General features: G+C 61.1%; 110 protein-coding genes, 3 tRNA genes and 8 pseudogenes (2 of these 121 only partly in view). 36 read left to right on the top strand and 85 right to left on the bottom strand.

What is annotated here, in order from left to right:
* The 7 genes from CSV86_RS32085 to CSV86_RS18535 form a co-directional block, all read left to right on the top strand.
* Nucleotides 1–189 carry the 3' portion of a DsbA family protein gene (locus CSV86_RS32085; protein WP_240160537.1) on the top strand. The gene continues 210 nt to the left of window position 1, outside the view, so the window shows 189 of its 399 coding nt (coding positions 211–399); its start codon lies off the left edge, out of view; it ends in the stop codon at nt 187–189.
* A gap of 259 nt (nt 190–448) precedes the next feature.
* Nucleotides 449–829: a hypothetical protein gene (locus CSV86_RS18510; RefSeq protein WP_009402048.1), complete on the top strand. Its 381-nt coding sequence runs from the start codon at nt 449–451 to the stop codon at nt 827–829.
* A 126-nt stretch (nt 830–955) separates the two neighbouring features.
* Entirely contained in the window at nt 956–1,375 is a 420-nt protein-coding gene (locus CSV86_RS18515) for a TIGR03757 family integrating conjugative element protein (protein WP_170394935.1), read from the top strand.
* Nucleotides 1,375–2,310: a TIGR03756 family integrating conjugative element protein gene (locus CSV86_RS18520; protein WP_009402058.1), complete on the top strand. Its 936-nt coding sequence runs from the start codon at nt 1,375–1,377 to the stop codon at nt 2,308–2,310. The genes CSV86_RS18515 and CSV86_RS18520 overlap by 1 nt, the downstream gene beginning before the upstream one ends.
* Nucleotides 2,311–2,329: 19 nt before the next feature.
* Entirely contained in the window at nt 2,330–3,691 is a 1,362-nt protein-coding gene (locus CSV86_RS18525) for an integrating conjugative element protein (RefSeq protein WP_009402060.1), read from the top strand.
* Between the two features lie 2 nt (nt 3,692–3,693).
* Nucleotides 3,694–4,050, top strand: a complete 357-nt coding sequence (locus CSV86_RS18530) for a hypothetical protein (RefSeq protein WP_009402061.1) — start codon at nt 3,694–3,696, stop codon at nt 4,048–4,050.
* Nucleotides 4,047–5,588 (top strand): conjugal transfer protein TraG N-terminal domain-containing protein, encoded by a 1,542-nt coding sequence (locus tag CSV86_RS18535; RefSeq protein WP_009402063.1) that lies wholly within the window; start codon nt 4,047–4,049, stop codon nt 5,586–5,588. Before CSV86_RS18530 ends, CSV86_RS18535 begins: the two co-directional genes overlap by 4 nt.
* 48 nt (nt 5,589–5,636) lie before the next feature.
* On the opposite strand, the gene CSV86_RS18540 is transcribed toward CSV86_RS18535, so the two are convergent.
* Nucleotides 5,637–5,963: a hypothetical protein gene (locus tag CSV86_RS18540; RefSeq protein ID WP_158487724.1), complete on the bottom strand. Its 327-nt coding sequence runs from the start codon at nt 5,961–5,963 to the stop codon at nt 5,637–5,639.
* Between the two features lie 112 nt (nt 5,964–6,075).
* Here CSV86_RS18540 and CSV86_RS18545 point away from each other — a divergent pair, with 112 nt between their 5' ends.
* From CSV86_RS18545 to CSV86_RS18565, 5 genes are all read left to right on the top strand, one after another.
* On the top strand, nt 6,076–6,354 hold the full coding sequence (locus tag CSV86_RS18545) for a type II toxin-antitoxin system ParD family antitoxin (protein WP_009402065.1): 279 nt from the start codon (nt 6,076–6,078) through the stop codon (nt 6,352–6,354).
* A gap of 17 nt (nt 6,355–6,371) precedes the next feature.
* Entirely contained in the window at nt 6,372–6,716 is a 345-nt protein-coding gene (locus tag CSV86_RS18550; protein ID WP_240160578.1) for a type II toxin-antitoxin system RelE/ParE family toxin, read from the top strand.
* A gap of 113 nt (nt 6,717–6,829) precedes the next feature.
* Nucleotides 6,830–7,777, top strand: coding sequence for a hypothetical protein (locus CSV86_RS18555; RefSeq protein ID WP_009402068.1), 948 nt, complete (start codon nt 6,830–6,832; stop codon nt 7,775–7,777).
* 94 nt (nt 7,778–7,871) lie between these two features.
* Complete coding sequence (mobH, locus tag CSV86_RS18560) at nt 7,872–9,767, top strand: MobH family relaxase (protein WP_037061042.1); 1,896 nt, start codon at nt 7,872–7,874, stop codon at nt 9,765–9,767.
* A complete protein-coding gene (locus CSV86_RS18565; RefSeq protein WP_009402072.1) occupies nt 9,764–11,107 on the top strand; it encodes a site-specific integrase in 1,344 nt (447 codons plus the stop codon). The genes mobH and CSV86_RS18565 overlap by 4 nt, the downstream gene beginning before the upstream one ends.
* Nucleotides 11,108–11,427: 320 nt before the next feature.
* Here CSV86_RS18565 and CSV86_RS18570 read toward each other — a convergent pair.
* The 18 genes and pseudogenes from CSV86_RS18570 to CSV86_RS18655 form a co-directional block, all read right to left on the bottom strand.
* Nucleotides 11,428–11,503, bottom strand: a tRNA-Lys gene (locus CSV86_RS18570).
* Between the two features lie 61 nt (nt 11,504–11,564).
* Nucleotides 11,565–12,239: a 7-cyano-7-deazaguanine synthase QueC gene (gene queC, locus CSV86_RS18575; protein WP_009402074.1), complete on the bottom strand. Its 675-nt coding sequence runs from the start codon at nt 12,237–12,239 to the stop codon at nt 11,565–11,567.
* A 14-nt stretch (nt 12,240–12,253) separates the two neighbouring features.
* Nucleotides 12,254–12,901, bottom strand: coding sequence for a 7-carboxy-7-deazaguanine synthase QueE (queE, locus tag CSV86_RS18580; RefSeq protein ID WP_009402076.1), 648 nt, complete (start codon nt 12,899–12,901; stop codon nt 12,254–12,256).
* Between the two features lie 157 nt (nt 12,902–13,058).
* Nucleotides 13,059–13,886 (bottom strand): tol-pal system protein YbgF, encoded by an 828-nt coding sequence (gene ybgF / locus CSV86_RS18585; RefSeq protein WP_037061050.1) that lies wholly within the window; start codon nt 13,884–13,886, stop codon nt 13,059–13,061.
* A gap of 6 nt (nt 13,887–13,892) precedes the next feature.
* The gene (gene pal / locus CSV86_RS18590) at nt 13,893–14,390 is read right to left on the bottom strand and encodes a peptidoglycan-associated lipoprotein Pal (RefSeq protein WP_003178634.1); all 498 of its coding nucleotides are present in this window, start codon (nt 14,388–14,390) and stop codon (nt 13,893–13,895) included.
* Between the two features lie 52 nt (nt 14,391–14,442).
* Nucleotides 14,443–15,693, bottom strand: coding sequence for a Tol-Pal system beta propeller repeat protein TolB (gene tolB / locus CSV86_RS18595; protein WP_205346411.1), 1,251 nt, complete (start codon nt 15,691–15,693; stop codon nt 14,443–14,445).
* Between the two features lie 47 nt (nt 15,694–15,740).
* The gene (tolA, locus tag CSV86_RS18600; RefSeq protein ID WP_009402101.1) at nt 15,741–16,829 is read right to left on the bottom strand and encodes a cell envelope integrity protein TolA; all 1,089 of its coding nucleotides are present in this window, start codon (nt 16,827–16,829) and stop codon (nt 15,741–15,743) included.
* Complete coding sequence (tolR, locus tag CSV86_RS18605; RefSeq protein WP_009402103.1) at nt 16,829–17,281, bottom strand: protein TolR; 453 nt, start codon at nt 17,279–17,281, stop codon at nt 16,829–16,831. Before tolR ends, tolA begins: the two co-directional genes overlap by 1 nt.
* A 14-nt stretch (nt 17,282–17,295) precedes the next feature.
* Entirely contained in the window at nt 17,296–17,991 is a 696-nt protein-coding gene (gene tolQ / locus CSV86_RS18610; RefSeq protein WP_009402105.1) for a protein TolQ, read from the bottom strand.
* Between the two features lie 2 nt (nt 17,992–17,993).
* Complete coding sequence (gene ybgC, locus CSV86_RS18615) at nt 17,994–18,449, bottom strand: tol-pal system-associated acyl-CoA thioesterase (protein ID WP_009402107.1); 456 nt, start codon at nt 18,447–18,449, stop codon at nt 17,994–17,996.
* Nucleotides 18,450–18,573: 124 nt separating this feature from the next.
* Nucleotides 18,574–19,625: pseudogene (gene ruvB, locus CSV86_RS18620) on the bottom strand (Holliday junction branch migration DNA helicase RuvB).
* Entirely contained in the window at nt 19,626–20,234 is a 609-nt protein-coding gene (gene ruvA, locus CSV86_RS18625) for a Holliday junction branch migration protein RuvA (RefSeq protein ID WP_009402111.1), read from the bottom strand.
* 66 nt (nt 20,235–20,300) lie between these two features.
* Nucleotides 20,301–20,825, bottom strand: a complete 525-nt coding sequence (gene ruvC / locus CSV86_RS18630) for a crossover junction endodeoxyribonuclease RuvC (RefSeq protein WP_009402113.1) — start codon at nt 20,823–20,825, stop codon at nt 20,301–20,303.
* Nucleotides 20,826–20,905: 80 nt separating this feature from the next.
* Nucleotides 20,906–21,652 (bottom strand): YebC/PmpR family DNA-binding transcriptional regulator, encoded by a 747-nt coding sequence (locus CSV86_RS18635; protein ID WP_009402115.1) that lies wholly within the window; start codon nt 21,650–21,652, stop codon nt 20,906–20,908.
* 121 nt (nt 21,653–21,773) lie between these two features.
* The gene (gene aspS, locus CSV86_RS18640; RefSeq protein WP_037061084.1) at nt 21,774–23,549 is read right to left on the bottom strand and encodes an aspartate--tRNA ligase; all 1,776 of its coding nucleotides are present in this window, start codon (nt 23,547–23,549) and stop codon (nt 21,774–21,776) included.
* Nucleotides 23,550–23,668: 119 nt separating this feature from the next.
* Nucleotides 23,669–23,884, bottom strand: coding sequence for an FmdB family zinc ribbon protein (locus tag CSV86_RS18645; protein ID WP_009402119.1), 216 nt, complete (start codon nt 23,882–23,884; stop codon nt 23,669–23,671).
* A 112-nt stretch (nt 23,885–23,996) separates the two neighbouring features.
* Complete coding sequence (locus tag CSV86_RS18650; protein WP_009402121.1) at nt 23,997–24,350, bottom strand: ribbon-helix-helix domain-containing protein; 354 nt, start codon at nt 24,348–24,350, stop codon at nt 23,997–23,999.
* Nucleotides 24,351–24,609: 259 nt separating this feature from the next.
* Complete coding sequence (locus CSV86_RS18655) at nt 24,610–25,083, bottom strand: Dps family protein (RefSeq protein WP_009402123.1); 474 nt, start codon at nt 25,081–25,083, stop codon at nt 24,610–24,612.
* 302 nt (nt 25,084–25,385) lie between these two features.
* Between CSV86_RS18655 and CSV86_RS32790 the strand changes: the two genes are divergently transcribed.
* A complete protein-coding gene (locus tag CSV86_RS32790; protein ID WP_037061086.1) occupies nt 25,386–25,976 on the top strand; it encodes a cold-shock protein in 591 nt (196 codons plus the stop codon).
* Nucleotides 25,977–26,046: 70 nt separating this feature from the next.
* Here CSV86_RS32790 and CSV86_RS18665 read toward each other — a convergent pair whose 3' ends face one another.
* Nucleotides 26,047–26,253, bottom strand: coding sequence for a SlyX family protein (locus tag CSV86_RS18665; protein ID WP_009402128.1), 207 nt, complete (start codon nt 26,251–26,253; stop codon nt 26,047–26,049).
* A gap of 3 nt (nt 26,254–26,256) precedes the next feature.
* A complete protein-coding gene (locus CSV86_RS18670) occupies nt 26,257–26,682 on the bottom strand; it encodes an HIT family protein (protein WP_009402130.1) in 426 nt (141 codons plus the stop codon).
* Nucleotides 26,683–27,463: 781 nt separating this feature from the next.
* Between CSV86_RS18670 and CSV86_RS18675 the strand changes: the two genes are divergently transcribed.
* From CSV86_RS18675 to CSV86_RS18685, 3 genes are all read left to right on the top strand, one after another.
* Nucleotides 27,464–28,768: an OprD family porin gene (locus tag CSV86_RS18675; protein ID WP_009402132.1), complete on the top strand. Its 1,305-nt coding sequence runs from the start codon at nt 27,464–27,466 to the stop codon at nt 28,766–28,768.
* 164 nt (nt 28,769–28,932) lie between these two features.
* Entirely contained in the window at nt 28,933–30,648 is a 1,716-nt protein-coding gene (locus CSV86_RS18680) for a proline--tRNA ligase (RefSeq protein ID WP_009402134.1), read from the top strand.
* 20 nt (nt 30,649–30,668) lie between these two features.
* Nucleotides 30,669–31,622, top strand: coding sequence for a hypothetical protein (locus CSV86_RS18685; RefSeq protein ID WP_009402136.1), 954 nt, complete (start codon nt 30,669–30,671; stop codon nt 31,620–31,622).
* Nucleotides 31,623–31,667: 45 nt separating this feature from the next.
* On the opposite strand, the gene dinB is transcribed toward CSV86_RS18685, so the two are convergent.
* The gene (dinB, locus tag CSV86_RS18690; RefSeq protein ID WP_009402137.1) at nt 31,668–32,732 is read right to left on the bottom strand and encodes a DNA polymerase IV; all 1,065 of its coding nucleotides are present in this window, start codon (nt 32,730–32,732) and stop codon (nt 31,668–31,670) included.
* Nucleotides 32,733–32,944: 212 nt separating this feature from the next.
* Between dinB and CSV86_RS18695 the strand changes: the two genes are divergently transcribed.
* Both CSV86_RS18695 and CSV86_RS18700 read left to right on the top strand, forming a co-directional pair.
* A tRNA-Met gene (locus CSV86_RS18695) sits at nt 32,945–33,021 on the top strand.
* Between the two features lie 135 nt (nt 33,022–33,156).
* Nucleotides 33,157–33,233: transfer RNA gene (locus CSV86_RS18700), tRNA-Met, on the top strand.
* 212 nt (nt 33,234–33,445) lie between these two features.
* On the opposite strand, the gene CSV86_RS18705 is transcribed toward CSV86_RS18700, so the two are convergent.
* Together CSV86_RS18705 and CSV86_RS18710 are read right to left on the bottom strand one after the other, a co-directional pair.
* Nucleotides 33,446–34,723, bottom strand: coding sequence for an ISL3 family transposase (locus CSV86_RS18705; RefSeq protein WP_000610830.1), 1,278 nt, complete (start codon nt 34,721–34,723; stop codon nt 33,446–33,448).
* Between the two features lie 12 nt (nt 34,724–34,735).
* Nucleotides 34,736–35,740, bottom strand: a complete 1,005-nt coding sequence (locus CSV86_RS18710; RefSeq protein ID WP_040363373.1) for a permease — start codon at nt 35,738–35,740, stop codon at nt 34,736–34,738.
* Nucleotides 35,741–35,881: 141 nt separating this feature from the next.
* Here CSV86_RS18710 and CSV86_RS18715 point away from each other — a divergent pair, with 141 nt between their 5' ends.
* The 3 genes from CSV86_RS18715 (at nt 35,882) to CSV86_RS18725 (ending at nt 40,380) form a co-directional block, all read left to right on the top strand.
* Nucleotides 35,882–36,196, top strand: coding sequence for an ArsR/SmtB family transcription factor (locus CSV86_RS18715; protein ID WP_000349485.1), 315 nt, complete (start codon nt 35,882–35,884; stop codon nt 36,194–36,196).
* Between the two features lie 249 nt (nt 36,197–36,445).
* Nucleotides 36,446–39,085 carry a bifunctional lysylphosphatidylglycerol flippase/synthetase MprF gene (gene mprF / locus CSV86_RS18720; RefSeq protein ID WP_009395148.1) on the top strand — a complete coding sequence of 880 codons (2,640 nt, stop codon included), beginning with the start codon at nt 36,446–36,448 and terminating at the stop codon, nt 39,083–39,085.
* Entirely contained in the window at nt 39,085–40,380 is a 1,296-nt protein-coding gene (locus CSV86_RS18725; protein ID WP_009395155.1) for a virulence factor family protein, read from the top strand. The genes mprF and CSV86_RS18725 overlap by 1 nt, the downstream gene beginning before the upstream one ends.
* Nucleotides 40,381–40,530: 150 nt before the next feature.
* On the opposite strand, the gene CSV86_RS18730 is transcribed toward CSV86_RS18725, so the two are convergent.
* A complete protein-coding gene (locus tag CSV86_RS18730; protein ID WP_009395156.1) occupies nt 40,531–42,429 on the bottom strand; it encodes a potassium transporter Kup in 1,899 nt (632 codons plus the stop codon).
* A gap of 364 nt (nt 42,430–42,793) precedes the next feature.
* On the opposite strand from CSV86_RS18730, the pseudogene CSV86_RS32795 reads away from it, so the two are divergent.
* From CSV86_RS32795 to tsaA, 6 genes and pseudogenes are all read left to right on the top strand, one after another.
* Nucleotides 42,794–43,111, top strand: a pseudogene (locus tag CSV86_RS32795) (type II toxin-antitoxin system RelE/ParE family toxin).
* On the top strand, nt 43,112–43,438 hold the full coding sequence (locus tag CSV86_RS18740) for an addiction module antidote protein (RefSeq protein WP_009395166.1): 327 nt from the start codon (nt 43,112–43,114) through the stop codon (nt 43,436–43,438). It abuts the pseudogene before it with no gap.
* A 263-nt stretch (nt 43,439–43,701) separates the two neighbouring features.
* Nucleotides 43,702–45,038 (top strand): annotated as a pseudogene (gene rimO / locus CSV86_RS18745) (30S ribosomal protein S12 methylthiotransferase RimO).
* Between the two features lie 92 nt (nt 45,039–45,130).
* Nucleotides 45,131–45,841 (top strand): rRNA pseudouridine synthase, encoded by a 711-nt coding sequence (locus tag CSV86_RS18750; RefSeq protein WP_009395168.1) that lies wholly within the window; start codon nt 45,131–45,133, stop codon nt 45,839–45,841.
* Nucleotides 45,842–45,882: 41 nt separating this feature from the next.
* A complete protein-coding gene (locus tag CSV86_RS18755) occupies nt 45,883–46,344 on the top strand; it encodes a YehS family protein (protein WP_009395169.1) in 462 nt (153 codons plus the stop codon).
* A gap of 7 nt (nt 46,345–46,351) precedes the next feature.
* Complete coding sequence (gene tsaA / locus CSV86_RS18760; protein WP_009395170.1) at nt 46,352–47,050, top strand: tRNA (N6-threonylcarbamoyladenosine(37)-N6)-methyltransferase TrmO; 699 nt, start codon at nt 46,352–46,354, stop codon at nt 47,048–47,050.
* Nucleotides 47,051–47,175: 125 nt separating this feature from the next.
* On the opposite strand, the gene fpr is transcribed toward tsaA, so the two are convergent.
* Nucleotides 47,176–47,955 (bottom strand): ferredoxin-NADP reductase, encoded by a 780-nt coding sequence (gene fpr / locus CSV86_RS18765; RefSeq protein WP_009395171.1) that lies wholly within the window; start codon nt 47,953–47,955, stop codon nt 47,176–47,178.
* A 123-nt stretch (nt 47,956–48,078) separates the two neighbouring features.
* On the opposite strand from fpr, the gene CSV86_RS18770 reads away from it, so the two are divergent.
* Nucleotides 48,079–49,005 (top strand): LysR family transcriptional regulator, encoded by a 927-nt coding sequence (locus CSV86_RS18770; protein ID WP_009395172.1) that lies wholly within the window; start codon nt 48,079–48,081, stop codon nt 49,003–49,005.
* A gap of 16 nt (nt 49,006–49,021) precedes the next feature.
* On the opposite strand, the gene CSV86_RS18775 is transcribed toward CSV86_RS18770, so the two are convergent.
* The 3 genes from CSV86_RS18775 to CSV86_RS18785 all read right to left on the bottom strand — a co-directional run bounded on the left by CSV86_RS18775 (nt 49,022) and on the right by CSV86_RS18785 (nt 50,898).
* On the bottom strand, nt 49,022–49,384 hold the full coding sequence (locus CSV86_RS18775) for a diacylglycerol kinase (protein ID WP_009395173.1): 363 nt from the start codon (nt 49,382–49,384) through the stop codon (nt 49,022–49,024).
* A gap of 75 nt (nt 49,385–49,459) precedes the next feature.
* The gene (erdR, locus tag CSV86_RS18780) at nt 49,460–50,110 is read right to left on the bottom strand and encodes a response regulator transcription factor ErdR (protein ID WP_009395174.1); all 651 of its coding nucleotides are present in this window, start codon (nt 50,108–50,110) and stop codon (nt 49,460–49,462) included.
* Between the two features lie 77 nt (nt 50,111–50,187).
* Nucleotides 50,188–50,898 carry a tRNA-uridine aminocarboxypropyltransferase gene (locus tag CSV86_RS18785; RefSeq protein ID WP_009395175.1) on the bottom strand — a complete coding sequence of 237 codons (711 nt, stop codon included), beginning with the start codon at nt 50,896–50,898 and terminating at the stop codon, nt 50,188–50,190.
* 216 nt (nt 50,899–51,114) lie between these two features.
* Here CSV86_RS18785 and CSV86_RS18790 point away from each other — a divergent pair, with 216 nt between their 5' ends.
* The gene (locus tag CSV86_RS18790; protein WP_009395176.1) at nt 51,115–51,534 is read left to right on the top strand and encodes a quorum-sensing-regulated virulence factor family protein; all 420 of its coding nucleotides are present in this window, start codon (nt 51,115–51,117) and stop codon (nt 51,532–51,534) included.
* On the opposite strand, the gene CSV86_RS18795 is transcribed toward CSV86_RS18790, so the two are convergent.
* Complete coding sequence (locus CSV86_RS18795) at nt 51,535–51,735, bottom strand: hypothetical protein (protein WP_009395177.1); 201 nt, start codon at nt 51,733–51,735, stop codon at nt 51,535–51,537.
* Between the two features lie 300 nt (nt 51,736–52,035).
* Here CSV86_RS18795 and CSV86_RS18800 point away from each other — a divergent pair, with 300 nt between their 5' ends.
* Complete coding sequence (locus tag CSV86_RS18800; protein ID WP_009395178.1) at nt 52,036–53,154, top strand: LOG family protein; 1,119 nt, start codon at nt 52,036–52,038, stop codon at nt 53,152–53,154.
* Between the two features lie 6 nt (nt 53,155–53,160).
* Here the strand turns inward: CSV86_RS18800 and recX are convergent, their stop codons facing one another.
* From recX to CSV86_RS18915, 23 genes and pseudogenes are all read right to left on the bottom strand, one after another.
* Nucleotides 53,161–53,628 (bottom strand): recombination regulator RecX, encoded by a 468-nt coding sequence (gene recX, locus CSV86_RS18805; protein ID WP_009395180.1) that lies wholly within the window; start codon nt 53,626–53,628, stop codon nt 53,161–53,163.
* An 8-nt stretch (nt 53,629–53,636) separates the two neighbouring features.
* Nucleotides 53,637–54,704, bottom strand: a complete 1,068-nt coding sequence (recA, locus tag CSV86_RS18810) for a recombinase RecA (RefSeq protein WP_009395182.1) — start codon at nt 54,702–54,704, stop codon at nt 53,637–53,639.
* Nucleotides 54,705–54,808: 104 nt separating this feature from the next.
* Complete coding sequence (locus CSV86_RS18815; RefSeq protein WP_009395184.1) at nt 54,809–55,291, bottom strand: CinA family protein; 483 nt, start codon at nt 55,289–55,291, stop codon at nt 54,809–54,811.
* A 38-nt stretch (nt 55,292–55,329) separates the two neighbouring features.
* A pseudogene (locus CSV86_RS18820) lies at nt 55,330–55,826 on the bottom strand (lysis system spanin subunit).
* A complete protein-coding gene (locus CSV86_RS18825) occupies nt 55,823–56,374 on the bottom strand; it encodes a glycoside hydrolase family 19 protein (protein ID WP_009395188.1) in 552 nt (183 codons plus the stop codon). Before CSV86_RS18825 ends, CSV86_RS18820 begins: the two are co-directional and overlap by 4 nt.
* Nucleotides 56,371–57,426: a phage late control D family protein gene (locus tag CSV86_RS18830; RefSeq protein ID WP_009395190.1), complete on the bottom strand. Its 1,056-nt coding sequence runs from the start codon at nt 57,424–57,426 to the stop codon at nt 56,371–56,373. The genes CSV86_RS18825 and CSV86_RS18830 overlap by 4 nt, the downstream gene beginning before the upstream one ends.
* A 59-nt stretch (nt 57,427–57,485) precedes the next feature.
* Nucleotides 57,486–57,692 carry a tail protein X gene (locus tag CSV86_RS18835; RefSeq protein WP_009395192.1) on the bottom strand — a complete coding sequence of 69 codons (207 nt, stop codon included), beginning with the start codon at nt 57,690–57,692 and terminating at the stop codon, nt 57,486–57,488.
* Nucleotides 57,667–58,511 (bottom strand): annotated as a pseudogene (locus tag CSV86_RS18840) (phage tail protein). Before CSV86_RS18840 ends, CSV86_RS18835 begins: the two are co-directional and overlap by 26 nt.
* A 9-nt stretch (nt 58,512–58,520) precedes the next feature.
* On the bottom strand, nt 58,521–58,985 hold the full coding sequence (locus CSV86_RS18845) for a hypothetical protein (RefSeq protein WP_170394938.1): 465 nt from the start codon (nt 58,983–58,985) through the stop codon (nt 58,521–58,523).
* 517 nt (nt 58,986–59,502) lie between these two features.
* Nucleotides 59,503–60,762 (bottom strand): hypothetical protein, encoded by a 1,260-nt coding sequence (locus CSV86_RS18850; protein WP_170394941.1) that lies wholly within the window; start codon nt 60,760–60,762, stop codon nt 59,503–59,505.
* Between the two features lie 137 nt (nt 60,763–60,899).
* A complete protein-coding gene (locus tag CSV86_RS18855; RefSeq protein WP_009395200.1) occupies nt 60,900–61,199 on the bottom strand; it encodes a phage tail assembly protein in 300 nt (99 codons plus the stop codon).
* Between the two features lie 17 nt (nt 61,200–61,216).
* Nucleotides 61,217–61,726, bottom strand: a complete 510-nt coding sequence (locus tag CSV86_RS18860; RefSeq protein WP_037058725.1) for a phage major tail tube protein — start codon at nt 61,724–61,726, stop codon at nt 61,217–61,219.
* Nucleotides 61,727–61,739: 13 nt separating this feature from the next.
* Nucleotides 61,740–62,906, bottom strand: a complete 1,167-nt coding sequence (locus CSV86_RS18865; RefSeq protein ID WP_009395204.1) for a phage tail sheath subtilisin-like domain-containing protein — start codon at nt 62,904–62,906, stop codon at nt 61,740–61,742.
* Between the two features lie 90 nt (nt 62,907–62,996).
* The gene (locus CSV86_RS18870; protein WP_009395205.1) at nt 62,997–63,455 is read right to left on the bottom strand and encodes a phage tail assembly chaperone; all 459 of its coding nucleotides are present in this window, start codon (nt 63,453–63,455) and stop codon (nt 62,997–62,999) included.
* Nucleotides 63,455–64,300: a hypothetical protein gene (locus CSV86_RS18875; RefSeq protein WP_170394944.1), complete on the bottom strand. Its 846-nt coding sequence runs from the start codon at nt 64,298–64,300 to the stop codon at nt 63,455–63,457. The genes CSV86_RS18870 and CSV86_RS18875 overlap by 1 nt, the downstream gene beginning before the upstream one ends.
* A 616-nt stretch (nt 64,301–64,916) precedes the next feature.
* Nucleotides 64,917–65,699, bottom strand: coding sequence for a phage tail protein (locus CSV86_RS18880; protein WP_376699762.1), 783 nt, complete (start codon nt 65,697–65,699; stop codon nt 64,917–64,919).
* On the bottom strand, nt 65,696–66,301 hold the full coding sequence (locus tag CSV86_RS18885) for a phage tail protein I (protein ID WP_009395207.1): 606 nt from the start codon (nt 66,299–66,301) through the stop codon (nt 65,696–65,698). Before CSV86_RS18885 ends, CSV86_RS18880 begins: the two co-directional genes overlap by 4 nt.
* 1 nt (nt 66,302) lies before the next feature.
* Nucleotides 66,303–67,184, bottom strand: coding sequence for a baseplate J/gp47 family protein (locus CSV86_RS18890; protein ID WP_009395208.1), 882 nt, complete (start codon nt 67,182–67,184; stop codon nt 66,303–66,305).
* Nucleotides 67,181–67,507, bottom strand: coding sequence for a GPW/gp25 family protein (locus CSV86_RS18895; RefSeq protein ID WP_009395209.1), 327 nt, complete (start codon nt 67,505–67,507; stop codon nt 67,181–67,183). Before CSV86_RS18895 ends, CSV86_RS18890 begins: the two co-directional genes overlap by 4 nt.
* Nucleotides 67,508–67,628: 121 nt before the next feature.
* The gene (locus tag CSV86_RS18900) at nt 67,629–68,189 is read right to left on the bottom strand and encodes a phage baseplate assembly protein V (protein ID WP_009395211.1); all 561 of its coding nucleotides are present in this window, start codon (nt 68,187–68,189) and stop codon (nt 67,629–67,631) included.
* Nucleotides 68,186–68,683, bottom strand: a complete 498-nt coding sequence (locus CSV86_RS18905; RefSeq protein ID WP_009395212.1) for a hypothetical protein — start codon at nt 68,681–68,683, stop codon at nt 68,186–68,188. The genes CSV86_RS18900 and CSV86_RS18905 overlap by 4 nt, the downstream gene beginning before the upstream one ends.
* Nucleotides 68,680–69,015: a phage holin family protein gene (locus tag CSV86_RS18910; RefSeq protein WP_009395213.1), complete on the bottom strand. Its 336-nt coding sequence runs from the start codon at nt 69,013–69,015 to the stop codon at nt 68,680–68,682. Before CSV86_RS18910 ends, CSV86_RS18905 begins: the two co-directional genes overlap by 4 nt.
* A 474-nt stretch (nt 69,016–69,489) precedes the next feature.
* Nucleotides 69,490–70,233 carry a LexA family transcriptional regulator gene (locus tag CSV86_RS18915; protein WP_037058740.1) on the bottom strand — a complete coding sequence of 248 codons (744 nt, stop codon included), beginning with the start codon at nt 70,231–70,233 and terminating at the stop codon, nt 69,490–69,492.
* 176 nt (nt 70,234–70,409) lie between these two features.
* On the opposite strand from CSV86_RS18915, the pseudogene mutS reads away from it, so the two are divergent.
* Together mutS and fdxA are read left to right on the top strand one after the other, a co-directional pair.
* Nucleotides 70,410–72,985, top strand: a pseudogene (gene mutS, locus CSV86_RS18920) (DNA mismatch repair protein MutS).
* Nucleotides 72,986–73,125: 140 nt separating this feature from the next.
* Complete coding sequence (gene fdxA, locus CSV86_RS18925; RefSeq protein WP_009395216.1) at nt 73,126–73,449, top strand: ferredoxin FdxA; 324 nt, start codon at nt 73,126–73,128, stop codon at nt 73,447–73,449.
* A gap of 493 nt (nt 73,450–73,942) precedes the next feature.
* Here the strand turns inward: fdxA and rpoS are convergent, their stop codons facing one another.
* The 8 genes from rpoS to CSV86_RS18965 all read right to left on the bottom strand — a co-directional run bounded on the left by rpoS (nt 73,943) and on the right by CSV86_RS18965 (nt 81,093).
* Nucleotides 73,943–74,950, bottom strand: coding sequence for an RNA polymerase sigma factor RpoS (rpoS, locus tag CSV86_RS18930; protein WP_009395217.1), 1,008 nt, complete (start codon nt 74,948–74,950; stop codon nt 73,943–73,945).
* Between the two features lie 105 nt (nt 74,951–75,055).
* Nucleotides 75,056–75,916, bottom strand: a complete 861-nt coding sequence (locus CSV86_RS18935) for a peptidoglycan DD-metalloendopeptidase family protein (protein ID WP_009395219.1) — start codon at nt 75,914–75,916, stop codon at nt 75,056–75,058.
* A gap of 187 nt (nt 75,917–76,103) precedes the next feature.
* Complete coding sequence (locus CSV86_RS18940) at nt 76,104–76,742, bottom strand: protein-L-isoaspartate(D-aspartate) O-methyltransferase (RefSeq protein ID WP_009395221.1); 639 nt, start codon at nt 76,740–76,742, stop codon at nt 76,104–76,106.
* A 38-nt stretch (nt 76,743–76,780) separates the two neighbouring features.
* Entirely contained in the window at nt 76,781–77,530 is a 750-nt protein-coding gene (gene surE / locus CSV86_RS18945) for a 5'/3'-nucleotidase SurE (RefSeq protein ID WP_009395222.1), read from the bottom strand.
* Nucleotides 77,518–78,576, bottom strand: coding sequence for a tRNA pseudouridine(13) synthase TruD (gene truD / locus CSV86_RS18950; RefSeq protein ID WP_009395223.1), 1,059 nt, complete (start codon nt 78,574–78,576; stop codon nt 77,518–77,520). The genes surE and truD overlap by 13 nt, the downstream gene beginning before the upstream one ends.
* On the bottom strand, nt 78,573–79,046 hold the full coding sequence (gene ispF / locus CSV86_RS18955; protein WP_009395225.1) for a 2-C-methyl-D-erythritol 2,4-cyclodiphosphate synthase: 474 nt from the start codon (nt 79,044–79,046) through the stop codon (nt 78,573–78,575). The genes truD and ispF overlap by 4 nt, the downstream gene beginning before the upstream one ends.
* Before the next feature lie 71 nt (nt 79,047–79,117).
* Entirely contained in the window at nt 79,118–79,972 is an 855-nt protein-coding gene (gene fghA, locus CSV86_RS18960) for an S-formylglutathione hydrolase (RefSeq protein ID WP_009395227.1), read from the bottom strand.
* Nucleotides 79,973–79,980: 8 nt separating this feature from the next.
* Nucleotides 79,981–81,093: an S-(hydroxymethyl)glutathione dehydrogenase/class III alcohol dehydrogenase gene (locus tag CSV86_RS18965; RefSeq protein ID WP_009395229.1), complete on the bottom strand. Its 1,113-nt coding sequence runs from the start codon at nt 81,091–81,093 to the stop codon at nt 79,981–79,983.
* 106 nt (nt 81,094–81,199) lie between these two features.
* On the opposite strand from CSV86_RS18965, the gene CSV86_RS18970 reads away from it, so the two are divergent.
* Entirely contained in the window at nt 81,200–82,096 is an 897-nt protein-coding gene (locus CSV86_RS18970; protein ID WP_009395231.1) for a LysR substrate-binding domain-containing protein, read from the top strand.
* A 121-nt stretch (nt 82,097–82,217) separates the two neighbouring features.
* Here the strand turns inward: CSV86_RS18970 and ispD are convergent, their stop codons facing one another.
* From ispD to rpsB, 23 genes and pseudogenes are all read right to left on the bottom strand, one after another.
* Nucleotides 82,218–82,925, bottom strand: coding sequence for a 2-C-methyl-D-erythritol 4-phosphate cytidylyltransferase (gene ispD / locus CSV86_RS18975; RefSeq protein ID WP_009395234.1), 708 nt, complete (start codon nt 82,923–82,925; stop codon nt 82,218–82,220).
* Nucleotides 82,922–83,200, bottom strand: coding sequence for a cell division protein FtsB (ftsB, locus tag CSV86_RS18980; RefSeq protein WP_009395237.1), 279 nt, complete (start codon nt 83,198–83,200; stop codon nt 82,922–82,924). Before ftsB ends, ispD begins: the two co-directional genes overlap by 4 nt.
* Nucleotides 83,201–83,356: 156 nt before the next feature.
* Nucleotides 83,357–84,646 carry a phosphopyruvate hydratase gene (gene eno, locus CSV86_RS18985; protein WP_009395240.1) on the bottom strand — a complete coding sequence of 430 codons (1,290 nt, stop codon included), beginning with the start codon at nt 84,644–84,646 and terminating at the stop codon, nt 83,357–83,359.
* Nucleotides 84,647–84,795: 149 nt separating this feature from the next.
* A complete protein-coding gene (gene kdsA, locus CSV86_RS18990) occupies nt 84,796–85,641 on the bottom strand; it encodes a 3-deoxy-8-phosphooctulonate synthase (protein ID WP_009395243.1) in 846 nt (281 codons plus the stop codon).
* A gap of 3 nt (nt 85,642–85,644) precedes the next feature.
* Nucleotides 85,645–87,273, bottom strand: a complete 1,629-nt coding sequence (gene pyrG / locus CSV86_RS18995; protein WP_009395244.1) for a CTP synthase — start codon at nt 87,271–87,273, stop codon at nt 85,645–85,647.
* A gap of 271 nt (nt 87,274–87,544) precedes the next feature.
* On the bottom strand, nt 87,545–88,843 hold the full coding sequence (gene tilS / locus CSV86_RS19000) for a tRNA lysidine(34) synthetase TilS (RefSeq protein WP_009395246.1): 1,299 nt from the start codon (nt 88,841–88,843) through the stop codon (nt 87,545–87,547).
* 66 nt (nt 88,844–88,909) lie between these two features.
* A complete protein-coding gene (gene accA, locus CSV86_RS19005) occupies nt 88,910–89,857 on the bottom strand; it encodes an acetyl-CoA carboxylase carboxyl transferase subunit alpha (RefSeq protein ID WP_009395248.1) in 948 nt (315 codons plus the stop codon).
* A gap of 97 nt (nt 89,858–89,954) precedes the next feature.
* Nucleotides 89,955–93,478 (bottom strand): annotated as a pseudogene (gene dnaE, locus CSV86_RS19010) (DNA polymerase III subunit alpha).
* A 105-nt stretch (nt 93,479–93,583) separates the two neighbouring features.
* Nucleotides 93,584–94,213, bottom strand: coding sequence for a ribonuclease HII (rnhB, locus tag CSV86_RS19015; protein WP_009395250.1), 630 nt, complete (start codon nt 94,211–94,213; stop codon nt 93,584–93,586).
* Complete coding sequence (lpxB, locus tag CSV86_RS19020; RefSeq protein ID WP_009395251.1) at nt 94,213–95,340, bottom strand: lipid-A-disaccharide synthase; 1,128 nt, start codon at nt 95,338–95,340, stop codon at nt 94,213–94,215. Before lpxB ends, rnhB begins: the two co-directional genes overlap by 1 nt.
* A gap of 1 nt (nt 95,341) precedes the next feature.
* Entirely contained in the window at nt 95,342–96,118 is a 777-nt protein-coding gene (gene lpxA, locus CSV86_RS19025) for an acyl-ACP--UDP-N-acetylglucosamine O-acyltransferase (protein WP_009395252.1), read from the bottom strand.
* Nucleotides 96,115–96,555 carry a 3-hydroxyacyl-ACP dehydratase FabZ gene (gene fabZ / locus CSV86_RS19030; RefSeq protein WP_009395253.1) on the bottom strand — a complete coding sequence of 147 codons (441 nt, stop codon included), beginning with the start codon at nt 96,553–96,555 and terminating at the stop codon, nt 96,115–96,117. The genes lpxA and fabZ overlap by 4 nt, the downstream gene beginning before the upstream one ends.
* A 111-nt stretch (nt 96,556–96,666) precedes the next feature.
* A complete protein-coding gene (gene lpxD, locus CSV86_RS19035) occupies nt 96,667–97,722 on the bottom strand; it encodes a UDP-3-O-(3-hydroxymyristoyl)glucosamine N-acyltransferase (RefSeq protein ID WP_009395254.1) in 1,056 nt (351 codons plus the stop codon).
* A 1-nt stretch (nt 97,723) separates the two neighbouring features.
* Nucleotides 97,724–98,227: an OmpH family outer membrane protein gene (locus CSV86_RS19040; RefSeq protein WP_009395255.1), complete on the bottom strand. Its 504-nt coding sequence runs from the start codon at nt 98,225–98,227 to the stop codon at nt 97,724–97,726.
* Between the two features lie 45 nt (nt 98,228–98,272).
* Nucleotides 98,273–100,624, bottom strand: coding sequence for an outer membrane protein assembly factor BamA (gene bamA / locus CSV86_RS19045; protein WP_009395257.1), 2,352 nt, complete (start codon nt 100,622–100,624; stop codon nt 98,273–98,275).
* 75 nt (nt 100,625–100,699) lie between these two features.
* Nucleotides 100,700–102,051, bottom strand: a pseudogene (gene rseP / locus CSV86_RS19050) (RIP metalloprotease RseP).
* Between the two features lie 42 nt (nt 102,052–102,093).
* Nucleotides 102,094–103,284, bottom strand: coding sequence for a 1-deoxy-D-xylulose-5-phosphate reductoisomerase (gene ispC / locus CSV86_RS19055; RefSeq protein WP_009395260.1), 1,191 nt, complete (start codon nt 103,282–103,284; stop codon nt 102,094–102,096).
* Nucleotides 103,281–104,096, bottom strand: coding sequence for a phosphatidate cytidylyltransferase (locus tag CSV86_RS19060; RefSeq protein ID WP_009395262.1), 816 nt, complete (start codon nt 104,094–104,096; stop codon nt 103,281–103,283). The genes ispC and CSV86_RS19060 overlap by 4 nt, the downstream gene beginning before the upstream one ends.
* Nucleotides 104,096–104,851, bottom strand: coding sequence for a polyprenyl diphosphate synthase (uppS, locus tag CSV86_RS19065; protein WP_009395263.1), 756 nt, complete (start codon nt 104,849–104,851; stop codon nt 104,096–104,098). The genes CSV86_RS19060 and uppS overlap by 1 nt, the downstream gene beginning before the upstream one ends.
* A 16-nt stretch (nt 104,852–104,867) precedes the next feature.
* On the bottom strand, nt 104,868–105,425 hold the full coding sequence (gene frr, locus CSV86_RS19070; RefSeq protein ID WP_009395264.1) for a ribosome recycling factor: 558 nt from the start codon (nt 105,423–105,425) through the stop codon (nt 104,868–104,870).
* Entirely contained in the window at nt 105,422–106,165 is a 744-nt protein-coding gene (gene pyrH, locus CSV86_RS19075; RefSeq protein ID WP_009395265.1) for a UMP kinase, read from the bottom strand. Before pyrH ends, frr begins: the two co-directional genes overlap by 4 nt.
* Nucleotides 106,166–106,360: 195 nt before the next feature.
* A complete protein-coding gene (gene tsf, locus CSV86_RS19080) occupies nt 106,361–107,227 on the bottom strand; it encodes a translation elongation factor Ts (protein ID WP_009395266.1) in 867 nt (288 codons plus the stop codon).
* Nucleotides 107,228–107,414: 187 nt separating this feature from the next.
* Nucleotides 107,415–108,146: a 30S ribosomal protein S2 gene (rpsB, locus tag CSV86_RS19085; protein ID WP_009395267.1), complete on the bottom strand. Its 732-nt coding sequence runs from the start codon at nt 108,144–108,146 to the stop codon at nt 107,415–107,417.
* 343 nt (nt 108,147–108,489) lie between these two features.
* On the opposite strand from rpsB, the gene map reads away from it, so the two are divergent.
* The 3 genes from map to dapC are packed head-to-tail and all read left to right on the top strand — an operon-like array spanning nt 108,490 to nt 113,212.
* Nucleotides 108,490–109,272, top strand: a complete 783-nt coding sequence (gene map / locus CSV86_RS19090; RefSeq protein WP_009395272.1) for a type I methionyl aminopeptidase — start codon at nt 108,490–108,492, stop codon at nt 109,270–109,272.
* A 17-nt stretch (nt 109,273–109,289) separates the two neighbouring features.
* Nucleotides 109,290–111,992 (top strand): [protein-PII] uridylyltransferase, encoded by a 2,703-nt coding sequence (locus CSV86_RS19095; protein WP_009395273.1) that lies wholly within the window; start codon nt 109,290–109,292, stop codon nt 111,990–111,992.
* 23 nt (nt 111,993–112,015) lie between these two features.
* Complete coding sequence (dapC, locus tag CSV86_RS19100; protein ID WP_009395274.1) at nt 112,016–113,212, top strand: succinyldiaminopimelate transaminase; 1,197 nt, start codon at nt 112,016–112,018, stop codon at nt 113,210–113,212.
* Between the two features lie 110 nt (nt 113,213–113,322).
* Here dapC and CSV86_RS19105 read toward each other — a convergent pair whose 3' ends face one another.
* On the bottom strand, nt 113,323–113,751 hold the final stretch of the coding sequence (locus CSV86_RS19105) for a Na+/H+ antiporter (protein ID WP_009395276.1). Its footprint extends 1,218 nt past the window's final position; 429 of the gene's 1,647 nt are visible here — the last part of the coding sequence; its start codon lies beyond the right edge, outside the window — the gene reads right to left on this strand; its stop codon occupies nt 113,323–113,325.

The raw sequence follows: 113,751 nt of genomic DNA on the forward strand, positions 1-113,751 counted from the left end.
AAGCAATGGGTGAGTGAGCAAGATAACGTGAAGCTCGCTTGGCATCACTTCCCCCTCGATATCCATGGTGCTGCAGCAGTATCGGAGGCACGATTCGTCCAATGCGCAGGAACCTTAGGGGGGCTTCGGCGTTTTGGCAAGCGATCGACCAGGTCCTGCTACGCACCCGCAGCAATGGCCAGGGCCTAGCAGGCAGGTTGGAGCTTCCCGGAGTCTCCGCAGAGGATCTCTCCCATTGCGCTAGGACAGAAGTTATCCGTGCAGCGGTTGATCGACAGCTGGCTCAGGCAAAAAGCCGCGGCATTGCCGCTACCCCCACGATTGAGGTCACTGACAGCCTGACAGGACACAGCATCCGCCTGGAGGGCCCGGTGGATAGCGCCGCGCTGTTGTCGGTCATCGATGCCCTCGCAGCCCAAGCCCCACTGCGCAAGGACGTGTCGAGGTAATGATGAAACTCACGGTCTTGCGCAACGACAACAATGATGAAGAAAGCAACCTGCCAAGCAGGTTCTTTCCAAGCGCAGGCTCTGGCCATGGATGGTTTCAGCTTGAGCCGGCAGGGGAAGAATTTCCTTCACACAATGAGCTAAGCAGGGCTCTCCAGGAGTGGAACGACGACTGCGTACTCATGGAGTACGACGCTGCCACAGGCAAAGGACGCTTCGTGATCGTCGACTGGTATGCGCCGGCGCCCGGGACCGTGCTCGAGCTGAACCTGCAGCGCGAAATGACTCCGACTCCGACTCCGGGGACCAGGTTGTCACAGAGCGATCTACAACAACTCACTCAAGCTCTCGGCGATCAAGAGGATCTCGAGGAGGTGTGACGGTCAGGGTGAAACTCCCGGTGAGGCCTTCCCGATAAATCCAAACACCCTCGGATATCTATTTCCTACTGCGCCTAGTGGGCCGATCCGTTTTCCTGTATCGGTCCCCACTTCAGGTGCAGTCCCATGTTCAATCCCCCCCCGCCCTCATGGCGAGCAGTCCCCTTGCTCGTTGTCGCGTTGGCCACCGGCACCGCCCATGCCGAGATCTGGGCCATAACAGACTCAGCGCACCCACTGACCTCCGTACCAGCAGATGTGCGTGTCATCAAGCTCGATGACCAACAGCGCATCGAGGAGCAGTTGTCCCGAGAGCTGCCATCTAACCCTCACCAGGCCGCTCTCGCCGCACGCCGGCTGATGAGCACTCCGGCAGGTGCCGCACTGATGCAACAGCTGGCCACCGCCCAGCAGGGAAATGCTGATGCCTGGAGTGTCGGTGTTTCGAAGGTGCCGGCGGTGGTCGTCGATCGCCGGTATGTGGTGTACGGCCAACCCGACGTGGCAGCAGCCATGCAGACCATCAATCGTGCAAGGGGGCAATGATGGGACGAATCTCCAGACTCACCCTGACCGGTCTTCTTACAGCATCACTCCCGTTCTCAGCATCAGCGGCCATCAGTTCGGCGGCGATTGTCGCCTCCACCAGTTCGCCTACCTGCCTTGAGTACAAAGTGGTCGGCATCTGCTACTGGCTGCTCTGCACACCTGTTGGCTGCACGGTCAAAACCTCCACCAAAGTCCGGCATTACATCCCGGACGCGGTGGTATCTGCCTACGCCAATACCGGGGAAAACCCTTGGACAGAGGTGAGCCCCTTGGGGGCGCCGAATGCGTCAGCGCAAGCCGGTAATGATGGAACAACCAACCACAACGCCGAGAACAACATCGCCAAGTTCAAGGAGGCAGACGTTATTGGCCATCCTGGAGCTGCGATGTTCAGCCGGTTCGCCAGTTCCTTTGGCTATTCCTGCCACGGTGCGACCACGCCCTACGTTCCATACATGCTCAGCACGCTGGACACCCTTGCATGGCGGAACGGAGTACCCGAGTCCGTTTACCCGGAGGCCCTGATTCCGGGCATGCGTGAAGTCGGCGGCCTTCTATCGGCAGACATGTGGGGAAGCGTTTACCCACGCAGCGGCTTTATCCACCAGGTCGACGATTTTAAAGCCGGTGCTGTCATCGCCCAGCGCGCCGGCGACGTCACCACCCGTGTCGGTCAACCCCACGTGTACCTGCCAATGCGCGGTCTTGCAGAACCAGGCTACTGGCCTGCCGGCGAGCTGAAAGAAGGCGATGCCAGCACAGGAAAGTGGCAGCAACTCACGCCAACCATGAGCCCCACCTGCGCCGTATTCCCCTCCCCCGGCCCTAATGCCGACGCTGTCGACGAAGCCTACGCGTGGGCCCTGTGGCGGCCCTACTCATGCTGCCAGCGCAAGGGCCAAACCTTCCTGGGAAGCACTGACTTCCAATGAGATATGACTGGAGAGCTCAATGAATAAATTATCCATCGCGATCATTCTCGCAGCTGGCATGACCAGCACCTGGTGCATAGCCGAGGCAGCTGACCCGATCAAGGTCGAATCCCAGGGCAGCGTGATCGGAGACGACGTGCTCTACAGCATCGGTGGTGGCAGTGCTGTCCAGATGGGCAGCGCTGGCCAGATGGAGAGCATCACCGTCGGTGCCGGCTGGCAGAACAACCTGGTCTGCGGAAACATGGACCTCAGCAACACGCTGCAGAACCAGCTGAACGGTGCAACGCAAGGTTTCCAACAAATCATGGGCAGCGTCATCCAGAACGCGACCGGCGCCGTCACGTCACTGCCGGCGATGATCCTGCAGCGGGCCAATCCGGCTCTCTATAACCTGCTGACGAACGGAATCCTGCAGGCGCGCCTCGACTACGACCGATCGAAGGGAACCTGCAGGGCCATGGCCGAACGAATGGCCGACATCGCGGGTGGTCAGATGGGGTGGGGCAAGGTTGCAGAGGGGCAAAAGATGGGGCAAGCCCTGGCATCCAGCAACGACGCGGTAGCAGTGGTCGACAAGGTCGAGGAAGCGCCTGGAACTAACGGCGTGACCTGGGTAGGCGGAAAGCAGGCCGGCGGCAACGGTCAGCAGCCTATCAAAGTGGTCGGGGACGTCGCGAAGGCAGGCTATAACCTTCTCAACAACCGCGCAGCTCAGGACACCTCGAGCATTCCGCAGGCCAACTGCTCCAATGGACTGGTGTGCGGCAGTTGGGAATCTCCGGCCGAAGCCGCCCAGTTCGCAAACCGGGTCCTGGGTGAGCAGCAGATCCAAACCTGTGAAGGCTGCACCACCACCTCGACTCCGGGAGTGGGCCTGACGCCGCTGATCCAGGAAACATACGACAAGAAGCTCGCGGCGCTGCAGGAGCTCTTGAAGCCGGGAACACAGATCACCTCAGAGAAGTTGCGTGAGGCGAGCAGCGATTCCCTCCCCATTACCCGCGGGGTCGTTACTGCCCTTCGTGACGAGCGGGATCAGGCAGTACTGGCCTCCCGCCTGGCATCCGAGGTCGCTCTGGCAGATGTCCTGGAGAAAGGGCTGCAGCTGCAGCGCATGCTGATTACAGGCAGCAAGGAGCCCAACGTGAATGCTAACAAGCTGGCCGTTGAAGCCACACTCGGCCAGGTCGACACTCTTCAGCAACTCATCACCAACCTCAAGACCGAGCTCGACATGCGGCAGCAGCTCGCGAACAACTCCCCGATGAAGATCATCGAACGAGGCAAGGCGCGCTCCGAAAGCTCCCGCTCGATCTATGACGCGGCTCCTGAACAGGATCGCCTGCTACAGCTGCAGAAGCCTGCAGGCAAGGAGTGAATATGTCCGAGGATGTCGAGAAAAAAGCCCACCCCCTGAAAGTTCTGCTGGGAGGCGTGGTTCTCAGCGTGGTGATACTGCTGCTGAGCGTGTTGCTCGGCATCATCGCGATCAATCACCTGGGCGTGTTCGACGCCTGGTTGAAGTGGCGTGAAGGAAATTACCTGCCACTGCTGTTATGGCGAATTGTCCTCTACGGCATCATCGTCTTTGGCTGGTTAAAACTCAAAGCGCGCCTACCCGGGACTGAGGCAGGGCAACCATCGAAGGGGACGCAGCGGATCGAGTTCCTGGTGCTCCTGCTGTTCGTGATCATCGAGATCTCTAAAGCACCAATCACCTGGTCGGAGGTGCTATGACACTCTACACGAACGACTACCTGGAGTATTACCTCACCCTTGTAGGATGGATCATCAACAACGGGATCTGGGACATGATTTCGGACACGGGCCTGTTCGCCCTGCCCTTCATCATCATCGTGGCCCAGGAGTGGCTCAAAGTCCGAGGTGAAGGCGCCGACGAGGGCAACAAGGGAGTGCTGTCCCTGGCTCGAATTGAGACCCGGATCTACGTCGGATATGTGGTGGTATCTCTGTGCGCTGTGCCATTCATATCCGTTGGCTTTGACACTTTGCAATTCGACCAATCGCGAGGGAAGCAGTGCCAGGTGCTGACGCCAGCCCCCTCTGAGACAGGGTGGAACACAACCTTCAGCTCGTTGGCCGGCAAGAGCGCGAAGGTGCCGGTGTGGTGGGCGCTCGTACATGCGCTGTCCAAGGGGTTGAATAGCGGCGCTGTTGCAGCAATCCCCTGCGGTACGGATCTCAGGCAAATGCGCATGGAGGTGGACGCGATGAGGATCGGCAACCCCCTGCTCGCGCAAGAGGTAGCAGACTTCACCCATGATTGCTTCGGGCCTTCCCGCGCGCGCCTGTTCATGCGTCAGCCCGACATTGGGTCGATCGCGAAAGACCAGAAAGCCCTGCAAGACCTGAACTGGATCGGCTCCCACTATCTGCTGAATACTACAGGTTATTACGACACGGACTACTCCAGAACACCCCGCACATCCTGGCCGTATGACACGAAACGTGATGACGGCATGCCCCAGGTGACCGGTGGTGGTGGGTACCCCACCTGCAAGCAGTGGTGGTCTGACGGGAACATCGGCCTACGTGACCGACTGAAAGCCCAGGTCGATCCGAGCCTGCTGAACCAGTTTCTGGGATGGGCGAAGTGGCTGTCCCAGGAAGAAGTAACCGACTCGATGATTCGCCAGCTAGTGTCGCCATCCAGCCAGGTCAACGGGAGCGTCTATACAGACTATGGCGGCCAGATTGACGGAACTGTCTGGAATGGCCTTGCTCGTGCAGGGGGAACACTGGGGGTCGCCGTTGGCTCACTGGCCTTTTTCCCGGCGATGGACATGGTGCGCCAAGCCTTACCGATGGTCGTGGCCTTCCTCAAGATGGCCATGGTCATCTGCATTCCACTTGTACTCATAATCGGCGCATATCAACTTAAAGTTGCTATGACCATGTCAGTAACGATGTTCGCTCTAATTTTCGTGGACTTTTGGTTTCAACTGGCAAGATGGGTCGACAGCACAATAATCGACGTTTTGTATGGTTCGGGATCCCCGCACCTATCCTTTGATCCAGTGATGGGTTTGAACACTACCACGCAAGACGCCCTTCTAAATTTCGTAATGGGATCGATGTTCATAATTCTCCCAACGTTCTGGGTACTTGCTCTCGGCTGGGCAGGAGTTCAAACAGGAACAATTCTTAGCGGTTTATCAGAAGGCACTGGTGCAGTACAAAGGGCAGGTCAGAAAGCCGGAAACTTGGCGGAGGGAGGTATTAAATCGGTTACTGGTGGAGCGTCAAAAAGCTGAGCAAATTTAGACGATACTGGTTTAGTAGGATGAACACTGAACCAGTATCTATTTAACTGACCTTCCATAAGAGTCAAGCGGCCTTTCAAACACGTCTCGACCATACGGTGCCGCTTCATCCTCTGAAAACAGCTCAACCTTACCTAGATCAACTTTTGAAAGCGCATATAGGCCCAGAGTAAGTGAAGTGACAGTCAACAACACTGACATTAGCCAGCTCAGTGAGTTGGCTAAAATGAACGCAACTACCATGGCAAGAACTGCCCGCTTTACCCAACGGACTTTCGGATTTACGTCATGCACGCAGAAGCGCGCCACACCTCCAAGAGCCCGGCCTAAGCGGGAGGCAATCGAGTGTTTGGCTGCAGTAGTCATGGCCGATCTCCTTGCTCAATGAGAGCATCTTGCCATCAGATATACGACACCTTTGGCATTTTCGCAAGGGGTATGGCATAAAACGCCATAACCACTCATCAGGTCCACATTCATGGCCACCCACAACGTCGTCGTTCCTAAACCGATGGAGCAGTCCATAGATGATCTCGTCAACACTGGTCGCTACCAGAACTTCAGCGAGGTCGTACGGGCAGGCATACGGATGTTGCTCGAGCACGAAGCAGCTGAGGCAGCCCGGCTCGAAGCACTGCGGAACGCAACATCAGTAGGCATCATGCAGGTCGAAGCAGGCCAGTACGATGAAATCGATCCGTCCAATCTGGCAGCCTACCTGGACAATCTTGGAAGACTAGCGGGCGACAAAGCATGAGTAGGGTCATGGTTCGCATGACACCCCAGGCACGCATCGACATTGCCGATACGCTTCGCTTCACTGAGGTGAGGCTCGGTCGGTCCGTCAGGAATCGGTACCAAGACTTGCTGCAGGAGACGTTCCTCGCCCTAGCTGAACAGCCGACGCCGGTAGATAGCAAAATGCGTGATGAGCTTTCCCCGGGCCTTCGCAGCCTGCATCTGTCATTCAACGTGCTGCAGATGACTGACGGTCGTGTGATTAGACCTCGACATATCGTGTTCTACCGAACTGGGACAGCTCAAATCGTTGAGATACTACGAGTCCTCCACGATGCTATGGAGGTCGCGCAGAATTTGAAACACCTGCATCAGCAGTAAAGGGTAAATGGCTCAGCAGCAAATGGGCTTGAATGGATAATGGAATGGACCAGAAGGGTAAAAGCCTTACCTGAAAGGGCTGAAAAACTGAAAGGGCGTCAAGGAGTTAACCGATGAGCTTCTTAGGGAAAATGGTCCGCCTTGCTACGGTACACCCCCCGTTCATAAACAGCATGAGCAAGGACTTTAGAGACGAAGCAAATGCAGCTTTCGCCGCAAAGCTTAAACGTAGCAAGTTATACATGATCGGGGCTAGGCCCCGGACAGAGTTTGGCGATGTACGAATCGTCGACACAGCAAATGACATTGCTCGGGTAGAAATTAAGCTAGCAGGAAAGACAGTTGACTGGGGCTATATTAATCTGCAAGCAAATGTACCCCTTGGGGGAGCGGTATATGCGGCCTGGGATGACCAAATAATTCAGATCGGACACAGCCGCCCAGCTCCTGGTGAGAAGATGCACTCACACACCTGGTATACCCCCGATTCAGTGTACTGGGAAAAATCTAGAGGCAATCCAAACTTACAAGGATTCAACAATCACGGCATTGTTTGTAACTACGACTTACTTTATGTTGGGATAGCAAACAAGCAGGATAGTTTCGAGCGACTGTTAAATAAAGCTCATAAAGGTCGTGTTGAGATCCTTACAGAAGAACAGATTCGCTACCCAACCCCATCGAATCGAGTTTCAGACGAAATCGTATTGTTTTTCTTCGACATTGACCCACTTGTCATTCAGACATGGGCACCTGAGGACGAAATGGATGACATGGTTTTGGATATTAATAGCTCGCGCACTATAGCAGATGCCGAGAAAGCATTTGTTAGCCTACTGAAACCAGAGTACAACAATGTTCAGTTCAAAGAGTATCCAAGAGGAAAGGATGGTCTGTACGGTTCTGGCTTCAACGTCTATCAATACGTAATATTTGAAAATTTCACTTTTAACACACCATCTGGAACGTTTAATGGCTCAAGAAACGAATTTGGGCTTGGTAGCTCCGGGCACACCATCGTCGTAGAGGGGGACAATGTGACGCTTTACCCACCCGAATGATGGCCATCTGCCAAGAAATCCACTCCCCTCGGAATTCGCTTTACCGTTGATGCCATCTTGGCATTAAGAGAAAAGCCCGCTCCATGCACACCCCATGGAGCACCCTATGCAACTCCTCTCCTGGTTGAGCCGCAAACCGGCTCAACCAACACCAGAAGCCTCACCGCAGGGCTTCCACCTGCCCGCGAAGGCTTCTGCTCTGCTGCAGAGCCCCCTCCGCCAGCAGCTCCTGGAGAATATCTGGCGGCGAGCTTCGCTCTCACGAGCTCAGTTCAACACCCTGTACCTCAAGCCGCTCGAGCGCTACGCAGAGCTGGTGCAGCTGCTCCCTGCTTCTGAAAACCATCACCATGCCCACCTTGGGGGCCTCCTGGACCATGGCCTGGAGATCATGGCTTACGCCCTCAAGATCCGTCAGACACACCTTCTGCCGATCGGAGCGCCACCGGAGTCGCAGTCGGCCCAAGCTGAGGCATGGACCGCTGCCGCAGCGTACGGTGCGCTGCTGCACGATTTGGGAAAGATCGCTGTTGACCTCCGCGTGGAGCTCGAGGATGGCCAAGCATGGCACCCGTGGCATGGACCAATTAGCCGCCCCTACCGGTTCAAGTACGTCAAAGGGAGGGAGTACCAGCTACACGGTGCTGCTTCAGCCTTGGTGTATATACAGGTCCTGGACAACGAGATTCTCGACTGGCTCAGTGGTTTTCCTGAACTATGGAGGCAGCTGATCTACCTCCTCGCAGGTCAATACGAGCATGCCGGCATCCTCGGCGAAATTGTCGTCCAGGCAGACAAAGCATCGGTTGCCCAACAACTGGGAGGAAATCCGGAGCGCGCGCTTACAGCCCCCAGACAATCACTGCAGCGGCAACTCGCCGACGGCCTGCGATTCCTGGTGCGGGAGAAACTCAAGCTCAATCACCCGGAAGGACCTGCAGATGGCTGGCTGACCCAGGATGCGCTTTGGCTGGTGAGTAAGCCTGCAGCAGATCAGCTTCGGGCATACATGCTGACCCAGGGTATTGAGGGAGTGCCAACCTCCAATGCCCCATTCTTCAACATGCTGCAGGACCAGGCGATCATCCAGACCAATGCCCAGGATAAAGCTATCTGGAAAGCCACCATCGACAACGGCCGCGGTTGGAAGAACAGCTTCACCTTCCTGAAAATCTCGCCGGCACTCGTATGGCCAAATCCGGACGACCGACCTCCTCCATATGAGGGCAACCTAACCCTTGAGCAGGAACCGGTTGCAGTCATCGAGGCGGGCAGCAATGAGCATAACGTCTGTGAAATATCGGATGAGCCAGTCGATGGTACAAGCCTAGCCCCTCGACTGGCGCCACAGCCCAGACCGCTGGTGCAGCCGGGTCCATCAACTGATCTCCAATCATCTGAGCGCGAGGAACTGCTGTCGCTGTATAGTGATATCACTGGGCCATCAGTTGAGCCAAGTGCTAGCAATGGCTCAGCAGCCGCCTTCCCTCTCGATCATGGACATGAGGAGGATGAAACGGCTGAGGATTCTATAGCAGCCACAGCAAGGAATGCTGCACGGAACGATGTCACCACAATGCCTACCAGTAATGCGCTAGGAGGGGCTTTCGTCGCTTGGGTTAAAGCAGGTGTTGCCTCTCACAAATTGATCATCAACGATACCAAAGCCCTAGTCCACACAGTCGACGACACTGTAATGCTAGTCACCCCAGGGATCTTCAAGCGATATGTGCTTGAACATCCTGGGCTCGAAAAAAGCATCGGAAAATCTGGATCAGCAACTTGGCAGTACGTACAACGTGCTTTTGAAAAAGAAAAGACTCACGTCAAAACCAATGATCAGCTGAATATCTGGACCTATGATGTGATAGGTCCAAGAAAAACATCTCAGTTGAGAGGCTATGTTCTCAAAGATCCGGGGTTAATATTTTCAGAGCAGCCTATGAACAACCCTAGTTTACGAAGGGTGACGGAAGGGGCTGCCAAATGACGCCCCAGAAACTGCTGAACGAGTATCTGGCCGACCATGATTTAAGACAGGCTAGCGCTAAGACATATAGTGCAGCGATCAAATCGCTGGAAAAACATTTTGGCAAATGTACAGAAGTCGAGTCGATTGATCGACGTGCCATTCTCGCCTGGCGAAACAAGGTCGTCGATGGAGGACTATCAAAGCGTAGCTGGAATACCTATTCAAATCATCTGCGCACGATATGGGGTTACGGGATTGAGTATGGAATACTCTCAGACTCCATTGCCAACCCTTTTAAAAAGACCACACTTATTCCACCAAAGCGGCCCAGCAAGATAATTGGAGGCGATGCGATCAAAAGCGCACGAAGGTGGCTCACCAGCCTCGTAGCAGAGGAGGAGAGCACTGGAGCTCGAGCGAAAATCACGCCGGCCTGGTTTTGGCTAGCCACGTTCGAGATTTTTTACTACACAGGTATCCGCCTGAACGCGTTGCTCTGCATCAGATTAAAAGATATTGATTGGACCAAGAAGCTCATATATGTGAATGCTGAAACAGAGAAAACTCACAGAGGATTCTGTATTCCCATAATGAAGGGGCTTGAGCCACATATAGAAAGAATCGTTACTGCTGCCAGAAACATGGGTTTCAGGGATGAAGATCAGCTATTCAATGTAAACCGATTTTCGATCCATTACAGATCTAAAACGATGAACATTCATCAAATTGAAGATATGTTCAAAAAGCTTACTCATGCGTTTGGCATTAGGATGACGCCTCACAGATTTAGGCACACTCTGGCGACCGATTTAATGCGGCAACCAGAACGCAATATTCATTTGACAAAAGCACTACTAAACCATTCGAACATAGCGACGACGATGAGTTATATCGAAGTCGACTATGAACATATGCGAGCTGTACTCGACGAACGGAGCCTGCACCAAGGAGCGATTAGATTTGAACGCCGAGAAGATCCCTCCCGGCCTGAATCCTCTCAACCAAAAGCGCTGCCACAGCAAGTGGATAGTAGTCGCCAAAATCCTTCAGATTCTGTTGAAGACTCTACGAACGTTGCCAAAGAAAAAACCGGTGATTTAAGTGAAATAAAGGTTTCTTCAGCGCACGAATTATTTCTAGCGCTGCCAAAACAGAAGCGCCCAAGGAAATATCCGCTGGAGCAGATCTCCACACTGACGACCGGGCTCTCCCACGAACTGGGATGGGATGGACCAGGTACCTTATGGGCTGACCTCGGAATCCCTCCGTGCAGTCCCTCTGAGGACTCTTTCGACTCTGGAGCGCTAATGGAGCAAGCGTCACCTCTCAGCGCCGCTGGGTCGTACAGGTGGACCTGACGCCTCATCGTTAGCCTTTTTATTTTGCGAAGGATGCCGGGGGAGGTAGGACCAACCGTGGCCAGAAATCGACGATCTGCATCAACTGAGCGGATGTGCTTTAAGAGATTGTCCCGTTTCACTACGGGCGAGCAGCATGCCAGTCCAGCTAGTGGGTGTGTTGGGAAAGCTAAACGAAAAAGCCCGCAGACCGGTGCGGCCGCGGGCTATTCCATATTGACATCACGCTGAAGCGCGCCTAAGGTTCGCTCCAGACGGCTGCAAGACTAGACAATGGCTGGCAAGCCCCCCTCTCTAGTACTCACGAACCGCTGTGAAAATGGTGGGTCGTGTAGGATTCGAACCTACGACCAATTGGTTAAAAGCCAACTGCTCTACCAACTGAGCTAACGACCCGTTGGATGGCGCGTATAATACTGATTTCTAACGGGAAATCAACACCCCATCGCAAAATAATTCAAAAATATCGCGTCGGGTCCTGAATACCGGCCGCTGCGAAGCCTTCGGCACGCAGGCGGCAGCTGTCGCACTTGCCGCAGGCTCGTCCGTCATCGTCCGCCTGATAGCAGGAAACGGTGAGGCTGTAGTCCACTCCACGCGCGATGCCCGCCTGGACGATCTGTGCCTTGCTGAGGTTCTGCAGCGGTGCCTGGATGCGGAAGCCCTGCCCTTCCACGCCGGCCTTGGTCGCCAGGTTGGCCATGCGCTCGAAGGCTTCGACGAACTCGGGACGGCAGTCAGGGTAGCCGGAATAATCCACGGCGTTGACACCGATGAAGATGTCGCGTGCCTGCAATACTTCGGCCCAGCCCAGGGCCAGGGAGAGGAACACCGTGTTGCGCGCCGGCACGTAGGTTACCGGAATGCCTTCACTAGGAGCCTCGGGGACGTCGATGCTGCTGTCGGTCAGGGCCGAGCCGCCGATGCCATTCAGATTCAAGCCAATCACCTTATGCTCCACGACACCCAGGTCACGGGCGACCCGGGCGGCGGCATCCAGCTCGGCGCGGTGGCGCTGGCCGTAATCGAAGCTCATGGTGTAGCACTGGTAGCCCTCGGCCTTTGCCATGGCAACCACAGTGGCCGAATCCAGCCCGCCGGACAGCAGAATTACCGCACGTTTCTCAGTCATTGCAGAAGCTCCTCTCAGCGTCCCGGCTCATCGTTCCAGAGCAGTTTGTGCAACTGCATCTGCAAGCGAACCGGCAGGTTGTCGGCGACGATCCAGTCAGCCAGATCAGTGACGTTCAGTTCATGGTGGCTGGGCGAGAACAGGACTTCGCCGGCACGCTTGTCGAGCCCGTACTGGGTCAGCTTGGACACCGCCCAGTCGTAGTCCTCCCGCGAGCAGAGCACGAACTTGACCTGGTCGTTGGCGGTCAGCAGTTCGATGTTCTCGTAGCGGTTGCGGTGGACTTCGGCGGAACCAGGGGTCTTCAGGTCCACCACGCGACTGACCCGCTCATCGACGGCGGAGATATCCATCGAACCACTGGTTTCCAGGGAGACCTCGTAGCCGGCGTCACACAGCTGCTTCAGCAGGGGAATGACGTTCGGCTGGGCCAGTGGCTCGCCACCCGTTACACACACGTAGCGCGGGCGATAGCTGGCGACCTGCTCCAGCAGCGAGTCGAGGGTGCGAAGAGTGCCGCCACTGAAGGCGTAGGCGCTGTCGCAGTACTGGCAGCGCAGCGGACAGCCGGTGAGACGCACGAATACCGTGGGCAGCCCAGCGGTGCGCGTTTCACCCTGCAAAGAGTAAAAGACTTCGGTGATGCGTAATGTGTCTTGCATAGTCGCCACGGGCTGGACAGCTGAACAGGCTGTCCGCCTCCGTCAGGCACCGCCGCGAACTCGACATAGCGTTATTCGCGGCAGCGTTTCAATAAAAGGGGGCAGATTCTAACGAAAAAACCCGCGACAGGCGCGGGTTTCTTTCAAACGCTGTGATTCAGAGCTTCTGCAGGTCGCGTTGGGCGAGCTGGGCAGCCGAAGTACCAGGATACTGGGTCACCACCTGCTGGAGGATGCCCTTGACCCGATCGGTATGACCGAGACGGCGCTCCACGTCGGCCAGCTTGTACAGCGAGTCCGGCACCTTGTTGTGCTTCGGATATAGCTGGCTGACCTTGGCGAAGGCCTGGCCTGCGCCTTGCAGGTCGCCTTTGGCCAGGTTCACTTCACCCAGCCAATACTGGGCGTTGCCGGCGTACTGGCTGTTCGGGTACTTGCGCAGGAAGGCATTGAACGCCTGGGCGGCCTTGTCGAAATCCTTGGCCTTGATCAGGTCGAACGCTGCATCGTAGTACAGCTTTTCCTTCGCCGGATCACCCGGTTCGCTGCTTGCGGCCGGCTGGTTGGCCGCTGCCGCAGTGTTGCCGGCGGCCGGCGCAGTCGCGCCACCGTCAGCGGAATTCTCGGAGGTTGCAGACGGAGCCGGAGCCGCGCCGCTGGAGATACGCCGATCCAGGTCCTGGTAACGCTCCAGGCCCTCCTGTTTCAGGCGGGATACTTCATTCTGCAGGATCTCGATGGTGTTCTGCTGCCGATCGATCTGTTCCTGCATTTGTTGCAACTGCATGAAAAGCTGGCCCTGCGCCGAGGCAGGGGTCGAAACCCCTCCCCCGGCGTAGGCGCCGTTCGTACCGTAACCTGCCGGCGGATAACTGCTTGCGCCGTTATATCCACCAGCATTGTCATCGACAACAGGAACCTCGGCCGCTGCCACGAGAGGCAGGGCGAGAGCCAGGACGGTTACAGCACGACGGCACGCTCGCATATCGAATTACTTACGCAGTTCGACGCGACGGTTTTGAGCCCAGGACTGCTCGTCGTTGCCGGTGGCAACTGGACGCTCTTCGCCGTAGGAAACCAGTTCCAGCTGGGCTGGGGAAACGCCTTGCAGCACCAGGTAGCGCTGAACGGCCTTGGCACGACGCTCGCCCAGAGCCATGTTGTACTCGCGAGTACCGCGCTCGTCGGTGTTGCCTTCCAGGACGACGCGAGCGCCGTTGGCTTTCAGGTCCTTGGCGTGAACGTCCAGGGCGCGCATGGCTTCTGGCTTCAGGTCCGAGCTGTCGTATTCGAAGTAGAAGGTGGTGATTGCGCGCAGAGCAGCTTCTTCGCTCAGGCTGCCGTCGACGGCACCGGTGTTTGCGCCGTAGCCAGCGTTTGGATCAACAGCGCCTTCGCCAGCGTTGTCACCGCCTTTCGAGGAGCAACCTACAGCTACGGCCATGGCCAGAGCCAGCGCAGCAAACTTACCAAACTTCAGCATTTCCATCGTGAAACTCCTAATGAACCCCAGTGTGTTAAGTAAAACGTATATCGCCGCATCAGTTCAGGTAAGGGGACCAGGACGGTTCTCTGACTTCGCCTTGAGCGGTAGGAAGCGGGAGCCTCACGCGTCCATTGAGAGAGACGAGCATCAAGACTCCCCGGCCCTGCTGGCGGGTGGCGTAGATTAGCATGGTGCCGTTTGGCGCAACAGTGGGAGACTCATCAAGGTTGGTATCCGTGAGGATCTTTACACTGCCGCGCTGCAGGTCTTGTGCAGCCACTTTGAAGTTGGTGAAACCGTCCTGGCGGTGGATCATCACCAGAGTCTTTTCATCCGCCGAAAGTTTCGGGTTGGCGTTGTAGTTGCCGACGAAAGTCACGCGCTCGGCGCCGCCGCTGCCGATGGTGGTCTTGTAGATCTGCGGCTTGCCGCCACGGTCCGAAGTGAAGTACAGGGTCGAACCGTCCTTGCCGAAGAAAGGCTCGGTGTCGATGGCCGGGTTGTTGGTCACACGGGTCAGCTGCCGCGAGCCCATGTCCATCACGTAGATCTCCGGGTTGCCGTCGCGCGACAGCACGAACGCCAGGCGGTTGCCATCAGGCGACCAGGCCGGAGCACCGTTCAGGCCTTCGAAGTTGGTGATCTGCTCGCGGCGGCCGGTATCGATGTGCTGCACGAAAATGCGCGGGCGACGCTGCTCGAAGGACACATAGGCGATGCGCTTGCCATCCGGCGCGAAGCGCGGCGACAGGATCGGCTCGCGGGATTGCAGCAGGGTCACTGCACGAGCGCCGTCGTAGTCGGAGCGCTGAAGGGTGTAGCGGGTGCTGTTGGCGGAGAAACGCTCGGCCGTCACGTAGAGCATGCGGGTCGAGAATGCGCCCTTGATGCCGGTGAGTTTCTCGAACGACTGGTCGGCGATGTAGTGGGACATGTCGCGCAACTGGTCGACGGTGCCCGACACGCTGCCGGTCAGCACTTGCTGCTCGGTGGCAACGTTGAACAGCGCGTACTGCACCTGCAGGCGACCGCCCGCCGGCACGATGCTGCCGACCATCACGTACTGCGCACCCAGCGCTTTCCAGTCGCGGAAGATGACTTCGCTGGCCTGGCTCGGCTGGCTGATCATGTTCTGTCGCGGAATCGGCGAGTAGTAACCCGAGTTGCGCAGGTCATTGCCGATGATGTCGGCCATGTCCTCGGGCAGGACGCTGCCGCCCTGCAGACCGAAAGGCACTACGGCGATCGGGGTGGCCCGGTCGCTGCCGCTGGTCACCAGGATGTTCTTTTCTTCTGCGTTGGCCATCCCTGCTGCACAGCAGAGAACGACCAGCAGTCCTCTAAGAAGGTTAATCACAAGGCTAGGTCCTCAGGTGTGAATGTCATCTTGAATGAACGATACGGATTGAATTCGCTCGGTTTCAAACCCTGCATTTCGGTCAGGCGCCCGATGTTCTTGACAGCCGCCACGGCGGAGCTGTCGAACGGACCGTCACCACTGGAGCGTGCGACGCTGACGTTGGTGATGGTGCCATCGGGCAACATGTTGATCTGCAGGACCACTGTCATGTTCTTGCGCGCAGAAGGTGGTCGCGCCCAGCCTTCGGCTGCCCGTGCCCGGATCAGGTCGTCGAAGTCGCCGGCGACCTGGTCGCCCTGCTCGTCCGCCAGTGCCTGCTGGCGCTCGGTGGTGTCGGACAGCAGCTCGGCCAGGGCCTGGGCTTTCTTGTCTTCCGCCGCCTTGCGGGCTGCCTCGGTGGCCTTTTTCTTGGCCGCGTCGGCTGCTGCTTTCTTCTTCGCTTCCTCGGCTGCCTTCTTCTTCGCTTCTTCAGCGGCGGCCGCTTTTTTCTTCGCGTCCTCGGCGGCCTTCTTCTTGGCGTCCTCGGCTGCTTTTTTCTTGGCCTCTTCAGCCGCTTGCTTCTTCGCCTCTTCTTCAGCCTTTTTCTTGGCTTCGTCCTCGGCCTTCTTCTTGGCAATATCGGCGAGCTGCTTCTCTTCGGCCTTCTTGGCTTCCTCGGCTTTCTTCGCCGCCTCGGCCTTCTTCGCCTCGTCAGCAGCCTTGGCCTGCTCGGCCTTCTTCGCTTCTGCAGCCGCGCGCGCTTCCTCGGCCTTTTGAGCCGCCTCTTCTTTCTTTTGTTCCGCGGCCTTCACAGCCTCCTGTTTCTGCTGCTCGACCTTCTTCTGCTCCATCTGTTCTTCTTCGGTCTGGCGCGAAGCGGTCTTCTTCGCTTCCCCGGCAATCTTCTGATTGGTCTGGGTAGTGGCCTGACTCTTGGACTTCAGCTGGTACAGGGTAGCCTGGACGATAGGCTTGGACGGCGGCAGTTCAGGGGTCATGGCGAAGCTGACGAACAGCATGCCGAACACCAGGACGTGCAGCGCGATGGCCCAGATACTGGGCCAGAAGTAGCTTTCCGAGGCGGATGGCTCTCGCTGTTGCATCAGGGCGCCTCGGTAATCAGGCCAACGTTACCGACACCGGCCTTCTGCAACCCGCCCATGGCGCCCATTACCGCACCATAGTCGACAGCCTTGTCGCCACGGATGAAGACCTGGGTCTGTTTGCCCTGATCACGGCCGGCGGCGATGATCTTGGTCACCGCGTCGGTCATTTGCGGCAAGGTCATGGCCTTGTCCATCTGCTTGTCGGTGTCGACTTCGCTGCCAAGGTTCCAGTAGTAGGTCTTGTCGGCCTTGATCGAAATGGTCAGGACCTGGACGTTGTTGTCCTGCGGCAAGGCTTCGCTGGAAACCTTGGGCAGATCGACCTTCACGCCCTGGTTGAGCATGGGTGCGGTGACCATGAAGATGACCAGCAGTACCAACATCACATCGATGTAGGGCACCACGTTCATCTCGGCGACCGGCTTGCGTTTCTGGCGAACTCGGGCCATGGGTGTCTACCTGATCACTCTTCGCTGGTGTGCACTTTGCGGTGCAGGATGGCCTGGAACTCGTCGGCGAACGTGTAGTAGCGACCGATCAGCACTTCACTGCGGGCAGAGAAACGGTTGTAGGCGATAACCGCCGGAATCGCGGCGAACAGGCCGATCGCGGTGGCGATCAACGCTTCGGCGATGCCCGGGGCAACGGTGGCCAGGGTGGCCTGTTGTGCCGAGGCCAGGCCACGGAAGGAGTTCATGATGCCCCAGACGGTACCGAACAGGCCGATGTACGGGCTGGTGGAGCCGACGGTGGCGAGGAACGGCAGGCTCTGCTCGAGTTTTTCTTCCTCGCGGGAGATGGCCACGCGCATGGCACGACCGACGCCTTCCATCACCGCGTCAGGATCGACGCCCGGCTGCTGGCGCAGACGGGAAAACTCCTTGAAGCCGGCCCGGAAGACCTGCTCTACCCCGGAATCCGGATCGGGATTGCTCCCTGCCTGGCGATACAGCTTGGACAGGTCGATACCCGACCAGAAGCGCTCTTCGAAGCTGTCCAGGGCACGACGACCGGCGCGCAGCATGGTGCTGCGCTGAAAAATCATGATCCATGAAGTCACCGATGCGGCAACCAGTGCCAGCATGACCAGCTGCACCACGATGCTGGCATTGCTGACCAGGCTCCACATGGAGGTATGGTCGACGACGTTAGCTTCCACGCTTAATCTCCTGCGTTTGAATGAATGCCCGGACTGCCCGCCTCGACGAAGGCCGCTCGCAGTTCGGGGGGAATAGCCCGGGGTTTGAAGGTATCGGCGCGCACACAGGCCACCAGGAACTGCCCTTCGCAGAGCAGCGTTGCATCACTTTCGCGCCAGACCTGCTGCACGAAGCGCAGGCTGGCACGGTTCAATTCAAGCACTTGCGCGGTCACCCGCAATTCGTCGTCCAGTCGTGCCGGCGCGTGGTAGCGCGCTTCGCTGGAGTGAACCACGAACAAGGTGTTCTGCTGCGCCAGTTGCGACTGGGCAAAGCCCAGGTCGCGCAGCCTTTCGGTGCGGGCGCGCTCCATGAATTTCAGATAATTGACGTAATACACCACGCCGCCCGCATCGGTGTCCTCGTAATAAACGCGACAGCGATGTGCGAACGGCTCGACCCCATTTTGCGCGCGCATACTCTAGTGCTAACTCCTCAGCTTGCCAATCCGCCCAACCAACTGTTTTTGCGGATCATGTCGTATTGCTAGCGCCGTCATGGCCAGTCGGCGATTAGGACCACAAATCCGCAAGATAAATCTGTCACGCATCATCCGAATCAGAAAAATCGCTACCGGATGCTTCACCCAACTGTTTCGGAATGTTCAGCCCGAAGTGCAGATAGGCATGACGGGTCACCACCCGCCCCGGGGCGTACGCATGATGTAGCCCTGCTGGATCAGATAGGGCTCCAGCACATCCTCGATGGTGTGACGCTCCTCGCTGATCGCCGCCGCCAGGCTGTCCACGCCTACCGGGCCGCCATCGAACTTCTCGATCATGGTCAGCAACAGGCGGCGGTCCTGATGATCGAAGCCACGCTCGTCGACATCCAGCAGGTTCAGCGCCATATCCGCCACGCCCTTGGTGATCTCGCCCTTGCCGCGCACTTCGGCGTAATCGCGCACCCTGCGCAACAAACGGTTGGCGATCCGCGGCGTTCCACGGGCACGGCGGGCAATTTCGAAGGCGCCCTCTTCCTCGATGGGCAGCCCGAGAATACCGCCGGAACGGCTGACGATGGTGGCCAGGTCGGCGTTGCTGTAGAACTCAAGACGCTGGACGATACCGAATCGGTCACGCAGCGGATTGGTCAGCATCCCGGCACGGGTGGTAGCGCCGACCAGGGTGAATGGCGGCAGGTCGAGCTTGATCGAGCGCGCCGCAGGCCCTTCGCCGATCATGATGTCCAGCTGGAAGTCTTCCATGGCTGGATACAGCACTTCCTCGACCACCGGCGACAGGCGATGGATCTCGTCGATGAACAGCACGTCGTGCGGTTCGAGATTGGTCAGCAGCGCGGCCAGGTCGCCCGGACGCTCCAGGATGGGCCCCGACGTGCTCTTGATCGACACGCCCATTTCCTGGGCGATGATATTGGCCAGGGTGGTCTTGCCCAACCCCGGCGGGCCGAAGATCAGGGTGTGGTCGAGAGATTCGCTACGGTTGCGCGCGGCCTGGATGAACAGCGCCATCTGCTCGCGCACCACCGGCTGGCCGATGTATTCGGCCAGGCGCAGCGGGCGTATCGCCCGGTCCTGGACTTCTTCCCGGTCGCGCCCGGTGGCGGTTATCAAACGGTCGGCTTCGATCACTTAAATCATCCCTTTCAGGCTGCGCCGGATCAGCTCTTCGCTGCTCAGGCCCTTGGCATCCACGGCGGCCACCGCGCGGCTGGCCTCCTGGGGTTTGTAGCCCAGGGAAATCAGGGCGCTGACCGCGTCGGCTTCGGCGCTGGATACGGTCGCCAGTGGCGCAGGACCATTCGGCACCAGCTGGAACATGCTCGGCACCGTCTCCCAGGCCTTGAAGCGATCCTTCAGCTCGACCAGCAGACGCTCGGCGGTTTTCTTGCCGACTCCCGGCACCTTGACCAAGGCCGACGCATCCTGCGCCTGGACACAGCGCACCAGTTCATCGACATCCAGGCCGGACATCAGCGCCAGGGCCAGCTTGGGACCGACGCCATTGAGCCGGATCAATTCGCGGAACAGCTCCCGCTCGCGCTTTTCAAAGAAGCCATAAAGCAGGTGGGCATCCTCGCGCACGATCAGGTGCGTGTGCAAGGTTACGGTTTCCCCCACCTTCGGCAGGCGATAGAGGGTCGTCATCGGCACTTCCAGCTCGTAGCCGAGGCCATTGATATCGACAATCAGGTGCGGCGGCTGCTTTTCAGCCAAGGTGCCGCGCAAACGTCCAATCACGCTCGGATCCTTTCTCGTGAGCGCCGCGGTCAACCGGCAGCGCTTCTATATAAAGCAGGGATGCTATCAGAGACGCAGCCGTCCGTTGCGACTGCGCGCCACACCCAGGCCATGCGGTACCAGGCTGGAACGGGTATGGGCGTGACACAGGGCGATGGCCAGGGCGTCCGAGGCATCGATCTGTGGCTTCTGCGTCAGCTTGAGCAGATGCATGACCATCATCTGCACCGCCTCCTTGTTCGCGCCGCCACTGCCAGCCACTGCCTGCTTGACCTGGCTGGCCGTGTATTCGGCAATTTCCAGCCCGGCCTCGGCCGCCGCGACTATGGCCGCGCCCCGGGCCTGGCCGAGCTTGAGCGCAGAGTCGGCGTTGCGGGCCATGAACACCCGCTCGATGCCCATGGTTACCGGACCATGCTGACGGATGATCTCGCTCACGCCACGAAACACGATTTGCAGGCGCTCATGCAGCTCGCCGCTGCCCGTGCGGATACATCCCGACGCCACGTACTCGCAGCCGCGTCCGGTATGGCGAACCACACCGTAACCGGTTATCCGCGAGCCGGGGTCGATACCAAGAATCAGAGTCATTGCACCTGCGCCGTGTTGCACATACAAAAAGCCGGCCCCGCCTCCAGGGCGGGACCGGCCTCGGACAATGCAGAAAAACCTTAGCCGAGCTGTTCCATGATCTCGTCAGGAATTTCAGCATTGGAATAGACGTTTTGCACGTCGTCCAGGTCTTCCAGCATGTCGATCAGCTTCAGTACCTTCTGCGCACCGTCCAGGTCCAGCTCGGCGCTGGTGGTCGGCTGCATCACGATTTCCGCGTCAGAGGCCTTGAAGCCCGCGGCTTCCAGGGCGCTGCGCACGGCATAGAAGCTGGCGAACGAGGTGAACACATCGAAGGAGCCGTCGCCATTGCTGACCACGTCATCGGCGTCGGCTTCCATTGCCGCTTCCATCAGGGCGTCTTCATCGACGCCTTCGCCGAAGCTGATCTGCCCCTTGCGTTCGAACAGGTAGGCGACGGAGCCGTCGGTACCGAGATTACCGCCGCACTTGCTGAAGGCATGACGCACGGCCGCTGCGGTCCGGTTGCGGTTGTCGGTCATGGCCTCGACCATGATCGCCACGCCGCCCGGGCCGTAGCCCTCGTAGCTCAGTTCCTCGACGTTGTCCGCTTCGGCAGTGCCGGCGCCACGGGCGATGGCACGGTCGATGATGTCGCGGCTCATGTTCGCACCCAGCGCCTTGTCCAGCGCCAGGCGCAGACGCGGGTTGGACGCAGGGTCGCCACCGCCCTGCTTGGCAGCGACGGTCAGCTCACGAATCCATTTGGTGAAGATCTTGCCTCTCTTGGCATCCTGGCGCTCTTTGCGGTGCTTGATGTTCGCCCACTTGGAATGACCCGCCATAACTGACTCCAAAAATCCTTGAAACAAAATCAAGTGCCTTACCGCCGATGCGGAAGACACGACTGAATCGGGGTGCCTTAAAGCGAAGACGCATCCCGTGGGATGCGCCTTTCAGACCGGCTTACTCGGCCTTCTGCTGCTCACGCAGGCGAATGTGCAGCTCGCGCAGCGCCTTGGCATCGACCAGGCCCGGGGCCTGGGTCATGACGCAGGCAGCGCTCTGGGTTTTCGGGAAGGCGATCACTTCACGGATCGACTGGGCGCCGGTCATCAACATGACCAGGCGGTCCAGACCGAAGGCCAGGCCACCGTGTGGCGGTGCACCGAACTTCAGGGCGTCGAGCAGGAAGCCGAATTTCTCTTCCTGTTCCGCCGCCTCGATACCCAGCAGGCGGAATACCGCCTGTTGCATTTCCTTGCGATGGATACGGATCGAACCGCCACCCAGCTCGGTACCGTTCAGCACCATGTCGTAAGCGCGGGACAGCGCGGTAGCCGGGTTGGCTTCCAGCTCTTCCGGAGTGCACTTCGGTGCGGTGAACGGGTGGTGCAGCGCGGTGAAACTGCCGTCTTCGTTTTCCTCGAACATCGGGAAGTCGACGACCCACATCGGCGCCCACTCGCAGGTGTACAGGTTGAAGTCGGCACCCAGCTTGATACGCAGCGCGCCCAGGGCCTCGCTGACGATCTTGGTCTTGTCGGCGCCGAAGAAAACGATGTCGCCATCGACCGCGCCGACGCGATCCAGGATCACGTTCAGGTTGGCCTCGGGAATGTTCTTGACGATCGGCGACTGCAGGCCTTCGACGCCCTTGGCGCGCTCGTTGACCTTGATGTAGGCCAGGCCCTTGGCACCGTAGATGCCGACGAACCGGGTGTACTCGTCGATCTTGCTGCGCGGCATGCTCGCGCCGCCCGGCAGGCGCAGGGCGGTAACGCGGCACTTCGGATCGTTGGCCGGGCCGGCGAACACCTTGAAATCGACATCCTTCAACTGGTCGGCGACATCGACCAGTTCCAGCGGGATACGCAGGTCAGGCTTGTCGGAACCGTAGCGGCGCTGGGCTTCCTCGAAGGTCATGTGCGGGAATTCGCCGAATTCCAGGTCCAGGACTTCCTTGAACAGCTTGCGGATCATGCTTTCGGTCAGGCCCATGATCTCGGACTCATCGAGGAAGCTGGTCTCGATGTCGATCTGGGTGAACTCGGGCTGGCGGTCGGCACGCAGGTCTTCGTCACGGAAGCACTTGGCGATCTGGTAGTAACGGTCGAAGCCGGCGACCATCAGCAACTGCTTGAACAGCTGCGGCGATTGCGGCAGGGCGAAGAAGCTGCCGGCGTGGGTACGGCTCGGCACCAGGTAGTCGCGTGCACCTTCCGGCGTGGCGCGGGTAAGGATCGGCGTTTCGACGTCGAGGAAACCGTTCTCGTCGAGGAACCGGCGGATGCTCGAAGTGATGCGCGAACGCAGGCGCAGTTTCTCGGCCATCTCCGGACGACGCAAGTCGATGAAGCGATAGCGCAGGCGGGTTTCCTCGCCGACGTCGGAGTATTCGTTCAGCGGGAACGGCGGGGTTTCCGCTTCGTTCAGCACTTCAAGGTCGTAGCCCAGCACTTCGATGGCGCCCGACGCCATGTTCGGGTTGACCGCGCCGGCAGGACGCAGGCGCACGCGGCCGGTGATCTTCACCACATACTCGCTGCGCACGCGATCGGCGGCGGCGAAGCTGTCGGCGCGATCAGGATCGAACACGACCTGGGCCATGCCTTCGCGATCGCGGATATCGAGGAAGATCACCCCGCCGTGGTCGCGACGACGATGAACCCAGCCGCAAAGGGTGATTTCCTGACCGTCCAGGCTCTCGTTCAGTTGGCCGCAATAGTGGCTGCGCATCATGATGGTGGTTTCGCTTCTCGTCATTCGTGAATTCGTTCAGGCCCGGGCTAGTACGATGGGTACGGGCCCTGGCGGCCGCAAAGGGTCAATAGTGCAAGACCCGGGCAGTACAGTTCAACTCAGTCGCCGTTGCCGGCCAGATTCTTTTTCGCACCGGTCTTGAAATCGGTTTCGTACCAGCCCTTGCCGCTCAGGCGAAAACCGGGGGCGGACAGGACCTTTTTCAGTTCGGGCTGCTGGCAGGCGGGACAGTCGGTCAGCGGCGCCGCGCTGATTTTCTGCAGCACTTCCATCTGGTGGCTGCAGGAACCGCATTGATAGTCGTACAGAGGCATGAGGTGTATCTCGGGTGAGTCCTGCGCGGACCGCGCCACGCAGCAAAAAGCGGGATTATATATGGTTAGCCGGGGCTGTGCAGCCCACGGACGACACCTGCGTGGCGAACGGTCATCGGACCGGATCGCCCTCCTCGTCCGCCTCGTCGGCTGCGTTGAGCAGGAACACCACGCAGATGACCCGCACCAGCCCGCTGAAGTTCTTGACCCCGCCATGGCGCAGATGAACCTCCCGGTCGACATGGGACAGCACCGAGTTGACCGTGCAGCCGTTGGCCCGGGCAATCCGCTCCAGCACGGCCCAATAGATGTTTTCCAGGCGCAGGCAGGTTGCGAAACCGTTCAGTCGCACCGAGCGCGACAAGGGCTGGGCCAGTTGCATGTTGAAATCCGACTCGAACGGGTCGATATCGATGCCCCGCGGCTCGCCGGGCTTGCACAGGCTCTGATTCAGGGATCGGGACATTGCCACACCACTCACCAGGACAGGAAGGAAAGCGCGGGCGAAGGCACCGCGCACGTCCCGTCATGAAGCGCCGATGGATCCGGCTGCACTAGCAGACGACCGCCCTCGTGATGTAGGAGGTATCAGCAAACCGCGGCCTATCGGATAACCGGAGAAAACGCTTCCAGGCCTTGCGAAACGTGGCCGGCAGGCACAAAAAACCCGGCGCCTTTTCGAGGACGCCGGGTTTTGCGCTTAGCCTGGACAGGTCAGCGGTGAATCATTTCTCTTCGAGCAGGACGCGCAGCATCCATGCAGTCTTCTCGTGGACCTGCATGCGCTGGGTCAGCAGATCGGCTGTCGGCTCGTCGCTGACCTTGTCGGTCAACGGGAACAGGCTGCGGGCGGTGCGCACAACGGCCTCCTGGCCTTCGACCAGGTACTTGATCATCTCGTCCGAGCTCGGCACACCTTCGGTTTCCTTGATCGAGGCCAGACGCAGGTACTGGGCATAGGTGCCGGGGGCCGGGAAGCCCAGGGCACGGATCCGCTCGGCGATCGAGTCGACGGCCAGCGCCAGTTCGTTGTACTGCTCTTCGAACATCAGGTGCAGGGTGCGAAAGCTGGGACCGGTCACGTTCCAATGGAAGTTGTGGGTCTTCAGGTACAGCACGTAGGTGTCGGCAAGCAGGCGGGACAGGCCGTCGGCAATGGACTTGCGATCTTCTTGGCTGATTCCGATATCGATTGCCATCTGAAAATTCCTTCCTCTGATTTTTCGGTTCAAACGCTCTGGTGTCACTGTATCAAGAGTTTTCACAGCGTGCAGCCCAGACCCCGTGACACGATGCTGCAGGCCTCGCGAGCCGGGCGTCCCGCTGATTTGAGAAGCCCCGGGCTTTGCGGTTAAATAGGCGGCGTGCCGCCATGGCCAAGTCTCAGCGCCATGGCGCATAGGCTGGAAACGCCACGCTTTTGCGCTTTTTCCATGTACCGCGCACCGTGGTTCCAGCTCTTACTGTGATCCGCCTGAATAATGATGCGAGCCAAACCAACATGTTCAAGATCGTCCACCTCCTGACGGGCGCAGCTGCCTTGCTGCTGTCCTTCATACCCAGCCTCAGGGCCGATACCACGCCCTACCTGCAACAACCCGACGCCATCTACCTGGCACTCCTGGGCCTGGCCAACCTGATCCTTGCCCCGATCGTTCCGCAGTACTACAAGGGCGTACGCCAGTATCTGCAGATCGCCGCCAGCGTATTCCTGGTGCTTGCAGTGATCCTGCAGGCGCTGGCGCTGCTGGCATTGCCCGACATGGATGCCCTCGCCGCCCTGCTGGTTGCGCTGCTCGCCGCGGTGCTTCACCTCGGTGCCGGCTTCATGAGCCAGCCCAAGGCCCGCAGCACCGGCAACACCCAGTACGACATGAGCAACCGCGATACCGGCACGGTAAAGTGGTTCAACACGTCCAAGGGCTTCGGCTTCATTTCCCGGGACTCGGGAGACGACATCTTCGTGCACTTCCGCGCGATTCGCGGCGAAGGCCACCGGGTATTGGTCGAAGGCCAGCGTGTCGAGTTCTCGGTCATGAATCGGGACAAGGGGCTGCAGGCCGAAGACGTGATCGCTGCACCTCGCCGCTGATCACTGACCGCTGCAAACGAAAAAGCCGCGAAGCCTTGTAGGCTGTCGCGGCTTTTTCATGGAGGAAACTTCAGTAATGCGGCGGCGGCGCTTCCTCTTCGCCTGCCCCATATTGCCCCATCACCTCCTCATAGCGCTTGAGCAGGGCGGCCATCTGCAACTGCAGGCGCTCCACGACACGCTGCTGCTCGACGATCACATCGTTCAGGGCCAGCAAAGTATCATCCTGGAAGGCCAGGCGACTCTCCAGCTCCATTACCCGCTCTTCAAGGTTCATTGCTCAAGCCTCCACGAACCGGAAGTCATCACCCAGTACTGCCGCGATGCGCTGGCGGACTTCATTCAACTGATCGGCCGTATATCCGACTGCAGGTTTTTGCCCCCAAACCGGCGCCGGCCATGCAGCGTCATTACGACGGCGAACGATCACATGCATATGTAGCTGGCTGACGACATTACCCAGCGCGGCCACATTCATCTTGTCCGCGGCAAAACATTCCCCAAGCGTTTTACTCAGGAAATCGGTTTCCTTCCAAAGTTGCAGGCGATCACTGTCATCCAATTGAAATATTTCACTGATGCCAGGGCGACGGGGCACCAGGATGAACCAGGGATAGTTAGCATCCTTACTAAGTAACAAACGGCAAAGAGGAAAGTCCCCCAATGCGAAAGTGTCTTGTTCAAGACGCGAATCCAATGCAAACACGGGGCAATCTCCTCATCATTCAGTGCAGCCCACCTGCGCGACACAGGAGCGCAGGATACTCCTGTTACCGGTATCGGGCACGGGCGGACAACAAAGCACCGAAAAGCAGCCCGCAAAACCGGGCCGCCGAAGCGTTTCACCCCGTGTTTCAGGGCACCGGTAACAAAATGCTACTTTCCGCACCAAAATGGCGCTTCGCGACCTACCGAGGAGCGCCGGACATCCACAAACTACCCACTCAAGGCCCTGCGACGGTAACGTTCTGACTTCGAGGTCGATTTTTCCCTTATTCCAGAAAAATACCGACAAAAGAGCGGAGCGTTCTTTGAGCCCCGGTTTTTCGGTCCTTTTCCGGTGCCAGACTGGAAAAAGTGAAAATTTCGTCAACACTTGGCGGCTTTGAGCACGCTTGTTGCATTGCACCTTGGCATGGTCGGCATGTCGTCTGCATACACAGCCGGGGTGCGACAAATAACAACAGCTGCACGGGCGACCAGGGAGTTTGGGGATCGCGGATCCAGGGTTATGAAGCATGGTCTTGGGTCCGACCGAAACAGCGCTGGAGTTGTACGATCCGTCCTACGCGGAACGTAATTTGCGACATGGATATAAGTATTTGCGACACGACCGTAAAGTTACCGAAAGGTTCAATTCGCAAGTATCGCTAATGACAGTCAGCGTGATATACATTTCCGCCGACTCAAACAAGAAAGAGCAGCCCCGATAAAAAAACCAGGTGGGGCAGCAGCAATCTTCCTAAAAACCAAAGGAGCAAATCACGATGCGCGTGATGAAGTGGAGCATGATCGCCCTGGCCGTAGCTGCCGGGACCTCGCAACTGGCTGTAGCGTCCTCGCAGGATGAGTCCAAGGGTTTCGTCGAAGACAGCACCCTGACCGCAAAAACCCGCGCCATGTACATGAACCGCGACCTGAAGCACGGTGAGGCCAACACCAACGTCAAAGGCGATCGCAAAGGCTATCGTGAAGACGCTGGCGTCTCCGAGCTGGTGACCTTCGAATCCGGCTTTACCCAAGGCACCGTAGGTGTCGGTGTGGACGCCATGGCAATGGGCTCGGTCCGCCTGGACGGCGGCAGTGGCCGCACCCGCGGCGACAGCGGCAACGGCCTGTTCCGTAACGACAGCGACGGCAACCCTGAAAAAGCCCAAGGCAAGGGCGGCGCCGCAGTCAAGTTCCGCATCTCCGACACCGTACTGAAGTATGGCCAGCAGTTCGTAGCCAGCCCGGTATTCGCCACCGACGACAGCCGTCTGCTGCCGGAAGTCGCTACTGGCACCTTGATCACCAGCAAGGAGATCAAGGGCCTGGAACTGAGCGCCGGTCGCTTCACCGCGCTGAGCTCGCAGACTGGCATGGGCCGTGACAGCATCAACGGTCGCAATGCCAAAGGCCTGACCTCGGCCAACATCGTCGGCGCCACCTACGCGTTCACCGATTCCTTCACCGGCACCCTGGCTGCATCGGACGTCGAAGACTACTGGAAGAAGCAATACATCAACCTGAACTACACCCTGCCGATCAATGACACACAATCGCTGAACTTCGACTTCAACGGCTATCGCTCGAAGGATCAGGGCGAAGCAATAGCCAACGAACTGGACAACAAACTGTGGAGCCTCGCCGGTGCCTATAGCTTCGGCGCCCACAAGTTCACCCTGGCCTACCAGCGTTCCAGCGGTGACACCGGCTACAACTACGGCGTAGATGGTAACGGCACGATCTTCGTTGCCAACTCCATCCAGATTTCCGACTTCCTCGGCAAGGACGAGAAATCCTGGCAGGCTCGCTACGACCTGAACATGGCATCCTTCGGCGTACCAGGCCTGACCTTCATGACCCGCTACATCAAGGGTGATGACATCAGCACCACTTCGGGCAACGAAGGCAAGGAACACGAGTGGAACTTCGAGTCCAAGTACGTCATGCAGGAAGGCCCGGCCAAAGACCTGTCCTTCCGCGTTCGCTACGCCGTGTACCGTGCCAACGATGCTTACCAGGAAGACTACACCCCTGACAACAACGATGTACGCCTGATCATCGAGTACCCACTGAGCATCCTGTAAGCCCTCCGGCCCGCAGACCTCAGTACGAAGAAGCCCGGCCCTGCCGGGCTTTTTCATTTGTGTCATCGACTTACGACAGATTAGGTTTCCTGCGTCCTATACGTTACCGATTCCCCCCGTACAATGCGGGGTCATTTCAGTTAAGCAACCGACAACGGCCTATCATGCGCACCAGTCAATATTTGCTCGCCACACAGAAAGAAACCCCTTCCGACGCGGTCGTCATCAGCCACCAGCTCATGCTGCGTGCCGGCATGATCCGCAAGCTCGCCTCCGGCCTGTATACCTGGCTGCCGATGGGCCTGCGCGTGATGCGCAAGGTCGAAGCCGTGGTTCGCGAGGAAATGAACGCCGCCGGTGCCCTGGAAGTGCTGATGCCGGCCATCCAGCCGGCTGAGCTGTGGCAGGAGTCCGGTCGCTGGGAACAGTACGGCCCCGAGCTGCTGCGCCTGAAAGACCGCCACAACCGCGAATTCTGCGTCGGCCCGACCCACGAAGAGGTCATCACCGACCTGGCCCGCAACGAGCTGAGCAGCTACAAGCAGCTGCCGCTGAACATGTACCAGATCCAGACCAAGTTCCGCGACGAGATCCGTCCGCGCTTCGGCCTGATGCGCGGCCGCGAATTCATCATGAAGGACGCCTACTCCTTCCATGCCGACCAGGCTTCCCTGCAGGAAACCTACGACCGCATGCACCAGGCCTACTGCAACGTGTTCACCCGCCTGGGCCTGAACTTCCGTCCGGTGCAGGCCGATACCGGCTCCATCGGCGGCAGCTACTCCCACGAGTTCCATGTGCTGGCCGAGTCCGGTGAAGACGACGTGATCTTCAGCGACAGCTCCGACTACGCCGCCAACATCGAAAAAGCCGAGGCCATCCCGCGGGAAACCGTGCGCCCTGCGCCGACCGAAGCCCTGCGCCTGGTCGATACCCCGAACACCAAGACCATTGCCGCCCTGGTCGAAGGCTTTGGGGTGCCGATCGAGCGCACCATCAAGACCCTGATCGTGCATGGCGCGGAGGAAGGCAAGCTGGTGGCCCTGGTGGTCCGTGGCGACCACGAACTCAACGAAATCAAGGCGACCAAGCTGCCCCAGGTCGCCGAACCGCTGGTCATGGCCAACGAAGAAGAGCTGCGCGCAGCCATTGGCGCCGGCGCCGGCTCCCTTGGCCCGCTGAACCTGCCGCTGACCTGCATCATCGACCGTTCGGTCGCCCTGATGAGCGACTTCGCCATCGGCGCCAACATCGACGACAAGCACTACTTCGGCGTGAACTGGGAACGCGATCTGCCGGTTCCGGAAGTCGCCGACCTGCGCAATGTGGTCGAAGGCGACCCTAGCCCGGACGGCAAGGGCACCCTGCAGATCAAGCGCGGTATCGAAGTGGGCCACATCTTCCAGCTCGGCACCAAGTACAGCGAAGCGCTGAAGTGCCAGGTGCTGGGTGAGAACGGCAAGCCGGTCACCCTGACCATGGGCTGCTACGGCATCGGCGTTTCCCGCGTGGTCGCTGCCGCCATCGAGCAGAACTACGACGACAAGGGCATCATCTGGAGCGACGCGCTGGCGCCCTTCCATATCGCCCTGGTACCGCTGCGCTATGAAACCGAGGAAGTCCGTGCGGCCACCGACAAGCTGTACGCCGAACTGACCGCCGCCGGCTTCGACGTGCTGCTCGACGATCGCGACAAGAAGACCAGCCCCGGCATCAAGTTCGCCGACATGGAACTGATCGGCATTCCGCACCGTATCGTCGTCAGCGATCGCGGCCTGGCCGAGGGCAAGCTGGAATACAAGCACCGCACCGAGAGCGAGGCCCAGGCCCTGCCCGTGGCGGACGTCGTGTCGTTCCTGCAAGCCCGCATCCGTCGCTGATAGCCAATGCCAGAGTAGCCATGTTCAAGCGAAGTACCTTTACCTTCGGCGGCGCCGCCTTGTGCGGCGCCCTGCTCCTGGGCGGTTGCGCCAACCAGATGTCGCAGCGCAGCGACCACGAGGAACGCATCGAGCGCAAGCTGCTCGAGCACAGCCTGCAGATCGATGTCGGAGAGCCCAAGGTACTCGAGCTGCCGCAACGCCGTGTGCGCATCCATGAGCAGAAGAACTTCGAAGTGACCGAATTCGAAGTGACCCGCCGCTACGATCGCTACACCCCGTATCAACCCTGGCGGGAAATCTATGAGATTCCGCTGGGTGCGGTGGCGGTGGTCGCCGGGGTCGGCGCCAACGTGGTGAACGTTTTCGCCCTTGGCAGCCTTCCCGACAGCGTCACTCATGACTGGCTCAGTTATGGCATCGCCGGCCTCAACCCGTTCATGAACGTGCAGTCCAATGGCCGCGCGCAGCAGAACCTGGCCGGCATCGATGAAGTGCAGAAGGACAAGCGCCAGGAATACAGCAGTGTTCCCTGGAGCGAGCGGCCGGTCGAGGTGAAGGCTGGCAAGAGCACCTACGAGCTGACCACCGATCGCAATGGCGTCCTGCGCCTGAACCTGCTGGACAGCCCGTTCAGCGAACAGAACCTGACCCATGTCGGCACCCTTCACCTGTCGGTGGTCGATGACGACAGTGCGGTGCGCGCCGACGCCAGCTTGCTGGTGAGCGGCACCCTGCGCAACAAACTGGTAGAAGCCCATGACCTGATCTTCGACGACCTCGAGGACGACGATGTCAGCCAGTGGGTGCACCGGGTCAAGCGCCTGTCGGACCTGGGCCTGGAAGAGGAAGCCAGCGAACTGGAACAGAGCCTGATCGAGCTGACCCGCAACGATCCGGAGCTGCAACAGGAATTCCTGCAGTCGCTGAGAAAGGATGCGCATCGCCTGGTCGCAGATCCTGCCGCCCAGTGAGTGAAATACCCTCCGCAAAAGCACCGTTAAGGTGCTTTTTGCATTTCAGGAGACGGGAAACAGCTCCAACTGTTCATGAGCGCCGCGCAGGTCCTGCAAGCGCACGCCGATACCCAGCAGGCGAACCGGCCGCCCACCGCGAGCGAAGGCCTGGCCGAGCAACTGCTGGTAACTGTGCAAGTCTCGCCCTGCCCCCGCCTGCTCCAGGGTGGTCTGGCTGAAATCATGGAACTTGACCTTGACGAATGGCTTGCCAGGCCGATAGCTGCTGTCGATTCGCTGCATGCGGCCATTGAGTGATTCAAGCAATTCCGGGAGCTTCTCCAGGCAACTGGCCAGGTCCGGCAAATCCTGGTCGTAGGTGTTTTCCACGCTGATGGACTGGCGCCGGCTGTCGTTCTGTACCGGGCGCTCATCGATACCGCGGGCCAGATTGAACAGGCGCTCGCCAAACCCGCCGAACTCCCTTACCAGCGCCAACCGCTCCCACTGACGAAGGTCGAGGCAGGTCACGATGCCCAGGCGATGCAGCTTGTCCGCGGTAACCTTGCCCACGCCGTGCAGCTTGCTTACCGGCAAGCCTGCGACGAAGCCTTCCACCTCCGCCGGGGTGATCACGAAGCAGCCGTTGGGCTTGCGCCAGTCGCTGGCGATCTTGGCCAGGAACTTGTTGGGCGCCACTCCGGCGGAAACGGTGATATGCAGGCGCTGGGCGATCTTGCGCCGGATATCCTGGGCGATCAGCGTGCCACTACCCGAACAGCGCTCGCTGTCGCTGACATCCAGATAGGCTTCATCCAGCGACAGGGGCTCGATAAGGTCGGTGTATTCTCGAAAAACGTTGTGGATCTCCCGCGACGCCTCCTTATAGGCATCCATGCGCGGCTTGACGATCAGCAGGTCCGGGCATAGACCCAAGGCGTGCCGCGACGACATCGCCGAGCGCACGCCGAAGGCCCGGGCCTCATAGTTGCAGGTGGCAATCACGCCACGACGCTCGGCCGAACCACCAACGGCAAGCGGCCGCCCGGCCAGGCGCGGGTCGTCACGCATCTCGATGGCCGCGTAAAAGCAATCGCAGTCGATATGAATGATCTTGCGTTGGCGCATGTATGACCGTTAATGCGGAAAAATCGTACGCGCAGTATCTCACTCGCCTTGCCCGACCGCATCACCCCTCTATACCGCCCCGATCAGCGCGGTGCGTGCCCCGCCGCCGGGCCCAGGCCCCTCCCAGAATGCTAACCATTTGAAGAAAAAAGGATTTTTTGCAGCTTTTGCTTGACAGGGAAACGCATCCCTGTAGAATTCGATCCCACAGGCGCGGGATGGAGCAGCCTGGTAGCTCGTCGGGCTCATAACCCGAAGGTCGTCGGTTCAAATCCGGCTCCCGCAACCAGATACAGGAAAAGGCCAATCGAAAGATTGGCCTTTTTCATTTGCCTGCGATTTGGCCAGGGTCAGGTTTTTCAGGAAAATCAACAATTAAGCATTGACAGCAAGAAACAAGGCTGTAGAATGCGCACCCATCAGACGCGGGATGGAGCAGCCTGGTAGCTCGTCGGGCTCATAACCCGAAGGTCGTCGGTTCAAATCCGGCTCCCGCAACCAGATACAGAAAAAGGCCAATCGAAAGATTGGCCTTTTTCGTTTGCGCGGGAAAATTCCCCCACCTCTCGCCCTGGCGCCGGCAACGTAAATATTCTTTAACTATCATGACCGGCACGGATCCGCCTGAACGCTAGTAATATTCAGACATTATTTTGGGTATACGGATTTAATGGTTGATGGGGCACCTTTACCCCACCAACCTGATACCATTATCAGATGGTTGATAGATCGACTCCGTAGTTGAGTTCCTCTGCGAAGTCCGGCAGTCCGTAACCGATGGTTTTCTTGTAGAAAGGAGAGACCTTCGCAGTCGGTGCCTTCTTCTTGTGCTTCGTGGTGTAGAGCATTCGTGCCCGCATCACCTCGAAGGAGTAACCGCGCCCTTCACGGTTCTTGTCCTTGGCCAGTCGGTTGATGGACTCCGTGTAAGCGTTGGTGACGGGCATGTCCGTCTCGAAGTAGGTCATGGTCTCTTCGCGCCAGTTTCCCACTGCCCTGACCAGATCGCTCCAGACTTCCTTTTGGCCCTTCGGGATGGTGGCTATCCACTCGTCCAGGGCGGCTTCTGCCTGGAGCCGTGTGGTGGCGTCCCAGATGCCGTAGAAGCGCTCCTTGTGCTCGTAGGCGGCCAGCAGTTGCGGGAACGCGCCTGTCCAGGTCTCCATGATGAGGCGCTCCCGGTCTGAGACTTCGTGAGCGCGTTTCAGCAGGATTTTCCGGTCTCCCTTGAGAGTCCGGCTCTGGGACGGTTTCAGCTCCTTTCTGAGGCCCTTGCGCACTCTCTCTAGGGCATCGTTGGCCATGCGCACCACATGGAACTTATCGACCACGATACGGGCCTGGGGCAGCACAGCCTTGACCGCTGCCCGGTAGGGGTTCCACATGTCCATGCTGACGATCTCGACCTTCTGCCGGTCTTTCAGCTTCATCAGGTAGTTGGTCACCACGTCCTGGCGGCGGGTGGCCAGCAGGTCGAGCAGGGTTCGCTCCTCAATGTTGGTCAGAATGCAGCGGTAGCGCTTGTTCAGGTATAGCTCGTCAATGCCCAGGATGCGGGGCGTCTCGAAGCGGTGCCAGCGCCCCAGGAACTCGGCGCGGGCGTTGAAGATGTCGCGCACCGTCTTCTCGTCCAGGCCGGTCTGTGCCGCCACAAAGGTGTAGGGGTGGTTGAAGGATTCCTTCTCCACGTACTCATGCAGCCGCAGTGTCATACGGAATCCGTCCACCATCTCCGGTAGCTGGGGCCTGAATGTTGTCTTGCAGGCCCGGCAGGTGTATCGGCGGCGGACCACCCAGAGAGTGACCCGCTTGCCGTGGATGGGCAGATCACGATAGGGAACGTCACGCTTGCCGAACCGCACGAACTCACCCTGCACGCCGCACCCCTCGCAGGCTACTGGTGTAGGTGCTTCAAGCCGAAAATGTATGTCTTCATTCTGCTCATCAGAATCCACCAACTGGTACCCAGGAAGGCTTAACGAATTAATCATCTCCCGCCTTGATCAGAAAAACAGGTAGGTGGCGTAACCGGCAATCATCGCCATAGCAAAAATGACTGCTAAAAACGCCGCTAAAAGCTTCAGCGTGAACAAAGAGCGCAACAGAATGAGCTCAGTCAGGCTGGCTCCGGCACTGCCGATGATCAACGCTAGCACCGTCCCGGCACCCACGCCTTTGGCCATCAGAGCCGCTGCCAGAGGTATGACGGCTTCAGCGCGAATATACAACGGCACGCCGATGACAGCGGCAACTGGAATGGCAAAGGGATTATCTGGGCCTGCATACTGCTCCAATAAGTCAGTGGGCATGAAACCATAGATCACGCTGCCAATCGCAATACCGATGAGCAGGTAAGGCAACACATCGATAAAGTCCGACCAAGCTTCCCGCCACACACCACTGTACTTCCCTTCTTTCTTAACCGTGACAGTGGGTTGACTGTCACAGCATTCGCTAGACGTAGAGACTGTTGTCTTCCTATCAGCCCCGCAAGAAGCCGTCTTCGGAGTGGTGTCGCAGCTGTTGGTGCCGCAACTCGATGCGGTCGATGTAGCACTGCACGGGCTTGCTGATGAACTACATCCACTGCTCTCTTGTGTCGCCGTCCGGCGCACATAACGCTCGAAGCCAAGCGTGTGAAGCAGCCATCCGGCACCTACCGCGACCACCAAAGCGGCGAGCACATAGATAGCAGTAAGTGTCCATCCAAACGTGGCAACCAGCAGGCCGACGACGATAGGATTCAGCAACGGAGATGAGAAAAGAAACACCATCATCGGCCCAAAACCGGCCCGTGCCCGAATCAACCCTTTCAACATGGGGATAGTCGAGCAACTACAGAAGGGCGTTATAGCTCCTAAACCAGCAGCAAGAAAATAGCCTCGCTTCCCACTGGAAGTCAGTAACGCTTCCACCTTGGATGGTGGGATGTGACGTTGAAGAACTCCGACCAGCAAGCTAATGCCAATGAATAAAACCGATAGCTCGATAGCGAGAAAGGCGAACATGCCTAGAGCGTCTTGGAGTTGAGATGACATTCAATATTACTCCTATATTTCTAGTATTGTCGAAATGATGTACGCAGCCTACTTGCGTTTATCCGACCTGTCAACTATAATTCTAGAAACATCGAATTATTGGGGCGTGCTATGGATCACGAAAAGGTTGCAGCCAGCTTAGCTGAGCTAGGGAATAGTCACCGACTGTCCGTGTTCCGCTTTCTGGTCAAAGCTGGCCATGATGGGGCTTCGGTCGGAGATATCCAGAAGGGGCTGGGTATTCCTGCTTCGACGCTATCACATCACCTTGCGCGCATGGCCAAGGTAGGGCTGATCCGGCAGGAGAAACATAGCCGCACGATTGTCTGTATACCCGAGTATGGGCACCTAGAGAATTTGATCGGTTTCTTACAAGAGGAATGTTGTGCAGGTGTCCGGATTGCGCATGAACCAGAACCGCTTTGACGCTTGCCCAGCTCTCGCTGTCCTCCCTAGTCAGCATCGCTATGAAGACTCAGGCGAAGGTGGAAACAGAAAATTGGCAGTAGAGTAGGCTGAAGAGGATCAATCAGATAATCCGCTGAGAAAGATTTTCTTCTTTACATCTTTGGCATTTTATCAACCAGAAATTCCGGATACCCATTATTTTTCCATAGGGATTGGTAAATTGACTGGATACGCCCATCCTGTCGCGCACAGTCCCCGAGGTGATTGATGCGCCCTACCGCTGAAACCGACATTCCCGTTACTGCCGCCCATCCTATTGCCGACAGCCGCCTGCGCTGGCTCGATCTGCTGAGCAAGTATCGTCAACCCATCGGCCTGGCCGTGACCCTGGTGCTGTTCGGGATAGCCCTGATCGCCTGCCGGCACTTGCTCAGCGAGCTGGATATCTACGCCCTGCATGACCAGTTGCTGAGCGTGCCGTTGCCTGCACTCAGCGGCGCCTTGCTGGCAACCGCAATCGGCTTCGTGATCCTGCTTGGCTATGAGTGGTCGGCCAGCCGTTATGCCGATGTCAAACTGCCTGCTGGCAGCCTGGTCATGGGCGGCTTCTGCGCCTTTGCCATCGGCAACGCCATTGGTTTGTCGCTGCTTTCCGGCGGCTCGGTGCGTTACCGCCTGTATGCCCGGCAAGGCGTCGGTGCGGCCGAAGTGGCGCGCATGACCTTGTTCGCCAGCCTGTCCCTGGGCTGCGCACTGCCACCGCTGGCAGCGCTGGCAACCCTGAGCAACCTGCCCGCTGCAGCCGAAGCGCTGCGCCTGCCTGCGGGTGTGCTGGCCGCTATCGCTGTTACGGTGCTGCTGCTCAGCGCAGCCCTCGCCTACGGCCTGTATCGTCGCCGCTTGCCCGAACAGCCGTTCGCCCACGCCCTGCTGGCCCGGGTCGGTCGTCGTACCCTGCGCTTGCCGGGCGCCAGGCTGGCCCTGCTGCAACTGGTCATCACTGCCCTGGACGTGGCCGCCGCCGCAACCGTGCTCTACCTGCTGCTACCCGAAGCCCCACCTTTCGGCGCCTTCCTGCTGGTCTACCTGTTGGCCCTGGCGGCAGGCGTCCTCAGCCATGTACCTGGCGGCGTCGGTGTATTCGAAGCGATCTTGCTGGCCGCCTTTGCCAACCAGTTGGGCGCCGCGCCGCTGGCCGCCGCGCTGCTGCTGTATCGCCTCATCTATGTGGTGCTGCCGATGCTGGTGGCCTGCGTGATCCTGCTGGCCAGCGAAGCGCGCCGCTTCCTCTTTGCGCAACAGGCGATCAAGGTCGCCTCGGGCCTGGCTGCGCCAGTGCTCGCCGTGCTGGTATTCCTTTCCGGCGTGGTGCTGCTGTTCTCGGGTGCCACCCCGGAAATCGATACCCGTCTCAAGCACCTGGGCTTCCTGATCCCGCACCGCCTGATCGATGCCTCGCACTTCGGCGCCAGCCTGATCGGCGTGCTCTGCCTGCTGCTCGCCCAGGGCCTGCGCCGTCGCCTCTCGGCAGCGTGGATGCTGACCACCATATTGCTCCTGGTCGGCGCCCTGCTGTCCCTGCTCAAGGGCTTCGACTGGGAAGAAGCCAGCATCATGATCTTCACCGCGAGCCTGCTGGCCTTGTTCCGGCGCTCGTTCTACCGTCCGAGCCGATTGCTGGAACTGCCCTTCTCGCCGGTCTACCTGGTAGCCAGCGCCTGCGTGGTCGGTGCGTCGATCTGGCTTTTGCTGTTCGCCTATCAGGACGTGCCCTATAGCCATCAACTGTGGTGGCAGTTCACCCTCGATGCCGATGCCCCGCGCGGCCTGCGCTCGGCGCTGGGCAGCGCGGTGCTGCTGGTCGTGCTGGCCCTGACCTGGCTGCTGCGCACCGCCCGCCCGACGATCCATCTACCGACCGCCGAAGAACTGCAGCGCGCCAACCGCATCCTGCTGGCGTCGGACCAGCCCGACGGCGGCCTGGCCTTGACCGGCGACAAGGCGCTGCTGTTCCACCCCAACGATGATGCCTTCCTGATGTACGCGCGCCGTGGTCGCAGCCTGGTCGCGCTGTACGACCCGATCGGCCCGACCCAGCGTCGCGCGGAGATGATCTGGCAGTTCCGCGACCTCTGCGACGTTCATCACGCCCGCCCGGTGTTCTACCAAGTGCGCGCCGAGAACCTGCCGTTCTACATGGACATCGGCCTGACGGCGATCAAGCTGGGCGAAGAGGCACGGGTCAACCTGCCGCGCTTCGACCTGGAAGCCAAGGGCAAGGAGATGAAGGACCTGCGCTACACCTGGAACCGAGGTAGCCGCGATGGCCTGAGCCTGGAAATCCACGAACCCGGCCAGGCGCCGCTGGAAGAACTGAAGGTTATTTCCGATGCCTGGCTCAGCGGCAAGAACGTGCGCGAGAAAGGTTTTTCCCTGGGCCGCTTCAGCGAAGACTACCTGCAACACTTCCGCATCGCCCTGATCCGCTTCCAGGGCCAACCGGTGGCCTTTGCCAACCTGCTGGAAACCCATAGTCGCGAACTGGCCAGTCTCGACTTGATGCGCGCCCATCCGGAGGCGCCGAAGCTGACCATGGAATTCATGATGATCGGCCTGATCCAACACTATAAACAGCATGGATATGCCCGCTTCAGCCTTGGCATGGTGCCCCTGTCGGGCCTGCAGCCGCGGCGCGGCGCACCACTGACCCAGCGCCTGGGCTCGATGGTGTTCCAGCGCGGCGAGCAGCTCTATAACTTCCAGGGCCTGCGCCGCTTCAAAGACAAGTTCCAGCCAGACTGGGAACCCCGTTACATGGCCGTCCCTGCCGGACTCGATCCGCTGGTCGCACTGGCCGATACCGCCGCCCTGATCGCGGGCGGTCTTACAGGATTGGTGAAACGCTGATGATTCGACGTTACTGGCATTACCTGCTCGGCGCGCTGCTCGCGGCGCTGCTGGCAGCGGCGGCAGGCTTCTGGCTGTGGACGCGCCCGGCTCCGGAGGCGCACCTGGAGCACATCACCCTCGGCGACGGCAGCACTGCCGTGCGCGCCACCCCCGGCACCGACGCCCGGGCCCGGGTGCTGATCGCCTCGCCACAGGACCAACTGCTGAGCGACAAGCAACTGCTGGACCTCAGCCAGAGCGGTGAAGCGCAGTTGGTCCAGGTCACCCTGCCGCTGGGCGACTGCGCTCAGCAGCAAAAAGCCGTGCAGCTTGCCATCGAGCAACTCAAGGGCGCGCCGACCCTGGTCGCCGGCATCGGCCCCGGCGCCAACCTGGCCTGGGACTGGCTGGCCGCGCAAAAGGACGACAAGGCCCAGGCCATTTCCGTGGGCTTCAACCTGGAACGCCCGGGCTGCACGCTTCCGCTCGCCAAGTCGGCCCCCCATGGCCACTGGAACGTGGCGTGGAACGACAACCCTGACGATGCCAGCGCCGCTTTCGTGCGCGACCAGGCCAACGCCGAAACCAGCATCTCCGACTACGACGTGCACCTGCCGCAGGTGCTCAAGGCGCAACTGACCACCGCCCTGCTGGGCGAAGACGGCAACGCGATGAGCATCCCGGTGGTGGAGGTGCCCGCCGGGCAGACGACCGACACCGTGACCCTGTTCCTTTCCGGTGACGGCGGCTGGCGTGACCTGGACCGCGACGTCGCCGGCGAGATGGCCAAGCTTGGCTATCCAGTGGTGGGCATCGACACCCTGCGTTACTACTGGCAGCACAAGACTCCGGAACAAAGCGCCGTGGACCTCTCCGAACTGATGCAGCACTACCGGCAGAAATGGGGCACCAAGCGCTTCGTACTGACTGGCTACTCCTTTGGCGCGGACGTGCTGCCGGCGATCTACAACCGCTTGCCGGAAGCGGACCAGAAGCGCATCGATGCCGTTATCCTGCTGGCTTTCGCCCGTAGCGGCAGCTTCGAGATCGAAGTGGAAGGCTGGCTGGGCCAGGAAGGCAAGGAGGCCCCGACCGGCCCGGAAATGGCGAAGATGCCGGCGGCCAAGGTGCTCTGCGTGTATGGCGTGGAAGAAACCGATGAAAGCGGCTGCACCGACAGCACGGCGGTAGGCGAGAAGCTCAAGCTGCCGGGCGGTCACCATTTCGACGAGAACTACCCGGCATTGGCGCGCAAGCTGATCGGCGAGATCGAAAGCCGCCAGGGCAAGACCAGTGTGGCTGAGCAGAATTGAGGTGGCCCTAGGCCTCATCGCTGGCAAGCCAGCTCCCACAGGGTCCGCGTGCACCGCTGAACCTGTGGGAGTCAGAGCCTGCCAAGGATTTTGTGATCACTGCGGACACTGTGGGAGCTGGCTTGCCAGCGATGAGGCCCTGGAAGCCCGTTAGATCTCGACCTGGGTTCCCAATTCGATCACCCGGTTCAGCGGCAGATTGAAGAACCGCAGGTTCCCGTTGGCATTCTTCAACAGGAATGCGAACAGGTTCCCTCGCCACCGCGCCATCCCTTCCAGCCGCGAGGCGATCACCGTCTCCCGGCTGAGGAAGTAGGTGGTGCGCATAGGGCTGAAGTCCAGCTCGTCCAGATGGCACAGGCGCAGCGCCGCCGGTACGTCCGGCTCGTCCATGAAGCCGAAGTGCAGCAGCACGCGGAAGAACCCGTCGCCATACGCCTCGACCTCGAAACGCTCCTGCTCCGGCACCCGCGGCCGGTCTTCGCTGACCACCGTCAACAGCACCACCTGGCTGTGCAATACCTGGTTATGCAGCAGGTTGTGCAACAGCGCGTGGGGAACCGCATCCGCCCGCGCGGTAAGGAACACCGCGGTGCCCTCCACCCGGTGCGGCGGCTGCACGCGAATACTGCCGATAAACACCGGCAGCGGCAGTGCGCCCTCGTCGATGCGTTCGACAAGAATCTGCTTGCCGCGCTTCCAGGTGCTCATCAACAACAGCAGCACCGCACCGGCCAGCACCGGGAAGGCACCACCCTGGACCACCTTGGGCAGGTTCGCGGCGAAGAACAGGCCATCGACCAGCAGGAAGCCAAGCAGGATCGGCACGGCCAGCAACGGTGGCCATTTCCACAGCAGCAGCATCACGGTGGACACTAGCAAGGTGGTCATCAACATGGTCCCGGTCACCGCCACGCCGTAGGCTGCGGCCAGGGCGCCGGAAGACTCGAAACCTATCACCAGCAGGACCACTGCCACCATCAGCGTCCAGTTCACCGCGCCGATATAGATCTGTCCCTGCTCGTCGCTGGAGGTGTGCTGGATCTGCATGCGCGGGATATAGCCGAGCTGGATGGCCTGGCGGGTCAGGGAGAACGCTCCGGAAATCACCGCCTGGGACGCGATCACCGTGGCCAGGGTCGCCAGGGCGATCAACGGGAGCAGTGCCCAGCCCGGAGCCAGCAGGTAAAACGGGTTGCGCGCGGCATCCGGGTTCTGCAGGAGCAAGGCACCCTGGCCGAAATAGTTGAGCACCAGCGCCGGCAACACCAGGGCGAACCAGGCCCGGGCAATGGGCTTGCGGCCGAAGTGGCCCATGTCGGCGTACAGCGCCTCGGCGCCGGTCAGCGCCAGCACCACAGCCCCGAGAATGGCTACGCCCATGCCGGGATGAACGATGAAGAAACGCACCGCCCACACCGGGTTGAACGCCTTGAGCACCTCAGGGCTCTGGGCAATGCCGTGCAGGCCTAGCAGCGCCAGGACCACGAACCAGGCGACCATTACCGGACCGAACAGGATGCCGATCTTCGCCGTACCGTGTTTCTGCACCAGGAACAGCGCCACCAGGACGACCAGGGCAATCGGCACCACCCAGTGATCGATGCCGTCGAAGGCCAGCTCCATGCCCTCTACCGCCGACAACACCGACACCGCCGGGGTGATCATGCTGTCGCCATAGAACAGCGCAGCGCCGATAAGGCCGCAGATCACCATCATCGCCCTGAGCTTCGGCCGTGACGCCGAGGCCCGGGTGGCCAGCGCCGTCAGGGCCATGATCCCGCCCTCGCCCTGGTTATCGGCACGCAGGATGAAGGTCACGTACTTGATCGACACCACCCAGATCAGCGACCAGGCGATCAGGGAAAGAATGCCCAACACACCATCATGGTTGACCGGCACCCCGTAACCGCCGGTAAAGACTTCCTTGAGGGTATACAAGGGGCTGGTCCCGATATCGCCATAGACCACCCCGACAGCTGCCACCAGCAGGCCCAACGACTTGGTCGCCCCATGCCCCGCAGCGGCTTCACTGCTCGCCTGACCCATCAACCACTCCCGCAAAAAAGAACCGGAAACCGGTGAATCTCGTACCAGACGTCATGATTTTTCTCGTCGGCCGAACCGCGTTGCGCCTGTCATGAATTGACACAGGCGCAACGCGGCGAAGCATAGCGCAGCGTTCGTCGTTTTTCTGCTGGGTGGAGACCCAAGGCCACCATCGACGCGCTACTCCGGGCGCACTGCGATGCTCCAAACAAACGCTCACACTCCTGCACTCCCTGCCCGCCAGGCAGTCAGTACACTCCCGGTCACCTCGCAAGCATTGCGCTCCGATATCTCATTTTGGCTGTATTCGCTGGATCCGATAAAAACATGCAATCCACGATCTGTCGCCTTTAAGGTACAGTTTATGTATGAAGTGGAACACGTGCTGTCTCCCAACGGAGTGGATATCTATCAAGCCTGGCTCGACACCGTGCGAGACAAGCGCTCCAAGGCAAGGATCACTACGCGGGTGGATCGTGCCTCATTAGGCCACTTCGGGGATGTCTAACCAGTGGGTGAAGGCATCTTCGAAATGAAGATCAATTTTGGGCCTGGGTTTCGCGTCTATTACGCCCTGCAGGATCGCAAGATCATTTTCCTGCTGGGCGGAGGTTCGAAAGACAAGCAGCAAAAAGACATCGACCAGGCCAAGGCCCTTTGGAAATCTCATAAGGTGAATTGAATGAAAGCTCGCAGTCGTCCTCATGAAGACAGCGTTCTCGACATGCTGCGGGATGACGAGGACTTTGCCATCGAATATCTCGCTACCGCCCTTGAGGAAATTGACGAACCTGGTGGTGAAGACGTGTTTCTTCTCGCAATTCGGCGCATCGTGGAAGCAAGAGGTGGCATGAGTAGCCTCTCACAAAGTACAGGCCTGGCCAGACCCAGCCTGTACCGTTCGATAGCAGCAGGAGGTGACCCGAAACTCTCCACTGTTCTGAAGGTGCTTCAGGCTCTGGGCATCGGCATGTCCAAAGTCGTATCCCACAGAACTGAAGAAGCATGAGACCGACTCGTTATCCGGGGCTTTTCTTTCGCTCCAGCGTCTGCAACGCCGAACAGACAGCACCATCAACATCCTGAGGAAGGGTCGAGCTTTCATCACCCGGCACATCCTGAAGTGAGCGGTACAGCGTTCGTCGTTTTTCTGCTGGTCAAGCAGGCGAACGCTCGCTAGAATTGCGCACTTTTTGACCAGAGGCGCCTGGAAGCGCCCGCCAGGGTTGCCTCCTCCTTCTATCCGGCAGCCCCTCTACACCGAGGTTAACCATGTCCACGACCGATACTCCCACCACGCCGAAGGTAGGATTTGTCTCACTCGGGTGCCCGAAGGCTCTCGTCGACTCCGAGCGCATCCTCACCCAACTGCGGATGGAAGGTTACGAAGTCGTGCCCACCTATCAGGACGCTGACGTGGTGGTGGTCAACACCTGCGGCTTCATCGATTCGGCCAAGGCCGAGTCCCTGGAAGTGATCGGCGAAGCCATCAAGGAAAACGGCAAGGTCATCGTCACCGGCTGCATGGGCGTCGAAGAAGGCAACATCCGCGATGTGCATCCGAGCGTGCTGGCCGTGACCGGCCCGCAGCAGTACGAGCAGGTGGTCAGCGCCGTGCACGAGGTGGTTCCACCGCGTCAGGACCACAACCCGCTGATCGATCTGGTGCCGCCACAGGGCGTCAAGCTGACACCGCGCCACTACGCCTACCTGAAGATTTCCGAAGGCTGCAACCATAGCTGCAGCTTCTGCATCATCCGTCGATGCGCGGCAAGCTGGTGAGCCGCCCGGTTGGCGAAGTGCTCAGCGAGGCCGAGCGCCTGGTCAAGGCCGGGGTCAAGGAAATCCTGGTGATTTCCCAGGACACCAGCGCCTACGGCGTCGACGTCAAGTACAAGACCGACTTCTGGAACGGTCGCCCGGTCAAGACCCGCATGCTGGAATTGTGCGAAGCACTGAGCAGCCTGGGCGCCTGGGTTCGCTTGCACTATGTCTATCCATACCCGAACGTGGACGACGTGATCCCGCTGATGGCTGCCGGCAAGATCCTGCCGTACCTGGATATCCCGTTCCAGCACGCCAGCCCGAAAGTGCTCAAGGCCATGAAACGCCCGGCCTTCGAAGACCGGACCCTGGCGCGCATCAAGAAATGGCGCGAACAGTGCCCGGACCTGATCATTCGCTCCACCTTCATCGTCGGCTTCCCCGGTGAAACCGAAGAAGACTTCCAGTACCTGCTGGACTGGCTCACCGAAGCACAGCTCGACCGCGTTGGCTGCTTCCAGTACTCACCCGTCGAAGGCGCGCCGGCCAACGACCTGGGCCTGGACGAAGTCCCGGACGAGATCAAGCAGGACCGCTGGGACCGCTTCATGGCTCATCAACAGGCCATCAGCAGCGCCCGCCTGCAACTGCGCATCGGCCGCGAGATCGAAGTGCTGATCGACGAAGTCGAGGAGCAGGGTTCGGTGGGTCGCAGCTTCTTCGACGCACCGGAAATCGATGGCAACGTGTTCATCGATGGCAACCATGGCTACAAGCCGGGCGACAAGGTGCGCTGCCGAGTAGTGGATGCCGATGAGTACGACCTCTGGGCCGAGCCTGTCTAAGGCCCCCAGCGGAAAAAACCAGGCCCCTTTCCGGGGCTTTGTTTTTTCTGCGGTTACAATGCCACCCATTACCCCGCAACACGGCCTTTCCAATGTCTGAAACCACCCGTCTCTCCAAACGCCTTATCGCCCAACTGGGTTGCTCCCGTCGCGAGGCCGAACTCTATATCGGCGGCGGCTGGGTCACCGTGGACGGCGAGGTCATCGACGAGCCGCAATTCCAGGTCGACCAGCAGGTCGTCGCCCTGCTGCCCGGCGCCAAGGCCGATGCACCCGAGCCGGTGACCCTGCTGCTGCACCAGGAAGCCGGGCAGACTGCCGAAAGCGCTCGCCTGGGCATGACCGCAGCCACTTTTTCACCCGCCCACAGCGAGGGCCGTCGCGTATTGCGCGGGCATTTCGCCCGCCTCAAATGCCTCGCCGAGCTGCAAGCCGGCGCAAGCGGCCTGCAGGTGTACACCCAGGACTGGCGCACCGAGCGCAAGATCACCTCCGACCTGCGCAAGCTGGAACAGGAATATGTGGTCGAGGTCAGCGGCGAGATCATCAAGCACGGCCTGGAGCGCCTGAACCGCGGCTTTGAGTGGAAAGGCCATGAACTGCCTCCGGTCAAGGCCAGCTGGCAGAACGAAACCCGCCTGCGCCTGGCGCTGAAGAACCCAGCAGCCGGCTTGATCGACCTGCTGTGCCGCAGCGTCGGCCTGCAGGTGGTCGGCATGCGCCGCATCCGCCTTGGCGGCGTGGCCATGGGCAAGCTGCCCGCCGGTCAATGGCGCTACCTGGAAAGCAAGGAAAAATTCTGAGCTACGCCGTACTGGCGAGGCTCCCGAACAGGACTCCATACATGATCCACAATGACGTACTGCGCAGCCTGCGCTACATGCTGGATATCACCGACACCAAGATGGCGCAGATCGCCCGCAGCAATGGCTTCAAGCTGAGCGACGCAGACATGGCCAGCTACCTGAAGAAAGAGGATGACAAGGACTTCGTGCACTGCCCGGACGAAGCCATGGCGCACTTCCTTGATGGCCTGGTGATCTTCCGCCGCGGTCGCGATGAAAGCCGTCCGCTCCCGCCGATCGAGCTGCCGGTCAGCAACAACACCATCCTCAAGAAGCTGCGGGTAGCCTTCGAACTCAAGGACGACGATATCCTCGCCCTGCTCAAGGCGGTGAACTTCCCGGTATCCAAGACCGAATTGAGCGCGCTGTTCCGCAAGGTCGGGCATGACAACTTCCGTCCTTGCGGCGACCAGTTGCTGCGCAATTTCCTCAAGGGTCTGAGCCAACGGATCCGTGGCTGATACGAAGATGGACTATAAGGTCTCGCCGGTCGGTTTCATGCGCTCCTGCTTCAAGGAGAAGTTCGCCATACCGCGTCAGCCGCAACTGGCGCCAGCGGCCCGTGGCGTGCTGGAGCTGGTGCCGCCGTTCGATACCGGCGAGGCTGTGGCCGGGCTGGAGCAGTGCAGCCACGTTTGGCTGCTGTTCCTGTTCCACCAGGCGCTGGAGGACAAGCCGCGCTTGAAGGTTCGCCCTCCCCGCCTCGGCGGCAATGCATCCATGGGCGTGTTCGCGACCCGGGCGACGCATCGTCCGAACGGCATCGGGCAATCAGTGGTCACGCTGGAGAAGGTCGAGCCAGGACGGCTGCTGCTGTCGGGCATCGACTTGCTGGACGGTACGCCCGTTCTCGATATCAAGCCCTATGTGCCCTACGCCGACAGCATCGCCGGGGCGAGCAACGGCATGGCCAGCGCTCCGCCTGCGGCGATCGCCGTGGAATGGAGTGATGAGGCGCTGGTACAGGCGCATGAGCATGCACAACGGCTGGCCGAGCCGCTGGTGGCGTTGATCGAGCAGTGCCTGGCCCAGGATCCGCGGCCGGCCTATCAGGTGCCGCCGCCGGAACGAGTGTATGGGGTGAAATTCTGGGATGTGCAGGTCAGGTGGCACTATCCGGAGCCGGAGAGGATCAGGGTGCTGGAAGTGGTGGCTGATCCTGTATAGATGTTTTGAGCAGCGCTGCCGAACCCTGTGGGAGCTGGCTTGCCAACGATGGGGCCCGAAAGCACACCACATAAATCCCAGACAAAAAAAAGCGCAGGCCAAGGCCTGCGCTTTTTTATATCAGCTTACTTCTCGACGAAAGCACGCTCGATCAGGTAGTCACCTGGCTCACGCATGCGCGGCGAGATCTTCAGGCCGAAGCTGTCCAGCACTTCGCTGGTCTCGTCGAGCATGCTCGGGCTACCGCAGATCATCGCGCGGTCGTCCTGAGGGTTGATCGGCGGCAGGCCGATGTCGCTGAACAGCTTGCCGCTGCGCATCAGGTCGGTCAGGCGTCCTTGGTTCTCGAAGGGCTCGCGGGTCACGGTCGGGTAGTAGATCAGCTTTTCACGCAGCGCTTCGCCGAAGAACTCGTTCTGCGGCAGGTGCTCGGTGATGAACTCGCGGTAGGCGACTTCGTTCACGTAGCGAACGCCGTGGACCAGGATGACTTTCTCGAAACGCTCGTAGGTTTCCGGGTCCTGGATGACGCTCATGAAGGGCGCCAGGCCGGTGCCGGTGCTGAGCAAGTACAGGTGCTTGCCCGGATTCAGGTCGTCGAGGACCAGGGTACCGGTAGGCTTCTTGCTGATGATGATCTCGTCGCCTTCCTTCAGGTGCTGCAGCTGGGAAGTGAGCGGACCGTCGGGCACCTTGATGCTGAAGAACTCCAGGTGCTCTTCCCAGTTCGGGCTGGCGATGGAGTAAGCACGCATGAGCGGGCGGCCGTTGGGCTGTTGCAGGCCGATCATCACGAACTGACCGTTCTCGAAGCGCAGGCCCGGGTCGCGGGTGCACTTGAAGCTGAACAGGGTGTCATTCCAGTGGTGAACACTGAGGACACGTTCGTGGTTCATGTTGCTCATGTTAAGGGGGCTCCTGAGAAAAACGCAGCGCTAAAACCGAGAGCGCGATTGCGCGATAGTTTAATGCGGAGGACAATATCTGTTAAATGAATTATCAAGATATGTCTTATCGGTTATATAGATATGCGATTTACCCTACGTCAGCTTCAGGTCTTCGTCGCCGTCGCGCAACACCAGAGCGTTTCACGTGCCGCCAGCGTGCTGGCGTTGTCGCAATCGGCAGCCAGCACTTCCATTACCGAGCTTGAACGGCAATCCAGTTGCCAGCTCTTCGACCGCGCCGGAAAACGCTTGAGCCTCAATGCCCTGGGCCATCAACTACTGCCCCAGGCGGTGGCACTGCTGGACCAGGCCAAGGAAATCGAGGACCTGCTCAACGGCAAGTCCGGTTTCGGCTCACTGGCGGTCGGCGCGACCCTGACCATCGGCAATTACCTGGCGACCCTGCTGATCGGCAGCTTCATGCAGGTACACCCGGAAAGCCAGGTCAAGCTGCACGTGCAGAACACTGCACATATCGTGCAACAGGTGGCTCACTACGAAATTGATCTGGGTCTAATCGAAGGCGACTGCAACCATCCGGACCTGGAAGTACAGCCTTGGGTGGCGGATGAGCTGATCGTCTTCTGCGCCCCACAGCACCCCTTGGCCAAGCGCGGCAGCGCCAGCCTCGACGAACTGACCCGAGAGGCGTGGATCCTTCGCGAGGAAGGCTCCGGTACCCGCCTGACCTTCGACCAGGCCATGCGCCACCACCGTTCGGAACTGAATATCCGCCTTGAGCTGGAACATACCGAGGCGATCAAGCGCGCGGTGGAGTCCGGGCTGGGCATCGGCTGCATTTCCCGCCTGGCCCTGCGCGATGCTTTCCGCCGCGGCAGCCTGGTACCGGTGCAAACCCCGGAACTGGACCTGGCGCGGCAGTTCTTCTTTATCTGGCACAAGCAGAAGTACCAGACCTCGGCGATGAGGGAATTCCTGGAGCTGTGCAGGAGCTTTACCGCTGGGGTGAGTCGGAGCGATGAGATCGTGCTGCCCAGTATCGCCTAGGCTCTGTACGGAAAAACTAGAGCAGGATCACGCCCCACACCAGCCCGACCATGGTCAGCGCCACGAACTGGGCGGCGCTGCCCATGTCCTTGGCGTTCTTCGACAATGGATGGCGATCGAGGGAAATACGGTCGATCGCCGCCTCTACTGCGGAGTTGAGCAGCTCGACGATCAGGCCCAGGAGGCACACCGCGATCAGGATGGCCCGCTCGGCACGACTGACATCCAGCCAGAATGCCAACGGCACCAGGATTACATTGAGCAGCACCAGCTGGCGGAAGGCCGCCTCGCCAGAGAACGCCGCACGCAGGCCATCGAGGGAGTAGCCCGCCGCATTGAAAACACGTTTGAAACCGGTCTGACCTTTGAAGGGCGACATAGAAGAACCACTTCCGACTGTGGAAAGCGCTGCAGACTAGTGCACCGCGAGTCAAAAAACCGTGAAGGTCGTTAATCAGCTGGAGGAAACCGACTCCAGTTGCTGCAACAGCAGTGCGGCCTGGGTCCGTGTGCGCACACCCAGCTTGCGGAAGATGGCCGTGACGTGGGCCTTGATGGTCGCCTCGGAGACATTCAGCTCATAGGCGATCTGCTTGTTCAGCAACCCTTCGCAAACCATGGTCAGGACGCGGAATTGCTGCGGCGTCAGGCTGGCCAGGCCTTCGCTGGCAGCCTTGGCCTCGGCGGAGACATCGACCTTCTCGAAGGCCTGCGGCGGCCACCAGACCTCGCCATCGAGCACCTTGCGCACAGCATCCTGGATGTCCTCCAGCGGGCTGGACTTGGGAATGAAACCACTGGCGCCGAATTCCCGGGACTTGACGACGACCGCCGCTTCTTCCTGGGCCGAAACCATCACCACCGGAATCTGCGGATACTGCCCGCGCAGCAGCACCAGACCGGAGAACCCATAGGCACCGGGCATGTTCAGGTCAAGCAGGACCAGGTCCCAATCGGATTTTTCGGCGAGACGGGTTTCCAGTTCGGCGATGCTGGCGGCCTCCACCAGACGCACGTCAGGGCCGAGCCCCAGGGTCACGGCCTGGCGCAGGGCGCTGCGGAAAAGCGGGTGGTCATCGGCAATCAGGATTTCGTAGGTGGCCATCGATCTAATGAACCTGTTCTGTGCTGGATCCGGAAGTTTCATCATTATGAAGCAAAGTGCAACATTTGCCCCTTGGACTATAGGAAGGGCCTAAGGCGCTGATGGACAGCATCGTCGATGTCCAGCGGCAGGCGGAACTTGGCCCCCAGGTAGTGAGCACTGAAAACATCGAGGTAGGCATCCAGTGCCTGCGCGGCATCCTGGTCGCCGGCCAGCTCCAGGCACATCGCCGCCACTTCTGCGGTACAGAAATGGTCGTCGCGCTTCGAGCGGCGCAGACGGTATCGGGAGATCTGCTCGGGCTCCAGGCTCAGCACCGGGAAACGGTCCAGGTAAGGACTCTTGCGGAACATCTTGCGTGCCTCGGTCCAGGTCGCATCCAGCAGGATGAACAACGGCCGCTTGCCCGGCTGCGGACGCACCTCGGTGACCACGCGCGACGACTCGACGAACTCACCCGGGAACACGATATAGGGTTGCCAGTCGGGCTTTTCGAGCAGGGCGAGCAATTGTTGGTCCACCATCGTACGCTGCCAGCCGAAGGCGCTGGTATCGTCGATTACGTCGGCAATAAGCCAACCGGTGTTGGTTGGCTTGAGTGGCTCGGTGTCATGCATCAGCAGGCACATCGCCGACGCCGCCGCGACCCGTGGGCGCCATGCGCACAGGCAATAATCGAAGATAACCCGGCAATCAGGACAACGCGGAGCGCGGGAACCACGGGCGACAAAGGGTTTGATACTGAGGGCCAGGCGCTCGGCGCGCAGGCGTGAGACAGCGTGGCTCATGAAGACATTCGACGAGAAAGGATAACGACAGGCAACGGCAAGCGCTCGGACGGGCGGAATCGGCGGGAGTTTACGGCACAAAGCTTTACCGTGCAGGGAAATCTCCGACTCCACTATAATCCCGGGCTTATTGATGGTTGCGAATGACTGCGCTCGTGACGGAACACGACGTGCGGATGCGGGTCAAAGCGCCAGTTACCGAATCTGGAGAAGTGAATGCTGCGTTTCATCGCCCCCACCCTGAGCCTGCTGCTGGTCCTGCCGATCGCCGCCAATGCCGCGTCCAAGCAGGAATATGAACTGAGCCAGATGCTCGAGAAAGTCGCGCGGGACAGTAGCGTCGGAACCCCACGCGCCATCAACGAAGACATCCTCGACCAGGGTTACACCGTCCAGGGCCCGCAACTGATCAACCATTTGAGCGTCCGCCCCAGCCACGCCGAGCAGATGCGCGCCAATCCGGACAAGGTACGTGACCAGTTGGGCGCCAGTGTCTGTACCAACAATGGCTATCGCCAGTTGCTGGCACGAGGGGCTGTATTGACTTACCAGTTCACCGAATACAAGACCAACCGTCCGGTGGCCGTGGAGAACTTCAACGCGCAAAGCTGCGGCATCAACGGCAAGAAGAAGTAACTACATCAATTGACTGCTTTCGCGCCGTTGTTCCTCATCGGCGCGCAACTCCGCGACCAGCGCCTGCAGATAGCGTGAACGGCGCTCGCCGCCTTCCAGCCGGCGCAGGCATTCCTCTTCGAACGTCAGGTTGTTGGCCCGGGCGGCATTTTGCAAAAGCCGGAACAGCTGGCTATCGACCTCCAGACTGATACGTTGCATTGGCAGCCTCCCTGAGCCGCATATCGCCAAGGTTCAGTTAACCAGAGCGTTCGAAATATTGGATCCGATCTGACGAGCGGCGCATGTGGTTGCCGAGAGAAACACGACGACGATCTGTCATGACCTCATGCGTACATGGGCGATGGAGCGCAAACACATGGTAGGGTCTAGATTGATTACAAACATCTTTCCAATACCGGACAGACACAGGAGGCTGTCCGCGCCCGGTCCGTGCCGCGACAAAATCCCGAAAAAGAGAACACAAAGGGATAGGTCATTGCTGCAAAAAGGAGACGTTTGATGCCTTATCTACCCAACGAGCTGCTTGCCAGCCACTTCAGGAACCAGGGAATCGACCTGGACCACATCGACCGGCAACTGAGCCTGGTCGCCGCCGACAGCCCCAACCTGCCGCTTTACCGGGACATGATGCTCACCGTGCTGCGCATGGCCCACGACGACAGCAACCGCTGGAACGCCAAGATCACCCTCCAGGCCCTGCGTGAACTCGACCACGCATTCCGGGTGATGGAACAGTACAAGGGACGCCGCAAGGTCACCGTATTCGGCTCGGCCCGCACCCCGGTCGAACACCCCATGTACGCCCTGGCCCGGGAGCTGGGCGCGACTCTGGCCCACTCGGGGCTGATGGTAATTACCGGCGCCGGGGGCGGCATCATGGCCGCTGCGCACGAAGGCGCCGGCGTGGACAACAGTCTGGGCTTCAATATCACCCTGCCTTTCGAGCAGCACGCCAATGCGACGGTGGACGGCACGGACAAGCTGCTGCCGTTCCATTTCTTCTTTATTCGCAAACTGTTCTTCGTCAAGGAAGCCGATGCACTGGTACTGTGTCCAGGCGGGTTCGGCACCCTGGACGAAGCACTGGAAGTGTTGACCCTGATCCAGACCGGTAAAAGCCCGCTGGTGCCGGTAGTATTGCTGGATGCGCCCGGCGGCAGTTTCTGGGAGGACGCGCTGGCCTTCATCAAGCGACAACTGGAAGAGAACCGCTACATCCTGCCCACCGACATGAAACTGGTACGTCTGGTCAACAGCGCCGAAGAGGCGGTCGCCGAGATCAACCAGTTCTACGCCAACTATCACTCCAGTCGCTGGCTGAAAAACCAGTTCGTGATTCGTATGCAGCACCCCCTGAGCGAAGCGGCACTGCTGGACATGCAGGAGAGCTTTGCCGACCTGCGCCTGAACGGGGATTTCAGTCAGCACGGCTATACAGGGCCGGAACAGGACGAGGCCGGTTTCAGCCATTTGCACCGTTTGGTATTTGCGTTCAACGGACGCGATCAGGGCCGTTTGCGGGAACTGGTGGACTTCATCAACCTGCCGGAAAACCGTGAATCCCAGCCATCCATGCCTGCCGCACAGCGCACACGGCAACCATCCAGGGTCACCTGAGCGCTATCAATCGTCGAAGCTTCGGCCGCTGAGCAGGCGGCCGACCCTCTCCATGGAAAAACCGCGATAGACCAGGAAGCGGGTCTGTCTGGCCCGCTCGCGTGGGTCACCCGGCAAATGGCCGGAAAACTTGCGCTGCCAGAGATCAACCAGTTGTACCTGCCAATCAATGTCGGCGTCACGCAATGCCTGCTCGACATCCCCACGTGGCAGCCCGCGCTGAGTCAGCTCCTCGCGAATACGCGACGGTCCATAGCCCGAACGCGCGCGTGAGCTGATATAGCTTTCCAGATAACGGGTTTCACTCAGCAGCCCCTCGTCCGCCAGGCGGTCGAGTTCGTGCTCGATCATCTCAGGAGAGGCGCCGCGCTGACGCAATTTGCGCGTCAGCTCGGCTCGACCGTGCTCGCGGCGTGCGAGCAGGTCCATGGCTGTCCGCCTGACGGCGACGGGGGTGTCGAGTACAACGGACATGCGCGGGCTCAGAAGTCGGCGTCAGCGTCGGCCATGTCTTCCGCAGATTCGTTTTCTGCAGCGGCTTTGCCGGCAGCATCGACGGCACCCGGGTTCAGCAGTTTTTCGCGGATCTGCTTCTCGAGGGTCTCGGCGATTTCCGGGTTCTCGGCAAGGAACTTGGCCGAGTTGGCCTTGCCCTGGCCGATCTTGCTGCCCTGGTAGCTGTACCAGGCGCCGGATTTCTCCAGCAGACCGTGCAGCACGCCCAGGTCGATGATCTCGCCGTTGCGGTAAATGCCCTTGCCGTAGAGGATCTGGAACTCGGCCTGACGGAACGGAGGCGCGACCTTGTTCTTGACGATCTTGACGCGGGTTTCACTGCCGACCACTTCGTCACCTTCCTTCACCGCGCCGGTACGACGGATGTCCAGGCGCACCGAGGCGTAGAACTTCAAGGCGTTACCACCGGTGGTGGTTTCCGGGCTACCGAACATCACACCGATCTTCATGCGGATCTGGTTGATGAAGATGACCAGGCAGTTGGCGTTCTTGATGTTGCCGGTGATCTTGCGCAGGGCCTGGGACATCAGGCGGGCCTGCAGGCCTACGTGCATGTCGCCCATCTCGCCTTCGATCTCGGCCTTCGGCACCAGGGCCGCAACGGAGTCGACGATGATCACGTCGACGGCGTTGGAGCGCACCAGCATGTCGGTGATTTCCAGGGCCTGCTCACCGGTGTCCGGCTGCGAGACCAGCAGGTCGTCGACATTGACGCCCAGCTTGCCGGCGTATTCCGGGTCCAGCGCGTGCTCGGCATCGACGAAGGCGCAGGTGGCGCCGGCTTTCTGGGCCTGGGCGATGACCGAGAGGGTCATGGTGGTTTTACCGGACGATTCCGGACCGTAGATCTCGACGATACGGCCTTTTGGCAGGCCGCCGATGCCGAGGGCGATGTCCAGGCCCAGGGAGCCGGTGGAAATGGCCGGGATCGCCTGACGTTCATGGTCGCCCATGCGCATGACCGCGCCTTTACCGAATTGACGTTCGATTTGACCCAGGGCCGCAGCCAAGGCACGCTTCTTGTTGTCGTCCATTGAAGTCCTCACGTAATCGATAGGGCCTGACGGCCAGAAACAACTGTATAAGTAGCCAGTATTATTCCACAGGGTTTTGTTTCCGCCTACCCCCGATTCGTGAATTACTCCGCACCAAGCTGTAACAAGCCCTCTAGCGCGGCGATTACCGTTTGTCGGCGCACGCTTTCGCGATCGCCGTCGAAGTGCCGGCGCTCGCTGCTGACGTGCTCGCCGTCGGCCCAGGCCAGCCATACCGTGCCCACCGGCTTGGCGGCTGAGCCACCGTCGGGCCCGGCCACGCCGCTGACCGCCACGGCGAACCGCGCGCCGCTGGCAGCACGGGCGCCGCGGACCATGGCCTCGACTACCTCCTGGCTGACCGCGCCGACCTGGTCGAAAAGCGCTTCCGGCACCTGCAACTGACGGGTCTTCTGCGCATTGGAATAGGTCACGTAGCCCGCCTCGAACCAGGCCGAACTGCCGGGCACGCGGGTGATGGCCTCGGCGATGCCGCCACCGGTGCAGGACTCCGCGGTGGTGACCTGGGCATTGAAATGACGCAGACGTCCGCCCAGGCGGATGGAAAGAACGGTGATCGGGTCCATGGCAAGCTCCTTGGGAAAACCGCCCTACCCTACACCACTCAGAAGGCCAGTGCGCGTACGTAGGCCTGGCAGGCATGCAGGGCGATCAATCCTTCGTCGCCGTCGGCGGTGATGGCGATAATTCGTTGAGCATGCGCCGGGTCAAGTCGGGCTCGCGAGGAGCCATGAACCAGGCTGCCGGCGGGGTGGTGGCAGGCACAATGGTGGAGTCGGTGTCGCTGGCGAGGAGGACTGACAACCGCAGATCAGCAGTAGCCAGGCGGTCGCGCAGGCGCGCCTGAGTCTGTCGGGCATCGATAAGCTCCCGGGAATGGATCTGGTCAGCGGACTGGATGCGTTGTTCGAGGGCCAGGCGGCGGCCCTGCTCATCCTGCAATCGTGCGGCAAAGGCCTCGGCCTGTTGCCGACGCTCGTCGGCGTATTCGTTTTCGCGCACGGCCATGGCCCGCTCATGACGCCAGGCCTGGACCTGCCAGGTCAGCGCGCAGGCCGCCAGCACCAACAGCGCCAGCGCGATCAGGCGTGCGCCGTTCAACACAGCACCTCCCGCGCCCGAACCCAGAGCTTGAGGCGATCCTCCAGCCCGTTGAGCCCGCCATTGATGTGCCGGGTGATGCGATTGAACTCGCCAAGATCGGCCAATCGATTGAGCCCGCGCGAATGCCAGAACCAGGCGGCAGACTCCGTCGCCCACTGGGGTTCCTCAAGCATCTGCGGACGCGCCAGCAGGCGCTCGTCCTGGAACAGCGCCATGCTGCAGGCACGGTAGTTGTTGCGTCCGGTGATCTGGATCAGGCCGCGGCCGCAGTACAGTTGGCCATCGCCATCGGCCTCGGGGGTGTTACCCAGGCGCAGGGCCAGGGTGCCGGTGTCGTAGCGCGCCAGGTACTGGTCCTGGCCCAGTTCCTTCACGTAGCGCAGTTGCCCCGACTCGTGACCGATCTGGGCGAGAAAGGCGGCCATGCGGCGTGGTGTGTCGATGGACCAGTGCGCCATGGCAGCATTCAATGGCGCAACGAAAACGCCCGCTGAGGTGCGGGCGTTGGGATAGATGCGGAACAGCTCGGATTCTGTCAGGTTCATTTGGGCTCCTTGCTCTGCGTAACCTTGAGCGGCTTGCTCTGCCGGGTCTTTTGGCTTTTCGCCGTGGACTTGCCCTGGTTGGTGCCGTTGCATTGCACGGTGGTGTCCCAACCCGAAACGGTGAAGGTCTGGGTTACCGTGTCGATCAGGTAATCGCCATCCAGCCCATCCTTGAAACCCTGCACCCGCAGCATGCGCTCGGCAAACAGGTCGGTGCGTCCGGCCATTTCCAGGGACACCGTGGCGGTACTGCGCTTGAAGGCCTCCATGCGGGCCTTGGCTGCCTGTTCCGCGGCGCTTCTGTTCGGATAGATATGCCGCTCGGTAAAGACCGCACCGACATCATCGGGCTTGTCTTCGTTTTCCACCCGGACGGCCTGCTGCTGGCCGCTGGCCGGATCCTGGTAATGGGTCTGGGCCGCCTTGTACGTAGCCCGGTCCTTCAACTGGAACTTCCAGCGGCGCACATCATGCAGCGCTACCCCGACCACCCCGAGGTCCTTGCCACTGGCGCTCTTGCCAGCCTGGCGGGGCAACACCAACAGCGCACCGTCGGCGATCTTGGCGGTACAACCGTATTGCTGCGCGATGCGGGTAATAAAGTTGAAATCCGATTCCTTGACCTGTTCGACCCGAGGAATGGCGGTGATCACCGGGCACTGTGGCTGCCAGCCATTGCGCGCGGCGATGTCGCGGACAATCTGCTGCAGCGTCCTGTTCTCCCAGCTACCACTGCGAATGGTCTTGCCGGTCCCGCGCATATCCGCTGCCTTGCCGCGGATTTCCATGGTCTGGGCCGGTCCGCTGAGATCGATCTGATCCACCGTATAGCGCCCCAGCCGTGTCAGCTCCTGACCGGAATAGCCGAGGTAGACTTCCAGTTGCGCTCCCCGCGCCGGCAGGGCCAGGGCACTGTCACGATCATCGAGCCTAAGCTCGAAGTCATCGGACTCCATCCCCGTCTTGTCGGTAGTGCGCAGGAGCAGGACACGGTCGTTGATCAGCGCCGTTATGTCCTCGCCGTCGGCGATGATGCGAAACACAGGTTGCATGTTCAGGCTCCCGAAAAAAGCAGACCCCGCACGAGGCGGGGTCTGACACTGCAAATGGCTCAATCCCACAGCATGAGCATGGAGTCGCTGGCGCCGGACAACACCGGCAGCCTGATCAGCACGCCAGCGCGAAACGGCTGGGCTTCGTCGGCCAGGCCCTGGTTGGCTGCCAGCACCGCCTCGACACTGCCGCGCAGATGCCCGTAGTAGTGCTGGCACAGGGTATCGAGCAGATCCCCTTCAGAGGTTCGGCATATCGTCGCCATAGCTCACGAACTCCAATGTGAAAGCTTGCTTGCCCGGATGCCGCCTGCCAGGAGGCTGTCCTGGGTTTCGGTCACGCTGACCAGGCACCAGTTGCCGAGGATCTCCCCGTAGCCGGTGGCAAGACTGAAGGGTTTCAGTTGCTGGCCGATGCTGCGCAGGCGCTCAAGTTGACCGAGCCCGCCCTTGAAGGAAGGAAAGATCGCGCCGTCCAGGGTGATCTTGTCATCCCCCATGGCCACGGCCTGCTGCGCCTTGCTGCGCGACAGGCGATCCTGACCGGCCCAGTTGAACGCCTTGGTGCGCTTGAACTGGCTGAACGCTGCGGTATCAAGGTTGAAGTAAAAAGCTTCCGCGCCGTTTTCCAGCGGTTGCAGAACCAGCAGGTGTGGAAAGGGCTTGACCGCTTCTTCCGCCGGCGTCGTCCGGGGCGCGAAAGCGCCGGTCGGCAGGATCGCGCCCAGCGACGGGCTGATCTTGCCGGCAACCCGGTTGATCGCTGCGGCGGCCTTGCCGGCTTGCTCGGAGAAACTCTCCAGCCGGCCCTCGACCTCGCTTATGACACTGACCGCCCGGTTGTACGTCGCCGCAACCGTCCCCACCGTCGATTGCGCCACCTCGATGGCGCGCAGGGTGCGTTGCAGCTTCTTGCCGATGATTTCGCCCACGAAGGGCAGGTTTTCCAGCTCGGTAGCGGCACCGGTGATATCGCTGACGGCGCCATTCAAGGGCCCCAGCATTTCATCGGCACTGCGCCGCCCGGCCTCGCCCGCCGCTACCAGTGAGCGCAGGCTGGATTGCATCGATTCCATGTAAGCCATGATTTCTCCTCAGGCGACAAAGGTGACGGCAGGTGTGTCCCAGATATGCCCGCCGCTATTGGCCTGCGCGGCGTAGCCGTTGAACAGGCGCTGGATCTCCGGCTGCAGGACCCGAACCAGTTCGGCAGGGTCGGTCACGCTGCCCTGGATATTGATGGCAATGGTGGGCGACACCGCAAAATGCTGCGGCGTGCTGGTAGTGATCGACACGGGCGCGGGAGCAGTGGGCGCCGGCAAGCCGGCGGCCGACGGAACGGCTTCGCCCAAGGAGCGGACCACGTCACCGGTTTTCAGAGGCAAGGGAGGTCGCTCACCTGCCGGTTGGCCAATCGCCGGATTGGGGCTGTCGATCCTCGCGCCCCGGAACGGGATGACCGGTGCCAAAGGACGAACGCCCTGCCCCGGATCACCCGTTTCGCCGGGCGTCTTGAGCAACAGGGCAGCCGCCTCGGGTGCCTTGACGACCGTCAGCAACTTGCCGGCATCCGCCCCGGGCAGTTCCGCCAGGGGAGGCCTGGCGCCAGACGCATCCGGCCTGGCCTCGTCGCCCCAGAGTTCATTGACCTTGCGCCCCGCAACCTTTCCGAGCTCGCCACCGATGTAACCACCGGCCAGCGCCCCGACAGGCCCGAGGAACGCCCCAAGCAGGCCCCGGCCAATGCCCCCGCGGCCTGACCATAGCCTTCGGCTTTTTCCCGACCGGTTTCGGCGTTCTGGTAAGTATTGATCGCCATGACCGCGCTACCTGCTACCGCCAGGGCACCGCCCAAGAGTTTTGGCACAAGCGGAACCTTGGAAGGGCGCGGAACTTCTGGCAGAAGCGTCCCGACCTTGGTCACAGCCTGCCCGACACGCGCGCGCCACCCGGGCGCGCCGGGTGCCGGCTTGAAGATCGTTGCAGCCGCCTCCGCCAGCACCTTGCCGCGCGGTCCCGCGACCGTCCGTACCGCATCCAGCAAGGCCTTGCCCTTGGCCAGCACGGCGAACGAGGTCACCAAAGCGGCCCCCCTACCACGACCCCGCCAAGCACGGTTACCACCCCGCCCAACTGCTCGACCACCATGCCCAGGATGTTGGCGCCGGTGGTCATCAGGGAGGTCCATTGCGAGTAGAGCGGTGCCAGGGCATCGCCTACCGCAACCGAGACCCCGTCGTAGGCGGATTGCTGCGCCTTGCCTTGCCACTCGAGCGTTTGACGGCGGTCCGCCAGATCATTTTCGATGTAGTTCGGGGTCGGCCCCTTGGCGCTCGACGGCATGAACGCCTGGCCGTACCGGCCCATGTCGGCCGCGGAATTGCCTCTCTCGCGCTGGTACTCGAGAAAGAGCGCTTTGGAATTGCTGACGATGTCGTTGTAGTTCCCGGTCTTGCCCGATTCCTGTTGAAGAATCGCCGAGAGACGAATGGCGTCCTGCGGATCTCCTCCTACTTGCGGAAGCAGCCGCGTGATCGCCTCGGCTGTCTGGGAAATGCCAAGCGATCCGGCGCCAGCCTGGCCGACAAGGGTATTGAGCAGGCGTTCGAGCCCATCGCTGCCCTGCCCCGGGGAAAGGGTACGAAACAGTCCGGCAGTCACGCCTTCGCTTACCTGCTGGCCATCGCTGAACCTGGCGGCAAGACGCCCCTCCGGCACCAGCGCGTTGAGACCCATGCCGGCATCGAACATGCCCAGGAGCTGGCTGGCAGCTTCGGTTTTGCTCAGGCTGGTGCCATAGGTCATCCTGCCGATCTGCGCCTCGATCCTTGCCCTCTGTGCCTCTCGCTGCGCGGGATCCTTCTCTCCCTGGATCACCAGCTTGCTGACGATGCCCTCGTAGGTGGCGAAACGATCCACAGCACCGTCCGCCGACTGCAGGACGGTTCGGGATGCATCGTTAACCCGCTCCTGCGCATCCTCCCTGCCGGATGACTGCCCGGCAGCCGGAAAACGCACGGCCCCCATGGCCTTGCCCAGCTCCTCGTAGGATTTGGTCAACCTGGGCAAGGTCTCCAGTTGGGTGGACAACCTCTTGCCGATCTCCCCCAGGGAGGCCTGCCATTTCTGCGCCGACTCCGCCGCCGCGTCGTTGGTCATCCTCAAGGCCGAGGCAAGCGGTAACGCCTGCTCGGTGGCGCGCCTCAGGGCCTCGCCGATGCGCAATGCCAACGACTCGATCCGCACCACCTGGGCCTCGACCAGGTCGAAGACCTGGCCAAGGACAGGTTCGACGGCACCTCCTATGTTTATCTGGACTTTCAGTTCGCCCGCCATATGTCCTCCATGCGCGCAAACCGGCTCACTCGGTGAGCCACCAGACCATGTCGGAATACGACATGGTCATGATCTCGGTGGCAGAGAAATTCAGCTCCCTGGCGAGCCGCTTCGCTGCCGCTTTCTGACGCGAGGGATCAAAGCTCGTCGTCCTGCACCAGGCGAAAATAGCCGGCCTGCAGACGGCTGTAGTCCTTCAGGGCCAGGCCTTCCAGATCCTTGACAGCGACTTCGGCGAGGGAGGCGAACAGGTTCAGCTCCCGGGTTTCGTCGTCGGCACCGCCCGATTGCGCGGCGCGCAGGTCACGCACCGTGGGCGCCCGCAGCGACAGGCTGTCGACCTGAATGCCGTTGGCCTCGGTGGCGCGGCTCAACTTCACCACCACGCTGTCCGCGCTGACGGTCAGCCAGGCGGGTACCTTCGTTGCTTGCTTCATACGAGCTTGTCCTTGTGTCAGAGGCCGAGGGCGGTACGCTGGGCGGCGAGCTGGTCAACGCCGTTGACCACGCGCTTCATGCCCAGCGGGTCGATCTCGTACAGCAGCCGGCCATCGATCTCCAGCTTGTAGTAGGTCAGGGACACGACGTGATTGGTCTCCGGCTTTTCCGAGGTTTTCCAGTCGCCCATCTCGACCTCCTTGAGCATGCCGCGCAGGGTCACCACCACCGGCGTGATCGCCCCTTTCAGGCCCTTGAATGCTCCACGGAACGTGCCGTTGAATGCCGAGCTGTCGGCCAGGCCGAAGAACTTCAGCGCTTCACGGCGAACGCCGGTGGTCTTGAAGCTCGCGCTCAGCGCCTCCATGCCCTGGTCGATCTCGATCGCGGTATCCATGCCACCGACACGGTGGCTCTCGACCTTGATGGCGAGCTTGGGCAGGGTCAGGCTAGTGACGTCGCCCTGGAAGCTGACGCCATCGACGAACAGGTTCAGGTTCGCCAGGGTTTGCGGAATCATTGCCATCTGTTGTTTCTCCTTAAGCGTTTTGGTCGAGGACTTCGGTCAACCACTGGTTGGTGACCTCGACGCGGAAGTTGGGGTTTTCGGCAGGCGGTACGTCGGTGAAGCGGATGTTCCAGTAGACCTTGCCCTGCTCCAGCTGGCTGGCGGTGTTCAGGTCCGGGTCGGCGTAGACCTCGAAATTGATGATCGCGCCCTGGGCCTTCAGGTCGCGCATGAAGTTCTCCAGGCCCTCGGTCACGTCCTTGACGTAGGTCGCGGTGATCGAGCGGTCCACCGCCCACTTGTGGCCGTAGAGGATCGCGTCCATGACGATGTCCATGGTCCGCACGCGGGTGACGAAGGCCCATTTCGGATCGCTGGACAGGGTGCGATTGCCCCACAGGCGGAAGCCGTCGTCGCGGATGATGGTGGTGATGTTGGCGTTGTTCAGCAGGTTGGCCCGGCAGCTTTCATCACCGTCGAGGAACTCCACGGCACGGGTGGTACCGGTGATGCCGACGAACTCCTTGTTCGACGGCGAAGCCCAGAAGCCGTACTCGTTGTCGGTCCAGGCGAACAGACCGGCGACCCAGGCCGAGGCCGGTGCATCGATGGTGGCGTCGGCGCCGGTGTCCCAGTACTGCACGCCCGGATCGACCATGAACGCGCGCTTGGCGCCGAAGTTTTCCGCATAGGCCAGGGCGGCCTCGTCGGTGGTGCCCGGACCGTCGATGATGGCCAGGCCGCGCAGCTTGTCGGCCAAGGCCACCAGGGCGGTGCCGACGGCTTGTGTGGCGCTGTGTTTCGGGGTTACCAGCAGGCGTGGCTGGGCGTTGAAACGGCTCTTGCCGTCGAGCAGCGCCTGCAGGCCGGTGCGCTTGCCGTTCGCCTCGACGCCGCCGATGATCGCCGAGGTCTGCTCGGCGGCGTCGCTCAGCCTGGCCACGCCGCAAGCGACGATGACTGCCTTGGCCCGGGCAAAGACGGCCTGGCAGGACTTGGTGATGGCGGCATCGGCACCGAACGCAGCCACAGCTTCACGCTCGCTGGTGATCAACACCAGGTCGTTGGCCTTGGCCGTGGCGGTCGGGCCCTCGGTGAAGGTGTCGACCAGGCCGATGATGGAAGAAGACGGCAACGCGATGCTGCGCGCACCGGTGTCGACGTTGGTTACGGTGACGCCGTGGAAGAATCCACTCATAGGTATTTCTCCAGATGTGAGAAGGCCCCGTCGGTGCGGGGCCTTCGAAAGGGTACTGCAGACAAGAAAATGCCCCGGTGGTACGGGGCATCAGTGAATTTGGGAAGTGATCCAGGGCGGAGCCGCCGGGCGACTCGACGCAGCAGGAAACTCCAGCGACTGCGGCCAATCGCGCAGCGCTTGCAAATAATCCAGCAACTCGGCGTATTGCTCCGCAGTCAGGCTGGTCCGCCGCTCAAGCTGCAATTCATCACGATGCCGGTCTCGAAGCCAACTGACACGGTTGATCTGCTGATCCCGCCAAATCCGCTCGTGCTGCTCATTCTCCTCCTGGGTCGGTACGGGTTCGACATAGGGGGTGCTGCCTGCACCCTCCTCCAGGGCACGAGTTATCCGGGCATGTACCTCCGGCGTTTCAGCCTGCGTCGCGTGAAACGGGCAACCATTCAACGTCAGAATGAAACTGCCATCTTGCTTGACCTGAATACCCGAAAAATCATGCCGCGGATCGTTTTCCACAGCGGTTTCTGGTGCTGACTGCTCTTGCATCACTGGATCCTCCAGGCAAAACCTACAGTGTTACTGTTGTATCCAACGACGGTACCACCAGCAGCAACACCCGACAGTGCACCAAGCGCCTGACCACTGCCGTTGTAGCCCACACAGTGATAAGCCCAGCTCCCCCCACTGGGTAATTGGCCCGAGCCGTTCAACGTCACCCATTGCCCTGACGCGGGTTTCAAGAATGTCGCTGAGGTATGAGCTGCCGCACCATTCGAATAGAGCGTGCCTGCGTTGAGTGCCTGCAATGCACCACTGCCATTGAGCAAGTGGAGCGAAGGGTCCTGATTCTTATGAACCAGACTGATCGATGTCGAACCACAGGCCAGTGTCATCATGGCCTGGGTCGAAGCACTGGTGCCTGGGTTGTTCAGCGCAAGACAAGGGTTGCCCAAAACCTGATTGGGCAAGTTGATGGAAATTGCGCCATCTACAGCACCGCCTGACTTATTGAACTTGGTGGCCAGCTGATTGCTGACGGTGGTAGAGAAATTGGCATCATTGCCTAACGCCGCTGCCAGCTTGTTGAGGGTATCAAGCGTCGCAGGTGATGAGGCGACAAGGGCGGTGATGGCATCGGTAACGAACTTGGTGTTCGCCGCCTGATCGGTCGCCGTGCCGGTCGTGGCATTGGGCACTCGCGGCGTGCCGGTGAAGACAGGGCTGGCCAGGTTCGCCTTGGTCGCTGGATCGAAATTGGCTTCCGTCCAGATCCGGCGGAAAGTGCCCGCTCCCTGATAAACCGTACGAGCGTAAAACTCCTCCTTGCCATTGAGCGCCCCAAGGAAATCAACGCTTTGCTCACCGCCGCCCCAGGTAACATGGGTACCCACGGCATAGGTGACTCCTGCAGGTCGGTCCTCGGTAGCCGGGCCCGTCGAAATGAAACGGGTTTCGGGAATTGCGCTGATACGTCCTTGCACCGCATCTGGTCTGGAAAGAAGGCCCCACCATATTTGGGCATCGCATCTGTGATGCCGTAACCACTGAGTGTCGTGGATTTGTCAGCCTTGCCGTCCGGATTGAAGTTACCTTCGTGCCACAGCTTCTGCCAGGTACCGATACCCTGAGAGTCGACACGGCGGAAGCCAACCCAGTCCCTGTTCATACCCGCTAGCATTTCGAAGCTGTAGTTATTCTCCGGGTACTTGATGTGGAAGCCAGTACCATAGTCGAGCGCGGCCGGGGCATCGGTCGTTTCAGGCCCGACGCTGACAAACTGGGAAGCGGGCAATGCCGCCAGTGGCCCGGTGACGAGCTTTGCCGTAGACATCCAGCCACCAGCATCCTTTGGCATGGCATCGGTGATGCCATAACCGCTCAGCGTGGTGGATTTGTCGGCCTTGCTGCCTGGATTGAAGTTGCCATCATGCCAGAACGCACGCCACGCTCCTGGAGTGCCATCGGAAAGGACATGCCTGGCACCGTACCAATCGGATGTAATGCTACCTACGAAGTCGACAGCATACTGTTCCGCCGGATACTTGATGTGCACACCGACCCCATATGGAATGGCCGTCGGCTTATCAACTGCAAGGTTTGCAACACTGATGAATTGCGTTGAATCCAGATCACTGATTTTTCCTCGCACGAAATTCGGCGAGGACAGGACCCCGCCCGCCCTTTCGGTAGCGCATCCGTAATGCCATATCCGGCCAGGGTCGTGGGATTCGATCCTTGTAGAACGACGCCCCTCTCATTGACCTTGACCTGTGTATAGGTCCCGGCAGTCTTGTTGGGCGGCAGGATGGCCAGGATCGAACTGTCGACGTAATCCCGCGTCGCCAGCACCACGGCCGGGTCTATCTTGAGTTGCACATTGGCGGTACTGGTGACCATCAGGTTCAAGCGCACTACCTGGGTCTTGCCGGTGCCTTGCGCCAGCAGCGGCTTGTAGCTGGGCGCACAGTTGGCCACGGCGACCAGGTCACCGGCCGCATCGTAAAGGCCGATCTCGCGGATCCACCAGCCGCCGACGTCCGGCGGAATCACCTGCTCGGCGATGATGATGCTGGCATCCTTCGGGTCCACCGAAAGCTGGTTGAGTGGCGCCCGGCGACGCTCGTTGATCAGTTTTGTCTGGGTGCGCGAAGGCACCGGATCGGTATTGTTGGCGTCGCCCACGCCCATCTGGGCGAAGGTCCAGGGCACGCCCAAGGCGTTCGCGTTGGCCTGCTTGGCCTCCCCCACGGCGGTGAGGATCGCGAAGAACTGGCTGTTCTGGTCAGTCATGAGTAAACGTCCAGGGTTTCGATTTGATGGTCACGGCCGATGAAGCCGTGGTTGCCGCGTACCTCGATAACACGCGAGGTCGGCGGATAGATGTCGATGGCGTCGCCTTCGCTGAGGCCGATGCCGACGCGCAGCAGGCCTTTGCTATCGAGGGCGATGGCGAGGCCGGTCATGTGCCGGCTGACAGGCCGGGCGTCGTCGATCAGGTCCGTGAGCTGCTGATAGGTTTCTTCGCTGATGCCGTTGTCCGACACGCCGATTTTCAGGCTGAAGGTGCCCGGCGGCGCTGGCGGCACGGCCTTGAACCATTCGACGATTTCGATCAGGTAACCGAAGGGTTCCACGACCCGGCGCAACGCTCCGACAGTGCCCTTGCGGGCATGCACGTCGAACGAACCGCGGATCACTGCACGCTTGACTGCCTCCGGCCAGGCCTCGTCCCACCGATCTACCGACCAGGCAAGTGCCAATTGATGAAGCAGGTGCGGCGGACAGGTGTCGGGGTTGTACAGCGTTCGCAAGGGAATGTCGGCGGCATCCAGCGAGGCAGCCTCGACGGCCCGCTCCAGCAAGGTACTGTTGAGCGGCAAGAGACTGACCATGTCAACCTCCCAGCCGGATGTCGAAGCCGGTGCACCAGGCTGCCTGGGTCTTGTTCGGGCTCAGGTCGGTCCAGTTCGTCAGCTCGACCCGGGCAACTCCACTGATATGCAGTTGCGCGTCGATCGCGGAGCGAGGCACCTCGACCCCCAGGCGCCCACGGGGATTGATCCAGGCCTGCAGGCGACGTCTGCATTCGACCAGCGTTGCCTCGGTCTCCGGGCCACTGCCGCTCATATGCAGAATGGCGTCGATCCGGTACGGCAGGATTTGCGCACTACGCACGATAAGCCGGTCAGCAACGGGGCGAACATTGTCGTCATTCAGGCGCGCGGTGACTTGTGCCAGCAGCTCCGGACTGGCCACACCTTCGCCTTCGAGACTGAGGACGGTAACTTCCACCACCGCCGGCGAAGGACTTTCCGCGGTTGCGTCAGCGACCAGCCCGGAAGCATTGCGGGCGTGCAGGATGTAGCTGTTGCGCGGCCCGGCAGTGGTCAAGCCCTCATATACCATCTGGATCCGCTCGCGCAGGGCGTCGTCCTCTTCCAGGACACGCTCGAGCGGCGGAGTCGCATTCGGATCCGCCTCCTGGACCACCAGACGTTGCAGTTGCACATTGGCAGCCAGTTGGTCCAGGTCGCTACCCTGCGCATACGCCAGCAGCAGTGCCTTGGCCGCATCATTCACCCGGGCCCGGTTGAGCAGGGTGCGATAGGCACCGACCTCCAACAGTTTGGTCACCGGGTCGCTTTCCAGTTGCGCGGTCCAGCTGTCGCCCATGTGCGCCCGAAAGGTCGCCAGGTCAGCCTGGAAGATGTCCTCGAAATCCAGGTCTTCCAGGACCTGCGGCGCGGGCAGCGCCGAAAGGTTCACGATGCTCATGCCGTCACCTCCAGGATCTGGCTGTCACCCAGGTATTGCCCGGTGAGCTGCAGGCTGATCTGTCCGTTCACCACTGCCGTCACCCGCACCCGTTCCAGCTTCAGGCGAGGCTCCCAGCGCACCAGCGACCTGGCTACTTCAGCCTGTACCGCGCTTTTCCAGCCTTCGTTCACAGGAAGGTCGACGAAGCGGCGCAGCTTGCTGCCGTAGTCGGGACGCATGCGCCGGCTGCCCAGCGGTGTGGTCAGGATGTCCTCGATGGACTGGCGCAGGTGGGCGAGACCGGAGAACGGTTGGCCAGAGCGGCGATCCATTCCGATCATGGCGCTACTCCTGTGCTTGATTGGGGTTGTGCACCGCGGCGCGGACGCCGGGTGCGAAATACTTTTTGGTGGGCGCCATGGCGTTCCTCCGTGGCATGAAAAAGCCCGCAGCAAGCGGGCTTCAGTGCTTGTGGTTCGGCGTGTTGCCTGCGGTATCGATGATCGTGCCGCCGCCGTGGATATTTCCCGTTACCTGTAATGCGCCGTTGATCTGCACCGGGCCATTCAAGGTCAGGTTGCCAGAGGTCAGCGTGATGGAATCGGGGGTGGCCGTCAGCGTGGTGCCGCCGACCTTGAGGGTGATGCTGCCGCGGGGCAGTTCGATGGTGTAGGCGCTGGCTTGCCAGTCGTAGACCAGCGAGCCGCCATCGTCGAAACGCCAGGTTTCGACATGCTCGCGGTTGTCCGGCGCGCTGCCGGCGTTGCCATAAAGGCCGGGTATGAAGGTGCCCTGGGCCGGTTCGCCACTGGGACTGATGAGCATGCCTTGCTCGTCCAGGCTCGGTGCCCGCCAGTGCCTGGCCTTGCCGGCAGCATGGCTGTGCCAGCGCAACCAGGCGCTGGTCCAGCCGGCGCCGTCGGAAACCCGTACCCGTGCCGCCGCGAGATCGACTGCAACCACCCGGCAGGGAATCAGCAGGCCGGCGATCATGCGGTCGTGCATAGCGCTGACGTAGCTCATGCGAAATCCTCCGGGGCCTTGTAGCCGCTCTCATGTTCTGGTCCGGTATCAGGGTCGAAAGCAATTACCAACGACCCGGGCGGCTGGTTCGGCCAGGGCCATTGCACCTCGCCGAGGTGCAGCGCCTGTTGCCATTGCACCGTCCAGGTCGAGGATGAGGTGGTCGTCGGCATCGCCTGGATGGCCACGGCTTCCTCGACGAAATCGATGTTCCAGTACTGCTTGCGCAGCAGCACCATCAACTGTGTTGCCAGGATCACGGCTTCCAGCGCCGCCTGCCCATCGCAGCTGATACGGGCTTCGAACGTGACTACGAGCCGGGAATGCCCATCCACAGGATCGGCGCCCGGCTTTATATCGACGATGCCGTGAAACAACGCAGGTAGCGGTGTGTCCTGTTGCACGCCGGCATAGCTGCCGACCGTCGCCAGTTGCGGCATCGCCGCGTGGATGGTTGCGCTGATGGCCTGATGCAATGCATCGAGGTCGCTCATGATCTCTCCTTGCTGTCGGTGCCGAGCCCCAGGCGCTTCGCAGCCCAGCGCTCGTACAGCCCCATGGTGATGTCCGCGCCGCCTACGGCGGTCAGGCAGCCCAGGGCACTGGCCGCCCACATCGACAGGCCGCTGGCATACAGCAGCATCACGGTGGATACGCCGCAGACCATGCAGGCCCCCGAACGCAGTACCAATCGCCTGAGCAGGGCGCCGCCTCGCGCCCCTGCCTTGTCCGCTCGCCACATCTCGCCGGAAACCCCGCCCAGCAGCGCCAGGACGATCACCAGCCAGATCGGCATTTCCAGTAGCGTTTGTTGTTCGCTTGTCACGGTCCTGCCTCCTTTCTGCTTCCCGCACGGCGCCAGCCGAACGGGGAATGGGACCGAGCATTCACTCGGCATTCCAAAAAGCCCGGGCATGCCCCGGGCTTTTCAGTAATGCGTCGTAGAGATGCCCGCCACTACTGGTGCGCTGGGCATCTGCGCTTCGAATTGTTGACTCCGACCGCGGCCACCTGCCCGCCGGATAACTGCTTCTGGTGCTTTACGCTGCACACCCGGGCCAGTTGCCAACCCTCTGAACAGTCGAGGCCTGTTCATCGCTGCCTTTCTCGTCGCCGGTGTCTGACCGGCTTGAGACAAAAGATATGCATGTATGCATATACAGTCAATGCATTTTTGGAAGAATTTGCACATAGGGATTTGCTTAAATGCATGAAGGCCTTGTCCTACCTGGCTCCAGGCAGTTTCCGACAGGCGAAAAAAAACCCGCCGAAGCGGGTTTTCGATAACTCGGGAAGGCGATCAGCGGGCGTACATGCCCCACCAGAACACATGACCGAGGATGGAAATCTGCTCTTCCTGCATCTGCTGGAAGCTGTAGTCCTCGTCGGGATGTTCGTCGCGATTGAAGCTGCGCAGACGGATGCCGGTGGGCATGCGGTAGAGCTGCTTCACGCGGAGCTGGCCATTGTGGTTGATGGCATAGAGATCACCATCGATGATGTCGCCAATCGAGCACTTGCCCGTATTGACCCCCACGGTGGCGCCATCACGCAGCACCGGCAGCATGCTGTTGCCACGCACCGTCACGCACTTGGCCTGGTCGAACTGCACCCCGTTATGGCGCAGGCTGCGCTTGCCAAAGCGAAGGCGGGCGCGTTCGCTTTCCTCGATGACGAATCTTCCTGATCCTGCTGCCAACTCGACCTCACGGAGAAAAGGAACGGACACCTCGTCGTCCTCGACGGGGGTTTCATCGTCCCACAGGCTGATATCGCGCAATTCATCGTGCCCCGGCTCCCGCTCGGGCATCTGGCTGTCGCCCAGCTCGGCGCGCCCGCGCAACTGATCGGTGCTCACCCCGAAGTACCCGGCGATCTTCGACACATGCTTGTCTGAAGGATCGACGATCTTCTCGCTGAGAATCCGCGACAGGGTAGATTGAGGCACGCCGGTACGACGGTGCAGCTCCGTGGCGGAGATTCCGTGGCGGTCCAGCAGTGATTTAAGGACGGTTGCTACATTGCGCTTGTGCATGGCGTGCATATTGCCGAGGGTTGGAGGGAAATGCAATTGCAAATATGCATCGACTAAAATGCCCGACCCGGTTCGACGCAGGATGATGCAGACCAGTCGCCCTTCGGTCTCGGCACCTGCTGGAGAATCCCTGTACTATTAGCGGTTTCATACCCTTTCGACGACACCCTGCTCCAAGGCCTTGAATGTCCGATCTTTCCGCACACACTCCGATGATGCAGCAGTACTGGAAGCTGAAGAACCAGCATCCAGACCAACTGATGTTCTACCGCATGGGCGATTTCTACGAGATCTTCTACGAAGATGCGAAGAAAGCCGCGAAACTGCTGGATATCACCCTGACCGCGCGCGGCCAGTCGGCTGGCCAGTCGATTCCCATGTGCGGTATTCCCTTCCACTCGCTTGAAGGTTATCTCGCCAAGCTTGTGAAGCTGGGCGAGTCGGTGGTGATCTGCGAGCAGATCGGCGATCCGGCTACCAGCAAGGGGCCCGTTGAGCGCCAGGTGGTGCGCATCATCACTCCGGGTACGGTCAGCGACGAGGCGCTGCTGGACGAGCGCCGCGATAACCTGATCGCGGCGGTGCTCGGCGACGAGCGCTTGTTCGGCCTGGCAGTGCTGGATATCACCAGCGGCAATTTCACCGTGCAGGAACTCAAGGGGTGGGAAAACCTGCTGGCCGAGCTGGAGCGGACCAATCCGGTGGAACTGCTGATTCCGGACGATTGGCCACAGGGCCTGCCGGCTGAAAAACGCCGTGGTTCCCGCCGCCGTGCACCGTGGGATTTCGATCGCGATTCCGCGCGCAAGAGCCTGTGCCAGCAGTTCGCGACCCAGGACTTGAAAGGCTTCGGTTGCGACAAGCTGACCCTGGCCATCGGAGCTGCCGGTTGCCTGCTGACCTATGCCAAGGAAACCCAGCGGACCGCCCTGCCCCATTTGCGCAGCCTCAAGCATGAGCGCCTGGACGATACGGTCATTCTCGATGGCGCCAGCCGCCGCAACCTGGAACTGGACGTCAACCTGGCCGGCGGTCGCGACAATACCCTGCAGTCGGTGATCGATCGCTGCCAGACTGCCATGGGTAGCCGCTTGCTGACCCGCTGGCTGAACCGCCCGCTGCGCGATCTGAAAGTACTCCAGGCGCGCCAGGGCTCGATCCGCTGCCTGCTCGACAACTATCGTTTCGAGCGACTGCAACCGCAATTGAAGGATATTGGCGATATCGAGCGGATCCTCGCCCGTATCGGTCTGCGCAACGCCCGTCCCCGCGACCTGGCACGGCTGCGTGATGCCCTCGGCGCCCTGCCCGAACTGCAGAACGCCATGGCCGAGCTGGAGGCGCCGCATCTCGCGCGCCTGGCAGCCATCGCCGGTACTTATCCAGAGCTGGCCGACCTGCTGGACAAGGCAATCATCGACAACCCGCCTGCGGTAATCCGCGACGGCGGCGTACTGAAGGCCGGCTACGATGCCGAGCTCGATGAGCTGTTGTCGATAAGCGAAAACGCCGGGCAGTTCCTGATCGATCTGGAGGCTCGGGAGAAAGCCCGTACCGGCCTGGCCAACCTCAAGGTCGGTTACAACCGCGTCCACGGCTACTTCATTGAACTGCCAAGCAAACAGGCCGAACAGGCCCCGGCCGATTACATCCGCCGCCAGACCCTCAAGGGTGCCGAGCGCTTCATCACCCCGAGCTGAAAACCTTCGAAGACAAGGCGCTGTCGGCCAAAAGCCGCGCTCTGGCGCGGGAGAAGATGCTCTACGACGCACTGCTGGAAACCCTGATCAGCCATCTGGCACCACTGCAGGACACCGCCGCCGCGCTGTCCGAGCTGGACGTGCTGAGCAATATGGCCGAGCGCGCGCTGACCCTGGACCTGAATTGCCCGACCTTCGTCGACGAGCCGTGCATGCAGATCAGCCAGGGTCGTCACCCGGTGGTCGAGCAGGTCCTCACCAGTCCCTTCGTAGCCAACGACCTGGCCCTGGATGACAGCACCCGCATGCTTATCATTACCGGCCCGAACATGGGCGGTAAATCCACCTACATGCGCCAGACCGCGTTGATCGTGCTGCTCGCCCATATCGGCAGCTACGTGCCGGCGGCCAGTTGCACACTGTCGCTGGTGGACCGCATCTTCACCCGTATCGGCTCCAGCGATGACCTGGCCGGTGGCCGTTCCACCTTCATGGTGGAAATGAGCGAAACCGCCAATATCCTGCACAACGCCACCGATCGCAGCCTGGTGCTGATGGACGAAGTGGGCCGTGGCACCAGCACCTTCGATGGCCTTTCGCTGGCCTGGGCTGCCGCCGAGCGCCTGGCACAGCTGCGCGCCTACACGCTGTTCGCTACCCACTACTTCGAACTGACCGTATTGCCGGAAAGCGAACCGCTGGTGGCCAACGTGCACTTGAATGCCACCGAGCACAACGAGCGCATCGTTTTCCTGCACCACGTCCTGCCCGGACCGGCCAGCCAGAGCTATGGCCTGGCAGTGGCGCAGCTGGCTGGCGTGCCGACGCCGGTGATCCAGCGCGCCCGTGAACACCTGGGCCGCCTGGAGACTTCCAGCCTGCCACATGATGTGCCCAAGGCCGCGACCAACAGTCGCAGCGCGCCAGCCGTCCCGCACCAGAGCGATCTCTTCGCCAGCCTGCCCCATCCGGCCATAGAGAAGATCGGCAAGCTCGACGTGGACAACATGACCCCGCGCCAAGCTATCGAAATGCTCTATGAACTGAAGACTCTGTTATAACGCGCGGCCTCACAAGCTGCTAGAATCTCGCGCGGTTTGGCGGAGCGTCGAGTTATTAGCCTGGCTCGCCGCAACCTACCAGACCGAGCGGCCCTGACTGGAAAGGGCATCGCTGCCGTCGCCTGAGGAGAAAATTAGAAATGACCTTCGTCGTCACCGACAACTGCATCAAGTGCAAGTACACCGACTGCGTAGAAGTCTGTCCGGTGGACTGCTTCTACGAAGGCCCGAACTTCCTGGTCATTCACCCGGACGAGTGCATCGACTGTGCGCTGTGCGAGCCTGAATGCCCTGCCCAAGCCATCTTCTCGGAAGATGAAGTCCCTGACGACATGCAGGAATTCATCGAGCTGAACGCCGAGCTGGCAGAGATCTGGCCGAACATCACCGAAAAGAAAGACGCACTGCCGGATGCCGAAGAGTTCGACGGCGTCAAAGGCAAGATCAAGGATCTGGAGCGCTGAGTACCGGACTCGCTCCCGACCAACGAAAAAGGCCCCTGCGGGCCTTTTTTCATTTTCACCGGGCAAAAAAAAGGGGCGGTTTGACCCGCCCACATTTTTTCCGTAGTCCCTGTATTCCCTATCATCGTCCTGATGAATCGCATCCTGCGATGTCCTTGGTCGTCATCCTGACAACCTGTGTCAGTCCGTAGACACAGGACAAATATTAACGCGTAGAACGCTCGTCGCAACTGGCAATGGCTCTCAAAAAAAGACAGCTGGGTAGCCCGAGCAGAAAATAAAATCTTTTATTTTCATAGAGTTACGAAATGCTCCAATCACAAGCAGGGCAGTTTTTACGCTTCTTTACTGCAATCGCTTACATGCCCTGTAAGCGATTACTTACGCAAAAAGACTCACCGCTGACAGAACTGACTGACGATCCTCAGATACAAACGCAAACGCCCCGATCTGGTCAGGGCGTTTGCGTGCAAGGCGAACGTGAACGTTCTAGTTATTGAAACAGCGACTCGCTGGAAAGGCCGTTCTTTTCCAGGATCTCGCGCAGACGCTTCAACCCTTCGACCTGGATCTGCCGCACCCTCTCGCGAGTCAGGCCGATTTCCAGGCCGACATCCTCGAGCGTGCTGCTTTCATGACCACGCAAACCGAAACGACGGATGACCACTTCACGCTGCTTGTCGGTCAACTCGCTCAGCCATTGATCGATGCTCTGGGACAGATCGTCGTCCTGCAGAAGCTCACACGGATCGGTTGGCCGATCGTCCGTGAGGGTATCGAGCAATGTCTTGTCCGAGTCGGGTCCGAGCGAGACGTCTACCGAGGAAACCCGCTCGTTCAGGCCGAGCATACGCTTGACCTCGGCCACCGGTTTTTCCAGCAGGTTGGCGATTTCTTCCGGGGAGGGTTCGTGATCGAGCTTCTGGGTGAGCTCCCGAGCCGCACGCAAATAGACGTTCAGCTCCTTGACCACATGAATCGGCAGGCGGATGGTGCGGGTCTGGTTCATGATCGCCCGCTCGATCGTCTGGCGAATCCACCAGGTCGCATAGGTGGAGAAACGGAAGCCACGCTCCGGGTCGAATTTCTCGACCGCACGGATCAACCCCAGGTTGCCCTCCTCGATCAGGTCGAGCAGCGAAAGCCCCCGATTCACGTAGCGGCGGGCTATCTTTACCACCAGGCGCAGGTTGCTCTCGATCATCCGCTTGCGACCTGCAGGATCGCCACTTTGCGACAGGCGCGCAAAATGAACCTCCTCTTCGGGAGTCAGCAGCGGGGAAAAACCGATTTCATTGAGATAAAGCTGAGTCGCATCAAGTGCCCGGGTGTAATCGATGTACTTGTGCTGTTTTAGCGAAGAGCCCTGTCTGGCTCTGGTCCGAACCGAAGGTACAGCAGGTTCGTCTGACACCACATCCGTTTCCAAAACGATGCCGGTCTCCATGAGAAGAACCTCATCGTCGATGTCAAACTCCGGCGCTTCTTTGCTGAGAGCCATTGTTATAGTCCTTTGCTGAGTTCGAACTCAGACTCGAGCGTACCTTGTCCATGGCATCGCCAGAGCCTGTCCCCATTACGCTAAGGAACAGGCCGGAATCAACAATCAACGGTTTGGCAGGAACTGCAACGGGTCTACCGGTTTACCCAGGCGGCGAATTTCAAAGTGAAGCTTCACGCGATCGGTGCCCGTGGACCCCATTTCGGCAATTGTCTGCCCTACCTTGACTTGCTGTCCCTCCCGAACCAAAAGCCTACGGTTGTGACCGTAAGCACTCACGTAGGTTTCGTTGTGCTTGATGATTACGAGTTCACCGTAGCCCCGTAGACCACTACCGGCGTACACCACCGAACCATCAGCGGCAGCAAAAACAGGCTGTCCCAAATCTCCGGCGATATCAATGCCTTTATTCAAACTACCGTTTGAAGCGAATTTTCCAATCAGAACGCCGTTCGCCGGCCATGCCCAGCCACCGCTGGAGCGCTCTGCTGCGGGAACCTGGGTCGGCGCCGTGGAGGGTGTCACCACCGGTGTGGTCGCCGCCGTGCTGGTACTTTTCGGCGGCGGCGGGGTACCGGCAGGACGTCGGGTAACCGTGGTCTTGCTCGACGGAGAAGTGGAGGTCACGACACGGGAAGAGCCGGAGGATGGCTCGTCGAAGCGGATCGCCTGGCCCGGGCGGATGGTATAGGGCGGCTCGATGCCGTTGCGCGCAGCCAGGGACTTGTAATCCCAGCCATAACGGAAGGCGATGGAGAACAAGGTATCACCAGGACGCACCACATATTGCCCGGAAGTTACCGCAGGACGCTTGGGCGCTGCGTTATTACGGTCCACGACCCGTGCGCCACTGGAAGAAGAAGAAGTGCTGGAGCAACCCGTCACCAACATGCCAACGGCAAGTGCAACCACCAGAAGCCTGATGCTTGAAAGACCCATACGCTGCCGAATGACTGTTGAACTCACCCGCCGCTCCCTTAAATGGTGATCGAGTTTGAAAATGCAATAATGTTGCAATTATAACCATGCACCGGACACTTGCGCGCGATATACAAACGCAAAACGTGAACGGTTGCCGGTCCGAGCATGGGGCACCCGCCTCATAGACCTGACGCCACGCCGAGAATTCGCCATTCGCGAAAATAAAGAAGCGTCAGGAGAGTGTGCCGTTGAGCAGCGGAACGAAACGTACCGTTCCCAGCACCCGTCGGGAGAAACCGTGCTCCTCGCGCACGATCAGCAGAAGTTGTTGCACTTCCCCGACATTCCCCACCGGAATCACCATACGCCCGCCCGGAGCCAGTTGGTCCAGCAACGCCTGGGGAACTTCCGGCGCCACTGCGGTAACGATAATGCCGTTGTAGGGCGCCAGGGCTGGCCAGCCCTCGCTGCCGTCGCCCCAGCGAAACACCACGTTGCGCAGGTTCAGTTCGGTCAGGCGTTCCTTGGCCCGATCCTGGAGCACCTTGATCCGCTCCACGGAAAACACGCGCTCCACCAGTTGCGCCAGCACGGCGGTCTGGTAGCCGGAGCCGGTGCCGATCTCCATGACCTTGTCCAGCGGACCTGCTTCCAGCAGCACCTCGCTCATATGCGCAACCATGAAAGGTTGCGAGATGGTCTGGTTATGGCCGATCGGCAGGGCAGTATCTTCATAGGCGCGATGCGCCAATGCTTCATCGACGAACAAATGCCGCGGTGTGCGACGCAGTACATCCAGTACCCGCGGGTTCGAGACGCCTTCCTCGCACAGGCGCTGGATCAGCCGCTCGCGGGTGCGCTGGGAGGTCATGCCGATACCGCGGCGCATCATATCGTCCTGATCGCGCATCAGAGCACACCCTCCAGCCAGCCATCCAGGCGATCGAAGGCATCATTGAAGGTTCGGTCCAGTTGCAGCGGGGTGATCGACACATACCCCTGCATGACCGCATGGAAGTCGGTACCCGGCCCGCCATCCTCGACATCACCGGCAACCGCGATCCAGTAACCCTCCTTGCCCCGCGGGTTGACGTCCTTGATCGGTGCGGCGGCGCGAGCACGATGCCCCAGGCGGGTCAGCTGGATACCGCGAATATGATCCAGCGGCAGGTTGGGGATGTTCACGTTGAGCACGGTTCGCGGCGGCAGTTCCAGGCGCGGGTGCGCTTCGACCAGCTTGCGCGCGACGTAGGCGGCTGTCGGCAGGTTGTCGGGCAGCCGCGACAACAGCGAGAAGGCGAACGAGGTATTGCCGAGGAAGCGCCCTTCCAGCGCTGCAGCCACGGTTCCGGAGTAAAGAACGTCGTCGCCGAGGTTGGCCCCCAGGTTGATCCCCGACACCACCATGTCCGGGGTCTGCGGCAACAAGCCGTTGAGACCGAGATGAACGCAGTCGGTCGGAGTGCCGTTGATGCTGATGAAGCCGTTGGGCAGGGTTTGCGGATGCAGCGGACGGTCGAGGGTCAGCGAACTGCTGGCACCGCTCTTGTCCTGGTCCGGGGCGATCACCACGCACTCGGCATAATCCGCCAGCGCGCCGTGGAGCGCAGCGAGTCCGGGCGCGAGAACGCCATCGTCATTGGAAATCAGAATACGCATGGGCTGTCCGTCTGCCCTGCCGGGACCAGATCGACGAGTTCGCGCACCACCACGGTGGCGAAACATCCGGCCGGAAGGACGAATTCCAGTTGCAGGATATCAGGCTCGGGATAATGCCACGTCAGCCGACCAATGGGCAGTCGCAGAATGCGTCGTTCCTGCTTCATCGCGGCGTGCCCAAGCCATTCGCAGAGTGCCGGATTCTCCTCGCCGACACGCTGTTCGAGGGCGCCGGCCGAGCCCTGCGTGGCTGGAAACCCTTCACCCCAGAGCGGCCCGGTGGGATGCAGGTCGAGAATGCCGAGGCGAGGATCGCTGCATTCCGACTCACCTGCCGGAAAGAAGCTACGGCTATCAGTGAACGCCAACAGGTCGCCGATCTGCGCACGCTGCCAACTGCCATCCTCGACACGCTGGGCGAGGACACGATTGAACAGGTAGCTACGCGCGCTCGACAGCAACCGCGAGCGCAGGTTGCGTTGCTCCGGCAATGCCTTGCGTTCGGCCCAGTGGCGCGCCTCCTCGACGTTGCCTCCGTCATGACCAAAGCGCTGCGCCCCGAAGTAGTTCGGGACCCCTTGGGCGCGCAGCCGTTCGAGACGGGCATCGAGCGCGGCGTGATCGGCCTGGAGCCGGGTCAGGCGCAGGGTGAAGCCGTTGGCCGAATGGGCACCGCGTTGCAGCTTGCGTGAATGCCGGGTGCGCTCGAGGATGCGCAGGCTTTCATTTTCGGCGGCAGTGAAATCGGGATCGGCCTTGCCCGGCAGATGCAGGCTGAACCACTGGCGGGTCAAGGCCTGGCGATCCTTGAGGCCGGCATAGCTGATGGTCTTCAGCGGCACACCGGCGGCACGGGCCAGGCGGCGGGCAGCTTCCTCGGTATTGAGATCGCGCTTTTCCACCCACAACCACAGGTGTTCGCCCTGGCCGGACAGCGGGATGTCCAGCACTTCATCGACCTGGAAATCCTCCGCCACCGCTTTCAGTACCGCGCTGCCCAGCGCCGGCCCGCTGGCGCGCGGGCCGAGCAGTTCGAGTTCGTTCATGCTGGCAGCAACAAGGCGACGGCGTGTACCGCAATACCTTCCTCACGACCGGTGAAACCGAGCTTCTCGGTGGTGGTGGCCTTGACATTGACCTGGTCGAGCCCGACCTGCAGGTCGGCCGCGATCAACTCGCGCATGCGTTCGATGTGCGGTGCCATCTTCGGCGCCTGGGCGACGATGGTGGCGTCGACATTGCCGACCTTCCAGCCCTTGGCCTGGACGATGGCGACCACATGACGCAGCAGCACGCGGCTATCGGCGCCCTTGAATTGCGGATCGGTATCGGGGAAATGACGACCGATGTCACCCAGTGCGGCAGCGCCGAGCAAGGCATCGCTCAGGGCGTGCAGCAGCACATCGCCGTCGGAATGGGCCAGCAGCCCGTATTTGTGCGCGATCTGCACGCCGCCCAAGGTGATGAAATCGCCCTCCGCAAAGCGGTGCACGTCGTAGCCGTGGCCAATACGCATAAAAAAACGCCCTGATTGAGTCAGGGCGTGATTCTACCTGCTTTGCCGGGCGTTGGGCTTGAATTGTCGCCTCAAGCGCGCTCTACACCCAGCGCTGCGGCATGATGCCGCAAGTGATCATCGATGAAACTGGCGATGAAGTAGTAGCTGTGGTCGTAGCCTGGCTGCAGACGCAGTTGCAGCGGATAGCCCGCGGCTTGTGCCGCCTGTTGCAACACCTGCGGCTTGAGCTGGTTTTCCAGGAAATCGTCGCGATCACCCTGGTCCACCAGCAGCGGCAGGCGCTCGCTGGCCTGGGCGACCAGCACACTGGCATCCCACTCGCGCCAACGCGCGCGGTCGTCGCCGAGGTAGCGGCTGAAGGCCTTCTGCCCCCAAGGGCAATCCATCGGGTTGCTGATCGGCGCAAAGGCCGACACCGACGAATAACGCCCGGGATTGCGCAAGGCGCAAACCAGCGCACCGTGCCCGCCCATGGAATGACCGCTGACGGAGCGCTTGTCCGAAGCCGGGAAATGCGCCTCGATCAGGGCCGGCAGTTCGGCCACCACATAGTCGTACATGCGGTAGTTGGCCGCCCACGGTTGCTGGGTCGCATTGACGTAGAAGCCGGCGCCAAGGCCGAAGTCCCAGGCACCGTCCGGATCCCCCGGCACCTGGGTACCCCGCGGACTGGTGTCCGGCGCGACGATGATCAGCCCCAGCTCGGCCGCCAGCTTGTGCGCACCGGCCTTCTGCATGAAGTTCTCGTCGGTGCAGGTCAGCCCGCTCAGCCAATACAGTACTGGCAGCTTGCCGCCCTGCTCGGCCTGCGGCGGCAGGTACACGGCGAAGACCATGTCGCAGCCCAGCACTTGGGAGCGATGACGGTAACGCTTGTGCCAGCCACCGAAGCTTTTCTGGCAGGAAATGTTTTCCAGGCTCATGAGCGACCTCAGAAGTGGATGACGCTGCGGATGCTCTTGCCTTCATGCATCAGGTCGAAGGCCTTGTTGATGTCTTCCAGGCCCATGGTGTGGGTGATGAAGGTATCCAGCGGGATCTCGCCCTTCTCGGACATCTCGACGTAACTCGGCAGCTCGCTGCGACCACGCACGCCACCGAAGGCGGAACCGCGCCAGACGCGGCCGGTCACCAACTGGAACGGACGGGTGGCGATTTCCTGGCCGGCACCGGCCACGCCGATGATCACCGACTCGCCCCAGCCCTTGTGGCAGCACTCCAGCGCCGCACGCATCAGATTGACGTTGCCCACGCACTCGAAGGAGAAGTCCACGCCGCCATCGGTGAGGTCGACGATCACTTCCTGGATCGGACGATCGTAGTCCTTCGGATTGACGCAGTCGGTGGCACCGAGCTGGCGGGCGATCTCGAATTTGCCCGGGTTGATGTCCACGGCGATGACGCGCGAGGCCTTGGCCTTGACCGCACCGATGATCGCCGACAGGCCGATGCCACCCAGGCCGAAGATGGCCACGGTGTCACCTGGCTTGACCTTGGCGGTGTTCAGCACCGCGCCGATACCGGTGGTCACGCCGCAACCAAGCAGGCAGACCTTCTCCAGCGGGGCTTCCTTCTGGATCTTGGCTACGGAGATTTCCGGCAGCACGGTGTACTCGGAGAAGGTCGAAGTGCCCATGTAATGGAAGAGCTGCTGCCCCTTGTAGGAAAAGCGCGTGGTGCCGTCCGGCATCAAGCCCTTGCCCTGGGTGGCGCGGATGGCCTGGCACAGGTTGGTCTTGCCCGACAGGCAGAATTTGCACTTGCCGCATTCCGGGGTGTACAGCGGGATCACATGATCGCCTACGGCCACGGAGGTCACGCCCTCGCCAACGGCCTCGACGATTGCACCGCCTTCATGACCGAGGATCGACGGGAAGATGCCTTCCGGGTCGGCACCGGACAGGGTGTAGGCGTCGGTATGGCAGACACCGGAAGCGACCACGCGCAGCAGCACCTCACCGGCCTTGGGCATGGCGACGTCGACTTCGACGATTTCCAGCGGTTTCTTGGCCTCGAAGGCTACGGCGGCACGGGACTTGATCATCAATCTTCTCCAATGAAAGGACATTTCAGACAGCCAGTGTAATTCAAGGCTTTTTGATGAATAATCCGGCCAAAGACAAAACATTATTGCCACGCAGGGATAATCAATGAGTAGCCGCTGGGAAGGCATAGACGAATTCGTCGCCGTGGCCGAATCCGGGCAGTTCACGGCAGCCGCCGATCGCCTTGGGGTGTCCTCCTCCCACATCAGTCGCCAGGTCGCGCGGCTTGAAGAGCGCCTGCAAACCCGCCTGCTGTACCGCAGCACCCGCCGCGTCACCCTGAGCGAGGCAGGCCAGACCTTTCTCCAGCATTGCCAGCGCTTGCAGGACGGCCGCGAGGAAGCCCTGCGCGCCATGGGCGACCTGACCAGCGAGCCCAAGGGGCTGTTGCGCATGACCTGCGCGGTCGCCTACGGCGAGCGCTTCATCGCGCCACTGGTTGCCAGTTTCATGAGCCAATACCCGCAACTGAGGGTGGATATAGAGCTGACCAACAACACCCTTGACCTACTCCACGAAGGCATGGACCTGGCGATCCGTCTCGGTCGCTTGCAGGAATCACGACTGGTAGCGGCACGATTGGCGCCACGACGCATGTACCTGTGCGCCTCGCCGGATTACCTGAATCGTTATGGCCGCCCGCACAGCCTGTCCGAACTGGCGCGACACAATTGCCTGATCGGCAGCTCCGATATCTGGGTGATGCAGCAGGACGGGCGGGAAGTCACCCAGCGGGTCCAGGGCAACTGGCGCTGCAACAGCGGACAGGCGGTACTCGACGCAGCGCTGCAGGGCATGGGGTTATGCCAGTTGCCGGACTACTACGTGCTGGAGCACCTGGGCAGCGGCGCGCTGGTGTCGCTGCTGGAAACCCACCAGCCGCCCAACACCGCGGTGTGGGCGCTGTATCCGCAGCAGCGGCACCTGTCGCCGAAGGTGCGCAAGCTGGTGGATCACTTGCGCGAAGGGTTGGCGCTGAGACCGGAATATCAGAATACATAACTCATTGATTTGGCAAAGACCTGTGGGAGCGGGTTTACCCGCGATTGCGGCAGTGAGTTCACCGACGTAATCGCGGGTAAACCCGCTCCCACAGGTCCGCGTCGATTGCGCAAATCCTGCTTCAGCAGCGCTGGGACCAGCGCTGACGAAGCCATTCCAGATCTTCGGGACGGGTGACCTTGATGTTGTCGTTGCGCCCTTCGATCAGCCGCGGCGCCTGGCCGGACCACTCGATGGCCGAGGCTTCGTCGGTGATCGCCACATTCGCCACGAGGCTGTCGGCCAGGGCCCGGTGCAAGGCGCCAAGCCGGAACATCTGCGGGGTATAGGCCTGCCAGATGGTGCTGCGGTCAACCGTGACCTCGACCCGACCATGGGCATCGGCGCGCTTGAGGGTATCCCGGGCAGGAACAGCGAGCAGCCCACCCACCGGATCATCCGCCAGTTCCAGGAGCAGGCGATCCAGGTCATCACGCGACAGGTTGGGCCGCGCAGCATCGTGGACCAGTACCCAATCGCCGTCCGCCGCCCCTTGCGCATGCAGGAGCAACAGGGCGCTGAGCACCGAGTCGGCCCGCTCGCGGCCACCGGCAGCGCGCTGTATACGTGGGTCGCTGGCGCAGGCGAGGCCGGGCCAGAAGGGATCGTCAGCAGCAATGCTGACCACCACCCCTTTCAAGGAGGGATGGTCGAGAAAACAGTTGAGGCTGTGTTCGAGAATAGTGCGTCCGCCCAGTTGCAGGTACTGCTTGGGCCGGTCGGCGGCCATGCGCGCACCCACGCCGGCGGCGGGGATCACTGCCCAGAAGGCAGGCAGGGACGTGCTCATTGGGCCAGTTGGTAGAGGGTTTCACCCTCCTTCACCATTCCCAATTCGTGGCGGGCCCGCTCTTCGACGGTTTCCATGCCCTTTTTCAATTCCAGCACCTCGGCATCGAGCACGCGGTTGCGCTCCAGCAGACGCTCGTTCTCGGCGTGCTGGTCGGCGATCTGTTGCTTGAGTTCGGCCACCTGGGCCAGGCTGCCATTGCCCACCCACAGCCGGTACTGCAAGCCACCGAGCAGTGCGAGAAGGACAAGGAACAACCAGTAAGGACTACGCATCAGGACATCCAGTGGCGAAAGACCGCGTGTGCGAAGGGCTGATGGCACGAAGCCTGACCGAAGCCAGGCTTTGTGATTCAAGCATTCGCAGCGCCCCTGAAAGACACCAGGACAAAGCCCTGGGTTTCACGGTGCTGTCTTTTTACCATCTATCGCTTAGCCGCGAAACTCGTCGCGACCACGGTACACCGCCTTGGCGCCCAGTTGCTCTTCGATACGCAGCAGCTGGTTGTACTTGGATACGCGGTCGGAACGGCACAGCGAACCGGTCTTGATCTGACCAGCGGAAGTACCTACGGCCAGGTCGGCGATGGTCGAGTCTTCGGTTTCGCCCGAACGGTGCGAGATCACCGCGGTGTAGCCGGCGGCCTTGGCCATCTGGATGGCTTCCAGGGTCTCGGTCAGCGAGCCGATCTGGTTGAACTTGATCAGGATGGAGTTGGCGATCTTCTTGTCGATGCCTTCCTTCAGGATCTTGGTGTTGGTCACGAACAGGTCGTCACCGACCAGTTGAACCTTCTCGCCGATCTTGTCGGTCAGGACTTTCCAGCCAGCCCAGTCGGACTCGTCCAGACCGTCTTCGATGGAGATGATCGGGAAGCGCTCGGTCAGGCCTTTCAGGTACTCGGCGAAACCTTCGGCGTCGAACGACTTGCCTTCACCGGACAGGTTGTACTTGCCGTCTTCGAAGAACTCGCTGGCGGCGCAGTCCAGGGCCAGGGTCACGTCGGTGCCCAGCTTGTAGCCGGCGTTGGCCACGGCTTCGGCAATGGCGCCCAGGGCGTCTTCGTTGGAGGACAGGTTAGGCGCGAAACCGCCTTCGTCACCGACGGCAGTGTTCAGGCCACGGGCCTTCAGCACAGCCTTGAGGTGATGGAAGATCTCGGTGCCCATGCGCAGAGCGTCGGAGAAGGTCTTGGCGCCAACCGGCTGGACCATGAACTCCTGGATATCGACGTTGTTGTCGGCGTGCTCGCCGCCGTTGATGATGTTCATCATCGGTACCGGCATGGAGTACTGGCCAGGGGTACCGTTCAGGTTGGCGATGTGCGCGTACAGCGGCAGGTCCTGGTCCTGGGCGGCAGCCTTGGCAGCGGCCAGGGACACGGCGAGGATGGCGTTGGCGCCCAGCTTGGCCTTGTTCTCGGTACCGTCCAGCTCGATCATGGCGCGGTCCAGGGCTTTCTGGTCTACCGGGTCCTTGCCCAGCAGCAGGTCGCGGATCGGGCCGTTGATGTTGGCGACGGCTTTCAGCACGCCCTTACCCAGGTAACGGCTCTTGTCGCCATCACGCAGCTCCAGTGCCTCGCGGGAGCCGGTGGAAGCACCCGACGGCGCGCAGGCGCTGCCGATGATGCCGTTGTCGAGCAGCACGTCCGCTTCCACGGTCGGGTTGCCGCGGGAGTCGAGAACTTCACGACCTTTGATGTCGACGATTTTTGCCATTGTTGTAAGCACTCCAGAATTGACGAAAACAACGCAGCTTGAAGAATCCGCTCTTTCGCAGGCACGGGGCACGGGCAGGCCTGACGCGGAGAACCCCCGACCGCGAGGTCAGGGGTGAAACGGGCGGTACTTTACCGGAGAAACGCGGCTTATGCGGTTTCTACCGTCGGAAAACTCTTCACCAGGTCATCCAGTTGCTTGAGCTGGGTCAGGAAAGGCTCCAGCTTGTCCAGGCGCAGGGCGCAGGGACCGTCGCACTTGGCGTTGTCCGGGTCCGGGTGGGCCTCGAGGAACAGGCCGGCCAGGCCCTGGCTGAGACCGGCACGGGCCAGTTCGGTGACCTGGGCACGACGACCGCCGGCCGAATCGGCACGACCGCCCGGCATCTGCAGGGCGTGGGTCACGTCGAAGAACACCGGGTACTGGAACTGCTTCATGATGCCGAAGCCGAGCATGTCCACCACCAGGTTGTTGTATCCGAAGCTGGAACCACGCTCGCACAGGATCAACTGGTCGTTACCCGCTTCCTCGCACTTGGTCAGGATGTGTTTCATTTCCTGGGGGGCGAGGAACTGGGCTTTCTTGATGTTGATCACCGCACCGGTCTTGGCCATTGCCACCACCAGGTCGGTCTGGCGCGAGAGGAAGGCCGGCAGCTGGATGATGTCGCAAACCTTGGCCACGGCTTCGGCCTGGAACGGCTCGTGCACATCGGTGATGACCGGAACGCCGAAGGTCTTCTTCACTTCCTCGAAGATCCGCAGGCCTTCTTCAAGGCCAGGACCGCGGTAGGAATTGATCGACGAGCGATTGGCCTTGTCGAAGCTGGCCTTGAACACATAGGGGATACCGAGTTTCTCGGTAACCCGCACGTATTCCTCGCAGACCTTCAGGGCCAGGTCACGGGACTCCAGGACGTTCATGCCGCCGAACAGGACGAACGGCTTGTCGTTGGCGATCTCGATGTTACCGACGCGAATGATCTTCTGGGTCATGGATCAGGCCTTGTTCTTCTGCGCCAGAGCCGCCTTGACGAAGCCGCTGAACAGCGGATGGCCGTCACGCGGGGTCGAGGTGAACTCTGGGTGGAACTGGCAGGCGACGAACCATGGGTGATCCTGGGACTCGACCACTTCCACCAGTGCACCGTCGCCGGAACGCCCGGAAACCTTGAGGCCGGCTTCGATCAATTGCGGCAGCAGGTTGTTGTTCACTTCGTAGCGGTGGCGGTGACGCTCGACGATCACGTCCTTGGCGTAGCAATCGTGGACCTTGGAACCGCTTTCCAGCTGGCATTCCTGGGCGCCCAGGCGCATGGTGCCGCCCAGGTCGGACGCTTCGGTACGGGTTTCCACGGCGCCGGTAGCATCGGCCCACTCGGTGATCAGGCCAACGACCGGGTGGCCGCTGTTGCGATCGAACTCGGTGGAGTTGGCGTCCTTCCAGCCCATGACGTTACGGGCGAATTCGATGACCGCGACCTGCATGCCGAGGCAGATCCCCAGGTACGGGACCTTGTTCTCGCGAGCGTACTGGACGGCGGTGATCTTGCCTTCCACACCGCGCAGACCGAAGCCGCCCGGCACCAGGATGGCATCGACGCCTTCCAGCAAGCCGGTGCCCTGGTTCTCGATGTCTTCGGAATCGATGTAGCGCAGGTTGACCTTGGTACGGTTCTGGATGCCGGCGTGGCTCATCGCTTCGATCAGCGACTTGTACGCGTCAAGCAACTCCATGTACTTGCCGACCATGGCGATGGTGACTTCGTGCTCGGGGTTCAGCTTGGCATCGACGACCTTTTCCCATTCGGAGAGGTCGGCACCGTTGCATTGCAGGCCGAAGCGCTCGACGACGAAGTCGTCCAGGCCCTGGGCGTGCAGCACGGCAGGAATCTTGTAGATGGTGTCGACGTCTTCCAGCGAGATGACCGCGCGTTCTTCGACGTTGGTGAACAGGGCGATCTTGCGACGGGACGACACATCGACCGGATGGTCTGAACGGCAGATCAGCACGTCAGGCTGCAAGCCGATGGAGCGCAGTTCCTTGACCGAGTGCTGGGTCGGCTTGGTCTTGGTCTCGCCGGCGGTGGCGATGTACGGGACCAGGGTCAGGTGCATCAGCATCGCGCGCTTGGAACCGACTTCGACGCGCAGTTGGCGGATGGCTTCGAGGAACGGCTGCGACTCGATATCGCCGACGGTGCCGCCGATCTCGACCAGGGCCACGTCGGCATCGCCGGCGCCCTTGATGATGCGACGCTTGATCTCGTCGGTGATGTGCGGGATGACCTGGATGGTGGCGCCCAGGTAGTCACCACGACGCTCCTTGCGCAGCACGTGCTCGTAGATGCGGCCGGTGGTGAAGTTGTTGTTCTGGGTCATGGTCGTGCGGATGAACCGCTCGTAGTGGCCCAGGTCCAGGTCGGTCTCGGCGCCGTCGTGGGTAACGAACACTTCGCCGTGCTGGAACGGGCTCATGGTGCCCGGGTCGACGTTGATGTACGGGTCCAGCTTGAGCATGGTGACCTTGAGCCCCCGCGCCTCCAGGATGGCCGCCAATGAAGCCGAGGCAATGCCTTTCCCCAATGAAGAAACAACACCGCCCGTGACGAATATGTAGCGCGTCATGAAAAACCCTAGAAGTCTGCGTTAAAGCGGTCTGCGCCGCCGGGGAAAGCGAAGGAAGGCCGAAGCCCCCGATCACCTGCGTCAATCACAGTGCATCCGAAAATACTGCCGCGTCTGTACAGACCGGGGTTGAAATCCCGGTACGGAGCTCGCTACACATTTTGAGAATCGCCCAGCAAAAAACTGCTTGGTAATCGGCAACTCCTGCGGCTCGAATCGAGCTCACAGAAGCTGTATCAAGAAGGGAGCGTAGTCTACCCGAAGATGCCCATCACCTCAAACCTTGCTCACTCGTCGGTACCTGCCACACAAGTTGCAAATCGCCATCAACGAGGTCCGGCAGGTTGGCCACGGCGACCAGTCGATCACCGGCGAACAGCAGTGGCAAACGGCCGCGAACGAAGGCGGGAACCCCGCGTTCATTGAGCAAACGCTTGAGATCGCGATGGCCGCGACGGGCGATATGCATGTTTTCGCCGCCCTGGCGGTAGGCGATCCGCAGGGTCTCCCCGGGCTTATTCCCTTTCAGGATAACGAATCCGTTGCCAGGCAGTTCCATCGCCAGTGGTGGATCTTTCCAGCATTCCGCCCCATCGGGAGCGCCGAGCCACTCGCCACTCAACCAGTAGATGCGCTCACCAGCCCGGTGCAGCTCGCCATCGGCGAGTTTCCAGATCGGTGAAGCATCGGGGCGGGCATCGCGTAGAGCGTCCCAGCCGGCCCAATGATCGGCATCGGGCAGGCGAGTGAAATACGCGAGCCAGAATCGCAGGGCGTTACGCTGGCGCGCTGGAGAAAGCCGGAGCAGACCCGGTAAATGCAGGGAGGGAAGACCGAGCCAAGGAAAATCGCCCTGCGTCTGGGCCTGCGCCAGATCGCCCGAGGCCAGTGCATCGAGCAACTCGCCCGCCTCGGCGAGATGATCGGCAGTACGGGCCAGCGTGCGACTGACCTGTGGCCAGCGTGAAGACAGAGCCGGAAGCACCTCTTGTCGCAGGTAATTGCGCGTGAATCGGATATCGCCATTCGACGGATCTTCGATCCAGTCCAGGCCACGATCACGGGCATAGCGCAGAAGCTCGTCACGAGAGCTGTCGAGCAAGGGCCGAAGCAGCCAGGCGTCACCCAGCTGCCGCAGTCCGCGCATTGCCATCAACCCACGCAATCCGGCACCACGAAGCAAGCGCAACAACAGGGTTTCGGCCTGGTCCTCACGATGCTGGCCAGTCAGCAGGACCTCACCGTCCCGAAGGACTTCACTGAAGGCGGCATAGCGGGCATTGCGCGCGGCCTGTTCGAGGCTGGCGCCCTCTTCCACTGTCACATGGCGTACCAGCAGCTCGACGCCCAGCGAGTCGCACAGGCGCTGGCAGTGTTCCGGCCAGGCATCCGCGACCGGTTGCAGGCCGTGATGGACATGGATGGCGCGCAGTGCCGGGCGATCCGTCATGGCGGCCAGCAGGTGCAGGAGTACGGTGGAATCCAGACCGCCCGACAAGGCCACGCACCAGCCGGGCGCGTTCTGCCAGGGGGCTAGTTTGTCCTTCAGGCGGGCGACGAGGTCGGTCATGTTCAGGGTCCGACAAAAGCAATTGGGGCTGCTTTGCGGCCCCAATTTCTGACAGATGGCTTCAGGTCAGAGACCGTAGCTCATCAGGCGGTCGTAACGGCGCTTGAGCAACGCGTCGTTGTCGAACTTCTTCAGCATGTCCAGTTGCTCGAGCAGCTCACTGCGAACCGAGGCTGCCATGGCTGCCGGATCACGGTGCGCACCGCCCAGGGGTTCGGAGATGACCTTGTCGACGATGCCCAGGCCTTTCAGGCGTTCGGCAGTGATGCCCATGGCCTCGGCGGCGTCGGCAGCCTTTTCGGCGGTTTTCCAAAGGATCGAGGCGCAACCCTCCGGCGAGATCACCGAGTAGGTCGAGTACTGCAGCATGTTGAGCTGGTCGCAGACACCGATGGCCAGCGCACCGCCAGAACCACCCTCGCCGATAACGGTGGCGATGATCGGGGTCTTCAGGCGCGCCATGACCCGCAGGTTCCAGGCGATGGCTTCGCTCTGGTTGCGCTCTTCGGCGTCGATGCCCGGATACGCACCCGGGGTGTCGATGAAGGTCAGGATCGGCATCTTGAAGCGTTCGGCCATTTCCATCAGGCGACAGGCCTTGCGGTAGCCTTCCGGACGCGGCATGCCGAAGTTGCGGCGAACCTTTTCGCGCACTTCACGGCCCTTCTGGTGGCCGATGACCATCACCGGGCGGTCGTCCAGGCGGGCGATACCACCGACGATCGCGGCGTCGTCGGCGAAGTGACGGTCGCCGTGCAGCTCGTCGAACTCGGTGAAGATGTGCTCGATGTAGTCCAGGGTGTACGGCCGGCGCGGATGGCGCGCCAGGCGGGCGATCTGCCAGCTGGTCAGATTGCCGAAGATGCTCTTGGTCAGCTCGCTGCTCTTGTCCTGCAGACGGCCGATTTCATCGCCGATGTTCAACGAGTTGTCATTGCCTACCAGGCGCAGCTCTTCGATCTTGGCTTGCAGGTCAGCAATCGGCTGTTCGAAATCCAGAAAATTCGGGTTCATAGGCATCCGTCTTGGGTCGACGGCCAGGCGGCCGGCCGGTTGATCCGTTTGGCGCCCTACCTTAAGGGAGAGGCGCGTTCAGGTCGAGATTAAAAATTCATCGATAGTGCAAAAAGACGTTCTCACGGCCGAACTGGTCACGCAGGGCCTGAATCAAGCCATCGGCCGGGTCGATCCGCCAATCCTCGCCGAACTGCAATTGGGCCTTCGCGTCACTGCCGGTGTATTCCATGCTCACCGGGCAGGCGCCACGGTGGCGCTTGAGCAGGTCGCCCAGCCAGGCCAAACGATCGCCCTTGAGCGCATCGGCGTGCAGCTTCAGGCGCAGGCTGTCGGCCAGGTTGGTGCGCGCATCCTCCATGCTCATCACCCGCTTGACGCGCAGGCGCAGGCCGCCCGAGAAGTCGTCATTGCTGACCTCGCCCTCGACCACCACCATGGCATCGTTCTGCAGCAGCGCTTGCGAGGCCATGAAGGCATCGGCGAACAACGAAGCCTCGATCCGCCCGGAACGGTCATCGAGGGTGACGAAGCCCATCTTGTCGCCTTTCTTGTTCTTCATCACCCGCAGAGCAATGATCATGCCGGCGACGGTCTGGGTATCGCGTGCCGGCTTCAGGTCGACGATACGCTGGCGGGCGAAACGGCGAATCTCGCCTTCGTACTCGTCGATGGGGTGGCCGGTGAGATAAAGGCCGAGGGTGTCCTTCTCGCCGCGCAGACGTTCTTTCAGGGTCAGCTCGCGGGCCTTGCGATGGTTGGCGTAGACATCGGCATCCGGCTCGTCGAACAGGCCGCCGAAGAGGTCCGAGTGACCGCTGTCATGGGTGCGGGCGGTCTGTTCCGCCGATTTGATCGCCTCCTCCATCGCCGACAGCAGGACTGCACGGTTGCGATCGATATTGGCCTGGTAGGCCTTGATCTCGTCATGGAAGAACGGCCCGAGGCGGTCCAGCGCACCGCTGCGCACCAGGGCGTCGAGGGTGCGCTTGTTGATGCGCTTGAGGTCGACCCGCGCGCAGAAATCGAACAGGTCGTTGAACGGACCACCTGCGGCCCGTGCCTCCATGATCGCTTCCACCGGACCCTCGCCGACGCCCTTGATCGCACCGAGGCCATAGACGATGCGTCCGTCGTTGTTCACGGTGAACTTGAAGTCGGAGAAATTCACGTCCGGCGCGTCGAGGCGCAGCTTCATGCTGCGCACTTCCTCGATCAGGATCACCACCTTGTCGGTGTTGTGCATATCCGCCGAGAGCACCGCGGCCATGAACGCAGCCGGGTGGTGGGTCTTCAGCCAGGCCGTCTGGTAGGAAACCAGGCCGTAGGCGGCGGAGTGGGACTTGTTGAAGCCGTAGCCGGCGAACTTTTCCACCAGGTCGAAGATGTTGCCCGCGAGGTCGGCGTCGATTCCGTTGTTGACGCACCCTTCGATGAAACCACCGCGCTGCTTGGCCATCTCCTCGGGCTTCTTCTTGCCCATGGCCCGACGCAGCATGTCCGCACCGCCGAGGGTGTAACCGGCCATGACCTGGGCAATCTGCATCACCTGTTCCTGGTACAGGATGATGCCGTAGGTCGGTGCCAGTACGGGCTTCAGGCCATCGTACTGGTAATCCGGATGCGGATAGGCCAGCTCGGCACGACCGTGCTTGCGGTTGATGAAGTCGTCCACCATGCCCGATTGCAACGGGCCGGGACGGAACAACGCCACCAGTGCGATAAGGTCTTCCAGGCAGTCGGGCTTGAGCTTCTTGATCAGCTCCTTCATGCCGCGGGATTCGAGCTGGAATACCGCTGTTGTTTCTGCCCGCTGCAGCAGCTCGTATGTCTTGCGGTCGTCCAGCGGGATGAAGTCGATGTTCACATCCGGCAGGCCGGCCTTGGCCTGCTCGCGGTTGATGATCTCCATCGCCCATTTGATGATGGTCAGGGTACGCAGGCCGAGGAAGTCGAATTTCACCAGGCCGGCGGCCTCGACATCGTCCTTGTCGAACTGGGTTACCAGGCCGCCGCCTTCTTCGTCACAGGCGATCGGCGAAAAGTCGGTGAGCTTGGTCGGGGCGATGACCACGCCCCCGGCGTGCTTGCCGGTACCCCGGGTGACACCCTCGAGCTTGAGGGCCATGTCCCAGATTTCCTTGGCGTCCTCGTCGGTCTTGAGAAAGTCCCGCAGCATTTCTTCCTGTTCGTAGGCCTTTTCCAGGGTCATGCCGACTTCGAACGGAATCATCTTCGACAGACGATCCGCCAGGCCGTAGGACTTGCCCTGCACCCGCGCAACGTCGCGCACCACCGCCTTGGCCGCCATGGTGCCGAAGGTGATGATCTGGCTCACCGCATTGCGCCCGTAGGCCTCGGCCACGTAGTCGATCACCCGGTCGCGGCCATCCATGCAGAAGTCGACGTCGAAGTCGGGCAGGGAAATACGTTCGGGGTTGAGGAAGCGCTCGAACAGCAGGTCATAGGCCAAGGGGTCGAGGTCGGTGATCTTGAGCACATAGGCCACCAGCGAGCCAGCTCCCGACCCCCGGCCCGGGCCCACCGGCACGCCGTTGTTCTTGGCCCACTTGATGAAGTCCATAACGATCAGGAAGTAACCGGGGAAACCCATCTGGATGATGATGTCGAGCTCGAACTTGAGCCGATCCAGATAGACCTGGCGTTTCTCTTCGTAGTCGGGCGTAGTTTCCTTTGGCCAGAGCACGGCCAGGCGCTCTTCCAGGCCTTCATGGGAAACATGGCGCAGATAGTCGTCGATCCCCATGCCGTTGGGCGTGGGGAAATCGGGAAGGAAGTATTTGCCCAACTGCACGGTGATGTTGCAGCGCTTGGCGATCTCGACGCTGTTTTCCAGGGCCTCGGGCAGGTCGCTGAACAGCTCGGCCATTTCCTCCGGGCTCTTCAGGTACTGCTGGTCGCTGTAGTTGCGCGAACGGCGCGGATCGTCGAGGGCACGGCCCTCGCCGATGCACACGCGGGTCTCGTGGGCATCGAAATCGGATTGCTTGATGAAACGCACATCGTTGGTCGCCACCAGCGGCGCCCCCAGGCGATCGGCCAGGGCCACCGCGGCATGCAGATACTCTTCGTCGCCAGCGCGATTGGTGCGCTGCACCTCGACGTAGAAGCGGTCGGGAAACATCGCCATCCAGTCCTGCAGCAGCGCCTCGGCTTCAGCCTCGTTGCCGTTCATCAGGGCCATGCCGATATCGCCTTCCTTCGCTGCGGAAAGGGCGATCAGGCCTTCTGCAGCCTCGGCGATCCATTCCCGCTGGATGACCACCAGGCCATTGCGCTGGCCGTCGGTCCAGCCACGGGAGATCAGTTCGGTGAGATTGCGATAGCCCTTGGCATCCATCACCAAAAAGCAGATACGTGCCAGGGGCGCTTCCGGGTCGTCGCCGGCCAGCCACAGGTCGGCGCCGCAGATCGGCTTGATGCCCGCCCCATGGCCGTCTTGTAGAACTTGACCAGCGAACACATGTTGCTCTGGTCGGTCACCGCCACCGCCGGCATGTTCATCCCGGCCAGGGCCTTGGCGAGCGGCTTGATCCGCACCAGTCCGTCGACCAGCGAGAATTCGGTATGCAGGCGAAGATGAACGAAGGAAGCCGACATGTTGATCCTATAGCAGCGCAAAACGACAAGGCCCGGATTGTACCGGGCCCCGATCAAAACAACAGCCGGCGTGAAGTGATCCGGACTGGTGGTGGAAGTGTGGGCTCAGACCAGGATGGACTGGCCGCCGAGCAGCTCGCGCGCCTCGTACGCGGCACGTACCGGGGCGAAGGAACGCCGATGGATCGGCGTCGGCCCCAGGCGGGCCAGTGCTTCAAGATGTATCGGCGTGGGGTAGCCCTTGTGCCCGCCGATGCCATAACCGGGATAGATCAGCTCGAAAGCGGACATCTCGCGGTCGCGGGTGACCTTGGCCAGGATCGACGCTGCCGCGATTGCGGGCACCTGGCTATCCCCCTTGACCACCGGGGAGGCCGGAACCTGGAGTTTCGGGCAGCGGTTACCGTCGATCAGCGCCAGTTTCGGGGCCACGTGCAACCCTTCGACGGCTCGCTGCATGGCCAGCATGGTGGCATGCAGGATGTTCAGTTCGTCGATTTCATCGACTTCGGCGCGGGCGATGCAGAAGCTCAAGGCTTTTTCGCAGATCTCGTCGAAAAGCTTCTCGCGCCGCGCTTCAGTGAGTTTCTTCGAGTCGTTGAGACCAAGGATGGGGCGCGCAGGATCGAGGATCACTGCGGCAGTCACCACCGCGCCGCACAACGGGCCGCGGCCGACTTCATCGACACCGGCGACCAGGTCTTCGACCAGATTGAAGTCAAGTCCCATTTGCATTATCGATCTTCCAGCAAAGCCAGCACGGCATCGGCAGCCTGGTTCGAGGCGTCCAGACGCAAGGTGCGATGAATACGGTCGAAACCGTCGGTCTGTTGCGCACCATCGCCAACCAGCGGCGCCAGGGTTTGCGCAAGCGCCTCCGCAGTGGCGGCATCCTGCAACAATTCCGGAACCAGCAGGCGCTGGGCCAGCAGGTTGGGCAAGGAAACGTAAGGGCTTTTTACCAGGCGCTTGAGAATCCAGTAGCTCAATGGCGCCAGGCGGTAGGCTACCACCATCGGCCGCTTGAACAGCAAGGCTTCAAGGGTCGCAGTGCCCGAGGCGATCAAGACCGCGTCACACGCCGCCAGGGCCTGATGGGAGCGGCCATCGAGGAGTGTCAGCGGCAGGTCACGACCGACCAGCATCTGCTCCAATTGTGCACGGCGTGCGGCATTGGCGCAGGGCGAAACGAAGCGTACACCGGGGATCAGTTCGCGAAGGCGCTGTGCAGTATCGAGGAACAAGGCGCCCAGACGCCCCACCTCGCCGCCGCGACTACCCGGCATCAGCGCTACCAAAGGCCCGTCGGGCAAGCCCAGCGCCTGGCGCGCAGCCTGACGGTCGGCTTCCAGCGGTATGGTGTCGGCCAGCGGATGCCCGACGAAACGAACCGGCACGCCCTGCTCTTCGTAGAACTTCGCTTCGAAGGGGAACAGGGTCAGCATCAGGTCGCAGCCCTCGCGAATCTTCAGCACCCGCTTCTGCCGCCAGGCCCAGACCGACGGGCTGACATAGTGAACGGTCCTGATACCGGCCCGACGCAGTTTCAACTCGATATTGAGGGTGAAATCCGGAGCGTCGATACCGATAAAGACATCGGGTTTTTCCTCGATCAGCGTCTGGATCAACAGCTTGCGGCGCTTGAGCAACTCTGGCAGGCGGCCGAGCACCTCGACCAGGCCCATGACGGCAAGGCGCTCCATCGGGAAATAGGAGGACAGACCTTCGGCCTCCATCAATGGACCGCCGACACCGATGAAACGGATATCAGGATGGCGTGCCTTGAGCGCTCGCATCAGCCCCGAGCCGAGAATGTCGCCGCTGGCCTCGCCAGCCACCAACGCTACGCAGAGTGCCGACATATCAGCGGGTGATGCCGCGGGCGGAATTCTGGATCGACTGACGGAACAGTTCGACTTCAGGGAACTGCTGCGCCGAAGCTTCCAGTTCGATGACAGCCTGCTCGACGGTCAGGCCCTGGCGGTAGACCACCTTGTAGGCGCGACGCAGGGCGTGGATGGCATCCTCGCTGAAACCACGGCGGCGCATGCCTTCGAAGTTCATGCTGCGCGCTTCGGCGGGGTTACCGAACACGGTGACGAAGGCCGGGACATCCTTGCCGATTGCCGTACCCATGCCGGAGAAACTGTGGGCACCGATATGGCAGAACTGGTGAACCAGGGTGAAACCCGAGAGGATCGCCCAGTCTCCAACATGCACATGGCCGGCCAGCGCGGTGTTGTTGACCAGGATGCAATGGTTGCCGATCACGCTGTCGTGGCCGATGTGGGCATAGGCCATGATCAGGTTGTGATTGCCGATCGTGGTTTCCGAACGGTCCTGGATGGTGCCACGGTGGATGGTCACCCCTTCGCGAATGACATTGTCGTCACCGATCACCAGGCGCGTGGGTTCGCCTTTGTACTTGAGGTCCGGGGTGTCTTCACCGACCGAGGAAAACTGGTAGATGCGGTTGTTGCGGCCGATACGGGTCGGCCCCTTGAGCACCACATGCGGACCGACGACGGTTCCTTCGCCGATCTCGACATCCGGGCCGATGATCGACCAAGGACCGACCTCGACACCCTCGGCCAGCCTGGCCGAAGGATCGATGATTGCCCGAGGGTCAATCAAACTCATAGTTTACGTTCCGCGCAGATGATCTCGGCGGAGCACACCGGCTTGCCGTCGACCGAGGCCTGGCAGTCGAACTTCCAGATCTGGCGTTTGCAACTGATGAACTTCGCTTCGAGGATCAGTTGATCGCCCGGCAGTACCGGCTGGCGGAAGCGCAGCTTGTCGGAACCGACGAAGTAGTAGAGGGTGCCGTCCGTCGGCTTGGCATCGAGCATCTTGAAGCCGAGAATGCCGGCAGCCTGAGCCATTGCCTCGATGATCAGCACGCCCGGCATGATCGGGTGCGCAGGGAAGTGACCATTGAAGAAGGGTTCGTTGATGCTGACATTCTTGTAGGCACGAATGCGCTGACCCTCGACGTCCAGTTCCACTACCCGATCCACGAGCAGGAACGGATAACGGTGGGGCAGGTATTCGCGAATCTCGTTGATGTCCATCATTTCTGGGGGAAGCCTGTAGTAAAGATAGGAAACACGTGCATGGCGCCGTGCACCTTGGGCTATGTGGGACCATCACTGGACAGCCCCACGGCCTTGATCAGGAAAAAGGTGTCAGCCATCAGATGAAGGCTGGCCGCCCGAGGTCACGGCATCGACGCGCTTTTCTACCTGTTGAAGTCGTTTGGCCATGTCGTCCAGCTGACGAATCCGCGCAGCGCTCTTGCGCCAGTCGGCCAGGGTCTGCATCGCCGTGCCGGAGGAATAGCCGCCTGGCTCGGTGATGGACCGGGTGACCATGGTCATGCCGGAGACGAAAACGTTGTCACAGACATCGATGTGACCCACCATGCCCACGCCGCCGGCGATGGTGCAATGCTTGCCGATCTTCGTGCTGCCGGAGATACCGACACAGGCCGCCATGGCCGTATGGTCGCCGACCTGGACGTTGTGGGCGATCTGGATCTGGTTATCGAGCTTGACGCCATCACCGATACGGGTGTCAGCCAGCGCGCCCCGATCGATCGCGGTATTGACCCCGATCTCCACGTCGTCGCCGATGGTCACGCCACCGATCTGGGCGATCTTCTGCCAGATACCCTTCTCGTTGGCGAAGCCGAAGCCCTCGCCGCCAAGCACCGCACCGGACTGAATGACCACGCGCTTGCCGATACGCACGTCGTGGTACAGGGTCACGCGCGGTGCGAGCCAGCCACCCTCGCCGATCACACTGCGGGCGCCGATGAAGCAATGGGCACCGAGGGTGACATTGGCGCCGATCACCGCGCCGCTCTCGATGACCACGAAAGGACCGACACTGGCACTGGCATCGACCTGCGCGTCCGCCGCCACCACGGCGCTGGGATGAATCCCCGCCACAGCCTTGGGTTTGGGGTCGAACAGGTGGGAAATGCGGGCGTAGGCCAGGTAGGGATCGGGCACAAGCAGCGCGTTGCCGGAGAACCCTTCGGCATCGGCGGCACGCAGCAGCACCGCGGCAGCCTGGGTATCGACCAGGTATTTGCGGTACTGGGGATTGGCGAGGAAGCTCAATTGGCCAGGGCCGGCTTCCTGCAGGGTCGCGAGGCCGGAGATTTCGAGCTCGGCAGGACCCTGCAGGGTCGCGCCGAGGAACTCGGACAACTGGCCAAGATTCATGGTCGCCGTCATATCAACGGGACTGGTTCATGCGCTCGATGACCTGGCGGGTGATGTCGTACTGAGGCTTGACATCGATGACCGCGCCACGCTCGAGAACCAGGTCGAAGCCGCCTTTCTTGATGACTTCCTCGACAGCGCCATCGAGCTTCGGCTTGAGCTGCTTGAGCATGTCACGATCGGCGACGGCCTTGGCCTCGTTCAGTTCCTTGGACTGGAACTGGAAATCACGGGCCTTCTGCTTGAATTCCAGCTCCAGGCGCTCGCGTTCGCCCTGGGGCATCTTGTCGCCGCCCTTGACCAGGCGATCCTGGATGCCCTTGGCGCTGCTTTCCAGGTTCTTCAGCTTGGTCAGTTGCGGACCGAACTTCTTCTCGGCATCGACCGCGTAGGCTTTCGCCGCGTCGGACTCCAGCAGGGCCATCTGATAGTTCAGAACGGCTACTTTCATTTCGGCAAACGCCGGGGTCGCGACCAGGGCCGCAGCCAGTACCGCCAGTTGAGTCAGCTTACGCACGATGCACTCCTACAGAATCCGTTGTCGTTTACGTGGACCAGACCCTTAGAAGGTCTGCCCCAGAGAGAATTGGAACACCTGGGTATCGGCATCGTCCGGTTTCTTCACCGGCATCGCCAGGCTGAAGCTCAACGGACCCAGTGCAGTGATCCAGGTCACACCCAGGCCGACGGAGCTGGCCAGGCCGGAAAGGCCGACCTTCTCGCAGTCTGGCTTGGAGCCGCAGTTGGTATCGAAGACGTTACCCACATCCCAGAATACCGAGGTACGCAGGGAGCGCTGGTCCTTGACGAACGGCAGCGGGAACAGCAGTTCGACACCACCCTGCACGAGGACGTTACCACCGAACGGCAACGGATCCTGGTCCGGGTCAAGTGCGGTACCGGGATTGGTTCCCTTGCTCGGCGTACTGCGCGGGCCAAGGCTGCTGTCCTTGAAACCGCGAACCGAGTTGAAGCCACCAGCATAGTAGTTTTCATAGAACGGTAGGCCCGAGGTCGAACCATAGCCGTCGCCATAACCCAGCTCGGTATGCAGGCGCAGGGTGTAGTCGTTGGTGATCGGCTTGAACAGCTGGCCACGGTAGTCGAGCTTGAAGAACGACAGGTCGCTGCCCGGCGTGGTCGCTTCCAGGGTCAGGCTTTGCGAATGACCGCGGGTCGCCAGCACGCCCTTGTTCAGGGTGGATTCGGACCAGCCGGCCGAAGCCTTGAAGTTCAGGAAGCTGTCGTCACCTTCCTCGCGCAGGAAGTCGAAGATCTCGTCGACGGTGTAGGTACCGGTCTTGATCTTGTCCTGCTGCACGCTCAGGCCGAAGGTCAGGCGCGACGTCTCGCTGATCGGATAGCCGACGTTGACACCGGCACCCAGGCTGTCCACCGCATAGCTCGCCACGTCGACATCGAGGTCGTCGTAGTTGGTGGTGCGATAGAAGGCGTTGTAGCCCAGGCTGACGCCGTCGGCGGTCCAGTAGGGGTCGACGAAGCCGAAGTTGTATCGGCTCTGGTACTCGGAACGGGTCAGGCCGATGGAGACCTTGTTACCGGTACCCAGGAAGTTGTTCTGGCTGATCGAACCACCGAGGATCAGGCCGGCGCTCTGGGCAAAGCCGACGCTGGCGGTGATCGAGCCGGAAGCCTGCTCTTCCACGGTGTAGTTCACATCGACCTGGTCGTCGGTACCCGGAACGGCCGGGGTCTCGACGTTGGCTTCCTTGAAGAAGCCCAGGCGCTCAAGACGGGTCTTGGACTGGTCGATCAGGTAGGTCGAAGCCCAGCCACCTTCCATCTGGCGCATTTCGCGACGCAGCACTTCGTCTTCGGACTTGGTGTTGCCACGGAAGTTGATGCGGTTGACGTAGGCACGCTTGCCCGGATCGACCACGAAGGTGATATCGACGGTGTGGTCTTCGTCGTGGGGTTGCGGCACGCCGTTGACGTTGGCGAAGGTATAGCCTTCGTTGCCCAGGCGACGGGTGATCAGCTCGGAAGTGGTGGTCATCACCTTGCGCGAGAATACCTGGCCTGGCTGGGCCAGCAGCAACGCCTTGACCTGGTCTTCCGGAACCTTGAGGTCACCGGAGAGCTTGACGTCGCGGACGGTGTACTTCTCGCCTTCGTTGATGTTGACGGTGATGTAGACGTGCTTCTTGTCCGGGGTGATGGAGACCTGGGTGGAAGCGATATCCATGTTGATGTAGCCGCGGTCCAGGTAGTAGGAACGCAGGCGCTCAAGGTCACCGGAGAGTTTTTCACGGGCGTACTTGTCGTCGTTCTTGAAGAACGACAGCCAGTTGGTGGTCTTGAGTTCGAACAGGCCTTGCAGGTCTTCGTCGGAGAACACGGTGTTGCCCACGACGTTGATGTGCTGGATCGCAGCGACCGTGCCTTCGTTGATCTTGATCTTCAGGCCGACGCGGTTGCGCGGCTGTGGCACCACCTCGGCGTCAACCTCGGCCGAGTAGCGGCCCTGGGCGACGTACTGGCGCTGCAGCTCGTTGCGCACACCTTCGAGGGTCGCGCGCTGGAAGATCTCGCCTTCGGCCAGGCCGGACTGTTTCAGGCCCTTCATCAGGTCTTCGGTGCTGATCGCCTTGTTGCCCTCGATCTCGATGCTGGAGACCGACGGACGCTCAACGACGTTGATGATCAGGACGTTGCCGTCGCGGCTGAGGTTGATGTCCTGGAAGAACCCGGTCTTGAACAGCGAGCGGGTCGACTCCACCAGGCGGCTGTCATCAGCCTGGTCACCGACGTTCAGAGGCAGGGCGCCGAAAACGCTGCCGGCGGAAACCCGCTGCAGACCGTTGACGCGAATATCGGAGATGGTGAAGGACTCGGCGTGAACTTCAGCGATCATCAGTGCGGCGAGAGCCGCAGTTAGCAGCAGACGTTTCATGAAGTCCTTTTTTATTCCAACTGGCAATGAACGACCCGCCACAAGGGCGCGGCAGGATCGCAATTGAGCGAAGCGTTACAGTCGACCCAGATCGTTGATCAGGGCGAGCAACATCACCCCGACTACCAAACTGATACCGATCTGGACCCCCCAACCTTGCACCCGGTCCGACAGCGGACGACCACGCACCCACTCGACCAGGTAAAACAGCAAATGCCCCCATCCAGTACCGGAATGGGCAGCAAGTTAAGAACCCCCAGGCTAATGCTCAGATAGGCCAGGAAATTCAGGAAATCTCCGAGGCCGGACTGGGCCGAAGCGCCCGCCACTTTAGCAATGGTTATCGGTCCGCTCAAGTTTTTTACCGAGAGCTCGCCGAAGAGCATTTTCTTCAGCGAATCAAGGGTCAGGACGCTCATGTTCCAGGTCCTGGAAAGGCCCTCGCCTACCGCTTCCAGCGGCCCGTAGCTGACTTCGCGAAGCATCGTGGCGGGCCACTCCACCGCAGCGACACCGGCCCCGAGGTAACCGGCGGCAGCCTTGCCCTCGCCGCGGCTGGCCAGGGTCACCGGCACATCGAGGCGAGCACCGTCGCGCTCCACAGCCAGCACGACGCGACTGCCGGCACGACTGCGCACGCTATCGACCACCTGCTGCCAGTCGGTCAGCGCCTGCCCGTCCAGGGCCAGCAGGCGATCACCGGTTTTCAGACCGGCGGCCTGGGCCGGACCTTTCGGGTCGAGCTCAGCAAGCACCGGGGCCAAGGCCGGGCGCCACGGGCGAATACCCAGGGAATTGATCGGATCAGGCTCGTCGGCGCCCTTGAGCCATTGCTCGAGCGCCACCGTATGGGTGCTGCCGGTAGAGGCGCCGTCGTCGCGAACATCGATACGCAGCGAACCGCTCTCGCCCAGACGCCGCACCAGCTGCAGATTGACCGCAGCCCAGCCGCTGGTCGGCTTGCCATCGATGGAAACGATCTCCTGACCGGCACTCAAGCCTGCTACCGCGGCCAGGCTCCCCGGCTCGACGGCACCGATGACCGGGCGCACCTGCTGGCTGCCGAGCATGGCCAGGATCCAGAAGAACAGGATGGCGAGCAGGAAGTTGGCGATCGGCCCGGCAGCGGTAATGGCGATACGCTGGCCAACGCTCTTGCGATTGAAGGATTGCTCCAGCAGCGCCGAAGGCACGTCGGCCTCGCGCTCGTCGAGCATCTTCACGTAGCCGCCGAGAGGAATGGCGGCGATCACGAACTCGGTGCCCTGGCGATCATGCCAGCGCACCAGCGGCGTACCGAAGCCGACGGAGAAACGCAGGACCTTGACGCCGCAACGCCGAGCCACCCAGAAGTGCCCGAACTCGTGGAAGGTAACCAGTACACCCAGTGCGATCAGGGTGCCGATGATCATGTAGAGCGCGCTCATGTCTTTCTCCGAATAACCTTCAACCGGGCCGGGTTCGACAGCTCATCGGCCGTGACGCGTCAACCACTCTCCCGCCAGTTCCCTGGCGCGCTGGTCAGCGGCGAACACTGCATCGAGCGAGTCCAGCGCAACCACCGGTTCGCGTTCGAGCACCTGCCCGATCATACTCGCGATCTCCGGGAAGCGGATGCGCCCCCGAAGAAAGGCATCCACCGCGATCTCGTTGGCCGCGTTGAGCACCGCCGGGGCGCTGTTGCCTGCCTCGGCCGCTTCACGGGCCAGGCGCAGGCAGGGGAAACGCCGCTCGTCGGGCGCCTCGAAGTCGAGGCGGGCAATGGCGAAAAGATCCAGCGGCGGGACCCCGGAGTCAATGCGCTCGGGCCATGCCAGGGCATTGGCGATCGGCGTGCGCATGTCGGGATTGCCCAACTGGGCCAGGACCGAGCCGTCGACATAATCGACCAGGGAGTGAATCACACTTTGCGGATGCACCACCACCTCGACCCGCGACGGTGGCGCATCGAACAGCCAGCACGCCTCGATCAGCTCGAGGCCCTTGTTCATCATGCTCGCGGAATCGACCGAGATCTTGCGGCCCATGGACCAGTTGGGATGGGCACAGGCCTGCTCGGGAGTTACACGCTCGAGTTCAGCGGACGGCGTCTGACGGAACGGACCGCCGGATGCGGTCAGCAGGATCCGCCGCACCCCGACCCGGTCAAGGCCACGGGCATAGTCGCCAGGCAGGCACTGGAAGATAGCGTTGTGCTCGCTATCGATCGGCAGCAGTACCGCATTGTTGCGCCGTACGGCCTCCATGAACAGGGCGCCGGACATCACCAGCGCCTCCTTGTTGGCCAGCAGGACCTTCTTGCCCGCCTGCACCGCCGCCAGGGTCGGGCGCAAGCCTGCCGCGCCGACGATGGCCGCCATCACCGCATCGACCTGCGGGTCCGCCGCCACGGCACACAGGCCCCGTTCGCCGGTCAGCACCTCGGTACGCGAACCGCCGGCATCGAGCCCGGCACGCAGGGTTGCCGCCGCGGCTTCATCCGGCACCACGGCGAATACCGGAGCGTGCTTCAGGCACAGCGCCAGCAACTCGTCCAGCCGCGAGTAGCCGCTCAGGGCAAAGGTTTCGTAGCGATCCGGATGCCGGGCAATGACATCCAGCGTGCTCAGGCCAATGGAGCCGGTAGCTCCCAGCACGGTAATGCGCTGCACGCGACTCACATCACGCCCCAGTCGGCAGCCCAAAGCAGCACGGCGAACAACGGGATGGCCGCGGTCAGGCTGTCGATGCGATCGAGAATGCCACCATGCCCCGGCAGCAGGTTGCTGCTGTCCTTGATACCGGAGCGGCGCTTGAACATGCTTTCGGTCAGATCGCCAACCACCGAGCCCATGACGATCAACGCAGCGCCGAACAGGCCCAGCAGCAGTTCGCCAACGCTCCAATGTCGCACCAGGCCGACGCCCAGGGTGATGGCCAGGCTCAAGGCCAGCCCGCCATAGACGCCTTCCCAGCTCTTGCCGGGGCTGACCTGTGGCGCCAGCTTGCGCTTGCCAAAGGCCCGACCGGAGAAGTAGGCACCGATGTCGGCCCCCCATACCAGGACCATGACCGCAAGAATCAGCCAGTTACCCATGGACCAGTGCTTCAGCAGCACCAGCCCCTGCCAGGCAGGCAGCAGGATCAGCGCGCCGATCAGCAGCCGGCAGGCCGCACTGGCCCATAGTTCACTGCTGCGTGGATAAGTCATCACCAGCCAGGTCGCCAACCCCCACCACAACACCGAAGCGCCCAGCACCCAGGGCGCCAGGTCCGGCATCAGGTAGAGCAGCATCAGCAACCCGGCGATCACCGCGGCATAGGCCACCCGCAGCACCTGTGCCTCGAGGCCGGCAAGCCGGGCCCATTCCCAGGCGCCCAGCGTGACCACCAGGCCGATGAACAAGGCGAAGTCCGCCCCATCGAGCAGGAAGAAGCCACCGAGGGCGATCGGCAACAGGACAAGGGCAGTAATGATGCGTTGTTTGAGCATTAAGCACGGGCTCCGGCTTCGACCTGCTCGCTGGTTTTACCGAAGCGGCGCTGGCGCGAAGCGAAATCAGCCAATGCACTACGCATGGCCTCGTGTTTGAAGTCCGGCCAGAACAGGTCGGAGAAGTACAGCTCGGCGTACGCCAACTGCCATAGCAGGAAATTGCTGATGCGGTGCTCGCCGCCGGTGCGGATGCACAGGTCCGGCAATGGCAGGTCACCGGTAGCCAGGCAGGTCTGCAACAGTTCGGGAGAGATGTCCTCCGGGCGCAGATGGCCAGCCTGGACTTCACGCGCCAGACGCTGGGCGGCCTGGGCGATATCCCACTGACCGCCGTAGTTGGCGGCGATCTGCAGGATGAAGCGATTGTTGCCGGCAGTCAGCGCTTCGGCTTCGCGCATGGCTGCCTGCAACTCGGGATGGAAACGCGAACGATCGCCGATGATGCGCAAACTGATGTTGTTCTCGTTGAGGCGCCTGGCTTCCCGGCGCAAGGCCGAGAAGAACAGCTCCATCAACGCACCGACCTCATCGGCCGGGCGCTGCCAGTTTTCGCTGGAGAAGGCGAACAGGGTCAGGACCTCGACCCTGGCTTCGGCGCAGACCTCGATCACGGCCCGCACCGCATCCACGCCAGCCTTGTGCCCGGCGACGCCGGGCAGCAGGCGCTTCTTCGCCCAGCGATTGTTTCCGTCCATGATGATCGCGACATGGCGCGGCACCGAGGACGGCACACCTTGCTTGCTCTTTTCCATTGAAAAAACCCCGACCTTAGACGGCCATCAGGTCCTTTTCCTTGGCTTCCAGAGCCTTGTCGACTTCAGCGACGAACTTGTCGGTGAGCTTTTGCAGCTCGTCGGAGGCGCGACGCTCTTCGTCTTCGCTGATTTCCTTGTCCTTGGCGAGCTTTTTCAGGTCAGCCAGGGCATCGCGACGCACGTTGCGCACGGCAACCTTGGCTTCTTCAGCAACGCCACGGGCCTGCTTGGTGTAGCCCTTGCGGGTTTCCTCGGTCAGGGCCGGCATCGGAACGCGGATGGTGGTTCCGGCGCTGCTCGGGTTCAGACCCAGGTCGGAGGTCAGGATGGCCTTCTCGATCGCGGCGCTCAGGTTCTTGTCGTGAGCGACGATCTTCAGGGTGCGGGCGTCCTCGACGGAAACCGCAGCGACCTGGTTCAGCGGCATCTCGCTACCCCAGGCTGGCACCTTGACGCTGTCCAGGATGCTCGGGTGGGCGCGACCGGTACGGATCGCCGCCAGGTTGCGACCCAAGGCCTCGATGGACTTGCCCATGCGGTCCTGGGCATCTTTCTTGATATCGTTGATCATTGTTCGCCTTCCTCGATCAGAGTTCCTTCAGCGCCGCCCACTACGATGTTCAGCAAGGCGCCAGGCTTGTTCATGTTGAAAACCCGCAATGGCATCTTGTGGTCACGGCACAGGCAGATTGCGGTCAGGTCCATCACACCCAGTTTGCGGTCGAGTACTTCATCGTACGTCAGATGGTCGAACTTCTCGGCATGCGGATCCTTGAACGGATCGGCAGTGTACACGCCGTCGACCTTGGTTGCCTTCAACACGACGTCGGCATCGATCTCGATCGCCCGCAGGCAGGCAGCGGAGTCGGTGGTGAAGAACGGGTTGCCGGTACCGGCGGAGAAGATCACCACGTCACCGGAGTTCAGGTGGCGGATGCCCTTGCGGCGGTCGTAGTGATCGGTGACACCGACCATGGAAATGGCCGACATGACAATAGCGGGGATATTCGAACGCTCCAGGGCATCGCGCATGGCCAGAGCGTTCATGACGGTAGCCAGCATGCCCATGTGGTCACCGGTGACGCGATCCATGCCGGCTGCGCTCAGGGCCGCACCCCGGAACAGGTTGCCGCCGCCAATCACCAGGCCGACCTGGACACCGATACCGACCAACTGGCCGACTTCCAGGGCCATCCGGTCCAGCACCTTCGGGTCGATCCCGAAGTCTTCCGAGCCCATCAGGGCCTCGCCGCTAAGTTTGAGCAAAATGCGTTTATAGCGAGGTTGACGACCACTCACCTGCTGAGCCATTGCGAATCTCTCCTGCGGCGTTTGTATAAATTCCGGGCGGGCTGTTTTCAGCCTGCGCCAACTGTAGCTTGGCACCCACGGGGCGCCAGCGCGCTGGCGAATCTCGGCTTGTGGCTCGAAAAGCGCCTGCGCTTTGACAAAGAGGCTGCGCGCGTGAGCGGGCAGCCTCTTTGGGGCGACAGATGTGAATCCGTCTTATTGCTTCTGGGCAGCAGCCACTTGAGCGGCAACTTCGTCAGCGAAGTTGTCGACTGGCTTCTCGATGCCCTCACCTACCGCGAAGCGGGTGAACGAAACGATTTCAGCGCCGCCTTTCTTGGCCAGAGCACCAACGGTGATGTCCGGATCCTTGACGAAGGCTTGCTCGACCAGGCTGGCTTCCGACAGGAACTTGGTGATACGGCCGCTGATCATCTTCTCGACGATTTCAGCAGGCTTGCCTTTCATCTTGTCTTCGTTGAGGCTCAGGAACACGCCTTTCTCGCGCTCGATCGCTTCAGCGGAAACTTCCGATGGCAGCAGGAACTCAGGGTTGCTGGCAGCCACGTGCATGGCGATGTCCCTGGCCAGCTCGACGCTGCCGCCCTTCAGGGAAACAACGACACCGATCTTGTTGCCGTGCAGGTACGAACCCAGAACGTCGCCTTCAACACGCGCCAGACGGCGGATGTTGACGTTTTCGCCAGTCTTGGCAACCAGGGCGAGGCGAGCCTCTTCCTGAGCTTCGATCAGCGGAGCGACTTCGGTCAGCTTGTCGTTGAAGGCTTTTTCGACGCTGGCAGCAACGAATGCCTTGAAGTCGTCTTGCAGGGCCAGGAAGTCGGTCTGCGAGTTGACTTCGATCAGAACGGCGGTCTTGCCGTCGTCCTTGATGGCGATGGCGCCTTCGGCGGCAACGTTGCCAGCCTTTTTGGCAGCCTTGATGGCGCCCGAAGCGCGCATGTCGTCGATGGCTTTTTCGATGTCGCCGCCGGCCTTGGTGAGGGCTTTCTTGCAGTCCATCATGCCTTCGCCAGTACGCTCACGCAGTTCCTTGACCAACGCTGCAGTAATTTCTGCCATTTCAAAATCCTCTTGGATAGGTTTTCAACCATTCCACCCGCGATTAACGGGGGCTCAATTCTGGAAATCAACAGCCTGTCTCAAAGGCGAAGCGTCGATGATGCGGACACTTGGCGACAGGAGGATTTCAAGGTGGCAAAAAGGGGCCTAGCCCCCTTTTTGCGTGCCAAGTCGACGCGAGCGTCGCTTACTCGGCAGCTGGCGCTTCTTCAGCGTAAACTTCGGTGCCGCCGGCAACGTTGTTGCGACCACGGATGACGGCATCAGCCATCGAACCCATGTACAGCTGGATTGCGCGGATGGCGTCGTCGTTACCTGGGATAACGTAGTCAACACCTTCCGGGCTGCTGTTGGTATCGACAACGCCGATGACCGGAATGCCCAGTTTGTTTGCTTCGGTGATGGCGATGCGCTCGTGCTCGACGTCGATCACGAACAGTGCGTCCGGCAGGCCGCCCATGTCCTTGATACCACCCAGGCTGCGATCCAGTTTTTCCAGATCACGGGAACGCATCAGGGCTTCTTTCTTGGTCAGCTTGGCGAAGGTACCGTCTTCAGCCTGGGTTTCCAGCTCGCGCAGACGCTTGATCGAAGCGCGGATGGTCTTGTAGTTGGTCAGCATGCCGCCCAACCAGCGGTGATCGACGTACGGCGAACCGCAACGTGCTGCTTCTTCAGCAACGATCTTGCCAGCGGAACGCTTGGTGCCGACGAACAGGATCTTATTCTTGCCCTGGGCCAGACGCTCTACGAAGGTCAGAGCCTCGTTGAACATTGGCAGGGTTTTTTCCAGGTTGATGATATGGATCTTGTTGCGCGCGCCGAAAATGAACTTGCCCATTTTCGGGTTCCAGTAACGGGTCTGGTGGCCGAAGTGCACACCGGCCTTCAGCATATCGCGCATGTTGACTTGGGACATGATAGTTCCTTGATAAGTCGGGTTGGGCCTCCACGCATCCCAATGACCAACCCGCAGATCCAGTGGATCGGGGCACCCAGGTCACCGTGTCGATACGTGTGTGGGTTTATGCTTTGGGGGCCATCCCCACAAAGCGGCGCACTTTATACCACACTCGGATGACCAACGAAACCTGATTTGCCAATCGTGTTGCGGCCTTGGCATCGCGCCAGGGATCACACCAGAATGCCATCATCTATATAGGCAGCCATGCGCCGCACAACACCCAGAACGCCGGCGCGCTCTGTTAGAATCGCCACTTTCCTGTTCGCCCGCGCCACCAAGGCGCCGTAGAGAGCCTGCAATGACCGTCACCATCAAAACCGCCGAAGACATCGAAAAGATGCGCATCGCCGGCCGCCTTGCCGCCGAAGTCCTGGAAATGATCGAGGAACACGTCAAGCCCGGCGTGACCACCGAGGAACTGGACCGCATCTGCCACGACTATATCGTCAACGTCCAGCAGGCCATTCCCGCGCCGCTCAACTACAAGGGCTTCCCCAAGTCGATCTGCACCTCGATCAACCACGTGGTGTGCCACGGCATTCCCAACGAGAAGCCGCTCAAGGCCGGTGACACCCTGAACATCGACGTCACCGTGATCAAGGATGGCTACCACGGCGACACCAGCCGCATGTTCCACGTCGGTACCGTACCGGTCTGGGCCGAACGCCTGTCGAAGGTCACCCAGGAGTGCCTGTACAAGGCCATCGAGATCATCAAGCCGGGTACCCGCCTGGGCGATATCGGCGAAGTGATCCAAAAACACGCGGAAAAGAACGGCTTCTCGGTGGTTCGCGAATTCTGCGGCCACGGTATCGGCAAGGTCTTCCACGAGGAGCCGCAGATCCTCCACTACGGCCGCGCCGGCACCGGCATGGAGCTGCAGGAAGGCATGACCTTCACCATCGAGCCGATGATCAACCAGGGCAAGGCCGACACCAAGGTCCTGGGCGACGGCTGGACCGCCATCACCAAGGACCGCAAGCTTTCCGCCCAGTGGGAACACACCCTGGTGGTGACCGCCACCGGTTATGAAATCTTCACCTTGCGCAAAGACGACACCATTCCCCGTACTTCAGCCTGACCAGACAGGACGATTCGATGCCCCAGGTGGATCCCGAGCTGTTCGATCGCGGTCAGTTCCAGGCGGAACTGGCCCTCAAGTCAAGCCCCATCGCGGCGTTCAAGAAAGCCATCCGCCGCGCCGGCGAGGTGCTTGACCAGCGTTTCCGCGAAGGCCGCGATATCCGCCGCCTGATCGAGGACCGCGCCTGGTTCGTCGATAACATCCTGCAACAGGCCTGGAACCACTTCGACTGGAGCGACGAAGCCGATATCGCCCTGGTCGCGGTGGGTGGCTACGGTCGTGGCGAGCTGCATCCGCATTCGGACATCGACCTGCTGATCCTGCTGGACCACGCCGACCATGAGATCTTTCGCGACTCGATCGAGCGTTTTCTCACGCTTCTGTGGGATATCGGCCTGGAAGTGGGCCAAAGCGTCCGTTCGGTGGAGGAGTGCGCCGAACAGGCCCGCGCCGATCTCACGGTGATCACCAACCTGATGGAAAGCCGCACCATCGCCGGCCCCGAACGCCTGCGCCAGCGCATGCTGGAGGTCACCAGCACCGCGCATATGTGGCCGAGCAAGGAGTTCTTCCTGGCCAAGCGCGCCGAGCAGAAGGCCCGCCACCATAAGTACAACGACACCGAATACAACCTGGAACCTAACGTAAAGGGTTCCCCCGGCGGCCTGCGCGACATCCAGACCGTGCTCTGGGTCGCCCGGCGCCAGTTCGGCACCCTCAACCTGCACGCCCTGGCGGGCGAAGGCTTCCTGCTGGAAGACGAGAACAAGCTGCTGGCGTCGTCCCAGGAATTCCTCTGGAAAGTCCGCTATGCCCTGCACATGCTCGCCGGGCGCGCCGAAGACCGCCTGCTGTTCGACCACCAGCGCAGCATCGCCGCCCTGCTCGGCTTCGTGGATGAAAACCCGAAGCGCGCCATCGAGCAGTTCATGCAGCAGTATTACCGGGTGGTCATGAGCATCGCCGAGCTCAGCGACCTGATCATCCAGCATTTCGAGGAAGTCATCCTCGCCGACGACAGCAGCGCCAGCACCCAGCCGCTGAATGCGCGCTTCCAGTTGCATGACGGCTATATCGAGGCGGTACGCCCGAACGTGTTCAAGCGCACGCCGTTCGCCATGCTGGAGATCTTCGTGCTGATGGCCCAGCACCCGGAAATCAAGGGCGTGCGTGCCGACACCATCCGCCTGCTGCGGGAAAACCGTCACCTGATCGACGACAGGTTCCGCAACGACATCCGCAATACCAGCCTGTTCATCGAGCTGTTCAAGTGCGAAATCGGTATCCACCGCAACCTGCGAAGGATGAACCGCTACGGCATCCTTGGCCGCTACCTGCCGGAGTTCGGCCTGATCGTCGGGCAGATGCAACATGACCTGTTCCACATCTATACGGTAGACGCCCACACCCTCAACCTGATCAAGCACCTGCGCAAGCTGCAGTACACGCCGGTGTCGGAAAAATTCCCACTGGCCAGCAAGCTCATGGGCCGCCTGCCCAAGCCGGAGCTGATCTACATGGCCGGGCTCTACCACGACATCGGCAAGGGCCGCCAGGGCGACCACTCCGAGCTGGGCGCGGTAGACGCCCGGGCCTTCTGCGAGCGCCATCAACTGCCGGCGTGGGACAGCCGCCTGATCGTCTGGCTGGTGCAAAACCACCTGGTGATGTCGACCACCGCCCAGCGCAAGGACCTTTCCGACCCGCAGGTGATCCACGACTTCGCCCAGCATGTCGGCAACCAGGTCAATCTCGACTACCTCTATGTGCTGACCGTCGCCGATATCAATGCGACCAACCCCAGCCTGTGGAACTCCTGGCGCGCCAGCCTGCTGCGCCAGCTCTACACCGAAACCAAGCGCGCCCTGCGCCGCGGCCTGGAAAACCCGCTGGACCGAGAGGAGCAGATCCGCCAGACGCAGAGCGCGGCACTGGACATCCTGGTCCGCGAAGGCAACGACCAGGACGACGTCGAACAGCTCTGGTCGCAACTGGGCGACGACTATTTCCTGCGCCACACCGCCGCCGACGTGGCCTGGCACTCCGACGCGATTCTCCAGCAGCCGGCCGACAGCGGCCCGCTGGTGCTGATCAAGGAAACCACCCAGCGCGAGTTCGAGGGCGGCACGCAGATCTTCATCTACGCCCCGGACCAGCACGACTTCTTCGCCGTGACCGTGGCGGCCATGGACCAGCTGAACCTCAACATCCACGATGCGCGGATCATCACCTCGAGCAGCCAGTTCACCCTCGACACCTATATCGTCCTGGACAACGACGGCGGCTCGATCGGCAACAACCCGCAGCGGGTCAAGCAGATCCGCGACGGCCTGAGCGACGCCCTGCGCAACCCGGACGACTACCCGAGCATCATCCATCGCCGGGTACCGCGCCAGCTCAAGCACTTCGCCTTCCCGCCGCAGGTAACCATCCTCAACGATGCCCAGCGCCCGGTGACCATCCTCGAACTGATCGCCCCCGACCGCCCAGGCCTGCTGGCGCGTATCGGCAAGATCTTCCTGGACTTCGACCTGTCGCTGCAGAACGCCAAGATCGCCACCCTCGGCGAGCGCGTGGAAGACGTGTTCTTCATTACCGATGCCGACAACCAGCCACTTTCCGACCCCCAACTGTGCAGCCGCCTGCAGGACGCCATCGTCGAGCAGTTGCGGGTCGACCAGGCCAGCGGAACCGAATCCTTTCGCCTGACCATTTGATGCCTTGACGAGACCTTGCGCCGATGAACAACGCTTTGAACCAGCTTCAGCCCTACCCGTTCGAGAAACTCCGCGCCCTGCTGGGCGGCGTTACCCCTGCGGCGGACAAGCGCGCCATCGCCCTGTCGATCGGCGAGCCGAAGCACACCTCGCCGGCCTTCGTGGCCAAGGCGCTGGCCGACAACCTCGACCAGATGGCCGTCTACCCGACCACCCTCGGCCTGCCGGCCCTGCGCGAGTCCATCGCCCACTGGTGCGAGCGGCGTTTCGGCGTGCCGGCCGGCTGGCTGGACGCCGCGCGCCATGTGCTGCCGGTCAACGGCACCCGCGAGGCGTTGTTCTCCTTCACCCAGGCAGTGGTCAATCGCAGCGATGACGGCCTGATCATCAGCCCGAACCCGTTCTACCAGATCTACGAAGGCGCGGCCCTGCTGGCCGGGGCCAAGCCGCATTACCTGGCCTGCCTCGACCGCAACGGCTTCAACCCGGACTTCGACGCGGTGCCGGCAGACGTCTGGCAGCGCTGCCAGATCCTCTTCCTGTGCTCGCCGGGCAACCCTACCGGCGCACTGGTGCCATTGGAAACCCTGAAAAAGCTGATCGCCCTGGCCGACCAGTACGACTTCGTCATCGCCGCCGACGAATGCTACAGCGAACTGTACTTCGACGAACAAAGCCCGCCGCCAGGCCTGCTCACCGCCTGCGCCGAACTCGGCCGCAGCGACTTCAAGCGCTGCGTGGTGTTCCACAGCCTGTCCAAGCGCTCCAACCTGCCAGGCCTGCGCTCCGGCTTCGTCGCCGGCGACGCCGAGATCCTCAAGGGCTTCCTGCTGTACCGCACCTACCACGGCTGCGCGATGCCGGTGCAGACCCAACTGGCGAGCATCGCCGCCTGGAACGACGAAGCCCACGTGCGTAACAACCGCGACCTGTACCGCGAGAAGTTCGACGCCGTGCTGGAAATCCTCGGCCCGGTGCTGGACGTGCAAAAGCCGGACGGCGGCTTCTACTTATGGGCCAAGGTTCCAGGCAACGACGACGCAGCATTCTGCCGTGGCCTGTTCGAGCAACAGCATGTGACCGTGGTGCCGGGCTCGTACCTGTCCCGTGAGGTGGATGGCGTCAATCCGGGTGCCGGCCGGGTGCGCATGGCGCTGGTTGCGCCGCTGGCCGAGTGTGTCGAGGCAGCCAAGCGGATTCGGGCGTTTATCGAAGGCTGATAGCTTTTTCGCAATCGCTGCGGATCGGCGGCCCGACAAGCCAGCCCCCACAGGGTTTTGAGCGACCCGGACCCTGTGGGAGCTGGCTTGCCAGCGATGAGGCCATCAGCTCACTTCACCTGCCCAAGATTCGCCTCGCTCATATCCAGCTCGCCCAGCACCTTGCGCACCACATCATCGCCGACCTCGTGATGCCGGTGCATACGGTACAGCTCCAGCCGCTGCGCCCGCAGCGCGCGCAGGCGCAGGCGGCGTTCGAGCTGGTCCATCTGCTCGGCCAGGGCCCGGGCCTCGGCGCTGTCGTTGTAGGCGTCCAGTTGCTGGCGGTATTCGGCCATCAGGCGGGCCTTGAGCTCTGCCGCCAACGCCGCCTGCGAGGCATCCTGGGCGGCGCCCGGCTCGGCGGTTTCCTCCGCTTCGAGCGCATGGATCGCGGCAACCGCAGTTCGCCGCCAGGTTTCGTCGGCCTCCTGTTGCAAGGCGTCGTCCGGACTTTTCTCGACGCCGCGAAGCAACAACGGCAGCGCAATGCAGGCGGC

Origin of the sequence: Pseudomonas bharatica CSV86 (assembly GCF_000319305.2) — a bacterium.
GTDB classification, from domain to species: domain Bacteria; phylum Pseudomonadota; class Gammaproteobacteria; order Pseudomonadales; family Pseudomonadaceae; genus Aquipseudomonas; species Aquipseudomonas bharatica.

Coding starts and splice junctions, on each gene's coding strand:
- fdxA (WP_009395216.1), top strand. CDS start 73,126: ATGACCTTCGTCGTCACCGACAACTGCATCAAGTGCAAGTACACCGAC.
- lpxA (WP_009395252.1), bottom strand. CDS start 96,118: ATGAGTTTGATTGACCCTCGGGCAATCATCGATCCTTCGGCCAGGCTG.
- fpr (WP_009395171.1), bottom strand. CDS start 47,955: ATGAGCAACATGAACCACGAACGTGTCCTCAGTGTTCACCACTGGAAT.
- lpxB (WP_009395251.1), bottom strand. CDS start 95,340: ATGTCGGCACTCTGCGTAGCGTTGGTGGCTGGCGAGGCCAGCGGCGAC.
- pyrH (WP_009395265.1), bottom strand. CDS start 106,165: ATGGCTCAGCAGGTGAGTGGTCGTCAACCTCGCTATAAACGCATTTTG.
- CSV86_RS18775 (WP_009395173.1), bottom strand. CDS start 49,384: ATGTCGCCCTTCAAAGGTCAGACCGGTTTCAAACGTGTTTTCAATGCG.
- CSV86_RS18885 (WP_009395207.1), bottom strand. CDS start 66,301: ATGGTCAGTCTCTTGCCGCTCAACAGTACCTTGCTGGAGCGGGCCGTC.
- tolA (WP_009402101.1), bottom strand. CDS start 16,829: ATGCAACAGCGAGAGCCATCCGCCTCGGAAAGCTACTTCTGGCCCAGT.
- CSV86_RS18770 (WP_009395172.1), top strand. CDS start 48,079: ATGCGATTTACCCTACGTCAGCTTCAGGTCTTCGTCGCCGTCGCGCAA.
- CSV86_RS19060 (WP_009395262.1), bottom strand. CDS start 104,096: ATGCTCAAACAACGCATCATTACTGCCCTTGTCCTGTTGCCGATCGCC.
- CSV86_RS18555 (WP_009402068.1), top strand. CDS start 6,830: ATGAGCTTCTTAGGGAAAATGGTCCGCCTTGCTACGGTACACCCCCCG.
- tilS (WP_009395246.1), bottom strand. CDS start 88,843: ATGACCGACCTCGTCGCCCGCCTGAAGGACAAACTAGCCCCCTGGCAG.
- ybgC (WP_009402107.1), bottom strand. CDS start 18,449: ATGCGCGCGCAAAATGGGGTCGAGCCGTTCGCACATCGCTGTCGCGTT.
- dinB (WP_009402137.1), bottom strand. CDS start 32,732: ATGCGCCAACGCAAGATCATTCATATCGACTGCGATTGCTTTTACGCG.
- CSV86_RS18865 (WP_009395204.1), bottom strand. CDS start 62,906: ATGAGTGGATTCTTCCACGGCGTCACCGTAACCAACGTCGACACCGGT.
- surE (WP_009395222.1), bottom strand. CDS start 77,530: ATGCGTATTCTGATTTCCAATGACGATGGCGTTCTCGCGCCCGGACTC.
- lpxD (WP_009395254.1), bottom strand. CDS start 97,722: ATGACGGCGACCATGAATCTTGGCCAGTTGTCCGAGTTCCTCGGCGCG.
- CSV86_RS18680 (WP_009402134.1), top strand. CDS start 28,933: ATGCGCACCAGTCAATATTTGCTCGCCACACAGAAAGAAACCCCTTCC.
- CSV86_RS18905 (WP_009395212.1), bottom strand. CDS start 68,683: ATGAGCGACCTCGATGCATTGCATCAGGCCATCAGCGCAACCATCCAC.
- fghA (WP_009395227.1), bottom strand. CDS start 79,972: ATGAGCCTGGAAAACATTTCCTGCCAGAAAAGCTTCGGTGGCTGGCAC.
- recX (WP_009395180.1), bottom strand. CDS start 53,628: ATGTCCGTTGTACTCGACACCCCCGTCGCCGTCAGGCGGACAGCCATG.
- CSV86_RS18895 (WP_009395209.1), bottom strand. CDS start 67,507: ATGATCGGAATGGATCGCCGCTCTGGCCAACCGTTCTCCGGTCTCGCC.
- CSV86_RS18635 (WP_009402115.1), bottom strand. CDS start 21,652: ATGGCGGGTCATTCCAAGTGGGCGAACATCAAGCACCGCAAAGAGCGC.
- CSV86_RS18915 (WP_037058740.1), bottom strand. CDS start 70,233: ATGCACGCCATGCACAAGCGCAATGTAGCAACCGTCCTTAAATCACTG.
- rpsB (WP_009395267.1), bottom strand. CDS start 108,146: ATGTCCCAAGTCAACATGCGCGATATGCTGAAGGCCGGTGTGCACTTC.
- CSV86_RS18650 (WP_009402121.1), bottom strand. CDS start 24,350: ATGTCCCGATCCCTGAATCAGAGCCTGTGCAAGCCCGGCGAGCCGCGG.
- frr (WP_009395264.1), bottom strand. CDS start 105,425: ATGATCAACGATATCAAGAAAGATGCCCAGGACCGCATGGGCAAGTCC.
- tsf (WP_009395266.1), bottom strand. CDS start 107,227: ATGGCAGAAATTACTGCAGCGTTGGTCAAGGAACTGCGTGAGCGTACT.
- CSV86_RS18540 (WP_158487724.1), bottom strand. CDS start 5,963: ATGACTACTGCAGCCAAACACTCGATTGCCTCCCGCTTAGGCCGGGCT.
- kdsA (WP_009395243.1), bottom strand. CDS start 85,641: ATGACCCAGAAGATCATTCGCGTCGGTAACATCGAGATCGCCAACGAC.
- CSV86_RS18850 (WP_170394941.1), bottom strand. CDS start 60,762: ATGGCGGGCGAACTGAAAGTCCAGATAAACATAGGAGGTGCCGTCGAA.
- CSV86_RS18545 (WP_009402065.1), top strand. CDS start 6,076: ATGGCCACCCACAACGTCGTCGTTCCTAAACCGATGGAGCAGTCCATA.
- tolB (WP_205346411.1), bottom strand. CDS start 15,693: ATGGCCAACGCAGAAGAAAAGAACATCCTGGTGACCAGCGGCAGCGAC.
- map (WP_009395272.1), top strand. CDS start 108,490: ATGACCGTCACCATCAAAACCGCCGAAGACATCGAAAAGATGCGCATC.
- uppS (WP_009395263.1), bottom strand. CDS start 104,851: ATGGAAAAGAGCAAGCAAGGTGTGCCGTCCTCGGTGCCGCGCCATGTC.
- CSV86_RS18900 (WP_009395211.1), bottom strand. CDS start 68,189: ATGAGCTACGTCAGCGCTATGCACGACCGCATGATCGCCGGCCTGCTG.
- CSV86_RS18530 (WP_009402061.1), top strand. CDS start 3,694: ATGTCCGAGGATGTCGAGAAAAAAGCCCACCCCCTGAAAGTTCTGCTG.
- CSV86_RS18740 (WP_009395166.1), top strand. CDS start 43,112: ATGAAAGCTCGCAGTCGTCCTCATGAAGACAGCGTTCTCGACATGCTG.
- bamA (WP_009395257.1), bottom strand. CDS start 100,624: ATGAAACGTCTGCTGCTAACTGCGGCTCTCGCCGCACTGATGATCGCT.
- CSV86_RS18645 (WP_009402119.1), bottom strand. CDS start 23,884: ATGCCTCTGTACGACTATCAATGCGGTTCCTGCAGCCACCAGATGGAA.
- CSV86_RS18795 (WP_009395177.1), bottom strand. CDS start 51,735: ATGCAACGTATCAGTCTGGAGGTCGATAGCCAGCTGTTCCGGCTTTTG.
- queE (WP_009402076.1), bottom strand. CDS start 12,901: ATGCAAGACACATTACGCATCACCGAAGTCTTTTACTCTTTGCAGGGT.
- CSV86_RS18755 (WP_009395169.1), top strand. CDS start 45,883: ATGATCCACAATGACGTACTGCGCAGCCTGCGCTACATGCTGGATATC.
- tolR (WP_009402103.1), bottom strand. CDS start 17,281: ATGGCCCGAGTTCGCCAGAAACGCAAGCCGGTCGCCGAGATGAACGTG.
- ispD (WP_009395234.1), bottom strand. CDS start 82,925: ATGAGCACGTCCCTGCCTGCCTTCTGGGCAGTGATCCCCGCCGCCGGC.
- mobH (WP_037061042.1), top strand. CDS start 7,872: ATGGAGCACCCTATGCAACTCCTCTCCTGGTTGAGCCGCAAACCGGCT.
- CSV86_RS18830 (WP_009395190.1), bottom strand. CDS start 57,426: ATGCAACCTGTGTTTCGCATCATCGCCGACGGCGAGGACATAACGGCG.
- CSV86_RS18890 (WP_009395208.1), bottom strand. CDS start 67,184: ATGAGCATCGTGAACCTTTCGGCGCTGCCCGCGCCGCAGGTCCTGGAA.
- CSV86_RS18965 (WP_009395229.1), bottom strand. CDS start 81,093: ATGATCAAGTCCCGTGCCGCCGTAGCCTTCGAGGCCAAGAAACCGCTG.
- CSV86_RS18730 (WP_009395156.1), bottom strand. CDS start 42,429: ATGGGTCAGGCGAGCAGTGAAGCCGCTGCGGGGCATGGGGCGACCAAG.
- CSV86_RS32790 (WP_037061086.1), top strand. CDS start 25,386: ATGTTCAAGATCGTCCACCTCCTGACGGGCGCAGCTGCCTTGCTGCTG.
- CSV86_RS18725 (WP_009395155.1), top strand. CDS start 39,085: ATGATTCGACGTTACTGGCATTACCTGCTCGGCGCGCTGCTCGCGGCG.
- aspS (WP_037061084.1), bottom strand. CDS start 23,549: ATGATGCGCAGCCACTATTGCGGCCAACTGAACGAGAGCCTGGACGGT.
- CSV86_RS18665 (WP_009402128.1), bottom strand. CDS start 26,253: ATGAACCTTGAAGAGCGGGTAATGGAGCTGGAGAGTCGCCTGGCCTTC.
- erdR (WP_009395174.1), bottom strand. CDS start 50,110: ATGGCCACCTACGAAATCCTGATTGCCGATGACCACCCGCTTTTCCGC.
- CSV86_RS18710 (WP_040363373.1), bottom strand. CDS start 35,740: ATGTTCGCCTTTCTCGCTATCGAGCTATCGGTTTTATTCATTGGCATT.
- CSV86_RS18550 (WP_240160578.1), top strand. CDS start 6,372: ATGACACCCCAGGCACGCATCGACATTGCCGATACGCTTCGCTTCACT.
- CSV86_RS18880 (WP_376699762.1), bottom strand. CDS start 65,699: ATGACTGACCAGAACAGCCAGTTCTTCGCGATCCTCACCGCCGTGGGG.
- CSV86_RS18715 (WP_000349485.1), top strand. CDS start 35,882: ATGGATCACGAAAAGGTTGCAGCCAGCTTAGCTGAGCTAGGGAATAGT.
- CSV86_RS18815 (WP_009395184.1), bottom strand. CDS start 55,291: ATGGACCCGATCACCGTTCTTTCCATCCGCCTGGGCGGACGTCTGCGT.
- mprF (WP_009395148.1), top strand. CDS start 36,446: ATGCGCCCTACCGCTGAAACCGACATTCCCGTTACTGCCGCCCATCCT.
- CSV86_RS18750 (WP_009395168.1), top strand. CDS start 45,131: ATGTCTGAAACCACCCGTCTCTCCAAACGCCTTATCGCCCAACTGGGT.
- queC (WP_009402074.1), bottom strand. CDS start 12,239: ATGACTGAGAAACGTGCGGTAATTCTGCTGTCCGGCGGGCTGGATTCG.
- CSV86_RS18565 (WP_009402072.1), top strand. CDS start 9,764: ATGACGCCCCAGAAACTGCTGAACGAGTATCTGGCCGACCATGATTTA.
- CSV86_RS18940 (WP_009395221.1), bottom strand. CDS start 76,742: ATGACCTCCCAGCGCACCCGCGAGCGGCTGATCCAGCGCCTGTGCGAG.
- ruvC (WP_009402113.1), bottom strand. CDS start 20,825: ATGACTCTGATTCTTGGTATCGACCCCGGCTCGCGGATAACCGGTTAC.
- dapC (WP_009395274.1), top strand. CDS start 112,016: ATGAACAACGCTTTGAACCAGCTTCAGCCCTACCCGTTCGAGAAACTC.
- CSV86_RS18825 (WP_009395188.1), bottom strand. CDS start 56,374: ATGAACCTGACAGAATCCGAGCTGTTCCGCATCTATCCCAACGCCCGC.
- pal (WP_003178634.1), bottom strand. CDS start 14,390: ATGGAAATGCTGAAGTTTGGTAAGTTTGCTGCGCTGGCTCTGGCCATG.
- ispF (WP_009395225.1), bottom strand. CDS start 79,046: ATGCGTATTGGCCACGGCTACGACGTGCACCGCTTTGCGGAGGGCGAT.
- CSV86_RS18860 (WP_037058725.1), bottom strand. CDS start 61,726: ATGGCAATGATTCCGCAAACCCTGGCGAACCTGAACCTGTTCGTCGAT.
- fabZ (WP_009395253.1), bottom strand. CDS start 96,555: ATGATGGACATCAACGAGATTCGCGAATACCTGCCCCACCGTTATCCG.
- truD (WP_009395223.1), bottom strand. CDS start 78,576: ATGAACGAACTCGAACTGCTCGGCCCGCGCGCCAGCGGGCCGGCGCTG.
- CSV86_RS18855 (WP_009395200.1), bottom strand. CDS start 61,199: ATGAAGCAAGCAACGAAGGTACCCGCCTGGCTGACCGTCAGCGCGGAC.
- CSV86_RS18835 (WP_009395192.1), bottom strand. CDS start 57,692: ATGGCGACGATATGCCGAACCTCTGAAGGGGATCTGCTCGATACCCTG.
- ftsB (WP_009395237.1), bottom strand. CDS start 83,200: ATGCGTAGTCCTTACTGGTTGTTCCTTGTCCTTCTCGCACTGCTCGGT.
- CSV86_RS18535 (WP_009402063.1), top strand. CDS start 4,047: ATGACACTCTACACGAACGACTACCTGGAGTATTACCTCACCCTTGTA.
- CSV86_RS18510 (WP_009402048.1), top strand. CDS start 449: ATGATGAAACTCACGGTCTTGCGCAACGACAACAATGATGAAGAAAGC.
- CSV86_RS18870 (WP_009395205.1), bottom strand. CDS start 63,455: ATGCAAGAGCAGTCAGCACCAGAAACCGCTGTGGAAAACGATCCGCGG.
- CSV86_RS18800 (WP_009395178.1), top strand. CDS start 52,036: ATGCCTTATCTACCCAACGAGCTGCTTGCCAGCCACTTCAGGAACCAG.
- ybgF (WP_037061050.1), bottom strand. CDS start 13,886: ATGCGAGCGTGCCGTCGTGCTGTAACCGTCCTGGCTCTCGCCCTGCCT.
- recA (WP_009395182.1), bottom strand. CDS start 54,704: ATGGACGACAACAAGAAGCGTGCCTTGGCTGCGGCCCTGGGTCAAATC.
- CSV86_RS18685 (WP_009402136.1), top strand. CDS start 30,669: ATGTTCAAGCGAAGTACCTTTACCTTCGGCGGCGCCGCCTTGTGCGGC.
- CSV86_RS18785 (WP_009395175.1), bottom strand. CDS start 50,898: ATGAGCCACGCTGTCTCACGCCTGCGCGCCGAGCGCCTGGCCCTCAGT.
- rnhB (WP_009395250.1), bottom strand. CDS start 94,213: ATGCAAATGGGACTTGACTTCAATCTGGTCGAAGACCTGGTCGCCGGT.
- rpoS (WP_009395217.1), bottom strand. CDS start 74,950: ATGGCTCTCAGCAAAGAAGCGCCGGAGTTTGACATCGACGATGAGGTT.
- CSV86_RS19095 (WP_009395273.1), top strand. CDS start 109,290: ATGCCCCAGGTGGATCCCGAGCTGTTCGATCGCGGTCAGTTCCAGGCG.
- eno (WP_009395240.1), bottom strand. CDS start 84,646: ATGGCAAAAATCGTCGACATCAAAGGTCGTGAAGTTCTCGACTCCCGC.
- CSV86_RS18705 (WP_000610830.1), bottom strand. CDS start 34,723: ATGATTAATTCGTTAAGCCTTCCTGGGTACCAGTTGGTGGATTCTGAT.
- CSV86_RS18790 (WP_009395176.1), top strand. CDS start 51,115: ATGCTGCGTTTCATCGCCCCCACCCTGAGCCTGCTGCTGGTCCTGCCG.
- accA (WP_009395248.1), bottom strand. CDS start 89,857: ATGAACCCGAATTTTCTGGATTTCGAACAGCCGATTGCTGACCTGCAA.
- CSV86_RS18525 (WP_009402060.1), top strand. CDS start 2,330: ATGAATAAATTATCCATCGCGATCATTCTCGCAGCTGGCATGACCAGC.
- CSV86_RS18970 (WP_009395231.1), top strand. CDS start 81,200: ATGAGTAGCCGCTGGGAAGGCATAGACGAATTCGTCGCCGTGGCCGAA.
- CSV86_RS18515 (WP_170394935.1), top strand. CDS start 956: ATGTTCAATCCCCCCCCGCCCTCATGGCGAGCAGTCCCCTTGCTCGTT.
- CSV86_RS18675 (WP_009402132.1), top strand. CDS start 27,464: ATGCGCGTGATGAAGTGGAGCATGATCGCCCTGGCCGTAGCTGCCGGG.
- CSV86_RS18520 (WP_009402058.1), top strand. CDS start 1,375: ATGGGACGAATCTCCAGACTCACCCTGACCGGTCTTCTTACAGCATCA.
- tsaA (WP_009395170.1), top strand. CDS start 46,352: ATGGACTATAAGGTCTCGCCGGTCGGTTTCATGCGCTCCTGCTTCAAG.
- CSV86_RS18655 (WP_009402123.1), bottom strand. CDS start 25,083: ATGGCAATCGATATCGGAATCAGCCAAGAAGATCGCAAGTCCATTGCC.
- pyrG (WP_009395244.1), bottom strand. CDS start 87,273: ATGACGCGCTACATATTCGTCACGGGCGGTGTTGTTTCTTCATTGGGG.